The sequence below is a fragment of the Flavobacterium sp. N1736 genome, assembly GCF_025947065.1.
Lineage (GTDB): Bacteria > Bacteroidota > Bacteroidia > Flavobacteriales > Flavobacteriaceae > Flavobacterium.
On sequence record NZ_CP109994.1, the window covers coordinates 288,357 to 403,699 of the forward strand.

At 32.8% G+C, this 115,343-nt stretch carries 108 protein-coding genes and 2 pseudogenes (2 of these 110 cut by a window edge); 47 read left to right on the forward strand and 63 right to left on the reverse strand.

From position 1 onward, the window contains the following. The 4 genes and pseudogenes from yidD to OLM54_RS01205 all read right to left on the reverse strand — a co-directional run. Positions 1-50, reverse strand: partial view of a membrane protein insertion efficiency factor YidD gene (gene yidD, locus OLM54_RS01190; RefSeq protein ID WP_264536793.1) — the beginning only. Its footprint begins 190 nt before the window's first position; 50 of the gene's 240 nt are visible here — the first part of the coding sequence; the start codon lies at positions 48-50; its stop codon lies off the left edge, out of view. A gap of 22 nt (positions 51-72) precedes the next feature. Next, a complete protein-coding gene (gene cysS / locus OLM54_RS01195; RefSeq protein ID WP_264536794.1) occupies positions 73-1,551 on the reverse strand; it encodes a cysteine--tRNA ligase in 1,479 nt (492 codons plus the stop codon). 133 nt (positions 1,552-1,684) lie between these two features. After that, entirely contained in the window at positions 1,685-2,356 is a 672-nt protein-coding gene (gene folE, locus OLM54_RS01200; protein ID WP_264536795.1) for a GTP cyclohydrolase I FolE, read from the reverse strand. Positions 2,357-2,558: 202 nt separating this feature from the next. Next, positions 2,559-3,757, reverse strand: a pseudogene (locus tag OLM54_RS01205) (pyridoxal phosphate-dependent aminotransferase). 122 nt (positions 3,758-3,879) lie between these two features. On the opposite strand from OLM54_RS01205, the gene OLM54_RS01210 reads away from it, so the two are divergent. The 6 genes from OLM54_RS01210 (at position 3,880) to OLM54_RS01235 (ending at position 11,658) form a co-directional block, all read left to right on the forward strand. After that, positions 3,880-5,202, forward strand: a complete 1,323-nt coding sequence (locus OLM54_RS01210) for a PDZ domain-containing protein (protein ID WP_264536796.1) — start codon at positions 3,880-3,882, stop codon at positions 5,200-5,202. Positions 5,203-5,334: 132 nt separating this feature from the next. Then, positions 5,335-6,093 carry a hypothetical protein gene (locus OLM54_RS01215; RefSeq protein ID WP_264536797.1) on the forward strand — a complete coding sequence of 253 codons (759 nt, stop codon included), beginning with the start codon at positions 5,335-5,337 and terminating at the stop codon, positions 6,091-6,093. Between the two features lie 113 nt (positions 6,094-6,206). Beyond that, positions 6,207-7,967, forward strand: a complete 1,761-nt coding sequence (locus OLM54_RS01220) for a gliding motility-associated C-terminal domain-containing protein (RefSeq protein ID WP_264536798.1) — start codon at positions 6,207-6,209, stop codon at positions 7,965-7,967. A 28-nt stretch (positions 7,968-7,995) separates the two neighbouring features. Continuing rightward, entirely contained in the window at positions 7,996-8,931 is a 936-nt protein-coding gene (locus tag OLM54_RS01225; protein ID WP_264536799.1) for a type IX secretion system membrane protein PorP/SprF, read from the forward strand. 10 nt (positions 8,932-8,941) lie between these two features. Then, complete coding sequence (locus tag OLM54_RS01230) at positions 8,942-11,074, forward strand: OmpA family protein (RefSeq protein WP_264536800.1); 2,133 nt, start codon at positions 8,942-8,944, stop codon at positions 11,072-11,074. A 92-nt stretch (positions 11,075-11,166) separates the two neighbouring features. Beyond that, entirely contained in the window at positions 11,167-11,658 is a 492-nt protein-coding gene (locus OLM54_RS01235) for a hypothetical protein (protein WP_264536801.1), read from the forward strand. Between the two features lie 182 nt (positions 11,659-11,840). Here the strand turns inward: OLM54_RS01235 and OLM54_RS01240 are convergent, their stop codons facing one another. Further along, positions 11,841-12,221: a DUF1573 domain-containing protein gene (locus tag OLM54_RS01240; protein WP_264536802.1), complete on the reverse strand. Its 381-nt coding sequence runs from the start codon at positions 12,219-12,221 to the stop codon at positions 11,841-11,843. A gap of 288 nt (positions 12,222-12,509) precedes the next feature. Here OLM54_RS01240 and OLM54_RS01245 point away from each other — a divergent pair, with 288 nt between their 5' ends. Then, on the forward strand, positions 12,510-15,143 hold the full coding sequence (locus OLM54_RS01245) for a valine--tRNA ligase (RefSeq protein ID WP_264536803.1): 2,634 nt from the start codon (positions 12,510-12,512) through the stop codon (positions 15,141-15,143). Positions 15,144-15,362: 219 nt separating this feature from the next. Here OLM54_RS01245 and OLM54_RS01250 read toward each other — a convergent pair whose 3' ends face one another. Together OLM54_RS01250 and OLM54_RS01255 are read right to left on the reverse strand one after the other, a co-directional pair. Beyond that, a complete protein-coding gene (locus OLM54_RS01250; RefSeq protein ID WP_264536804.1) occupies positions 15,363-16,673 on the reverse strand; it encodes an APC family permease in 1,311 nt (436 codons plus the stop codon). A gap of 155 nt (positions 16,674-16,828) precedes the next feature. Beyond that, complete coding sequence (locus OLM54_RS01255) at positions 16,829-17,554, reverse strand: DUF4198 domain-containing protein (RefSeq protein ID WP_264536805.1); 726 nt, start codon at positions 17,552-17,554, stop codon at positions 16,829-16,831. A 219-nt stretch (positions 17,555-17,773) separates the two neighbouring features. Here OLM54_RS01255 and OLM54_RS01260 point away from each other — a divergent pair, with 219 nt between their 5' ends. Then, on the forward strand, positions 17,774-18,934 hold the full coding sequence (locus OLM54_RS01260) for an MFS transporter (protein WP_264536806.1): 1,161 nt from the start codon (positions 17,774-17,776) through the stop codon (positions 18,932-18,934). A gap of 221 nt (positions 18,935-19,155) precedes the next feature. Here the strand turns inward: OLM54_RS01260 and OLM54_RS01265 are convergent, their stop codons facing one another. The 6 genes from OLM54_RS01265 to OLM54_RS01290 form a co-directional block, all read right to left on the reverse strand. Next, positions 19,156-19,632, reverse strand: a complete 477-nt coding sequence (locus tag OLM54_RS01265; protein ID WP_264536807.1) for a DUF6265 family protein — start codon at positions 19,630-19,632, stop codon at positions 19,156-19,158. A gap of 295 nt (positions 19,633-19,927) precedes the next feature. Then, entirely contained in the window at positions 19,928-22,246 is a 2,319-nt protein-coding gene (locus tag OLM54_RS01270; protein WP_264536808.1) for a DNA topoisomerase 3, read from the reverse strand. 225 nt (positions 22,247-22,471) lie between these two features. After that, positions 22,472-23,632 (reverse strand): FAD-dependent oxidoreductase, encoded by a 1,161-nt coding sequence (locus OLM54_RS01275; RefSeq protein ID WP_264536809.1) that lies wholly within the window; start codon positions 23,630-23,632, stop codon positions 22,472-22,474. Between the two features lie 63 nt (positions 23,633-23,695). Beyond that, positions 23,696-24,451, reverse strand: coding sequence for a helix-turn-helix domain-containing protein (locus tag OLM54_RS01280; protein ID WP_264536810.1), 756 nt, complete (start codon positions 24,449-24,451; stop codon positions 23,696-23,698). A gap of 157 nt (positions 24,452-24,608) precedes the next feature. Next, on the reverse strand, positions 24,609-25,406 hold the full coding sequence (locus OLM54_RS01285) for a PhzF family phenazine biosynthesis protein (protein ID WP_264536811.1): 798 nt from the start codon (positions 25,404-25,406) through the stop codon (positions 24,609-24,611). Between the two features lie 35 nt (positions 25,407-25,441). Next, on the reverse strand, positions 25,442-25,936 hold the full coding sequence (locus tag OLM54_RS01290; protein ID WP_264536812.1) for a YfbM family protein: 495 nt from the start codon (positions 25,934-25,936) through the stop codon (positions 25,442-25,444). Between the two features lie 213 nt (positions 25,937-26,149). Here OLM54_RS01290 and OLM54_RS01295 point away from each other — a divergent pair, with 213 nt between their 5' ends. Next, a complete protein-coding gene (locus OLM54_RS01295) occupies positions 26,150-26,503 on the forward strand; it encodes a hypothetical protein (RefSeq protein WP_264536813.1) in 354 nt (117 codons plus the stop codon). A gap of 22 nt (positions 26,504-26,525) precedes the next feature. Here the strand turns inward: OLM54_RS01295 and OLM54_RS01300 are convergent, their stop codons facing one another. After that, positions 26,526-27,107: a cupin domain-containing protein gene (locus OLM54_RS01300; protein ID WP_264536814.1), complete on the reverse strand. Its 582-nt coding sequence runs from the start codon at positions 27,105-27,107 to the stop codon at positions 26,526-26,528. A gap of 365 nt (positions 27,108-27,472) precedes the next feature. Continuing rightward, a complete protein-coding gene (locus tag OLM54_RS01305) occupies positions 27,473-27,964 on the reverse strand; it encodes a hypothetical protein (RefSeq protein WP_264536815.1) in 492 nt (163 codons plus the stop codon). A 351-nt stretch (positions 27,965-28,315) separates the two neighbouring features. Here OLM54_RS01305 and OLM54_RS01310 point away from each other — a divergent pair, with 351 nt between their 5' ends. Together OLM54_RS01310 and OLM54_RS01315 are read left to right on the forward strand one after the other, a co-directional pair. Further along, positions 28,316-28,480, forward strand: coding sequence for a hypothetical protein (locus OLM54_RS01310; protein ID WP_264536816.1), 165 nt, complete (start codon positions 28,316-28,318; stop codon positions 28,478-28,480). Further along, entirely contained in the window at positions 28,464-28,661 is a 198-nt protein-coding gene (locus OLM54_RS01315; protein ID WP_264536817.1) for a hypothetical protein, read from the forward strand. The genes OLM54_RS01310 and OLM54_RS01315 overlap by 17 nt, the downstream gene beginning before the upstream one ends. A gap of 789 nt (positions 28,662-29,450) precedes the next feature. Here OLM54_RS01315 and OLM54_RS01320 read toward each other — a convergent pair. Both OLM54_RS01320 and OLM54_RS01325 read right to left on the reverse strand, forming a co-directional pair. Next, positions 29,451-29,708 (reverse strand): hypothetical protein, encoded by a 258-nt coding sequence (locus OLM54_RS01320; protein ID WP_264536818.1) that lies wholly within the window; start codon positions 29,706-29,708, stop codon positions 29,451-29,453. A gap of 82 nt (positions 29,709-29,790) precedes the next feature. Then, positions 29,791-31,281 carry a P-loop ATPase, Sll1717 family gene (locus OLM54_RS01325; RefSeq protein ID WP_264536819.1) on the reverse strand — a complete coding sequence of 497 codons (1,491 nt, stop codon included), beginning with the start codon at positions 31,279-31,281 and terminating at the stop codon, positions 29,791-29,793. Positions 31,282-31,673: 392 nt separating this feature from the next. Here OLM54_RS01325 and prfA point away from each other — a divergent pair, with 392 nt between their 5' ends. Next, entirely contained in the window at positions 31,674-32,750 is a 1,077-nt protein-coding gene (gene prfA / locus OLM54_RS01330) for a peptide chain release factor 1 (RefSeq protein WP_026981929.1), read from the forward strand. 468 nt (positions 32,751-33,218) lie between these two features. Here prfA and OLM54_RS01335 read toward each other — a convergent pair whose 3' ends face one another. The 11 genes from OLM54_RS01335 to OLM54_RS01385 all read right to left on the reverse strand — a co-directional run bounded on the left by OLM54_RS01335 (position 33,219) and on the right by OLM54_RS01385 (position 39,709). After that, positions 33,219-33,611 (reverse strand): hypothetical protein, encoded by a 393-nt coding sequence (locus tag OLM54_RS01335; RefSeq protein ID WP_264536820.1) that lies wholly within the window; start codon positions 33,609-33,611, stop codon positions 33,219-33,221. 6 nt (positions 33,612-33,617) lie between these two features. Then, complete coding sequence (locus OLM54_RS01340; protein WP_264536821.1) at positions 33,618-34,007, reverse strand: phage holin family protein; 390 nt, start codon at positions 34,005-34,007, stop codon at positions 33,618-33,620. 35 nt (positions 34,008-34,042) lie between these two features. Further along, entirely contained in the window at positions 34,043-34,327 is a 285-nt protein-coding gene (locus OLM54_RS01345; protein ID WP_264536822.1) for a YtxH domain-containing protein, read from the reverse strand. Positions 34,328-34,376: 49 nt separating this feature from the next. Further along, complete coding sequence (locus tag OLM54_RS01350; protein WP_117590293.1) at positions 34,377-34,529, reverse strand: lmo0937 family membrane protein; 153 nt, start codon at positions 34,527-34,529, stop codon at positions 34,377-34,379. Positions 34,530-34,571: 42 nt separating this feature from the next. Beyond that, positions 34,572-35,219, reverse strand: coding sequence for a porin family protein (locus OLM54_RS01355; RefSeq protein ID WP_264536823.1), 648 nt, complete (start codon positions 35,217-35,219; stop codon positions 34,572-34,574). Between the two features lie 39 nt (positions 35,220-35,258). After that, entirely contained in the window at positions 35,259-35,825 is a 567-nt protein-coding gene (locus OLM54_RS01360) for a DUF4142 domain-containing protein (protein ID WP_264536824.1), read from the reverse strand. A 134-nt stretch (positions 35,826-35,959) separates the two neighbouring features. After that, positions 35,960-37,744: a CHASE3 domain-containing protein gene (locus OLM54_RS01365; protein WP_264536825.1), complete on the reverse strand. Its 1,785-nt coding sequence runs from the start codon at positions 37,742-37,744 to the stop codon at positions 35,960-35,962. A gap of 9 nt (positions 37,745-37,753) precedes the next feature. Further along, positions 37,754-38,203 (reverse strand): response regulator, encoded by a 450-nt coding sequence (locus tag OLM54_RS01370; RefSeq protein WP_042566325.1) that lies wholly within the window; start codon positions 38,201-38,203, stop codon positions 37,754-37,756. A 29-nt stretch (positions 38,204-38,232) separates the two neighbouring features. Next, positions 38,233-38,784: a helix-turn-helix domain-containing protein gene (locus OLM54_RS01375; protein ID WP_264536826.1), complete on the reverse strand. Its 552-nt coding sequence runs from the start codon at positions 38,782-38,784 to the stop codon at positions 38,233-38,235. Between the two features lie 160 nt (positions 38,785-38,944). Continuing rightward, positions 38,945-39,130: a CsbD family protein gene (locus tag OLM54_RS01380; protein WP_042566323.1), complete on the reverse strand. Its 186-nt coding sequence runs from the start codon at positions 39,128-39,130 to the stop codon at positions 38,945-38,947. 105 nt (positions 39,131-39,235) lie between these two features. Beyond that, the gene (locus tag OLM54_RS01385; protein WP_264536827.1) at positions 39,236-39,709 is read right to left on the reverse strand and encodes a Dps family protein; all 474 of its coding nucleotides are present in this window, start codon (positions 39,707-39,709) and stop codon (positions 39,236-39,238) included. A 153-nt stretch (positions 39,710-39,862) separates the two neighbouring features. On the opposite strand from OLM54_RS01385, the gene pyrF reads away from it, so the two are divergent. The 3 genes from pyrF to OLM54_RS01400 all read left to right on the forward strand — a co-directional run bounded on the left by pyrF (position 39,863) and on the right by OLM54_RS01400 (position 43,566). After that, on the forward strand, positions 39,863-40,690 hold the full coding sequence (gene pyrF, locus OLM54_RS01390; protein WP_264536828.1) for an orotidine-5'-phosphate decarboxylase: 828 nt from the start codon (positions 39,863-39,865) through the stop codon (positions 40,688-40,690). 186 nt (positions 40,691-40,876) lie between these two features. Then, on the forward strand, positions 40,877-41,677 hold the full coding sequence (locus OLM54_RS01395) for an ABC transporter substrate-binding protein (RefSeq protein ID WP_264536829.1): 801 nt from the start codon (positions 40,877-40,879) through the stop codon (positions 41,675-41,677). A 395-nt stretch (positions 41,678-42,072) separates the two neighbouring features. After that, positions 42,073-43,566, forward strand: a complete 1,494-nt coding sequence (locus OLM54_RS01400; protein WP_264536830.1) for a catalase — start codon at positions 42,073-42,075, stop codon at positions 43,564-43,566. Between the two features lie 151 nt (positions 43,567-43,717). Here OLM54_RS01400 and purU read toward each other — a convergent pair. The 7 genes and pseudogenes from purU to OLM54_RS01435 form a co-directional block, all read right to left on the reverse strand. Next, a pseudogene (purU, locus tag OLM54_RS01405) lies at positions 43,718-44,571 on the reverse strand (formyltetrahydrofolate deformylase). A gap of 108 nt (positions 44,572-44,679) precedes the next feature. Beyond that, a complete protein-coding gene (locus OLM54_RS01410; RefSeq protein WP_264536831.1) occupies positions 44,680-45,399 on the reverse strand; it encodes a DUF4197 domain-containing protein in 720 nt (239 codons plus the stop codon). A gap of 191 nt (positions 45,400-45,590) precedes the next feature. After that, positions 45,591-46,028, reverse strand: a complete 438-nt coding sequence (locus OLM54_RS01415) for a hypothetical protein (RefSeq protein WP_264536832.1) — start codon at positions 46,026-46,028, stop codon at positions 45,591-45,593. Positions 46,029-46,155: 127 nt separating this feature from the next. Next, entirely contained in the window at positions 46,156-46,575 is a 420-nt protein-coding gene (locus tag OLM54_RS01420) for a cytochrome c oxidase assembly factor 1 family protein (RefSeq protein ID WP_264536833.1), read from the reverse strand. 107 nt (positions 46,576-46,682) lie between these two features. Beyond that, positions 46,683-47,249: a hypothetical protein gene (locus OLM54_RS01425; protein WP_264536834.1), complete on the reverse strand. Its 567-nt coding sequence runs from the start codon at positions 47,247-47,249 to the stop codon at positions 46,683-46,685. A 260-nt stretch (positions 47,250-47,509) separates the two neighbouring features. Next, on the reverse strand, positions 47,510-47,887 hold the full coding sequence (locus tag OLM54_RS01430; RefSeq protein WP_264536835.1) for a hypothetical protein: 378 nt from the start codon (positions 47,885-47,887) through the stop codon (positions 47,510-47,512). Positions 47,888-48,164: 277 nt separating this feature from the next. Next, positions 48,165-49,763 carry a L,D-transpeptidase family protein gene (locus OLM54_RS01435; protein WP_264536836.1) on the reverse strand — a complete coding sequence of 533 codons (1,599 nt, stop codon included), beginning with the start codon at positions 49,761-49,763 and terminating at the stop codon, positions 48,165-48,167. A 316-nt stretch (positions 49,764-50,079) separates the two neighbouring features. Here OLM54_RS01435 and OLM54_RS01440 point away from each other — a divergent pair, with 316 nt between their 5' ends. The 3 genes from OLM54_RS01440 (at position 50,080) to OLM54_RS01450 (ending at position 55,456) form a co-directional block, all read left to right on the forward strand. Next, a complete protein-coding gene (locus OLM54_RS01440) occupies positions 50,080-53,520 on the forward strand; it encodes a methylmalonyl-CoA mutase family protein (protein ID WP_264536837.1) in 3,441 nt (1,146 codons plus the stop codon). 174 nt (positions 53,521-53,694) lie between these two features. Continuing rightward, positions 53,695-55,044, forward strand: coding sequence for a hypothetical protein (locus tag OLM54_RS01445; RefSeq protein ID WP_264536838.1), 1,350 nt, complete (start codon positions 53,695-53,697; stop codon positions 55,042-55,044). A gap of 13 nt (positions 55,045-55,057) precedes the next feature. Beyond that, positions 55,058-55,456 (forward strand): hypothetical protein, encoded by a 399-nt coding sequence (locus OLM54_RS01450; protein WP_264536839.1) that lies wholly within the window; start codon positions 55,058-55,060, stop codon positions 55,454-55,456. A 493-nt stretch (positions 55,457-55,949) separates the two neighbouring features. Here the strand turns inward: OLM54_RS01450 and OLM54_RS01455 are convergent, their stop codons facing one another. Next, entirely contained in the window at positions 55,950-56,264 is a 315-nt protein-coding gene (locus OLM54_RS01455; RefSeq protein ID WP_264536840.1) for a hypothetical protein, read from the reverse strand. Positions 56,265-56,473: 209 nt separating this feature from the next. Between OLM54_RS01455 and OLM54_RS01460 the strand changes: the two genes are divergently transcribed. After that, positions 56,474-56,887, forward strand: a complete 414-nt coding sequence (locus OLM54_RS01460) for a helix-turn-helix domain-containing protein (RefSeq protein ID WP_264536841.1) — start codon at positions 56,474-56,476, stop codon at positions 56,885-56,887. Between the two features lie 79 nt (positions 56,888-56,966). Here the strand turns inward: OLM54_RS01460 and OLM54_RS01465 are convergent, their stop codons facing one another. The 4 genes from OLM54_RS01465 to OLM54_RS01480 form a co-directional block, all read right to left on the reverse strand. Then, positions 56,967-57,359, reverse strand: coding sequence for a secretion protein (locus tag OLM54_RS01465; protein WP_264536842.1), 393 nt, complete (start codon positions 57,357-57,359; stop codon positions 56,967-56,969). 359 nt (positions 57,360-57,718) lie between these two features. Next, positions 57,719-58,123 carry a T9SS type A sorting domain-containing protein gene (locus tag OLM54_RS01470; RefSeq protein ID WP_264536843.1) on the reverse strand — a complete coding sequence of 135 codons (405 nt, stop codon included), beginning with the start codon at positions 58,121-58,123 and terminating at the stop codon, positions 57,719-57,721. Between the two features lie 343 nt (positions 58,124-58,466). Then, on the reverse strand, positions 58,467-58,862 hold the full coding sequence (locus tag OLM54_RS01475) for a T9SS type A sorting domain-containing protein (protein WP_264536844.1): 396 nt from the start codon (positions 58,860-58,862) through the stop codon (positions 58,467-58,469). 444 nt (positions 58,863-59,306) lie between these two features. Then, positions 59,307-59,705: a T9SS type A sorting domain-containing protein gene (locus tag OLM54_RS01480; RefSeq protein WP_264536845.1), complete on the reverse strand. Its 399-nt coding sequence runs from the start codon at positions 59,703-59,705 to the stop codon at positions 59,307-59,309. 450 nt (positions 59,706-60,155) lie between these two features. Here OLM54_RS01480 and OLM54_RS01485 point away from each other — a divergent pair, with 450 nt between their 5' ends. The 3 genes from OLM54_RS01485 to OLM54_RS01495 all read left to right on the forward strand — a co-directional run bounded on the left by OLM54_RS01485 (position 60,156) and on the right by OLM54_RS01495 (position 63,196). Further along, positions 60,156-61,028 (forward strand): AraC family transcriptional regulator, encoded by an 873-nt coding sequence (locus OLM54_RS01485; RefSeq protein WP_264536846.1) that lies wholly within the window; start codon positions 60,156-60,158, stop codon positions 61,026-61,028. 713 nt (positions 61,029-61,741) lie between these two features. After that, on the forward strand, positions 61,742-62,611 hold the full coding sequence (locus OLM54_RS01490; protein WP_264536847.1) for an alpha/beta hydrolase: 870 nt from the start codon (positions 61,742-61,744) through the stop codon (positions 62,609-62,611). Between the two features lie 87 nt (positions 62,612-62,698). Beyond that, a complete protein-coding gene (locus OLM54_RS01495; RefSeq protein ID WP_264536848.1) occupies positions 62,699-63,196 on the forward strand; it encodes a hypothetical protein in 498 nt (165 codons plus the stop codon). Positions 63,197-63,282: 86 nt separating this feature from the next. Here the strand turns inward: OLM54_RS01495 and OLM54_RS01500 are convergent, their stop codons facing one another. From OLM54_RS01500 to OLM54_RS01510, 3 genes are all read right to left on the reverse strand, one after another. Beyond that, positions 63,283-64,275, reverse strand: a complete 993-nt coding sequence (locus OLM54_RS01500; protein ID WP_264536849.1) for a hypothetical protein — start codon at positions 64,273-64,275, stop codon at positions 63,283-63,285. A 167-nt stretch (positions 64,276-64,442) separates the two neighbouring features. Beyond that, positions 64,443-65,411, reverse strand: coding sequence for a TerC family protein (locus OLM54_RS01505; RefSeq protein WP_264538599.1), 969 nt, complete (start codon positions 65,409-65,411; stop codon positions 64,443-64,445). 200 nt (positions 65,412-65,611) lie between these two features. After that, on the reverse strand, positions 65,612-66,625 hold the full coding sequence (locus tag OLM54_RS01510) for a glutamine synthetase beta-grasp domain-containing protein (protein WP_115847512.1): 1,014 nt from the start codon (positions 66,623-66,625) through the stop codon (positions 65,612-65,614). A 428-nt stretch (positions 66,626-67,053) separates the two neighbouring features. Between OLM54_RS01510 and OLM54_RS01515 the strand changes: the two genes are divergently transcribed. The 10 genes from OLM54_RS01515 (at position 67,054) to OLM54_RS01560 (ending at position 77,310) form a co-directional block, all read left to right on the forward strand. Further along, positions 67,054-69,243, forward strand: a complete 2,190-nt coding sequence (locus OLM54_RS01515) for a glutamine synthetase III (protein ID WP_264536850.1) — start codon at positions 67,054-67,056, stop codon at positions 69,241-69,243. 566 nt (positions 69,244-69,809) lie between these two features. Beyond that, the gene (locus tag OLM54_RS01520) at positions 69,810-70,715 is read left to right on the forward strand and encodes a hypothetical protein (protein ID WP_264536851.1); all 906 of its coding nucleotides are present in this window, start codon (positions 69,810-69,812) and stop codon (positions 70,713-70,715) included. 217 nt (positions 70,716-70,932) lie between these two features. Further along, a complete protein-coding gene (locus OLM54_RS01525) occupies positions 70,933-71,472 on the forward strand; it encodes a hypothetical protein (protein WP_264536852.1) in 540 nt (179 codons plus the stop codon). 4 nt (positions 71,473-71,476) lie between these two features. Next, positions 71,477-71,881, forward strand: a complete 405-nt coding sequence (csgH, locus tag OLM54_RS01530) for a curli-like amyloid fiber formation chaperone CsgH (protein WP_264536853.1) — start codon at positions 71,477-71,479, stop codon at positions 71,879-71,881. A 38-nt stretch (positions 71,882-71,919) separates the two neighbouring features. Continuing rightward, the gene (locus tag OLM54_RS01535; protein ID WP_264538600.1) at positions 71,920-72,207 is read left to right on the forward strand and encodes a CsgE family curli-type amyloid fiber assembly protein; all 288 of its coding nucleotides are present in this window, start codon (positions 71,920-71,922) and stop codon (positions 72,205-72,207) included. 16 nt (positions 72,208-72,223) lie between these two features. Next, complete coding sequence (locus tag OLM54_RS01540) at positions 72,224-72,631, forward strand: curli production assembly/transport component CsgF (protein WP_264536854.1); 408 nt, start codon at positions 72,224-72,226, stop codon at positions 72,629-72,631. Next, on the forward strand, positions 72,631-73,992 hold the full coding sequence (locus tag OLM54_RS01545) for a CsgG/HfaB family protein (protein ID WP_264536855.1): 1,362 nt from the start codon (positions 72,631-72,633) through the stop codon (positions 73,990-73,992). Before OLM54_RS01540 ends, OLM54_RS01545 begins: the two co-directional genes overlap by 1 nt. A 63-nt stretch (positions 73,993-74,055) precedes the next feature. After that, a complete protein-coding gene (locus OLM54_RS01550; protein ID WP_264536856.1) occupies positions 74,056-75,540 on the forward strand; it encodes a carboxypeptidase regulatory-like domain-containing protein in 1,485 nt (494 codons plus the stop codon). A gap of 42 nt (positions 75,541-75,582) precedes the next feature. Continuing rightward, the gene (locus OLM54_RS01555; RefSeq protein ID WP_264536857.1) at positions 75,583-76,761 is read left to right on the forward strand and encodes an AIR synthase related protein; all 1,179 of its coding nucleotides are present in this window, start codon (positions 75,583-75,585) and stop codon (positions 76,759-76,761) included. Positions 76,762-76,953: 192 nt separating this feature from the next. Further along, the gene (locus OLM54_RS01560; protein WP_264536858.1) at positions 76,954-77,310 is read left to right on the forward strand and encodes a hypothetical protein; all 357 of its coding nucleotides are present in this window, start codon (positions 76,954-76,956) and stop codon (positions 77,308-77,310) included. A gap of 195 nt (positions 77,311-77,505) precedes the next feature. On the opposite strand, the gene OLM54_RS01565 is transcribed toward OLM54_RS01560, so the two are convergent. Continuing rightward, the gene (locus OLM54_RS01565; RefSeq protein ID WP_264536859.1) at positions 77,506-78,087 is read right to left on the reverse strand and encodes a hypothetical protein; all 582 of its coding nucleotides are present in this window, start codon (positions 78,085-78,087) and stop codon (positions 77,506-77,508) included. A gap of 196 nt (positions 78,088-78,283) precedes the next feature. On the opposite strand from OLM54_RS01565, the gene OLM54_RS01570 reads away from it, so the two are divergent. Beyond that, positions 78,284-78,892 carry a GNAT family N-acetyltransferase gene (locus OLM54_RS01570; RefSeq protein ID WP_264536860.1) on the forward strand — a complete coding sequence of 203 codons (609 nt, stop codon included), beginning with the start codon at positions 78,284-78,286 and terminating at the stop codon, positions 78,890-78,892. Between the two features lie 11 nt (positions 78,893-78,903). Here the strand turns inward: OLM54_RS01570 and OLM54_RS01575 are convergent, their stop codons facing one another. Beyond that, positions 78,904-79,524, reverse strand: a complete 621-nt coding sequence (locus tag OLM54_RS01575; protein ID WP_264536861.1) for a M949_RS01915 family surface polysaccharide biosynthesis protein — start codon at positions 79,522-79,524, stop codon at positions 78,904-78,906. A 135-nt stretch (positions 79,525-79,659) separates the two neighbouring features. On the opposite strand from OLM54_RS01575, the gene OLM54_RS01580 reads away from it, so the two are divergent. Together OLM54_RS01580 and OLM54_RS01585 are read left to right on the forward strand one after the other, a co-directional pair. Then, complete coding sequence (locus OLM54_RS01580) at positions 79,660-81,993, forward strand: GH92 family glycosyl hydrolase (RefSeq protein ID WP_264536862.1); 2,334 nt, start codon at positions 79,660-79,662, stop codon at positions 81,991-81,993. A gap of 183 nt (positions 81,994-82,176) precedes the next feature. Further along, positions 82,177-82,620, forward strand: coding sequence for a hypothetical protein (locus OLM54_RS01585; RefSeq protein WP_264536863.1), 444 nt, complete (start codon positions 82,177-82,179; stop codon positions 82,618-82,620). A 71-nt stretch (positions 82,621-82,691) separates the two neighbouring features. Here OLM54_RS01585 and OLM54_RS01590 read toward each other — a convergent pair whose 3' ends face one another. The 16 genes from OLM54_RS01590 to OLM54_RS01665 all read right to left on the reverse strand — a co-directional run bounded on the left by OLM54_RS01590 (position 82,692) and on the right by OLM54_RS01665 (position 96,995). Beyond that, complete coding sequence (locus OLM54_RS01590) at positions 82,692-84,551, reverse strand: PDZ domain-containing protein (protein ID WP_264536864.1); 1,860 nt, start codon at positions 84,549-84,551, stop codon at positions 82,692-82,694. Positions 84,552-84,651: 100 nt separating this feature from the next. Continuing rightward, positions 84,652-84,930, reverse strand: a complete 279-nt coding sequence (locus OLM54_RS01595) for a DUF2805 domain-containing protein (RefSeq protein WP_042563191.1) — start codon at positions 84,928-84,930, stop codon at positions 84,652-84,654. A gap of 111 nt (positions 84,931-85,041) precedes the next feature. After that, on the reverse strand, positions 85,042-85,878 hold the full coding sequence (locus OLM54_RS01600) for a sterol desaturase family protein (protein ID WP_264536865.1): 837 nt from the start codon (positions 85,876-85,878) through the stop codon (positions 85,042-85,044). Between the two features lie 134 nt (positions 85,879-86,012). After that, a complete protein-coding gene (locus OLM54_RS01605; RefSeq protein ID WP_264536866.1) occupies positions 86,013-86,255 on the reverse strand; it encodes a GlsB/YeaQ/YmgE family stress response membrane protein in 243 nt (80 codons plus the stop codon). Between the two features lie 38 nt (positions 86,256-86,293). After that, entirely contained in the window at positions 86,294-87,001 is a 708-nt protein-coding gene (aqpZ, locus tag OLM54_RS01610) for an aquaporin Z (protein ID WP_264536867.1), read from the reverse strand. A gap of 29 nt (positions 87,002-87,030) precedes the next feature. Beyond that, positions 87,031-87,387, reverse strand: coding sequence for a MauE/DoxX family redox-associated membrane protein (locus OLM54_RS01615; RefSeq protein WP_264536868.1), 357 nt, complete (start codon positions 87,385-87,387; stop codon positions 87,031-87,033). A gap of 88 nt (positions 87,388-87,475) precedes the next feature. Then, positions 87,476-88,372, reverse strand: coding sequence for an EamA family transporter (locus OLM54_RS01620; protein ID WP_264536869.1), 897 nt, complete (start codon positions 88,370-88,372; stop codon positions 87,476-87,478). Between the two features lie 216 nt (positions 88,373-88,588). After that, a complete protein-coding gene (locus OLM54_RS01625) occupies positions 88,589-89,719 on the reverse strand; it encodes a peptidylprolyl isomerase (protein WP_264536870.1) in 1,131 nt (376 codons plus the stop codon). Between the two features lie 51 nt (positions 89,720-89,770). After that, entirely contained in the window at positions 89,771-90,844 is a 1,074-nt protein-coding gene (locus OLM54_RS01630; RefSeq protein WP_264536871.1) for a peptidylprolyl isomerase, read from the reverse strand. A 16-nt stretch (positions 90,845-90,860) separates the two neighbouring features. Next, on the reverse strand, positions 90,861-91,550 hold the full coding sequence (gene gldI / locus OLM54_RS01635) for a gliding motility-associated peptidyl-prolyl isomerase GldI (RefSeq protein ID WP_264536872.1): 690 nt from the start codon (positions 91,548-91,550) through the stop codon (positions 90,861-90,863). A gap of 5 nt (positions 91,551-91,555) precedes the next feature. Next, positions 91,556-92,560, reverse strand: a complete 1,005-nt coding sequence (locus OLM54_RS01640; RefSeq protein WP_264536873.1) for a DHH family phosphoesterase — start codon at positions 92,558-92,560, stop codon at positions 91,556-91,558. Positions 92,561-93,301: 741 nt separating this feature from the next. Further along, positions 93,302-94,555: a voltage-gated chloride channel family protein gene (locus OLM54_RS01645; protein ID WP_264536874.1), complete on the reverse strand. Its 1,254-nt coding sequence runs from the start codon at positions 94,553-94,555 to the stop codon at positions 93,302-93,304. A gap of 81 nt (positions 94,556-94,636) precedes the next feature. Further along, a complete protein-coding gene (locus OLM54_RS01650; RefSeq protein WP_264536875.1) occupies positions 94,637-95,011 on the reverse strand; it encodes a hypothetical protein in 375 nt (124 codons plus the stop codon). Positions 95,012-95,094: 83 nt separating this feature from the next. Further along, complete coding sequence (locus OLM54_RS01655) at positions 95,095-95,478, reverse strand: RidA family protein (RefSeq protein WP_264536876.1); 384 nt, start codon at positions 95,476-95,478, stop codon at positions 95,095-95,097. Positions 95,479-95,776: 298 nt separating this feature from the next. Beyond that, positions 95,777-96,082 carry a chaperone modulator CbpM gene (locus OLM54_RS01660; protein ID WP_264536877.1) on the reverse strand — a complete coding sequence of 102 codons (306 nt, stop codon included), beginning with the start codon at positions 96,080-96,082 and terminating at the stop codon, positions 95,777-95,779. Further along, on the reverse strand, positions 96,072-96,995 hold the full coding sequence (locus tag OLM54_RS01665; RefSeq protein ID WP_264536878.1) for a J domain-containing protein: 924 nt from the start codon (positions 96,993-96,995) through the stop codon (positions 96,072-96,074). The genes OLM54_RS01660 and OLM54_RS01665 overlap by 11 nt, the downstream gene beginning before the upstream one ends. A 302-nt stretch (positions 96,996-97,297) precedes the next feature. Between OLM54_RS01665 and OLM54_RS01670 the strand changes: the two genes are divergently transcribed. Next, positions 97,298-98,005 (forward strand): hypothetical protein, encoded by a 708-nt coding sequence (locus OLM54_RS01670; protein WP_264536879.1) that lies wholly within the window; start codon positions 97,298-97,300, stop codon positions 98,003-98,005. 466 nt (positions 98,006-98,471) lie between these two features. Here OLM54_RS01670 and OLM54_RS01675 read toward each other — a convergent pair whose 3' ends face one another. Beyond that, complete coding sequence (locus OLM54_RS01675) at positions 98,472-98,999, reverse strand: hypothetical protein (RefSeq protein WP_264536880.1); 528 nt, start codon at positions 98,997-98,999, stop codon at positions 98,472-98,474. A 255-nt stretch (positions 99,000-99,254) separates the two neighbouring features. On the opposite strand from OLM54_RS01675, the gene guaA reads away from it, so the two are divergent. The 11 genes from guaA to OLM54_RS01730 all read left to right on the forward strand — a co-directional run bounded on the left by guaA (position 99,255) and on the right by OLM54_RS01730 (position 114,107). Next, a complete protein-coding gene (guaA, locus tag OLM54_RS01680) occupies positions 99,255-100,784 on the forward strand; it encodes a glutamine-hydrolyzing GMP synthase (protein ID WP_264536881.1) in 1,530 nt (509 codons plus the stop codon). A 60-nt stretch (positions 100,785-100,844) separates the two neighbouring features. Continuing rightward, entirely contained in the window at positions 100,845-102,767 is a 1,923-nt protein-coding gene (locus OLM54_RS01685) for a LysM peptidoglycan-binding domain-containing protein (RefSeq protein ID WP_264536882.1), read from the forward strand. A gap of 97 nt (positions 102,768-102,864) precedes the next feature. Then, on the forward strand, positions 102,865-104,970 hold the full coding sequence (locus tag OLM54_RS01690) for a LysM peptidoglycan-binding domain-containing protein (RefSeq protein ID WP_264536883.1): 2,106 nt from the start codon (positions 102,865-102,867) through the stop codon (positions 104,968-104,970). Beyond that, on the forward strand, positions 104,970-105,371 hold the full coding sequence (locus tag OLM54_RS01695; protein WP_264536884.1) for an OsmC family protein: 402 nt from the start codon (positions 104,970-104,972) through the stop codon (positions 105,369-105,371). Before OLM54_RS01690 ends, OLM54_RS01695 begins: the two co-directional genes overlap by 1 nt. Positions 105,372-105,747: 376 nt before the next feature. Beyond that, complete coding sequence (gene nagB / locus OLM54_RS01700) at positions 105,748-107,676, forward strand: glucosamine-6-phosphate deaminase (RefSeq protein WP_264536885.1); 1,929 nt, start codon at positions 105,748-105,750, stop codon at positions 107,674-107,676. Positions 107,677-107,868: 192 nt separating this feature from the next. Continuing rightward, complete coding sequence (locus OLM54_RS01705) at positions 107,869-108,099, forward strand: DUF3820 family protein (RefSeq protein ID WP_264536886.1); 231 nt, start codon at positions 107,869-107,871, stop codon at positions 108,097-108,099. Between the two features lie 346 nt (positions 108,100-108,445). Beyond that, the gene (locus OLM54_RS01710; protein ID WP_264536887.1) at positions 108,446-108,838 is read left to right on the forward strand and encodes a hypothetical protein; all 393 of its coding nucleotides are present in this window, start codon (positions 108,446-108,448) and stop codon (positions 108,836-108,838) included. A gap of 232 nt (positions 108,839-109,070) precedes the next feature. Next, positions 109,071-110,684: a CTP synthase gene (locus OLM54_RS01715; protein WP_264536888.1), complete on the forward strand. Its 1,614-nt coding sequence runs from the start codon at positions 109,071-109,073 to the stop codon at positions 110,682-110,684. 82 nt (positions 110,685-110,766) lie between these two features. Beyond that, the gene (yidC, locus tag OLM54_RS01720) at positions 110,767-112,671 is read left to right on the forward strand and encodes a membrane protein insertase YidC (RefSeq protein WP_264536889.1); all 1,905 of its coding nucleotides are present in this window, start codon (positions 110,767-110,769) and stop codon (positions 112,669-112,671) included. A gap of 93 nt (positions 112,672-112,764) precedes the next feature. After that, positions 112,765-113,484: a toxin-antitoxin system YwqK family antitoxin gene (locus OLM54_RS01725; RefSeq protein WP_264536890.1), complete on the forward strand. Its 720-nt coding sequence runs from the start codon at positions 112,765-112,767 to the stop codon at positions 113,482-113,484. 65 nt (positions 113,485-113,549) lie between these two features. Continuing rightward, positions 113,550-114,107 carry a DUF4956 domain-containing protein gene (locus OLM54_RS01730; protein WP_264536891.1) on the forward strand — a complete coding sequence of 186 codons (558 nt, stop codon included), beginning with the start codon at positions 113,550-113,552 and terminating at the stop codon, positions 114,105-114,107. Here the strand turns inward: OLM54_RS01730 and OLM54_RS01735 are convergent, their stop codons facing one another. Then, positions 114,108-115,343, reverse strand: the 3' portion of a protein-coding gene (locus OLM54_RS01735) for a PEP/pyruvate-binding domain-containing protein (RefSeq protein ID WP_264536892.1). 642 nt of this gene lie beyond the right edge of the window; 1,236 of the gene's 1,878 nt are visible here — the last part of the coding sequence; its start codon lies off the right edge, out of view — the gene reads right to left on this strand; the stop codon is at positions 114,108-114,110.

Sequence of the window (115,343 nt, forward strand, 5' to 3'; positions counted from 1 at the left end):
GCAGTTTGATAAAAGCGTACTAATAAAACAAATGGAGTAATTACTTTCATGATTTATTAGAAATTGAGTTTGTTATATTGAAAAACTGGTTCCTTCTTTTCCGTCTTTCAGCTGGATGCCTAAAGCAATTAACTGATCGCGAATTTGATCAGAAAGTGCAAAGTTTTTGTCAGCTCTTGCCTGATTTCTCATTCCGATAAGCATATTTACAACACCTTCTAATTTATCGTTATTGCTGTCAGCCGCTTTCTCATCGCTTAAACCTAAAACATCAAATACAAACGCATTAATAGCTGTTGTAAATGTTGCAAGATCTTCAGCAGAGATTGTTTCTTTTCCTTCTTTCAATAAATTGACATAACGAACGGCTTCAAATAATTGCGCAATTAAAATTGGCGTATTAAAATCATCGTTCATGGCATCGTAGCACAATTGTTTCCACGATGCAATATCGATAGAACTTGTGCTGCTTGTTGAAATACCTGATAAAGCATCAACGGCTTCCATCAATCTTTTATATCCTTTTTCTGCAGCGACAATAGCATCATCAGAAAAATCTAAAATACTTCTGTAATGAGCCTGCAACATGAAAAAACGTGTTACAGATGCAGAAAAAGCCTTGCTCAAAATGTTGTTATCCCCACTTAAAATCTCTCCCGGAAGAATATTGTTTCCAGTCGATTTTGCCATTTTCTTACCGTTTAAAGTAAGCATATTGGCATGCATCCAGTAATTTACCGGAGACTGACCTGTACAAGCTTCGTTTTGTGCAATTTCACATTCGTGATGTGGGAATTTTAAATCCATTCCGCCACCGTGAATATCAAAATGATTGCCAAGATATTTGGTACTCATTGCAGTACATTCTAAGTGCCAACCCGGAAAACCATCGCTCCAAGGAGAAGGCCATCTCATGATATGTTCCGGTTCTGCCTTTTTCCAAAGGGCAAAATCCTGAGGATTTCTTTTGTCAGACTGACCATCAAGATCACGCGTATTGGCAAGCATATCTTCGATATTTCGCCCGCTTAAAACACCGTAATTGTTGGTTTCGTTATATTTTACGACATCAAAATAAACAGATCCGTTGGCTTCGTAACCAATTCCGGTATCGATAATTTTTTTGATGATTTCGATTTGTTCAATAATATGTCCGGTTGCAGTTGGCTCAATACTTGGCGGTAAAAAATTAAATGATTTTAAAATATCATGAAAATCTACCGTATAGCGCTGTACCACTTCCATTGGTTCCAGTTGCTCTAAACGTGCTTTTTTGGCAATTTTATCTTCACCTTCATCAACATCATCTACAATATGACCAACATCTGTAATATTACGCACGTAACGAACCTTATAATCAAGATGTAAAAAATACCTGAAAATAACGTCAAACGACATAAATGTTCTCACATTTCCTAAGTGTACATTGCTATAAACCGTAGGTCCGCAAACATACATTCCAACATTTCCTTCGTGAATTGGGTTGAAACTTTCTTTTTCACCCGAAAGTGAATTGTATATTTTTAGATGTTGACTGGTGTATAAAGGCATAATCGTTTTAATTGATTTTTTTTCAGGAGCTAATCCTGCTGTCCGCTGTATCTTTTATGGCGAACCCCGCCATAAAAGGATGCCGCTTCCATCAGGGCTAGACCATAAATATAATATGAAATTTTGTGAAAAACTAAAATTGAGTTTCCAATTTAATGTAATCTAAAAACTCTCTTTTAGTTTGAGGATCTTTAAATTTTCCACCAAATTCAGAAGTAACTGTGCTGCTTTCGATATCCTTAATTCCTCTTGAATTTACGCAAAGGTGTTTTGCATCGATAACACAGGCAACATCTTCGGTACCTAAAGCTTTTTGCAATTCCTGAACAATTTGCATGGTTAAACGCTCCTGAACCTGAGGTCTTTTTGCATAATATTCTACAATTCGGTTCATTTTAGATAAACCAATCACCCTTCCGCTGGAAATATAAGCAACATGAGCACGTCCAATAATAGGCAGTAAATGGTGTTCGCAGGTAGAATAAACAGTTATGTTTTTCTCTACAAGCATTTCTCCATATTTATAATTATTGTCAAAAGTAGAAGCTTTTGGTTGCTTTGCAGGGTTTAAACCACCAAAAATCTCCTTCACAAACATTTTTGCAACTCGGTTTGGAGTCCCTTTTATGCTGTCATCCGTCAAATCCATTCCAAGAGTTTGCAGAATGTTTTCGACATCTTTCTTTATTTTTTCTATTTTTTCATCGTCAGTTAAGTCAAAAGCATCCTGTCTTACAGGGTTTTTTGCGTTGCTGCTAAAATGATTGTCACCTATTTCGTCTAAAAAATCTTCGTTATTTATCATTAAAAACTACTATTATAATGGGTATATCTTTTTAAGGCGGTAAAGATAATTAATAAAAAGCAAACCTTTTCTATCGTTTTTACTATTTAATCGTTCCTTTTTGGATATAATTTAAATTAAATCAAAACCTGTGTTTTTTTAAAAATAAAAGACAATAACAGTTAAGTTATTGTCTTTAAGGTTTATTGTTTTTACTTCGTTGTTATTTTCTGTTGTTGTAAACCAGCAGCGCTTCTTTTAAAACGTTTACAGCACTAATTAAATCTTTTTTGTTTAGTACATACGCAATTCTTACCTGATTTAAACCCATGCCCGGAGTAGAATAAAAACCGGCAGCAGGAGCGACCATTACCGTTTCTCCGTTAAGATCATAACTTTCTAAAAGCCATTGTGCAAAATCTTCAGAATTTTCTATTGGCAGTTGTGCAATACAATAAAAAGCGCCTTTTGGTTTCGTAACGATTACGCCTTCAATTTTGTTTAATTCAGTAATTAAAGTGTCGCGACGGCTTTTGTATTCAGAAATAACTTCATCAAAATAACTCTGAGGTGTATCTATAGCTGCTTCACAAGCAATTTGCTCGATAGTTGGCGGACTAAGTCTTGCCTGAGCAAATTTCATTACTGTAGCCAGAACTGCTTTGTTTTTTGTAACCAAACAGCCTATTCTTGCGCCACACATACTGTAACGTTTTGAAACAGAGTCAACCATAATTACATTTTGGTCAACATCGTTTAGATTCATTACAGAAAAATGAACGTCGTCTCCATCGTATAAAAATTCGCGATATACCTCATCAGCAATTAAATACAAATCGTGTTTTTTAATTAAACCCGCTAATTGTTTGATTTCAGCTTCAGAATATAAATAACCTGTTGGATTTCCGGGTTACAAATTAATATGGCTTTTGTTCTTGGTGTAATTAATTTTTCGACATCGTCAATACTTGGCAAAGCAAATCCCGTCTCGATTGTCGAGATTACAGGTACAACTGTTGCGCTGGTTGATGATGCAAATGCATGATAATTAGCATAAAAAGGTTCAGGAATGATGATTTCATCTCCCGGATCTGTAATTGTGGCTAATGCAAACAATAAGGCTTCAGAACCACCCGTTGTTACGATGATGTCTTCTGGGTTAACATTTACATTTTGACGTTGGTAAAACTTTGCTAATTTTTTTCTATAACTTTCATATCCAGCTGATGGACTGTATTCTATAATACTTAAATCAATATTTTTTACCGCCTCGATGGCCACTTCGGGTGTCTTGATATCCGGTTGACCAATGTTTAAATGATACACTTTATGTCCTTTTTGCTTTGCAATATCTGCATAAGGAGCAAGTTTACGTATCGGTGATTCGGGCATGTTTCTGCCTTTGTTTGAAATTGTTGGCATGTGTTTTATTATTGAAGTGCAAATTTGCATTTTTTTTTCGAATTTAACGTAAACATTAACGGTCCTTGTGAAAATGTAACAATTATCAATATATTTACTAATTTTATAATAAAATATTGTCAATGAAAAAATATATTGTGCTGTTTTTTGGGCTTTTGTCATCTTTTTCGTTAAAAGCGCAAAGTGATTTCTTAATAGAAAATAACCATAAAAAAGTTGTTATTCCTTTTAAATTGATCAATAATCTTGTTTTTATTCCCATAAAAGTCAACGGAGTCGAGCTAAATTTTTTGCTTGATTCAGGTGTCGAAGAAACTATTTTGTTTAGTATGGAAGAAAGACAGGAAGTAAGTTTTAATAATGTCGAAAAAATAAAATTAAGAGGTTTAGGAAGTGAAGAAGAAATTGAGGGCTTAAAATCTGCCAATAATGTTTTGGAGACGCATGGTATAAAGTCTAGTAACCACTTGGTTTTTATTATTTTAGATCAGACTTTTAATTTGTCTTCACATATAGGAATTCCGGTAAACGGAATTATTGGATATAAATTTTTTAAAAATAATTTAGTCGAAATCAATTATCAGAAAAAGAAAGTTATCATTTATTCCAATAATGAAGAAATCAAACAAAAATTAGACAAGAAATTCACATCAGTTCCAATAACAATCGAAAGATCAAAACCTTATATATATACAACAGCCGTTACAAATGGTGCCGAAATACCTGCAAAAATGCTTATTGATATTGGTAATAGTGATGCATTCTGGATTTTCGAAAACAATAAAATAAAACTGCCTCAAAAGAATTTTCCTGATTTTCTGGGAAAAGGTTTTAGCGGCGACATCGAAGGACATCGCGCAAAAATTGAAAAATTTTCTATTGCAGATTTTGAGTTTAAAAATCCTATTGTTTCTTTTCCCGATTCGACTTCTATTCGAAATGTAAAAATGGTTCCGGATCGGATTGGTTCAGTTGGCGGAGAAATTTTAAAACGATTTACTGTGGTTTTAGATTATGCAGATAAGAAATTATATCTTAAAAAAAATGCCAAATTTCACGAACCGTTCACTTATAATAAAAGCGGAATAACGATTCAGCACAATGGTTTGCAATGGGTTCAGGAAACAGTTCATTTGCAAACGGTACAAGTTGCGACATCAATAGCTGAAGTAGAAGACAAGGAAAAAAATGATAATTTCAGGTATAAATTTCAGCTAAAACCAGTTTATGAAATCGTAAATATTCGTAAACATTCTGCCGCCGAAAAATGCGGTTTAAAACAAGGAGATATTATTATTAGTATCAATAAAGTTTTGCCTTATAAATATTCGTTGCAGCAAATAAATAATCTTTTAAAATCAGAAGAAGATGTTTGGATTACTATGGAAGTAGAGCGAAACAGCCTGATTTTAAAATTTAGATTTAAACTCGAAGACGAATTGTAATATTCTTACAAAATGACAAATTAATAATGAGTTTTTTAGCTTTGTTTGTGTTATTATGAAAAATTAATAAGAAAATTAAGTTTTTTGATCAATAAATGTGATATTTTTATTATGTTTATCAAAAATATAATTATGGTCAAAAATTACACTAATTTCTTGCAAGGTATCTTGCTTGTTGTTTTTTTATTCTTTTTACCTAATACTTTTTATGCGCAATGTGCTGGTAATGACGCAATATTGCCTCCAATTTGTGATTATGCTAACCCCGCAAATGCATCAATTGACTTATTTTCTTTATTAGGACCAGCAACTCCGGGTGGTAAATGGTCTGATGTTGATAAATCAGGAGGATTAGATCCTGTAACAGGTTTTTTAAATGTACACGTTATTACCAGCAGTGGGTTTTATCATTACACCTACACAGTCGCAGGCGTTGCGGGCTGTGCTGATAATTCATCAACGGTTTTCGTTACAATTGGCGGTTACACCGGAAAACCTTCTCAAACAATAATTTGTTCTGCATTAGGGAGTTATAATCTTTTTCAGGCTTTTGACGGTAGATATCTCAGTCCGCTTTTAGATGGAACGTGGCATAACGATGCCGACAATTCCATTGTACCGGGATCTAGTATTGATGTCACTAAATTAAATGGACTATACTCATTTACATATACTATGGATGCTGTAGGTACATGTGTAGCTCCGCCTCCCGCTAATATATCTGTAAAAGTTGTTAAGGCACCAGAACCGGGAGATCCAAAACCACCTTTAAAGGTTTGTAGTGATGCTGTTGCAAGTTATACCAATTATGACTTGTTTAATATGCTTACCAATAATCCTGACCCGGAGGCACGTGGACAGATACTACTTTACGACCAACCCAAGAATTAACTTTTGAGGGGGATCATAATATTGATATTCAAAGAATTTACAATCGATTTGGAGAAGGAAATTACTTTTTTAATTATACTGTTACATCTGCAGAAGGAGTTTGTAGTCCTGAAATGACCCAAATAAGAATTAGGATTGAAACAAAATTAGATTTCACCGGCGCAACTCTTGTTGTAAGCTCTGATATATGCGAAACAGACATTCCAACAGCAACATATTCCGGCAGAATTACAAAAGGTCCGGCAGCTATTCCAAACGGAACTTATAGAGTTGTGTTTACTGTTTCAGGACCAAATGGAGGTACAGAAACCGTTACAGCGAACTTTACAAACGGAGTACTTCTTTTTCCCATTAAATCAGATTATTTTAAACAAGTTGGAGATTTTACCGTAACAATTCTTGATATATATAAAGATGATAGCGAAAGAGCATGTACAAATGTGAATAGTCCTTTATCAGATGTACTGCACATATATCCAATTCCGGATTTAACCGGAGCCAAAATAGCTGAAATAAAAACCTGCCAGAACACCGATGCTTTAGTAGTAATTTCAGATGCCGTAAAAATTGTTGATGGTACTTATGATCTTCGTTACGATATTTCTGGTGTAAATAGTGTAAATGCACAAACCGTCAGAGTTACATTTGCAGGTGGTATTGCAAGTTTTACAATTCCGGGAATTTTAAATCCACGAAGCGGAAACGGTGTTATTACCATTACAAATATTACCCATGTAGTATCGCAATGTACAAATACAGCCAATTTAAAAGGAGATATAGTCATAAATCCTTTACCTAATATTGCAGCTTTAAAAATACAAATTGCTAATGTTTGTTTTGGAGATCCCGTTTCTGCCTCGGTTTCAGGATTAGGAAATCTTACCGATGTAACAGTGTATTATACACTTTCAGGAAGTAATACAGCAGCAGTACAAACCGTTGTATTAACGCCAACAAACGGAACAGCATCTTTTGTAATTCCTTCAACCTTACTTGCAAACACAGGAACAACAACGGCAACTGTTACCAATTTGCAAAATAACATCACCACATGTGCGGTTGATGTAAGTGGTGTTGCAGATCCTTTTGCAATAAACCCAATTCCCGTGGCTCCAACCGCTACCAATAAAGAATTTTGTAAAATTGATCATACGACAATTGCAAATTTACAGCCAAACGGAGCACAATATAAATGGTATAATGCAGCAACATTAACAACGCCTCTCGCTCCCACGTATGTTTTGCAGTCAGAGAATTATTGGGTAACAATAACTACAGCCGGTTGTACATCAGACCCAACAATGATTTCGGTTACTATAAATGATATACCAGCGCCTGTATTAAATACAGATGGACAAAATTTTTGCGGATTAAATAATCCAACCATTGCCGATTTATCCAATAATACAAATGTGGCTTCGTCAATAGTTTGGTATGATCCAAACGGAAATGTAATACCGCCAACAACAGCTTTAATTGAGCAGGGAACCTATTTTGGTTACGATTTTTCCAACACAACAAATTGTTTTTCTAATGATCGTCTTGAAGTTACGGTTACACTAACAGATTGTGAGAATGTGCCAAATGATTTTTTTATCCCTGATGGATTTTCGCCAAACGGAGACGGTGTAAACGACACTTTTGTGATTCCGAATATTGAATTTTTATACCCAAATTATACACTTGAAATTTTTAACAGATATGGAAACGGAATGTATAAAGGTTATAATGGTAAACCGGGCTGGGATGGTTTAAATTATGAGAGAGAAGGAATTGGAAGCGGTATGGCGCCAAACGGAGTCTATTTTTATGTTCTGAATTTTAATAAAGATAACAGACCTCCAAAGCAAGGCCGCCTTTACTTAAACCGATAATTCCTTTACATTTTAATATAAAATTCAAATGAAAAACATAATATTTTTTATAAGTTTTTTCTTTTATATAACTTCAATTTCTGCACAGCAAGATCCTGAGTATACACATTATATGTATAATATGAGCGTTGTAAATCCGGCGTATGCAACAGGAACGCCAGCTATGTTAAACCTTGGAGGATTGTACAGAACACAATGGGTTGGCTCAGTTGGAGCTCCTAAAACATTTACTTTTTTCGGGCATACCGCTATAACCGATAAAGTAGAAGTGGGGCTTTCATTAGTTTCTGATGATATTGGCGACGGAGCCAAAAAAGAAAATAACGTTTACGCTGATTTTGCATATGTACTAAATTTAGGAGGACAAAATAAACTTTCATTGGGTCTAAAAGCAGGATTTACATCAATGCAGACAAATTTCAATGGTTTTGTTTTGCAAAGTGGAGATGTTACGACAGATATGGCTTTCGCTGAAGATGTCAATGTAACCAAACCAAATATTGGAGTAGGAGCATACTATTTTAGAAATAATTTCTATGCCGGAATTTCAGCTCCAAACCTATTAAAATCGAAACATATTGAAGAAAAATCAGGAATAAACGCTTACGGATCTGAAGAAATTCATACTTTTTTAACCGCCGGATACGTGTTTCAAATCAATGACAAGGTAAAATTAAAACCTGCGTTCATGACAAAATATGTTAATGGCGCGCCACTTTCTATCGATATAACCGCAAATGTACTTTACAATAATAAATTTGAATTTGGCGCAGCTTACAGAATAAGCGATGCCATAAGTGCATTGGTAAATATCAATGTAACATCAACTTTAAGAGTAGGTTATGCATACGATTATACACTTTCAAATTTAGGTCAGTTTAATTCAGGAACACACGAAATTATGCTCCTTTTTGATTTGGATTTATTAGGAAAAGGATTTGATAAATCACCAAGATTCTTTTAAAATGAAAAATATGAAAAAACTACTCGTTATTATATTCGTATTTTCAATACAGTTTATAAATGCACAAGATCAGGAATTGATTAGGGCAAAACGTTTTTTTGACAAAACGTATTACACCGAAGCCATCATTTTATATGAAAAACTTGCTGAAACAAAACCATCGCAGGAAGTAATTAAAAACCTTGCTGATTCTTATTTCTATACAAATGATCTAATAAAAGCACAACGTTATTACAGACTATTGGTTACCAATTATAATAATGATTTAAACAGAGATTATTATTTTAGATACGCCCAAACGTTAAAAGCAACAAATAGTTATGAAAATGCAAACGTTGTTTTAAAAGAATATTACGCAAAATCAACCAATAATCAGGATACTATATATTTTCAAAAAGAACTGAAAGAACTCGAAAATGTATCAGCAATTGGAAACCGATTTGACATAAAAAACCTGGCAATAAACACACCAAATTCAGAATTTGGAGCAGTAAAATTCAAAGACAATCTCGTTTTTGCAGGCGTAAAACTAAAACCCGGATTATTCGATAAAAAATACAAATGGGATAATGAAACCTATTTAAATTTAGTTAAAGTACCAATTCAAAACATAAATGCTGCTGATGCACAGTTAACTTATTTTGCCGATGAATTAAAAACCGGCGTTCATGAAGCCAATGCAGTTTTTACAAAAGATGGCAAAACGATTTATTTTACCCGTAATAATTCTAAAAACGGAAGTAAAAGAAAAAACGATCAGAAAATTTCAAATCTTCAAATATTTAAAGCTGAATTAGTAGAAGGAAAATGGAAAAATATAACGACACTTCCGTTCAATAGTCCAAATTATTCAGTAGAACATCCCGCTTTAAGTGCCGATGAAAAAGTATTGTATTTTGCTTCGGACATGCCCGGAAGTTTAGGTTCATTTGATATTTATTCCGTAAACATTAACAAAGGAGCTTTTGATACACCAAAAAATCTGGGACCAATTATCAATACAGATAAAAGAGAACAATTTCCTTTTGCTTCTGCAGATAACAAACTTTATTTTTCATCAGATGGACATTTGGGTTTCGGATCGCTTGATGTTTTTGTTTCAGATATCAATGGAAATGAATATTCGAAACCCACAAATATTGGTTTGCCTTTAAACTCAAATTTAGATGATTTTTCATTTAATATCGATTCAAATACCAAAGAAGGATATTTTGCCTCCAACAGAGAAGGCGGAAAAGGAAGCGACGATATGTATCAATTTACAGAAATTAAAGATTTAATCGTTGAAGACTGCAAACAGTTTATCACAGGAATAATTACAGATATTGACACAAAATTACCGCTTGAAAACGCAACTGTTTTACTGCAGGATCCAGAAAATAAAACGTTGAATACAATTACAACTTCTGCCGATGGAAAATTCAGTTTTACAGTTCCCTGCGAAGCTTCGTATAAAGTTTCGGCATTTAAAGAAAAATACACCAACGAATCAAAATCATTGGTTTTAGACAAAACAAGAAACAAAATAAACGATGCGTCTTTGGCACTTAAATCTTTAGAAGCCATTAAACTAGAAGAAAAAGAGACTGCTCAAAAGAAAAGACAGCAGGAAATTATTATAGAAGAAGAAAATAAGAAAAAAGAAGCGTTGGCGGTTATTGCTTTAAAAGAAGCCGGGAAAAAAGCCAAAGCAGATGAAATTGCTGCCACAGAAATCAAGAAAAAAGAAAAAGTCGATCAAATTTTAAAACAGGAAAAAGACGTTATAAAAGACAATAAAGACCGATTGATTATTAAAACCGATCCTATTTATTTTGATTATAATATGTGGTACATTCGTAAAGAATCAAAAGTAGTTTTAAGCAGAGTTGTCACATTAATGAATAAATATCCGGGAATGGTAATCGAAATTGGATCGCACACAGACTCAAGAGGAAATGCGAAATTCAACGAAGATTTATCCCAAAAGAGAGCCAATTCTACCAGAGAATTTATCATACAATCCGGTATTAATGCAAATAGAGTAACAGCAAAAGGGTATGGAGAATCAGTACCAATTATAAAATGTAAAACAGATGATGCTTGTAATGAAGAAGAACATGAATTAAACAGAAGAAGCGAATTTGTTATTAAGAATTTATAACACGATTTCAAACCCGACAGGTTTTTAAAACCTGTGGGTTTATTAAATAAAAAACGTAATTTTATACTATAACAATAAACGAATATTCAATCATGAAAAAATTAGTCATACCATGTTTGCTTTTGGCGTGCATCGGATTTCAAAGCTGTAAAAAAGAAGAAAGCAAGAAAGAAGTTGAAACTACCCAAGCCGCAACAGAAAAACCTGTAAGTGTTCAATGTTACGAAGCAACCTATGAAAAGGATATTGTTGACTTAAAATTAAACACTTTAAAAAACGGCAAAATAACCGGAAATATGGTAATGAAAGTTGCCGGAGCTCCTGAAAAAAATGGCGTAATTAGCGGAGAATTTCACGGAGATACACTATTTGCAGATTATACCTTTATTGAAGGAACAAATAAAACCAGAACTTTCAAAAACCCAATGGCATTTTTAAAGAAAGACACACAACTTATTTTAGGCAACGGAACAATGCAAACAACAATGGGAGTTACTTATTTGGTAAAAGATAAACCTATCGATTTTGAACGCGTAAAATATAAATTTGCAGCTGTTGAATGTTCTGATGAAACACAAAAGTAGTCGCAATCTTGTCATTTCGACGAAGGAGAAATCACACTAGAAGCTCTACAATCAAAATCGTCAATCTTTGTCGAGTCACGCGTGTGATTTCTCGTTCCTCGAAATGACAAAATAAAACCTGTTTCATAAAAAAAAGCCGCTTCATTTGAAGCGGCTTTTACTATTTTTAAATTTTAATTTTTTTATAAAACTTCCCCCTTAATTTTTAGGGCAACTCTACCGTCAGGATAATTTACGGCATTGGTTTCTACAGTAATTGTTTTACGAATTGGACCTGCAGCCATATTGTATTTTACATCGATTTTTCCTTTTTTACCTGGCATAATTGCTGCGGCAGGTTTTGTAACAACGATAGAACTTACAGTCGATTCTGCAGATGTAACCAATAAAGGCGCATCTCCGGTGTTTGTAAATTCAAAAGATCGAACTCCATTATCACTTTTCGAAATTTTTCCATAATCGATAGTGTTGTCCGGAGCTGCAAATTCAATTTTGGGGCCATTTTGCGAATACCCTATTGCACTAAATAATACTATTACAATAAAAGTGGCAACATTTTTCATTTTGAAATTGTTTTTAAGTTGTAAGTAAATATACTTTGTTTTAATTAATACACAAATTATTATTTCTCTTTTTATAGTGTACTTAATTATTTACTTTTGCTGTCAGTTATAATTACAAAAATTGAACCAATTTTTTTTGGGTTTATTTGTTTAACTGTTTAATCGTGTAAGTGATTCGTATAATTTTGTTTAAAAACACAGAAGCAAATCAACGGTTAAACAAATCAACAAATCAACGAATTAACAAATTAACGATTTAAACATATCCACGATTAAACAAACCTATAAATGAGTATTCCAGCACAATTTGACGCTAAAACGATCGAGAATAAATGGTATGATTACTGGATGAAAAACAATTATTTTCATTCAGAACCAGATCATAGAACACCTTATACAATTGTAATTCCGCCGCCAAACGTCACAGGAGTTTTGCACATGGGGCATATGCTGAACAATACAATTCAGGATGTTTTAATTCGTAGAGCACGTTTAAAAGGCTTCAACGCATGTTGGGTTCCGGGAACAGATCACGCATCTATTGCAACCGAAGCAAAAGTTGTAGCAAAATTAAAAGCAGAAGGAATCAATAAAAACGATTTAACACGCGAAGAATTTTTAGCGCACGCCTGGGAATGGACAGATAAATATGGTGGCGTAATCTTAGATCAGCTTAAAAAGTTAGGAGCTTCCTGCGACTGGGAAAGAACCAAATTTACAATGGATCCTGATATGTCAGCATCTGTAATTAAATCGTTTGTAGATTTATACAATAAAGGATTAATCTACAGAGGATACCGAATGGTAAACTGGGATCCTGAAGCAAAAACAACTTTGTCTGACGAAGAAGTTATTTACGAAGAACAACAAGGAAAATTATTTTTCTTAAACTATAAAATAGAGGGAACTGAGGAATTTTTAACCATTGCAACAACACGTCCTGAAACTATTTTTGGAGATACAGCAATTTGTATCAATCCAAATGATGAGCGTTTTACCCATTTAAAAGGTAAAAAGGCAATTGTTCCTATTTGTGGCAGAGTGATTCCTATTATCGAAGATGAATATGTAGATGTAGAATTCGGAACCGGATGTTTAAAAGTAACTCCGGCGCACGACATGAACGATAAAACATTAGGAGAAAAACACAATCTTGAAATCGTTGATATTTTTAATGAAGATGCTACGCTAAATAGTTTCGGATTGCATTATCAGGGAAAAGATCGTTTTGTGGTTCGTACCGAAATTGCAAAAGAATTAGAAGAAATTGGAGCTTTGGCAAAAACCGAAATCCATTTGAATAAAGTTGGAACATCAGAAAGAACTAAAGCCGTAATCGAACCAAGATTATCAGATCAATGGTTTTTGAAAATGGAAGATTTAGTAAAACCGGCAATTAAATCAGTTTTGGTTGATGGTGATATTAAATTACACCCAAAACGTTTCGAAAATACATACGCACATTGGTTAAACAATATTCGCGATTGGAATATTTCCCGTCAATTATGGTGGGGACAACAAATTCCGGCGTATTATTACGGAGATGGAAAAGAAGATTTCGTAGTTGCAGAAAACATCGAAGACGCATTAAAGTTAGCACAAGAAAGAACTTCTAACAATTCACTTACAACATCTGACTTAAAACAGGATGTTGACGCCTTAGATACCTGGTTTTCATCCTGGCTTTGGCCGATGTCTGTTTTTGGCGGAATAATGGATCCTGAAAGTGCAGATTATAAATATTATTATCCAACAAACGACTTAGTAACAGGTCCGGATATTTTGTTTTTCTGGGTTGCAAGAATGATTATTGCAGGTTACGAATATGCAGGCGAAAAACCATTTACAAATGTATATTTGACTGGTTTGGTTCGTGATAAACAACGTCGTAAAATGTCTAAATCATTAGGAAATTCTCCTGATCCCTTAGACTTGATCGAGAAATTTGGTGCCGATGGTGTACGTGTAGGATTGCTTTTAAGTGCTTCTGCAGGAAACGATATTATGTTTGATGAAGAATTATGTAATCAGGGAAAAGCGTTTTCTAATAAAATTTGGAATGCCTTTAAATTGATTAAAGGTTGGGAAGTTTCAGAAACTATTCCACAACCGGAATCATCAAAAGTAGCTATCGAATGGTTTGAAGCGAAATTGCAGCAAACATTAGTTGACATTGAAGATAATTTTGAGAAATACAGAATTTCAGATTCATTAATGGCAATTTATAAATTGGTTTGGGATGATTTCTGTTCTTGGTTCCTTGAAATGATTAAACCAGCGTATCAACAGCCAATTGATAAAGCAACGTTTGATAAAGCAATCGAAATGTTAGAAAGTAACTTGAAATTGTTGCATCCTTTCATGCCTTTCTTAACAGAAGAAATTTGGCATTTAATTGCTGACAGAACTCCGGAAGAAGCTTTAATTGTTTCAACATGGCCAGAATTAAAATCATTTAACGCAAGTCTAATTTCTGATTTTGAAAGTACAATTGAAGTAATATCAGGAATTAGAACGATCAGAAAAGATAAAAATATTCCGTTTAAAGATACAATCGAATTAAAAGCGATCAACAGCGAGAATATTTCGACCTATTTTGATACTATTGTAACGAAGTTAGGAAATATTTCTGCTTTCGAATATGTTTCTGCAAAAGTAGACGGAGCATTATCTTTCCGTGTAAAATCAAATGAATATTTCATTCCGATTTCAGGAAACATCAATGTTGAAGAAGAAATTGCAAAACTAAATGCAGAGTTAGTTTATACGCAAGGTTTCTTAAAATCAGTTCAGGCAAAATTGTCTAACGAAAAATTTGTTGCCGGAGCACCGGAGAAAGTCCTTGCTAACGAAAAACAAAAAGAAGCCGATGCTTTGGCAAAGATTGCTACAATCGAACAAAGTATTGCTGGTTTGAAATAAGTATATATTTTTTTAAATACTCAAACCCGACAGGTTTTTAAAACCTGTCGGGTTTTGTTTTTTTGTCTACATTTTGTCATTTCGAGGAACGAGAAATCACATCCAGAGAGCGACGCACTGTATGGTTACGTTATGTGATCTCTCCTTCGTCGAGATGACAAGATTGGGTATAATCTGATGGTAAATAATTCGTGAATCCGTGGCTATAAAAAAAATGCTTTATTTCCTCCTCAAAACCAAAAACAAAGGATAAGAAATCAGCGTAATACCAACGATAATTACAAAACTTTTTGGGTCACTAAAAATAAAACCAATCAATAATGCCAGCGAAGCAATAATGGCAAAAATAGTGGTCCACGGATACCAAAATGAGCGATAAGGTCTTGCTAAATCAGGTTCAGATTTTCTAAGTTTTATTAGAGAACAATATGCTAATCCCCAAACAATAATAGAGGTAAAGGCGGCAAATGAAAACAAAACTTCAAATGAGCCGATACAAATTAAAAACAAACTAAAAAGTGAAGAAACCAAAAGCGCTACAATTGGAGTTCCGCCTTTGTTTACCGTAGTTCCTTTTTCGATAAAAAAACCGTCACGACTTAATCCATACAAAATTCTTGGCGGAATCATCATGAAAGCATTCAGAATACTGATCAATGAAAAAATAGAAATAACAGTTACGATAATCGCTCCGTTTTTCCCAAAAATAATATTGGCAACATCGGCTGCAGCCAAATTAGATTTTGCCACAGTTTCCATTGGCAAAACATAGAAAAACGCAATATTTATTAAAACATAAATCGCTATAACAAGCAATACGCCGCTATATAATGATTTTGGAATATTTTTACCCGGATTTTCATTTTCTTCTGCAAAAAAGCAAACACTGTTCCAGCCATTATAAGTCCCGATAATAAGTTGAAGCGACTTGAAAAATCCAAAAATTAAACCAATCTGAACAAGAGAATTGTCTTTTGGAATTGGATCTAATTGTACTCCCGAATACATAAAACAAGCGACAACCAAAGCAACAAAACATATCACTTTTAGTAAACTGGTAATTTGCTGAATAACACTTCCGTTTTTTACACCGCTTAAATGCAATAATACAAAAGCAATCAATAAAGAAATGGCAATTGCAGTTGAAAAATCTGCCAGATTCGGAAACAAAATGATAATATATTCGCTGATTACAATACAGTAAAAAGCGGGTGGAATTGCATTTGTAATGTAATCAAACCAACCTGAAAGAAAACCCGCATAATTGCCAAAAGCTCTTTTAATATAATTGTAAGATCCTCCGGCTTTTGGTAACATTGTGGCCAGTTCTGCATAAGAATTTGCACCAATTAAAACATATAAACCTCCAATAAGCCATGAAATAATAATAAGCCAATAATTATCCAGCATTCCTGCAATGGTTCCCGGAGTTCGCAGAATTCCAACTCCAATTGTTCCTCCAATTAATACGGCGATATTAAAACTTAATCCTAAACTTTTCTTTAATTGGTTTTTCCTGGAATCTGACATTTTTGAAATTTGAATTATTACACAAACAAAAGTAGTATAATAAAAAGTACTTTATTTTTAAAAATCAGTTTTTTGGATATAAAAAACCTTGCTCAAAAGAACAAGGTTTGACAGAAGACGAATCTTCTAATGTAATCTGAAAATTGCAGTTGAAATTATTTAACTGTAATTAAGTAAGTAGCCATTTTCCAGATTTCATCATATTTTTTGCCGTTGTGTTCTCCGACAGATTTTTCAGTATAGGCAAATTCTACCATATAATTTCCCGCCCATATTGGTGTAAAAGAAACTTCTCCTTTATCATTACTCCATAATTCTTTTTCCCAGCCATTTGGCGCAATTACTTTTATTTTTTGCTCTTTTGCGGCTGCGCCTTCGTATAAAGCATTTACGTTTATTTTAGTTTTTTGTTTTGCCGCTGCGACATCTTTAGAAAATACACTGATTATATTGGTGTTTGCAGTCGCTTCGTTTCCTTTTGCAGCATTTCCTACCGTAACTGTAGCGCTCGAATTGTAATCTAATTTCATAGTTCCGTACACATCTTTTACCGTATGATGCATAACTACGGTATAAACTCCATCTTCATCAGGTGTAAAAAAAGCCTGATATTTGTTCTCTAAAGCTGTCGCTGTAAGTTTGATCTCTTTTTTTGACGGGCTAATTACAACCAACGAAAAATCCTTTAAATCTGAAAACCATTTATCAGCTTTTGTAATGTCATTATCAGAGAATTCTCCAAAATAAACAGAGATTTCCTGTGTTTTTCCTTTTGTTCCCGTTGCTTTAGTTTCGATCCAAAGTGCGTGAGCAAACAATTGCGGAGTTGCAACCAGCATAAAAAGAAATAAGGTGATTTTTTTTAAAGTATTAGATTTCATAAGATCAGGTTTAAGTTTATTAAGTGTGATATTTTCTACAAACCTAACTATTATTTAGAATAATTAAAAATAATATATTAAAAATGATTCGTTAAATTTGACTTTGAATATTATATTGCCGAAAATTAAACTGGAAAAAAGCAAGTATTCTTGCGTAAATTAAAAGAATAGAATATGGTTTAAAAGGCCTAAATTTGCAGCTAAATAAATTTTACATAAATGATTCTCCCTTTCTTTAAAAGAATCCAGAATTCACCACAAGGATTTAGAATAGCAAATACTGTATTTTTTTTCATTTCAGGTTTTGGATATTCTTCCTGGGTATCCAGAATTCCGCATATACAAGCACAATTACATCTGTCTGAAGCTCAGTTTGGAGCCGTTTTATTTGCATTTCCTATTGGTTTAATGCTAACAATGCCTTTTACAGGAATGTTATTAAATAAATACAGCAGCCGTTATATAATGCTATTAGGCGCAATTATGTTTAATATTGCTTTGTCTTTGCCGGGTTTAGCAGCTTTTGTATGGCAGTTGGTTATGATACTTTTAATTTTTGGAGTTTCTCGTAATATTTTTAATTTATCTATTAATGCACAATCTCTTGAGGTGCAAAAACTATATCCAAAATCCATCATAACTCGTTTTCATGCAGTTTGGAGTATCGCCGTTTTTTCAGGAGCAGGATTGGGTTATATCATGGTAACACAGCATATTGCGCCATCACATCATTTATTAGGAGTAAGCATTTTTATGATGGGACTTACGGCTTGTTTTTATCCAATGAGTATTCATAATGAACCGGTTCCAGTTAAAAAGAAGTTCTTTTCGATGCCTGAAAAAAATCTGGTAAAGTTTGCCCTTATCTGTTTTGTTTCTATGGCTTGTGAAAATACAATGTATGATTGGAGCGGAATATATTTTGAAAATATATTGCACGCTTCTCCAAAGCTAACCAGTGCTGCATTTGTGTTTTTTGCAACAGCTGTAACTTTAGGGCGTTTATTTGGAGATTTCGGAGTAATGAAATTTGGCACAAAAAAAATCCTTCTTTACAGCGGTATATTGATCACGTTAGGATTTTTCATTTGTTTTATTCTGCCGTATGTTTACCCCACTATTTTTGGTTATGTGTTAATAGGGTTTGGGGTTTCATGTGTAGTTCCATTAGTATTTAGTATTGCCGGAAGATCATCAAAATTAAGCAGCGGTTCTGCCTTAACCTCTATATCTACAATTGGTTATCTTGGTTTCTTGCTTGTTCCGCCAATGGTTGGTTTTATATCCGAATACCTAAGCATGAAATGGGCGTTTTTGATAATGGCGCTTTTAGGAATATTGATGATTTTTATGGTGAATAAAATCGGAGAGAACGAGTAGGTTTTTTTGAGTTGCTGAAATACTGAGTTCCTGAGACACTAAGTAACCGGACTAAAGTCACCCAACAAAATGACTGAACCGAAGGTTCATCTTCTAAAATTCCGGAGGAATGCCCCATATTATAGAGCTGGACTTTAGTCCAGTTTAAAAAACAATAATTACGATAAATAAATAATTCGCAATGTTTAAAAAACTTTGCGGCTTCGCGTCTTTGCGAGATTTTATTTCTTCGTCATAATAAACCTTTCCGTAGTTTTCTTTCCACGTAAATCTCCAGTAATTTCAGCAATTAAAGTATTATTTCCACTTTTTGTATAAGTGATTTTTTGAGGATAATCGTGAGATGGATTTTCGAAAACCAATTTATTTTCAGATTCTGTTGTAGAACCAAAATCGATCGCTTTGTCATTATTTTGACCATTAACTGTTGCGCTGTACATAAGCATTTCGCCTTTTTGCGCCAAAGTTATTTTTTCAGAATGCAAAGTATCATCGGTTTTTATGAAATAAGATGTTGCACTAAAAGTACTGTCGTTTACTTTTTGCCAGCTTTCGGTAAGAACGCCGTCCGGAGATTTATTTTCCCAGGTTCCGATAAGCCAATCAGCAATTTTGATTTTATCTTTTTCTACAGTTTCTGTTTTTTTGCAGGAAACAATTGCAAGCAAAAGCATTAAAGCGGTTATTTTTTGAAACATATTGATGGTTTTTGATGTTAAATTGAAAAGCTAAGTTATTAAAAAGTTAGCCACGAATTTCACAAATTTTCACGAATTAATTATTGAAAATTGTTCATTCTAATGAGAAAAAATTGCAACAGATTTAAGGATTAAAATGATTTATTTCACGCAGATTTAAAAAGATTTAAGCAGATAGTCGCAGATTCATATAATTTAAATCAAAATTAATCTGCCCAAATCTGCAGAATCTGCGTGAACAAAAACTCGTAATAAAAAAATCATTTTAATCCTTTAATCTGTGGCAAAGAAAATATTAAACACTTTCGTTCAATATAGCATAAACCAATTCTTTAGTTGGTTTTTGATCTTTTAGTTTCGCTCTAACCTCATCAAAAGTAACTTTAAAATCACAACCCAATTTATAATCGCTGCAGCCGTAAGCAGTATTTCCTTTTAAAACTGTTCCTTTTTTACATTTCGGACAAGCTAATAATGCATCAGGTTTTGAATCTGAAGATGCTTTTGGAGCTGTCTTCATAGCCTTTTTTTTAGGTTCTAATTTAAGTTTGTAATTTTCTTCAAAGCGAATCAAGCCTTCTACAGCACCTTCTTCGGTTTTAAAACCCTTTATGTTTACCGTTGAGCCTTTTTGTACCAAGCGTAAATATTGACTTTCGGATATTTTTTTTCCTTCAAAAGTATAAGGCAATAAAAAATCACAGCCGGATTTGTATTCACTGCATCCGAAAGCTGACTTTCCTTTTATCAAATTTCCTTTTTTACATTTAGGACAGGCTTCCGCCAGAATTCCGTCGGCTTTCTTTTTTTCGACTTTTACTACTTCTTTCTGAATATTTTGTGCGTGCGAAATATTAGCGTGTCGGGTTTCGCTTCGAACTTCTAAAACCAAAGCTTCAACCATACGTTTCATGTTTTTGATAAACGCTCCCGCAGTAAAAGTCCCTTTTTCAATATCTTTCAATTGCTTTTCCCAAGAACCGGTTAATTCTGCCGATTTAATTAATTCATTCTGAATCGTTTCAATAAGCTGAATTCCTGTTGGCGTTGGCAAAACCTGTTTTTTATTTCGAACAATATATTGACGCTTAAAAAGCGTTTCAATAATATTCGCACGCGTTGACGGACGCCCGATTCCATTTTCTTTCATCAATTCGCGCAAATCTTCGTCATCAACCTGTTTCCCTGCGGTTTCCATCGCACGCAATAAAGTAGCTTCTGTAAACTGATTGGGCGGTTTGGTTTCTTTTTCTAAAAACGAAGGTTCATGCGGACCTTTTTCTCCCACAACAAAACTGGGTAATATATCAGCTTCTTTTTCTTTAGCGTTTGGATCTTCAAACACAACGCGGAATCCTTTTTTTAGGATTTCTTTTCCGGTAGTTTTAAACATTACATCGGCAGCTTTTCCTATTACTGTGGTATTTGCCACCAAACAATCATCGTAAAAAACAGCAATAAAGCGCTTTACAATAATATCATAAACTTGCTGCTGATTATAAGGCAAATTAATTTCGATTCCCGTTGGAATAATCGCGTGGTGATCTGTAACTTTTTTGTCATTAAAAACCTTAGGCGATTTTTTAATCTTTTTCTCTAAAAGCGGTTGTGTCAATGCACTATAATTCGACAATTTCTGTAAAATTCCCGGCACTTTCGGATAAATATCATTTGGTAAAAAAGTAGTATCAACTCTGGGATAAGTCACCACTTTTTGCTCGTATAAGCTTTGAGCGATTTTAAGCGTTTCATCTGCCGAAAATCCAAATTTTGTATTACAATAAACTTGTAAACCTGTTAAATCGAAGAGTTTTGGCGCAAATTCATTTCCGTTCTTTTTTTCGACAGAGACAATTTCGAATTCACTTTCTTTGACTTTATTGGCTAAAATTTCTCCATCTTCTTTATTCAAAAAACGACCTTCTTCATAACTAAAAAGCGTTTCTCTGTATAAAGTCTGTAATTCCCAATAGGGTTGAGGCTTAAAATTCTCGATTTCTTTAAATCGGTCTACAACCATTGCCAATGTTGGCGTTTGCACACGTCCAATAGACAAAACTTGTTTGTAACCACCATGTTTTACGGTGTATAAACGCGTAGCATTCATTCCGAGAAGCCAATCGCCAATCGCTCTCGAAAATCCTGCGTAGAATAAATTATCGTAGTTTGCAGATGGTTTTAAGTTTTCAAAACCTTCTTTTATGGCTTCGGTCGTTAAGGATGAAATCCACAAGCGCTGAACTTCGCCTTTATAATTCGCCTCATTCATGACCCAACGCTGAATCAATTCTCCTTCCTGCCCGGCATCCCCGCAGTTTATTACCAATTCGGCCTTGTCAAATAAACTTTTTACAATTTTAAATTGCTTCTGGATTCCTGAATTCTGAACTACTTTGGTTTCAAACTTTTCAGGAAGCATAGGCAGATTGTTCAAATCCCAGCTTTTCCAATGTGGTTTGTAATCGTTGGGTTCTTTTAAAGTACATAAATGTCCAAAAGTATAAGTTACGGCATAACCGTTTCCTTCGTAATAGCCATCGTGTTTGGTATTGGCTCCCAAAACGAATGCGATTTCTCGTGCTACACTTGGTTTCTCGGCAATACAGACCTTCATTTTCTCTTTCTATTTTGAAAGCGAAATTAGGGATTTATTATAAGAAAGTTGCAAAGGTTTTAGGCGCAAAGGTACAAAGGCTTATTAATGCCTGCTTTTTTTAATCTTGCAAAGTCGCAACTATTAGTCTTTGCGAGGAACGAAGCAATCACAGCTGCTGCATCAATTGTAAGTGAGATTGCTTCGTTCCTCGCAAGGACGTTGATTATGGATGTTACTTGCTTATTATTCTCCACCAAAAAAATCCAACATCGTTTGTAAAGCCTCTTTCGAATGCATTTTTTCGCCATTTTCAATTGATTCCTGTGCGGCTTTTGAAGCTCTTTCACGCATGCTTGTTTCATAAAAAGAAATAGCTTCCTGAACTGTTTTATGCTTATCAGATGTTAGGCATTCGCTTAATTCTAAAGCATCGAGCATCGCCATATTAGCGCCTTCGCCGGCAAAAGGAGGCATTACATGCGCCGCATCGCCAATCATAGTTAAATTTGGTAAAGCTTCCCAATTTTGATCCAGAGGCATGCAATAAATCGGACGAGGAATAAAAGGTGCTGAAACATTTTCGAATAATTCATGCCAAATGCTTTTCCATTCCGGATATTCATTTTTGAACCATGCTAACATTTGCGTTTTATCAGCATAATCCAAACCGTTTGTTTTTGTCCAGTTTTCATCGGCTTTAAAGCTTGCGTAGAAACCAAGATCGCCGCCGCCTTTTTGTCCGAGTAAAATATTTTGAGTGTCTCCAAATGCCATTATTTTTCCGCCATCTATAAGCGAAGTAATATTAGGTGCATTTTTTGCCGACTCATAAATATTGCCTTCAAGCATTAATATTCCGGTGTAAAAAGCTTTGATGTCTGTAATATAAGGTCGGATTTTTGAATTGGCGCCATCAGAAGCAATTACAATATCGGCGTAAACTGATTTTCCGTCTTTAAAATGCAATAACCAACTTTCGTTTTGAGCTTCCATTGAAACAAAATGACTGTTCCAAATCACAGTTTCAGACTGTAAAGATTCTAATAATATTTTGCGTAATGCACCGCGATCTATTTCAGGGCGAAAATAAGCGTTGCCAAAATCTTCATCGACATTAATTTCGTGATCGCTGAAAAATATTTCTGCTTTTTCGTTTAAGATTAACGTTTTATCTGCACCCGGCAGAAAATTATTTTTGAATTCCTCAAATAAATCTGCTTTGTGAATTGCCGCCAATCCTGATCCGTCGTGCAAATCAAGCGGAGAACCCTGAACGCGTGCGTTTTTGTTTAAATCTCTTTCGTATACTTTTACATTTACGTTTTGCAATTGTAAAAGTCTGGCTAAAGTAAGTCCGCCCGGACCGCCGCCAATAATGGCAACTTCTTTATTTTCTAGTAACATTCCTGTTTAAGTTTTAAATTAATTTTATTCCGACTGGCTATTTAGCCTTTCGTCGGGACAAAATTATTGCTCTTTCAGGACGGATAATAGTATAAATCGGTCATCTTTATTTTTTAATAATTCACTGGGAACCACGCCGGAGAATTTTTTGATCTCTTTTATAAAATGGTTTTGATCTGTGAAATTTAATTCCGGAAAAAGTCTGCCTTTTGCAATATGTTCTAATGAAGCCTTGAAGCGCAGAATTTTGCAGAATGCATTTAACGAAAGTCCAAATTGTTTGTTGAAATAACGATTGATTTCGCGGCTGCTCCAGGATATTTCTTCAGAAAGCTGTTGTATTTTTATTTCACCGTTTGATTCATAAACCAATTTAAAAAGTTTGCGTTTTCTTTCGTCAATTTTGGCAGGTAAGAGTTCCTTTAGTTTCGTGGCTATTTTAGAATAAAACGCATCAAAATCTTTTAGATCGTCGTTGGTCACATTCCAAAAGTCCTTTGGTAAAACTTTGCCACTATTTAAAATATCGGTAATAGAAGTCTGTAAAAGATACTCAACTCCCAATGGTTTAAAAGTAATTTTAAAAGCCAGTGTATTAGCCGGAATATATTGTTGTTCGGGAATTGTTTCCAAGCCAATAAGTGAAATCTTAAAAGGTTCCGATTCAGATTGCATAAAAAACAAATCAATTCTTCCATCAGGCAATAAAACCACTTCCATGTCTTTGTCTGACTTGTTATGAAACATTCCAATATTTTCTACAAAGTCAAGAAGTGACTCGTCTGGTTCTATAGCTTTGTAGTAAAAGTCGTTGTTCATATGAATTAAGGAATTTTGCCACGAAGGCGCTAAGACACTAAGTTTTTTTGTTTTTTGTAAAAGCAGCTTCGTCAAGTCCTTGCGAGGAACGAAGCAATCACATTAATAAGAGAAACTGCTTACGGAAAGAAGCAATTTACAATAATCTGTTGTTTATTTACAAAACAAATTCACCTTTTAAAATCGTCACCGCTTCACCTAAAATGAAAACTTTGTCATCTAAAAGTTCCGTACTCATCGTTCCTGTTCTTGATGAAGACTGATACGCATTCAGTTTTGTTTTGTTGAGTTTTTGTACCCAATACTTCGTCAAAAAAGTTTGAACGCCACCTGTTACAGGATCTTCATTAGTGCCTGACCACGGCCAAAAATAACGGTAATGAAAATCAAAAACTTCGTTGTCTGAAACCGCAGTTACTAAAACACCATTTATTTCGGTATATGAATTTACCAAAGCTGTAAAATTAGGTTTTAAATTTGCCAGTTCGGTTGCACTTTTAATTTCAATTAAAATGATATTATTTTTAGGACTGGATCTTTTATTTACAATTTCAGAAATTCCAAGTGCGTTTATCATTTCCTGAGGAACTTCGGTTTCCTGAGTGTCGTAAACAGGAAATTGCATTTTGATTTTATTTCCTACTTTTTCAATCAACAGCTCGATATTTTCGTAGTTAATAAATTTTATAGTTTCAAATGAAGTTGTATCGAAAACAATTTTTGAAGAAGCCAATGTTGCATGTCCGCATAATGGAATTTCTGTTTTTGGCGAAAAAAACCGAATGCTATAAATGTTGTCTGAAATTTGCTTTATAAAAGCAGTTTCAGAAAAACCAATTTCTGTTGCAATACTTTGCATTGTTTTGCTGTCTAATTCTGTGTTAGGTAAACAGACAGCAGCCGGATTTCCTTTAAATTTTTCATTCGTAAACGAGTCTACAAAATAAGTTTTCATTTTTTAAATTTTATTTGAGGTTTGAACTGTATTAATTATCCTCTGCAAACAATAATTGCTTTACCATTTTCAGCAGCTTTTTTAAATGCGGTGAAAATGATTTCTACATGATGCAAAATATAATTCCAACTATTTTCTTTAGTGAAATATCCTGCATTATATACATAAGGATCTTTCATTTTCGATTCGTCATAGGCGTCTTCAATTTGTTGCATAGAAATTTGATTTAGTATTTGATTCATTCCTGCAACATTGATTGTTTTGATATAACTTAAACCTTCTAAATTTTCTAAAGGCTCACCTAATAAACCAGCTAATATTTTTTCTTGCGAAGTATCATTCTGACTAATTAGAAAACTTGCAATATTCCAGGCTTTATCAGAATAAAAATAATTTTCTCCTTCATCGTGAAAATCACCGTCAGGATTAACATAATTATCATAAAAATGCTTTTCAAGTTCTTTTGGATTTTCTGAGAACTCATGAATAAACTTGTCGTCTACGAGATAAAATTCACATACAATTCCCATAAGATCAATTTGGAGTTATTTTCTTAAATAAAAAGCAACAAGATTTTTATCAAATTTATAATTTTTAGAAATACGAAAAATTAAAGTTATAGATAATTTTACATTAGCTGTAATCCAATTTATCAATCTCAGTTGTATACAACCGATTGTATACAATCACTTAAAAGTAAATTATTACTTGTAGTTTCGTTTCGAAGAAAAAAATATAAAATCATGGAAAAAAAACATACAGAACAAGTCACAGAATTTCTAGAATCAATGAAAAGAATTGATAAATTCAAAAAGCTAAAACAAGAAAACAGTAGTAATAATTCGTTTAGCGTAAAGCTAAACGTATCTAGTTATAACGAATTAAATTTAATGGTTTCAAGTCTTTTAAAAGCAAGTATTATTTTGCTTAATGATGATGCTAGAAGTCAGGCAACTTTTTCATTTAATGAAGCCGATAATAATGTAATGACTTTGCTTGAAATTGCTTTACAGCTTTTACCAGAAGAAGAAATGGAGTTATTGGATGATTTGCATAAAATTCATTTGCAGTCTGCAACAATTCACGCTAATGAATAGAAAAGTAATGTTTGAGGGACTTTTATTTTCCCGTTTTTAGCTTTGTTATTGGTGGACCAACTACCTTAAAACCATGTTCTTCTTTGAATTTTTCTTGCTGTTCAGCAGTCATGTTTTTCATTTCACCCTGACTCACTTTAGTGAAAAATTCCTCCATTTTTCCGGCAGGCTGAAAAATCATTAAAAGTCTTGCTTCACCTTCTCCCACTTTGGTAAAACTATGCGGTACCATTCGAGGTCCAAAAACACTATCGCCAGTTTTTACCTCGTATGTTTTTTCGCCCACTTTAATTATAAATTCACCTTGCAGAACGTACCACCATTCATCTTGGTTAAAATGATAATGGTGTGGGGGACCGCCCTCTTTTACTCTGGTAGATTCATATACATATAGATCGCCATCGGTATCGTTTGCCGAAATCTTTGTGAGGAATGTGTCGCCATCAAAGAGAGAAATTTTCTTATCAAGACGAGCTTTACCAAAGCCAACCATAAAACCTTTACTTTCTCTAAACTTCTTGATCGTTTTGCCTATAGCATCAATTGGTAAAGCAGCTAAAGCAACTGCTGAAAAACAAACTGAAATGAATTTTTGCCTATTCATAATTTTGATTTTGTTTCTGAGTATTAAACCAGATATTTTCGGTTCAACTAAATTACAAATTAAAATATCATGTGCAAGTAATTTGAAAAATGATTATAGGTTTAACTGTTTATATTTCATTGTTTTACGTTGTGTTTGTCTTTGTAGATTTTTTTATGGATTATGTTCACGAACTGGCTTTACGCTAGCGCGAGCGCCCCGCTCGTGTCAGTACATTATTTCATATTTTATTATAGATATGGCTTACGTTCACGAGCGAGACGCTCGCGCCAGCAGGAGGGGAAGAAATGGAGTTATTTGATGACTTGCATAAGATTCATTTGCAGGCTGATGGAATGTAAGTTTTTCTGTGGCTAGCAACCTTTTTATTTATAATTTTTAAGTAATATCTTTAAATTAGAAATTGCAATTTTGCAATTATGTAAATTTTTCCCCCAAGATTCTCTTAAACTATTTCCCCATTTTTTATTTAATTTAGGGTTATATAAATAATTAGTATTTGCTAAACAAAACTCGTTTGATCTTTTTAATTCAAGAGTATAATTCATTAGATTATCAATAACTCCTTTTGGCGCTTCAGCAAGAAAATTTTTGTTAGATAGTAAATTACTACTCAATTCAAAATTAAATTTCCGATACACAATTCTATCATTATAATTAGGTAAAAAACTGTCTTCAAGAATTACGTTATTTGCAGTAATCTCTACTTTTAAAGCCTTCATTAATCCAAGGAAAGCTTTATGATCATTTGATTGTTCGACTTTTGAATTAATCAATAATGCTATAAGTACTCCAATTGCAGTTGAAGCTAAGCCAAATAGAAATGAAACAAATTGTTCTTTTATAAATTTCCCCATATAATTTATATTTAATAATGACATTTGAAACAACTATAGTACTGATTTATATCCTGCACACAAAGATTAGATACTACGAGCGATTTTTATATTTTATGTAGAGGCGATAATCTTAATATTATAACAAACATGATATTTAATTTAAACATATCAAAGAGTATAAATACCTGATTTTATGATAAAAATCAATTAAATGCGCGCTATTAAAATGTAATTTTTATTAAGATAAGGCAGTTGTTTTGACTTCCGTCCAATTTTATTAGACGGAACTATGCTAAGTTTGACCCAACAAAAAAATCTCGAGACATTACTTTGTTAAAAATTATTAATTAACTTTTTAAAATCAAAATTATGGATTTAGAAAATTTAGATTTAATTGAGCTTAACTCTCAAGAACTGCAAGAAATTAACGGAGGTATTTGGTGGCCTGTAATTTGGTTCGCCGCAGAAACCGTTAATAATATAACTGATTCGTATAACTCATTTAAAGAAGGTTACAATGCAAGTAATAGATAAAGAAAACAGCAAAATTAATATAGAAAATTGTGAACTAATTTATTTGACCGAAGTGGAATTAAATAACACAAATGGCGGTAGTGAATTGTCAAATTGGATATGGTACGGTATTGGTGCTATGATTGGATCGATGAGATACAGTACCGATGAGCAATTTATGCTTACAGCATTAGGTCATTAATAAAAAATTGCAATCCTTATAATTTATTTTGTAAGGATTGCATAAATAAAAAATTATATGACCAATAAAACTATACATCTCCTTTGGATAATTACTACAATTTGTTTTTTATACGTTTTTTTTATAAATACATATTATAGACCATACATTTACAAAAATGAAATCTTAGATTTTGGAATTGCAGATATTGGAAATAATATTGTTATTATTCCTTTTACATATTTTCTAACGTACTTACTTCGAAGAAAGTTTATCTTTTCAGATTTTAAAGATATTTTATTTCAATTTTTAATCTTGAGTGGTTTGGAAGTTTTATCAGTTTTTGTTTCTTACATAGGAACGTTTGATTTTAATGATATAATTGGTTTACTTTTAGGAGCTTTTTTAACTTATATAATAATGCAGAAACTAAATTTACAATAATTAAATAGTGCAGATTTGCAATCTGTGCTTCTGCTGCGCAAATGTCTCTGACTTTGCTCCATTTTTATGATTTGTTTAAAATTAAAAACCTCTTAAAAGTCTCTGACTTTTACCTAATTTGTATCGATGTCTTTTTTAAGATAACTACCTTGTTATAGATAACTATTCTATTACAAAATTCGTAAAAAGTCAGAGACTTTTATCAGATTTATAGTTTTAAGAATATAATAAATTACGCAAAGTCAGAGACATTTGCGTAGCGCTTTGGAAGCAATACTTCGTAGAGCGAAGTAGTTACTGTAATTAATTTTTGCATGATATATTTGTTTAAAATTTTAACTTAATTAATTGTCGAGAACTTAAATTTTAATTGTCAATATTCCCTAGCCAAGACGGACTCTTACCCATTATAATTTGATATTCTTCTAATGTAACATTCTTATGGTTTAGGATAATAGATGTTATTTTTGAATTAGGATTAAACTCTCTTAACATATTTTCTGCATATCTTTTTACTTGATTTGGTTCGTACATTCCAGAACCTGTTACAGTAACAACCTCTGATAAGCCACCGTCAATTATAACGTTAACTTCATCAATATAGTAATGTCTTAGATTTTCCATTTTTTGATCTTTTGAAGGTACTTTAGTTTTATCTATTTGAAATCATTTAGATTATGTTTCAGTCAGTTTATATATTTTTTTATTAATCATCATTTTGACCTGGCCTACTTTCAGTAAGTTGTAAACGATATTTTAAAGATTGATGTGTTCGAAAAGGTCTTTCGATATTCATTTTTAAATTTGGTATACTAGATTGATATTCCCAACGGCCTTGTTTTTTCTGTCCAATTATAGAATTATCAAATAGAAAATTAATATGTTTACGTAAGTCCCCTTCAGTCGAATTAGGAAATTCTAATTTATATTTATTCTCAAATTCGGAATAAGTAAAAGTTTCAACTTGAATTAATTGTAAAACAGAGAATAAATTTTCAATTTCTGGAAACTGATTGGACCATTCATCTATTATTTCATTATATACACTTATTGAAGCATCATATGCAGCATCATATAATTCCGTAGTTGTGTAAAGACCAGTTTTATTTTGTATGTGTTTCTTCCTAATATTGTTAAAATAAATAATAACATCTCTGGGTCTAAAGAATGAACGCCTTGTTATATATTTAAATGGAGGTGTTCCTTGTCTAACAAATGAAGCTTCAAACAAAGAGTCACACTTTTTGCTTAGGTCAAGTTCAACATCATTAGGTTTATATTTTTTTACTCTTTCTAAAAACATAGTATCTAATGAGTCGTTATCCCATGCAATAACAATCGCACTATCTTGATATAACTTATTTTTGTCGTTAAATCTCAATGTTTCATAAATGTCTGTTCTTAGAAATGGAATTACTTTAAGATTTTTTTTCAATGTATCATCAATAGCAATATTTCTACAAACATTGATTAGATTAATAAGAACTTTACTGTATTCATCTATTTCACCACTTAACCAATTCTCATCTAGTTGATCAAGAATTATTAAGAATTTTTTATCACCTACATTGTTTTTAAATATTGTTTCAAAATAAGATAACAGTGTAAAAGCATTTGATCTCAATGTATTTTGTAATTCTTTATTTTCTGCAACATCATCAAATGAAACTTCGCCAACATTAAAGCTTGTTTCGTCAAATTCTAAGCCAGGTCCTGCAAGTTTTTGTATTCTAGCAAGTTTTGAAAATAATACTTCCATAATGCTTGGATCAGGATTTCCGAAAACTTTTGCGATATATTTTTTAGCCCATTTTAATTCTTTTGAAAGACTTTCGGAGTTAATTTCTTTAATTTCAATCAAACGAGATATTAATTTCACGAAAAATAAAAAACGCCAACTTTTTTGATATGCACTTAATTCACCAGCTATTGATTCTTTATATAATTTATGAGCAGGCCAAGGATAATCTTTGAAATTTAAAGATACTACTATATTGTTATTTACATTTTGAGGAATTGATTTTTCGAGATATTTATAAATGGCAGTTTTTCCTGTCCCTTTTCTTCCAAGAAGCAACCAATATTTGCTATTAATTATTTTATCTAACTCTGGAGTCAATAAAAAATACTCTTGCAGCTCTGTATCAGTTTCAGCAGAAACTTCAAATTCTGGTAACCAATCTTTTATGTCTGTCATGTCTTCCATGTTTTTTATTGCTTTAAAATTATAAAATTTTATTATTATAAAATTTTATTTTAATTATCATTTATATATTTGTTTTAGCTCATAAATATAAATTATTATCTAACAAAATTTTACCAAACATAATTCCTTTTATTTCAATAAGCTTACGGAAAACCGTAAATATCTAATAAAAATGATTTCTATGTCTGATAGAAGTGAAAATCCTTTTGTGAAGCTTTAACTGAACAAAAGATTGTAACGTCCCGATGCTTCGGGAGCAGGAAATAGCTTCAAAAAACCATCATAATTCCTCTAAAAAACACCCTTAAAAAACTCAAAAGCTTTATGATAGAATTTTCAACAAAAATTTCGTAAATTTGCACTCCAATAAAAGGAATTAGAAAATGTTAGATAGACTTCAAATAGTAAAACAGCGTTTTGACGAGATTTCAGATTTGATTATCCAGCCGGATGTTATTTCTGATCAAAAGCGTTATGTGCAATTGAATCAAGAGTACAAAAACCTGAAAGCATTGGCTGAAAAGCGTGATGAATATGTGCTTTTGATGGCTAATATAGATGAGGCAAACGAAATTATTGCTGATGGAAGTGATGCAGATATGACCGAAATGGCCAAAATGCAACTAGATGAAGCAAAAGAAAGATTGCCGGAACTTGAGGAAGAAATCAAATTTATGTTGATCCCTAAAGATCCTGAAGATGCTAAAAACGTAATGGTCGAGATTCGTGCCGGAACAGGTGGGGATGAAGCAAGTATTTTTGCCGGAGATTTATTTAGAATGTATACTAAATATTGTGAAAATCAAGGCTGGAGAACTTCGGTTGTTGATATGAACGAAGGAACTTCGGGAGGTTTTAAAGAGGTTATTTTTGAAGTTTCGGGCGAAGATGTTTACGGAACTTTAAAGTTTGAAGCTGGTGTTCACCGTGTACAACGTGTTCCTCAGACTGAAACGCAAGGTCGTGTGCATACATCTGCAGCAACAGTTATGGTTTTACCGGAAGCGGAAGAATTTGATGTTCAAATTGATATGAACGATGTTCGTGTTGATTTCTTCTGTTCATCTGGACCTGGAGGACAATCTGTAAATACTACGAAATCTGCTGTACGTTTAACGCACATTCCTACGGGATTGGTGGCGCAATGTCAGGATCAGAAATCACAGCATAAAAATAAAGATAAAGCTTTGAACGTTTTACGTTCTCGTTTATACGAACAGGAATTGGCTAAGAAAGAGGCAGAAGATGCTACAAAACGTACTTCTCAGGTTAGTTCTGGTGACCGTTCGGCTAAGATTCGTACTTACAACTACGCTCAGGGTCGTGTAACTGATCACAGAGTTGGTTTAACTCTTTACGATTTAGGAAATATCATGAATGGTGATATTCAAAAAATTGTTGCCGAATTACAGTTGGTAAACAATATGGAGAAATTGAAAGAAGCTTCGGAAGTATTTTAATTAAAGTTGCTAAGGTTCTGATTTACTGAGTTGTTAAGTTTTTTACGGAACGAAGTTTAGAGTCACAAAGGATTTCTATATATTAAAAAACAGTCTGTTATACAATGTAAAACAGACTGTTTTTTTGTAGATAAAGATCAAACTTAGCAGCTTAGTCACTTAGTATCTTAAAAGAAAAAAGAGACTGTTTCATATTTGAAACAGTCTCTTTTTTGTAAGGTCAAAATCTAATAACTCAGCTTTTGGCAACTTTGTACCTTTGTACTTTGTATCTCTGAACCTTAAAAATATAGTGTAGGATATTAACTGATTAACCGTTTGTTTATAAAACGTATAATGCGAGTTAGATACCTAGAAATACTCTCGTAAATTCAAAACATTTATATAGATTCGAGTAAACGTATACACCATTTTTTAATACTATTTCGCTTAGCTTTTCCATAATACTTATATTTTTAGTTTAAACAATTACTCTCTAGATGGTTCGTATGGTGATGATTCTTCTTCTGTTTCATCATGAGAAGATTCATGAGGTTTTGAAACTAAATTGGTTATAATTAATTGTAATACTGATCCGAAGATGTTTTTAAACGTCGAATCAGATTTTCCTACTACTAATCTCTTTGCAAGATACCCAATTCCAATACTGATTGCTGATTGTGCCAAATGGCCTTTAAATCCAACTGTTTCATTAATTTCTTCAACCGTATTTCTAATTAGATTTAGCGGTTTTAGATTGTGCTTAATTTCTGCAACTTCATCTTTAATTGCAATCCAGTCCTGTTTTTGTTGCGCCTTTGTTTCAAGAATCATTTGTTCTAATCTGTCAACAGTAAAAATGTTTTCTTTAATGGTTCCCATAACAGTTTAATTTAAAGCTTTGTCAGTTTCGTTTGAATCAGTTTTAGTTTCTTTTAAAATGCTGGAAATAATCATATTTCCAATTGGCGTTTTTATTAGCGAATGCTGAAATTTGTGTAATACAACGGCAACAATCAAATAAAATAACGCCAGTATAAAAAAGCCGTAAGAATACTCTCCAAGCTGTTTTCCAATCCATAAACTTAGCCCGATATTAAGAAACAAAGTAAAAAATGCAACAACAGCGCCAACGGCAATTTTCGATGTTAATGTTGAAAGAACATCTGCTGATGCAGATACCGTTTTAAGTTTGACTAATTCAATACTTGTTCGGGTATAATTTTCAGCTTTTTCAAAAATGTTTTCGTCGTCTCTTGTTGTTGCATTTGTTTCCATGATAAAGGTATTTTATGTTTTAAAAATGTCACTTTTTAGTAGTTCGTTTTTACAGCTTTTACTTCATCTTTAGCATTGTTGAAGTCTTCTTTTACAGAATTGAATTTTGCTTTTCCTTCGTCGATAATATCTTTACCGCTTGAAGTAATTGTGCTTACAATTCCGTCAAATTTACCTTTTAGGTTATCTCCGTAATCTTTTGATTTATCTGATATTTTTTTTCTTGTATTTGAACCTTTATCCGGTGCGAATAAAACTCCTAAAAATGCTCCCGCCGCTGCGGCTCCTAAAATTCCTAAAATTGTGCTACTAGTTTTCATAATATTTGATTTAAATGATTAATATAAAATTGTTATAATTGTTTGATTTTTAAATTTCTCGACCTTTAATAAGTCTGAATAGAATTGCGATAACAGCAATTACTAATAATATGTGAATAATACTTCCGGCGCTGTATACAAAGAACCCAAGAGCCCAAAGAATAACCAGAATCACTGCGATTGTATATAATAAATTTGACATGGTTTTTATTTATTTAATGGTTAATAATTAATTGATTTATTTTTAATTTAATTTGTATGATAAGTATAAACTAAAGTTGCTGTTTTTTGCATCTGGAAACGTATATGTAGTTCCGGCAACAGTTCTTTCTTTACCAATCGTTGTAAGACCATAATTGTAACGTAATCCAACACTTATCGGGCTAAAATCTACTCCAATACCGGCTGCAATACCAGCATCGAATTTGTTTAAGTCATCTGTATCAACATCTTCGTTAAAATCAAAATCTCCACTTCCTGTTACTTTAGAACTTACCAGATATGATGCATAACCACCAGCCTGAACATTAAAGTTTTTAGTAATATTAACTCGTACTAATAAAGGAACTTCGATATAATTTAATTTGAATTTTGCATTTCCTGTTGCAAAAGCATTGTCATATTCTAACTCTGAACCTTTTGTTGTAAACAAAATCTCTGGCTGAATAGCAACAAAATCTGAGATTGGTAATGTGGCATAAACACCGGCATTAAAACCATACAGCATATTTTTGTCAGTTGCTTCATTCTCGTCTGATAAGAAATTTGACATGTTAAATCCTCCTTTAATACCAAACTCTGTGGTAACATTTTCGTCCTGTGCGTGTAACATTCCAAAAGAAGCTGTCATAAAAAGGACCAAGGCGCATAATAAATTTGATTGCATTTTCATAATTGTGATAATTTAGGTTAATAATTGCTCTACAGGCATTTAATTAATTTGTTGTTTAATTTGTTCAGTTTCTCTTAAAAGCTGATACAGTTCCGGCAAATAATGCAATACTAATTTTAAAATCACTTTGTCATTTGTTTTCTTAGAAACAGATTCCAGTGCTTCGATTTGTTCGTTTAATGATTCCAACAAAGAATCCATATAAGCTTTATCAAAACTGACGTCACTGGCATCAATTAATTTGTATAATTCCAGTTTATTGGAGTTATTTATCTCTGTAACAATCACCAGCCTTTTATTGGCTATCTTTGCTACATCCTGTAACAAATTACTTTGGTGATTTTCTATTTTCCTGCTTAATTGCTTAATAATACTTTGTGAAGCTTTTTGCTGAGCAATTTGACTTTTCGAAATAATGACCTTACTTAAATTTGCCGTCGCAATAAAAAAATAAGCTTCCATTTGTTCTTTGTCATTCGTATTAAAAGTTTCATTTTTTAAGGTATTTTCTATCGGATTATTTTTCTTGCACGACGTGGTACAAATGATCAGAAATAAAAAAAATATTCTTAAAAATGTTGCTCTCAACATGGGCACTGCTTTCATTAATTACTTGTTAAAGTATTACATTACAAAGATGCTAACGAATGAAGCGTTTTGCTTTACAGCATAAAAAAGAAACGTTATATAATTCCCATAATGGATTTATATAACGTTTTTTATGTAGTTTTTTAGAGGGTTTACTCGGGTAGAAACACTGTAAATACAGAACCTTTTCCTAAGATGCTGTCTGCAGTAATATGACCTTTATGGTTCTCTACAATCTTCTTACAAATTGCAAGACCAATTCCGGTTCCGGGATAATCTGTTTTAGAATGAAGACGCTGAAATAAAACAAAAATGGTTTCTTTAAATTGAGGATCAAATCCCATTCCGTTATCTGAAAAAGTAATCTTATAAAACTTCTTAATATTTTGTTCTAATAAATCAGGATAATCAGTCGACAGAACTTTTTCAGTTTCAATCGTAATTTCAGGATTTAAATTTGGTTGGTTATACTTTAAAGAATTTCCAATCAGATTAATAAAAAGCTGTTCTATTTGATAAGGAATAACATTAAGCTTTGGTAATTTTGAAGTTGTAATAATTGCTTTTTTCTCGTCAATGATTTCTGTTAATTCAGATTTAGCATTTTCGAATAATTCATTCAAATTTGATTTTATGAATTCTTTTTTCGTAGTATTTGTTCTCGAAAATAAAAGTAAATCGTCTATTAAAACACGCATTCTTTTTGCTGATACTTCAATCTTGGTGATATAATCTTTGGCACTGTCTGATAAAACAGCTTTATCGGCATCTGAAACCCTTGAGATAAAAGTTTGAATTTTCCGAAGCGGTTCCTGCAAATCATGACTTGCAACATGATTAAAAGAAGCAAGTTCCTTATTACTTTTTTCAAGTTCTTTATTACGTTCCTGAAGTTCGATGTTCAATAAATGCTCATCTGTAATATCAAAATTAATTCCGAGCAAAATCTGGCTTCCCTGCTGATCTCTCAATAATTTTCCTGTCGATTTAAAATACCTGATTTCATTATCAGGAAGCAAAATCTTATAATAAATAAAAGGCAATTGTTTATTGTTGACAATACCATCCATAGATTTAGAAACGGCTTCCTTATCATCCGGATGCACAAAATTTAAAAAAGTATCTTTTTCAGGAACAAAAGCATTTGGTTTAAGACCTAATAATCGATACTGATTTTCAGAATAATCGATTTTATTGACATCTAAATCCCATTGCCAGGTACTAAATTTACCAATAACTTCAGATTCTGACATTAATCGCGAAGAAATCAAAAGTTGTTTATTGAATATTTTTAAACGTTTAATGTCTTTGCTGATTTGTCTGTAAGCAAGAATAATAAAAGTTAGGGCTGCTAAAAATAATGAAATGGAGAAAACAGGACTTAAAGAAATTTCCTGAGCATATATTTTTAGTCTTTTTTGCAGGTATTTTTTTTCGATATCATTCATTTCATCAACCTGAAAACGAATATTATCCATTAAAATTCGTCCGCCAAACATATGATTGTCAAGTTTTCTTTTATCATATGTTTGCGGATTGCTGTATTTAAAGCAGTTTTCGAATGAAGTAAAACGCTGCGTAATAAGCTTAAATAATTTTTTAAGATTTTTTTGTTGCTTTGGATTATCAGCTGTAAGCTTTTTTAACGTAATAAATGAAGTGTTTACCTTGTCTCGCGAATAAATATAAGGAGTTAAAAAACGGCCGTTGCGTGTTATTATATAGCCACGCTGACCTGTTTCTGCATCCTTTATCGCTGACATTAATCGCTCTAATTGAATGTTTATTTCATACGTATGCATTACCAATTTACTGGATTCGTTTAAATCCTGGTTGTGTTTGTAAGCAATTGAAGAAAGAAATAACAGAATGAAAACTGCGATTACAAAAATAACTCTCAATGAGTTTGAAGAATTAAACTTGGGTATCCATTTCATTAAGCATTACTATTTTAGGCGCAACAAGAAATTGTCCCGGTTTAAACCAGATGTGTGATAGTGCCAGTTTAATGTCACAACTTCATTAATAATTTTCTTTAAAGTGTTAAAATCACTTGGCTTTTTAATATAAATATTGGCACCTTCAATAAAAGTGTCTTCAATATCTTCTTCTGAAGATGAAGTAGAGTAAATCGCAATAATTATATTTTTAAGATGTTCGGTTTTTTTAATTTCGATCAAACATTCTTTTCCTGTTTTTTTAGGCATGTTCAAATCCAGAAATAAAATATCAGGCAATTTTACATCCGGTTGCATTAAATGTTCCATTAATTGAAGACCATCGTGAACAAACGTAACTTTTGTTTGAACTCTTACTTCTTCAAAGGCATCTTTAAAAAAAAGTCGATCATCTTCATCGTCATCAGCGAGTAAAATGTGTAATGCGTTTTTTTGCATCGAATTAGTGGGTTTTTGGTTTTATATTTTTATTTTAAATTCTCTCTTCTTTTTTTAATAATTCTTTGAAAAGCCGAAGGAGTTATTCCGGTAGTGTTTTTAAACTGGGTACTTAAATGAGCAACACTCGAATAATTAAGTAAAAAAGCAATTTCGGTTAAACTCATTTCATTGACTAGCATCAATTGTTTGGCTCTTTCTATTTTTTGCAAAATGATGAAATTTTCAATAGAAGAATACGTTACTTCCGAAAAAACATTCGATAAATAACCATAACTATGATTTAATTTCTCTGCTAAAAATACAGAACTTTTAAAATTATTATTATCATCCATATAAACCAGTTCAATAATGGCGTCTTTAATTTTTTGAACCAAAACGCTTTTTTGGTTTTCAACAACTTCAAAACCAAATGGGCCTAAATTATTTTTTAAAGCTTCAAGCGCTTCAACACTCAGATTTTCATCTAGTTCAATTTCGCCAAAACCTAATGTGGTAAAATTCATGTTTTGTTCTTCTAATTTTTGTTTTAAAAAAAGAGAACAAATTGTGTTGATGTCAAACTTTATAAATAGTTTCATAGGATTTAAATAGGGTTAAAGATAATTAAATTTTTTGTTGTTTCAGTCAGGTTTGTGTATTTAATAAAAATTGTTAATCAAAAATGGGTCGTTTGCCTAATCAAAAAAATACCGTCTAAGTATAATAATTTAGACGGTATTTTGATTGGGTCAAAAAGGATTACAAATCCGATAACATTTGATGAAACTCTTCTTTAGTTTTACCTAATTTTTGCTGAAGCTTTCCGTACATTTCATCTTCTTTACCTTCAGCATACATCAAATCATCATCTGTAAGATCAGCATATTTTTGTTTTAATTTCCCTTTTAACTCATTCCAATTCCCTTTTATCTCTGTAGTATTCATGATAGTTTTATTTAGTAATTTATAGTATTGTAAAATTGCAAATTAATCCTCCAAACACTGTTATATCTATTTTTTGGATTGTTGTATAATTCACATTTGCCCTTTTTATACCTGATAACGGCGTAAAATCCATGCCATTTTTTCGTGTTGCTGTAATAAACCTGTAATAAAATCAGCAGATCCAATATCATGATTATCGTTTTCAAACACCGGAATATAATCTCTAAATTCAGTAACCAATTGCTCGTGATTCTCTAAAAGTTCTTCCAGCATGTTTTTTTGAGAAGCATATTCTTTTGGAGATTCTTTTAAAGTCGAATTTTCGATAAATTCCTTCATCGTACCAATTGTTTTTTCTCCAAGCTGACTAATGCGTTCTGCAACCTCATCAATATTGTTTTCTAAAACGCGGTATTGATCCTCAAATAATTTATGTAATTCCATGAAACTATTTCCTGAAATATTCCAGTGAAATTTTCTTGTTTTTACATATAAGGTCATTTCGTTAGATAAAATCGTGGCTAATATACTTGTACTCTTCTTTAAATTTTTTGGTGTAATTCCAATATTTGGGCTCATAATCCTTTTATTTAGGTTCAGTTCAAAATTAGAAAAGTAGACAAGTTTATTATTTACATAATTTTTTGAAGATGTTACATGAATTCAATGTTGATTTCTAATTCGTAAACCAATAATATTATTTGTAATTTTGCGCCACTAGCAAAATACAATATGACAACACAACAACTACACGAACAAATTCTTCAAAAAAAATCATTTTTATGCGTTGGTCTTGATCCTGATTTAACTAAAATTCCGCCACATTTATTAGAAACCGAAGATCCTATTTTCGAATTCAATAAAGCCATAATCGATGCGACACACGATTTAACAGTAGGTTATAAACCAAATACTGCTTTTTTTGAAGCTTATGGAATAAAAGGATGGATTTCACTGCAAAAGACGATCAATTACATCAACGAAAATTTTCCCGAAATATTTACCATTGCCGATGCAAAACGAGGAGATATTGGAAACACTTCGAGTATGTATGCAAAAGCTTTTTTAGAAGATTTAAATTTTGATAGTGTAACCGTTGCACCTTATATGGGGAAAGATTCAGTAGAGCCTTTTCTGGCTTTCAAAAATAAACATACTATATTGTTAGCCTTGACTTCAAACGAAGGCGCTTTCGATTTCCAGACTTTAAATACAAACGGAAAAGAATTATACAAACAAGTTTTAGAAACCTCTAAAACCTGGAAAAACAGTCATAATTTAATGTACGTTGTGGGCGCTACAAAAGCAGAATACTTTACAGAAATCAGAAAAATTGTTCCGGACAGTTTTTTATTAGTTCCCGGAATTGGCGCTCAGGGCGGAAGTTTATCTGAAGTTTGCAAATACGGAATGAACGATAAAGTTGGTTTATTGGTAAATTCAGCAAGAGCAATTATATACGCTTCTAAAGGAACAGATTTCGCAGAAAAGGCAAGAGAAGAAGCCTTATCAGTTCAAAAAGAAATGGAAACAATTCTTGATTTAAAGTTTCAGGTTTAGAAAAAGTTTCAAGTTTTCTTTGTTTCATGTTGCTTACTTTGAACATAAGTTTAAACAAAGGTTGCAAAGTTTTTTGCAAAGCCTGAAGTCTGCTATTTTTCCAAAATTTGCATTAGAAACTTTATTGTCCAATAACTTGAAACCTGAAACAAAGAAAACCTGAAACAAAAAAATCAAACTTAAATAATGAAACAACTAATTGATCAGCTCGGTACTTTACATTCATTTGAGACGAATCCAAAACGTATAATTTCGCTTGTTCCTTCTCAAACTGAATTATTGTATGATTTAGGTTTAGAAGAAAAAATCATCGGAATTACTAAGTTTTGTGTGCATCCTTATCATTTTAAATCAACCAAAAAAATTGTTGGAGGAACTAAGAAGATTCATTTTGAGAAAATAAAACTATTACAGCCAGATATTATTATTTGTAATAAAGAAGAAAACACACCCGAAATTGTCGAACAATTAAGTACAATTTGTCCGGTTTGGGTAACCAATATAGTTACTATCGAAGATAATTTCAAAATGATTTCAGACTTTGGTCAACTTTTTAATTGCAGAACCGAAGCTCAAAAATGGAATGACAAACTGACTTTTGCTTTAAGCGATTTCAAAAAATATATTCAGGATATATCCGTTAAAAAAGCCGCTTATTTTATTTGGAAAAATCCATATATGGTTGCAGGAAATGATACGTATATAAATGAGTTATTAAAACTCAATCATTTTGATAATATTTATGAAGATAAAGGTCGTTATCCTGAAATTGAACTCAAAAAAATGCGTATAGAAGGCGATCCGGATTTGGTTTTTCTATCCTCAGAACCATATCCTTTTAAAGAAGAAGATGCTTTTGAAATTGGACGTTTTACGCATCACGCCAAAACTATCTTTGTCGATGGTGAAATGTTCTCCTGGCATGGCAGCCGATTATTAAAGGCTTTTCCATACTTTAAAATACTACACGAAAGATTGAAGAATTAGTTTCAGGTTTTCTTTGTTTCAGGTTTCTTAGCGAACTTTGCGGTAAAAAACTATGTTCAAAGTAAAACAACCTGAAACAAAGAAAACCTGAAACAAATTAGTATAAATAAAGAATGCCGGCATCTCGAAGACGCCGGCATCATTTAACTAACCAAAACCAAAATAATAAATAACCAGTTTATTACATTACAAAGATCCAACATATATGAATCTTTTGCTGTTAAGGTTTTGTTATTACTTTGTTGGACATAAGTTAAGATTTTTTAATACTTCGTTTTGAGGATTCTATTGCGTTAAATAGTATTTGGTTATTAAAATATAATAACAATCAATTTTGTTTATGAATATCGTAGAGATTAGTTTGTATATTTGGTAAAACATTAAATATCAGCAAGATGGAATTAAACAAAAAATTAACAACTGCTACAGGAACTCCTGTCCCAGACAATCAAAACATTCAAACAGCTGGTCCACGTGGGCCTGTTTTATTACAGGATTTTTGGTTTTTAGAAAAGATGGCTCATTTTGATCGTGAGGTAATTCCGGAACGCCGAATGCATGCAAAAGGATCTGGAGCTTATGGAACTTTTACTGTAACTCACGACATCACAAAATACACCAGAGCCGACTTGTTTTCGGAAATAGGAAAGAAGACCGATATGTTTGTTCGTTTTTCGACAGTTGCCGGTGAAAGAGGCGCTGCAGATGCCGAAAGAGACATTCGTGGTTTTGCAATGAAGTTTTATACCAATGAAGGAAATTGGGATTTGGTAGGAAATAATACTCCGGTTTTCTTTTTTCGTGATCCGATGAAATTTCCGGATTTAAATCATGCTGTAAAACGTGATCCAAGAACCAATTTAAGAAGCGCTGATAACAATTGGGATTTTTGGACTTTATTGCCGGAAGCTTTGCATCAGATTACAATTGTAATGAGCGACAGAGGAATTCCGAAAACGTACCGCCAGATGCATGGATTTGGAAGTCATACGTTTAGTTTTTTAAATGCTCAAAACGAAAGACATTATGTGAAATTCCATTTTGTTTCGCAACAAGGCATTGAAAATTTATCAGATGAAGAAGCAGGTTTATTAGTAGGCGGTGACAGAGAAAGCCACCAGAGAGATTTGTATAATGCTATTGAAGAAGGAAATTTCCCGAAATGGAAAATGTTCGTTCAAATCATGACCGAAGAACAGGCTTCAACCTATCGTTTTCATCCTTTTGACTTGACAAAAGTTTGGTTAAAAGGAGATTTTCCACTTATTCCGGTTGGAGAATTCGAACTAAATAAAAATCCTGAAAATTATTTTGCAGAGGTAGAACAAGCCGCTTTTAATCCGGCTCATATTGTTCCGGGAATTAGTTTTTCTCCGGATAAAATGCTTCAGGCACGTTTGTTTTCATACGGAGATGCACATCGTTATCGTTTAGGCGTAAACAATTATCAAATTCCGGTAAACGCATCAAGATGCCCATATAACACTTTTCACAGAGACGGAGCAATGCGTGTAGATGGAAATAACGGAAGCCGTATACATTACGAACCTAATAGTTTTGGCGAATGGCAGGAACAGCCAGAATTTAAAGAACCGCCATTAGCTTTGCACGGCGATGCGTACGCGCATAATTTTAGAGAAGATGATAATGATTATTTTACACAGCCAGGTTTGTTATTCCGTTTGTTAACAGAGGAGAAAAAACAATTATTGTTTAAAAATACAGCAGCACAGGTAGGAGGAGCAAAGAAATTTATTCAGGTTCGCCATATCAGAAACTGTTATAAAGCTGATCCGGCATACGGAACAGGAGTAGCAAATGCGTTAGGTTTAACAATGGACGAAGTAAATAATTTTTCTGATCCAAGATTATTAATCGAAGTGAGATAGGTTTTTTTGAGTTTCAAAGGCTCAGAGTTTCAAAGTCTCAAAGGTTTTTCCTTAAAATAAACAAACCCGACAGATTTTTAAAATCTGTCGGGTTTTCTATTTAAAATCAAAGATAAAACCTTTGAACCTTCGAGCCTTTGTAACTTTGAACCTAAGAAAAAACAACTGTCTTATTACTATAAACCATCGTTTTACGTTCTGCATGAAGTTTTATGGCTCTTGCCAAAACAATACGTTCCAAATCACGTCCTTTCATGATAAAATCGTCAACAGAATGTATGTGAGAAACCCTCGCAATATCCTGTTCGATAATTGGACCTTCGTCTAATTCTGCCGTAACATAATGACTGGTTGCACCAATAATTTTTACTCCGCGTTTAAAAGCAGAATGATAAGGTTTTGCTCCCGAAACGCGGGTAAAAATGAATGGTGAATATTAATGATTTTATTCTCGTAAAGAGCAATCAAATTTGGCGTAATAATTTGCATATAACGCGCCAGGACAATAAAATTGATTTGGTATCTTTTTAACAATTCAATTTGTTTGGCTTCGCCTTCTTCTTTATTATCTTTTGTAAAAGGCACACAATGAAACGGAATATCAAAACGTTCTGCAATCGATCGCAAATCATTATGATTACTTATGATTACAGGAATTTCAACATTTAGTTCTCCTGCGCTGTAACGCCCTAAAATATCAAAAAGGCAATGATCATATTTTGAAACAAACAAAGCCATTTTTGGTTTTTGTTCCTGATTGTATAAATCCCAGGACATATTAAAATCAGCAGCAATAGTTTGGTCAAAATCTTCTTTCAGGCCTTCAATAGTAATGTGGTGATTGGTCAATTCACATTCTAATCGCATAAAAAATACATTTTGCTCTACATCAACATGCTGGTCGATATAGGTAATATTTCCTTCTACTTTTGCAATAAAAGTAGTCACTGCAGCAATAATACCTTTTTGGTCTTTGCAATGAATCAGAATCGTAATTTTTTGCATTTTGGTTTGTTGGTTAATCGGTTAATTGTCTAATTGTTTAATCGTTTGAATGTATTGTCGTTAATTTCGATTAAACACTAAAACGATTAAACAGTTAAACGTAAAAAATTATTTGCCGTCCTGCATAGCAAACACGCTTTTTAATAAAGGCGTTGTTCTTGCGCTAATATTATTACGGATATCTTTTTCTTCAACAGCAATCATTTTAAAAACACCGGCCAAAGCCTGAGTTGTTGTATAATCTGTTAAATCAGGATTCACTTTTTTTACCAGTGGAATTGTATTGTATTTATTGATAATTTTTGTCCAAACGACATCAGCACCAACTTTCTCGAACGAACTTTTAATTACCGGATTGAACTTTCCGTATAAAGCAGTTGTTGTGCTGCCTTGTAAATAAGATGTTGCTGCACTGTCATTGCCAAGTAAAATATTTTTAGCATCTGTAAACGACATATTTTTTACAGCCGAAACAAATATTGGTGTTGCCTCTTTAACTGCATCTTCAGCAGCACGGTTTAACATTTTTACACCTTCATCTGCCAATGAGCTAAGACCTACTTTTCGTAAGGTAGCATCTACTTTTTGTAATTCGGCAGGCATTAAAATTTTTACAGCCTCATTTTTATAAAAACCATCCACTGCGGTCAATTTACTCACTTGTTGAGTAATACCTTTATTTAGAGCTTCTTTTAGTCCGGAAGCAATATCAACGCTTCCTGTTGGCAGTTGTGATGCCAATTGAGGCAATTGATTTAAAGTTTGTTGTACCTGAGCACAAGAAGCCAGAGAAAATGTAATAATCGTTATTAATAAAATCTTTTTCATTAGTTTGGGGGTTTATATAAGTTTCAAAAATACTACTTATTCAAAAACAAAGCCACAATTTTATTTCAGTAGCAGAAACATTTTGTGTCATAATTAACATGGAGGTTTTTTTTAATGTTTTGAGTTACTAAGATTCTAAGTCATTCTATACTTAAAAAACTCAGAATCTTAGTAACTTAGAATCTTTTTCTTCACGGCCAATACATTCTCACTGAATAATTCCAATATGTTTTGCTTGCTATATAATTGGATTTTAATATTGAAATCGGGATATTATTGGCATCAAATAATTGGATACTTATTATTTTTTCGGCACTGTCATCTTGCAGGTCAATATTGCCTTCGGCGGCATCTATTAATTTCTTTTTCCTGAGATATTCTGCTTTTTTTTCTATAGTAAATTTTACAACAGCCTCATTTTGAGACTCTCTTTCGCCGGATAAATTTCCGTTTGCATCAAATGTTGCTATTTTCTGTAAAAAGTCATTTTCGTAATAAAACAATTGAAAAGCAATACCCCCATGTAAAATTTGAAGTTGGCGTTTGTTGACACGAAACCTAAGGATCTGTTTTTTTGAATTTGTAAATTCTATCGAACCGTTTCCTTCTGTATCAATATTATTATACAAAATTTTACAAGGTTTCGAAAATTGAATTATTCGATTGGTATAAATCTGATAGTTGACATTTTGCGCAAATAGATTCAAACTCAAAAAAAAGAATAAACAAGATAAAAAAAGTAATTTCATGTGTTATTTATTTTTTCAGCAAATCAATTTCTTCTTTGGTTGCTTTAATATAAACAGACAATTCGTCGTATTTCCAACTTCCTCTTTTAGTAGCAACGACAAATAAAGTTCCGGTTCCTTTAGATCCTTTTATCGGAATTTGAATATCGCAGTTTCCTGTATCATTGCTTACATTTATACTGCCCGAAACCATTCCGTCTGATTCGATCGGGTTTCCTAATTTTTCGATAACTACCTTATTATGCTGTACAGCTGTCATTGCTCCTTTATAAGCATCGGAATCTTTCATTATCGAAGTTACTCCAAAGAAAATCCCTGCTATAAACAAGCCAAAAAGAACCAAAAGACTTAAACATCCTGTGGGAACAAACCATTTCCAGTTTCTTTCCCACCAGTTTTTTCTAACTTCTGTGTAATCGTCTTCCATAATTAAAAAGTAATTTTAAATTTGAGTTTAAAGAGAAGAAAGATACTCTTTTCTAAATTAAAATTCTAAATGGAAATATATTTTTATATAAAAAACAGGGGAGATTACTAAAAGATATTTTTTTGTTCTATTCTTTTTTTATTTCCAATATGATGGAGAAGTTTTCCGGTTGTTGCGTCTATTTCAAATTTTTCCTCGGGACATGTGTGAGGAATAAAATTATTTGGAATTACAACAAAATATTTCATTTCCTGTGAATTTCTGGAAACTGATGATATATTATTGTTTTTATGCATTTGATTTTTAAGATCCATTAAATCTATATCAAATTCTTTTTTCATTTTTTCTACTAAATCCTGCCAGCTAAATGAAAAGGGTTTATCATTATCGATCACTTTTACGAGTTCTCCATTTTCATTATATTCTTTTCGAAAACCAATGATGCAATCGTAAAAGCTTTTTATTTCTTTTGTTATTTTTAATGTTTTCTTATCATACATGTACCTTTTTTTTATCGGACTATTTAAATAGGTAACGGTTTCCTGATAAGAATCTTTATTCTCCTTAATATACGTCTCTACTGTATTACCATCAGGATTTATTGAAATATATTTACAATACGTATTGTTATCTTCTTTGTGCTCTCTGAACGCCTCTAAATCGAATTTTTTCATAACAGTATTAATTTTTTGTTTTTTTAGAGTTTCGGAGTTGTTTTTTAACCAAAACTCAAAGATTCTCATAATTTGTTTGAAGCAATGCCATGATAAGTTTTAAAACTGGTACATTAAGGTATGTTTTGGCTTCTATTAGTTGAGTTAGTAAGAAAAAAAAATGACTCGTTTCACCCAAAAGAAACAAGTCATTTTAATTTCTAATCATTTCATATGAAACAATTAGAAAAATATAAGTTATGTGAATTATTTTATTTTTATTAAAATCTAAATTTTACGTCTTTATTATAATCCAGACAAATTTGCAGATAATGTAAATTAGGATTGTATTCGGGATTATTTTGATGTAAATCATCAAGTATAGTTTCTGTAAAATCTTTTCCGCCTTTAATGATATAATATAAAGATTTAAGTGCATAAATTGGTCCCCATGGAAATGCACGCCAGCCACTGACTAAGTTGAGAAAAAAGTAATTTAAAGAATATTTGAAACTGCTTTCTTCGGGACGAATAAAATATACAATAGGAGTATTTTTAAATTTTTTTCTCAGAATTGGAAAAGTAATAAACCTTCCGCCTTGTTGAATTAATTGATTTATTTCGAACATTGTTAATCCTTCAATATTTTTAGTTTTCATGATAAAATTAATTTTCGGTTAAAGTGAGTGTTTGTTATTGTGGTGCAAATGTCCTCCGATTTTATTAATTTTAAAACCACTAAAAGGTTTGTAATAAGTAAGTTAAGCCATTTTTATTGGATAATAATTTAAATGTAGTAAATGGATTACAGGATTAAGCGTTTTGGTTAGATTTATATTTTAAGTTATGGATTTTTTTTATGTGAATAAAAAAAACGTTATGAAAGCAATGTGCTTTTCATAACGTTTTTTCAATTTATATGAAGTAAGTAATTTATTAATTTGCTGCCATTTCTGCGGTAGGAAATAAAAGACCATTTAATTCGCTATCTCTGTTATAAACATCCTGATAAAAACTAATTTCGCCTGCATCGTTTACCCAGGTTGTAAAATAAGTAATGTAAATAGGAATTTTATTTGGCAATTTAAATGTAGACTCTTCTTTTCCTGCCATAGCATCATCTATTCTGCTTTGAGTCCATTCAGGATAATCTTTCAACATGGCAACGGCTAATTCTTTTGCTTTTTGAACATTAATACAACCGTGGCTAAAAGTTCTTTTTTCAAAATCAAATAAGGTTTTTGATGGCGTATCGTGCATATAAATATCCTCTGGATTTGGGAAAATAAATTTCACTAATCCCAATGAATTTTTTGCTCCCGGTTTTTGTCTTACCTGACCATTCACCATTTCCATATTATTATCAGCAAGATAATTTTTATCAGCGGCCATTTTCAATTTCAGTTCATTATCAACAATACTTTGCGGAACAGTCCAATATGGGCTAAATACAATTTTGTCAATGTTTCCGTTAAAAATGGATGTTTTAGTTAATTGCGAACCAACAAATACATTAGAAACAAGTTCAACTTGTCCGTTTTTTACATAAACCAATTCAAAAGACGGAATATTAACCATTACATATTCATTATCTGTTACGAGTTTTGGCGAAATCCATCTGCAACGTTCCATATTGATCATGATTTTTTTAATCTTATCACCAATTGGTTCATTCAAATCTTTAATATGGTCTTCACCAATTATATAATTTGGTTTTAAACCATTTCGTACTTTATAATGCATTACACCATCCATCAATTCACGATCATAGAAATCACTTTTAGAATCGGTTTTTAAATCTCCCATTATAAATAATCTATTTCTAATCTGAGCCACTGTAATCGATTTTTCGTCAGGTCTTATATCTTTATAAGGAGTTGCAACCGTCATTGGTTTCCAATTATTGTCTGCTTCTATTTGTTTGTATTTTTTTAAAGCTCCTTCTAATTTATAATACTGGTCAAAAAGCAATACATTATTTTTTTCTAACAAAGTCGGATTGGTCATTAGAGAATCTAATAAAGTATCATAAGATAATTTTTTCTTTGGTAAAAGCCAGCCGGTTTTTTTAACCGTTTCAGCATCAAGACCTTCATATACATTACGCATGTAGATAACATAAGCTGCGCTCAATAACATATCAGCATCTGATTTAGAAATTTCTTTAGATTTTTTGTCAAAAATTTGCTCTATTTCTTCTCTGTACGGAATATTAACTTCTAAACCCTGATCATCTGCATCTTTCATTTTTTGATGCAAAACTTTTCCAAATTCAGTAATTTTATTGTCGCTATACCAAATCGTTTCGTATGATCTGTTTTTGTATAAAGATGTTACTTCGTTTTGATATTTTTTAAGATCAGAATATCTTTTAAAAAAGTCATTTAATACTTCTGTATCTACTACATCATTATCATTAGAAGTACTGTAAGAGCTTAAAGTTCTTGTTGTTAAGCCGTTTTTATCAAGTTTATTAAATGATAAAGCAAAAAAGCTTACGACTATAATTATGGCTAGTGGATAAAATGTTTTCATTGTAATTTAAATTTTTACGTTACTATTTAATAGTAAAAGTTTTTAGTAAAAATTTGGGGCATTTCTACATTGCTAAATTACTTTAGTGGTCTGAAAAACAAGTTGTTGTATTAAACTTAAATCTTTCAAGATTGCCATGTTATTAACATTTTTATAAGACTTATATAAGATAAATACGATAGTTGAACAAATTGTTACCCTTGTAGAAGAAAAAAAATAAAAATCATTTCGTTTTTTTATTAACATAAAGCTTCAGAGATAAACAAATATTAAAATATTTTGTAAATTGCTCCCTTAAAATTATCATATTCATAAAATGGAACTACAAATACCATATATTCCTAAAAATAAAGTAAGAATTGTTACTGCGGCATCTCTTTTTGACGGACACGATGCGGCTATTAATATCATGCGCCGTATTATTCAGTCAACAGGAGTTGAGGTAATTCATTTGGGTCACGATCGAAGCGTTGAAGAAGTGGTGAATACCGCCATTCAGGAAGATGCAAATGCGATTGCCATGACATCATATCAAGGCGGGCACAATGAATACTTTAAATATATGTATGACTTGCTTCATGAAAAAGGAGCGGGGCATATTAAAATTTTTGGAGGCGGAGGCGGAGTAATTTTGCCAAGCGAAATTTCAGAATTACATGAATATGGTATTACCAGAATTTATTCTCCGGATGATGGACGTTCTTTAGGTTTACAAGGAATGATTAATGATTTGGTTGAGCAATCAGATTATCCAATCGGAGATAAACTAAACGGAGAAATTGATCATATCGAAAATAAAATTCCAACTGCAATTGCAAGATTAATTTCGGCAGCCGAGAATTTCCCTGAAATTGCAAAGCCTGTTTTTGATCAGATACATACTAATAATACTAATTCTAAAATTCCGGTTCTTGGAATTACGGGAACAGGTGGAGCAGGAAAATCATCTCTGGTTGATGAATTAGTTCGTAGATTCTTAATTGATTTCCCCGAAAAAACAATCGGATTAATTTCTGTCGATCCTTCGAAACGTAAAACCGGAGGAGCACTTTTAGGAGACAGAATCCGAATGAATGCCATTAATAATCCTCGCGTTTATATGCGTTCATTGGCGACACGTCAATCAAATTTGGCATTGTCTAAATATGTTGCCGAAGCAATTCAGGTTTTAAAAGCTGCAAAATACGATTTGATTATTCTTGAAACTTCAGGAATCGGACAATCAGATACGGAAATTATGGATCATTCTGATGTATCCTTATATGTAATGACACCGGAATTTGGAGCAGCGACTCAATTAGAGAAAATCGATATGCTTGATTTTGCCGATTTAGTAGCTTTAAATAAATTCGATAAAAGAGGCGCTCTTGATGCGATTCGTGACGTTAAAAAACAATATCAGCGCAATCATAATTTATGGGATAAAAATCCTGATGATATGCCCGTGTTCGGAACAATTGCTTCTCAATTCAATGATCCCGGAATGAACACGCTTTATAAAGCGATTATGGATAAAATTGTCGAAAAAACAGATTCAGATCTAAAATCGACTTTTGAAATCACGCGTGAAATGAGCGAGAAAATCTTTGTGATTCCGCCACACAGAACGCGTTATTTATCTGAAATTGCAGAGAATAACAGATCGTATGACGAAAGTGCGCTTTCGCAACAAAAAGTAGCACAAAAACTATACGGAATCTTTAAAACGATCGAATCAGTTTCAGGGAAAATTCCGCAAATAAATAAAGCAGGAATTGACGACAGCAGTGTCATCCTGAGCGGAGTCGAAGGATTAGACGAAAACAGAATATTCTTAAACCTTTTACTAAATCAGTTTGATAAAGTAAAAATGGACTTAGATCCGTACAACTGGGAAATTATCCTGAGTTGGGATGAAAAAGTAAACAAATACAAAAATCCGGTTTATACTTTTAAAGTTCGTGATAAAGAAATTAAAATCGCGACACATACCGAAAGCTTATCACACATTCAGATTCCGAAAATTGCTTTGCCTAAATATGAAGCCTGGGGTGATATTTTACGTTGGAATTTACAGGAAAATGTTCCTGGAGAATTTCCGTTTGCTTCTGGATTATATCCGTTTAAACGTGAAGGCGAAGATCCGTCAAGAATGTTTGCGGGCGAGGGGGGACCGGAAAGAACCAACAAACGTTTTCATTATGTAAGCGCGGGATTGCCGGCAAAACGACTTTCGACTGCTTTTGACAGTGTAACTTTGTACGGAAACGACCCTGATATTCGTCCTGATATTTACGGAAAAATTGGAAATGCGGGAGTTTCGATTTGCTGTCTTGATGATGCTAAAAAACTGTATTCAGGTTTTGATTTGGTGCACGCTTTAACATCTGTAAGTATGACCATAAACGGACCTGCGCCAATGTTGTTGGGCTTTTTTATGAACGCGGCAATCGATCAGCAATGTGAGTATTATATTAAGGAGAACGATTTAGAAAAAGAAGTTGAGACAAAAATCAACAAAATATACAAAGAAAAAGGAACAGAACGACCAAGATATCAAGGTGATTTACCGGAAGGAAACAACGGTTTAGGATTGATGCTTTTGGGTGTTACCGGAGATCAGGTTTTGCCTCAGGAAATTTATAATGAAATAAAAGCAAGAACATTATCGCAAGTTCGTGGAACGGTTCAGGCGGATATTTTAAAAGAAGATCAGGCACAAAATACCTGTATTTTTTCTACAGAATTTGCTTTACGATTAATGGGCGACGTTCAGGAATATTTTATTACCAAAAACGTTCGTAATTTCTATTCGGTTTCTATTTCAGGATATCATATTGCCGAGGCAGGAGCGAACCCAATTACGCAATTGGCATTTACGCTTTCGAATGGTTTCACTTACGTGGAATATTATTTGAGCCGCGGAATGAGCATCAATGATTTTGGACCAAACTTATCGTTCTTTTTCTCAAACGGAGTAGATCCTGAATATTCTGTTATTGGTCGTGTGGCACGTAAAATTTGGGCAAAAGCCATGAAAAACAAATACGGAGCCAACGAAAGAGCACAAATGCTAAAATATCATATTCAAACTTCTGGACGTTCGTTACACGCTCAGGAAATTGATTTTAATGATATTAGAACCACTTTGCAGGCTTTGTATGCGATTTACGACAACTGTAATTCATTGCACACAAATGCTTATGATGAAGCGATTACAACACCAACCGAAGAATCTGTGCGCAGAGCAATGGCGATTCAGTTGATTATTAATAAAGAATTAGGTTTAGCCAAAAACGAAAACCCAATTCAAGGTTCATTTATAATCGAAGAATTAACAGATTTGGTAGAAGCAGCCGTTCTACTAGAATTTGACCGAATTACAGAGCGTGGCGGAGTTCTTGGAGCAATGGAAACAATGTACCAACGTTCTAAAATTCAGGAAGAAAGTTTGTATTACGAAACTCTAAAACACAACGGAGATTTCCCAATTGTGGGTGTAAATACTTTCCTGAGTTCAAAAGGTTCTCCAACGGTAATTCCGGCAGAAGTAATTCGCGCCACCGAAGAAGAAAAACAATATCAGATTACGATGCTGGAGAACTTACATCAGTTTCACGAAGCAAAAGTAAACGAGCATCTCAACAAACTACAAGAAGCCGCAATTAAAAACGAAAACTTATTCGACCATTTAATGGAAGCTACGAAAGTTTGTTCTTTGGGTCAGATTACTTCGGCTTTGTTTGAAGTGGGTGGGCAGTATAGAAGGAATATGTAGATTTTACTGTTTTATATTTATGGAAAACCTCTCAGATTTTGAGAGGTTTTTTTGCTTAATGTCTTATTGTGTTACACTCTAGGCTTTTCGTGGCTTCGTGGTGTTTTTTTGTGTTCTAGTTTAGTTAAATCAAAAAGTAAGAGATTTTTTGATTTAACTATTGAAACCAAAAAAATGAACCAGAAATTTAAAAATTTAGGAAAATTAGTGTTGATTCTATGCGTTACGCTGTTGTCAACAAATTGCAGTAATGATGAACTTTCAATACGTGAGTCACAAAATAATATTCAGACTGTAACTATTGATGAAGCAAAATCTTTTTTAGCAAATTCAAACGGAAGCCCCTTGGCTAAATCAGCAAATAAAAGATCGGATGATCTTCAATATGATCAAATTGTACAAGAAAAAATAAATGGAAGTGATCAGTTATTAACTATAATTCCTTTTGAAACGAATAACGATCTTGAAAATGATAGGATTTTGTTAGTAAAAATTGATAACGAAATTAAAAGTGTTATTTTTAGTATGTATCCTGACGAGAATTCTGTTAAAGGAAGTTTTTCAGGAAAAATATTTATATATTCTCTTGAAGGATCTTTTTTAAATGGTTACAGAGCGGAGAATGGGATTATTGTAAGCCAATTTGTAAGGAATAATACAAAAGCATCCGCAACTTCAAAACAAGACGCTGAAGCATTGAAAGAAGTAATTGTCAAAAGTAATACTCATGGTATAAAATATGTTAATTATTTTGAGTTTGAAGCTATATGGGGAAGCGGTGGTTCCAGCAATGCAGGAGGTGGACAAGGCTTGTCTTGGGATACGGAAGGAAGTGGTTCTGGTATTACAACACCAACGCCTGCCAAAATTATTGATGCATTAACCGGGAAAGCAAAATGCCTTAATGATTTGTTAAACAAAAATGGAGATTCCTTTGTGCAAAATTTATTAGCTAAATTTCAGGGAAATTCAAAATTCGATATTTCGATTGTTTCCAAAGACAAAGTTACAGTTACTAAGAATGGTGTTACTCAAGAAATAAATGGAAAGACAATACCGCCGGTTGGTAATTTGATAACCATAGAGATTAGTACTTCCAAAGCAGAGATAAATTCGACACTTGATGTTGCAAGAACAATTTTACACGAATATGTACATGCTGACATTTTTAGAAAACTTGGAACAAAACCAGGAAAAGATGAAGAGAGTTTAAATTTCAAAACAACATATGAAGCTTACAAAAATCAACACAGTACAATTGCAACATTATATCTTAATGGCATGAAAGAAGCTTTAAAAAAATTCCATAAAAGTACTCTTATTGATGATTATAACAAATACACTCAGTATTATGGAGAAGAGCCGAGTGATGCATTTTATGAAGCTCTTGCATGGGGAGGCTTAAAAGATGCCAATGTAAAAGCTTGGACAGATTTACCTGCAGATAAAAAAGCAGCAATAGAGACACTTGCAAAGAGAGTACCTATGCTAAGTAAAACGGTTCCTTGCGCCAATTATAACTAAAAAAAGTTACACTATGAAAACAGTTATTCTTATTTTACTGTCTTTATTTTCAATCTTTATAAAGGCTCAGGAAAAAACAAAAGATACGCTCTTTTTTACCTACGATAATAAATATATTAAGACATATGTTGAAATACCAAATCATTTTTATATAAAAGACGGTAGTAATTATATGGATGGTACTTTTCACTTTGTTGAGGTGAAAGTGTTAGAGAACCAAAGTGTAAAATCAAAAGAAATCTGCCTTGAAAAATTCGTGCGTTCTTCCAGGTTTTATGATAAAAATAAAAAGCGAAAGTTGGATGATTATGGTCTTTGGGAATACTTTAAAGATTACGCCATAGTTTTGGTTAAAAAGGTACATGGTAAAAAGGAATATATTCAAGTATATTCAAGTTTTGAAATTGAATAACAGATAATATTTTGCTCCCCAGCTGAAGCGATCTCCCGCTAGCGCTAGCGTCCCGCTCGTGAACCCAAAGTAATGCACGAGCGGGACGCTCGCGCCAGCAGATGACTTCATTTTGTAGTCAACTGAAAAAATAAATCAAACCGTGACAGATGGTCACGGTTTGATTTATAAATCTTCACCAACCATTTCTCCCCGCTAGCGCGAGCGTCACGCTCGTGAACCCGAAGTAATGCACGAGCAAGATGCTCGCGCCAGCATAAGAACCCAAAATATTGCATGAGCAAGATACTTGCGTCAGCATAACAACAATATTGCGGTTATTTTAATGAAACTTTATAAAGAGTTCCAGAGGAACAAAACATATTGTAGGAATGGATTTTAATCCATCTTTAGCAATAATCAATCATATTGTAGGGATGGATTTTAATCCGTCCATGACAAGAAATTATATAATCAAAATCCATTAGCTTGTACCAGCAAAAAACAGAAAAAATTATTCTTCAACAATCTCCCCAACATAACTCAAAAACTCAAATTCATTTAAAGGAAACATTTGTACAACAGTTTCTAAAATAAGACTCACGTTTATAGATTCGTGTTTCATCTCTTCAATTTTATGCATATCGTTGTCTAGTGCCAAAATGCACAATTTGAGCATATCCGTAATAACGCAGCCCAGTTCTAAGTAATTTACAACCTTAAATTGAACCGTATGAGAGTTTGCTTTATTTGTTGGTTTTAGAGTTGTAAGATATTGAGCGGTTAATCTTTTAAGTCTTGCTAAAGTTTCAGTTTCATTAGTTTCCATGAGGCGTATATTTTTAATTTGTATCTTATTAAGCACTTTACAATTTGACTTTTATAATTTTATATAGAAAGAAAAATCGTACTTTTGTTTGACTCGGCGAAGAAAGAAATAGATTGTATCGTACCAAACCGTTTTTGCTGGTATGTGAACAGTCAAAATAAGTTTTTTACCAGTTGAAGTTTCTCACACTTAATTATTATCTTTGAATTATGAGCACACTAACAAAATCAAATCATATAGGGCGCAAGATCAGCCGTATTCGTGAACTTCGTGATATGAAACAGGAAGCTTTGGCGCAAGCTTTAGGAATAAGCCAGCAAACAATTTCGGCTATAGAAAATAGCGAAACCATAGAAGAAGAAAGACTTGTAGAAGTTGCAAAAGCACTTGGTGTAACCGTAGAAGCGATTAAGAATTTTTCAGAAGAAGGTATGATTAATTATTTTAATACTTTTAATGAAACTGTAAATGATAGCCATTTTGGTAATAATAATCATTGCACTTTCAATCCGTTAGATAAATTGATGGAAGCCGTAGAAGAAAATAAAAGACTTTACGAACGTTTGCTTCAAGCCGAAAAGGATAAAAATGAATATTTAGAAAAATTACTAAAGGAAAAGTAATATTCTCTAAACTAGATATTCATAAAAATAAAAAAGCATCAGCCGCGGCCGATGCTTTTAAATTTGAGGCAAACAACGATTAACGACGAAAAGCAGGACTTTCGTTTACTGATTCGTCTAACACTACTGTTTTTACCTTTTTTGTTGAAACTGTAATCTTGTGTTTTACTACTTTACCATTTTGATTCAATTGCAAATAGTAAGTTCCGGCTGGATAAGCCTCTAAACTTAAAGTTTTTGAAATCTCTAAATTGTCTTCATCAGAAGATGGAACTCCTGCGTACAACAAAGTATTGTTTTCGTCTAAAATTGAAAAATTTGATTTCTCAACGGTGTTTAAAGTAAAGCTAACTACTTTTCCGTTTCCGGTTTTTATATACAAGATATAATCCCCTTTTCCATCAATTGCATAAGTAAAGATAGTTGTTAAAAAGATGGCTACAACTAGGGCCAATTTGGTAAATTTTGTCATGTTTTTTAAATTTTTATTATTAATCGTGGATGCGGTAAAACTACAAATACAAATTGAATTTTGTGCAAAAAAATCTATTTTTTCAATACATAAGTTGCTGAATTGGAACTCTTTCGGTACTTTGTTTGAACTATGTACGTATTTGTTGGGCTCTTGGATGTTTTGCATTAAATTTTTTTATTAACAATTCTAAACACCTATATTCATTTATTAAGAATAATTTTCCAAAAAAGTTAACAGTACACATTTTTATTAAAATCAAGGCATAAAAAAACAGCTCAGTAACCACAATGAGCTGTCTTTATAACAATAATTTCTCTAATTATTTAAACTTATTTTATACCTGGTCGTACAAAATTTTAGCGTACAGCTACACTGCTGTTTTTGACAGAAATACCTGATTTGTAAACCGATGAAATTGCTTTTGATGATAAAACAGAAATTCCGTCATTAATAATAATTTCATGTCTAACCATTTTTTCGCCGTTTTCAACCTCTAAAAAGTATTTCCCTTCCGGAAACTCTTCTAAACTAAAAGTTCTCAAAATTCCATCTTTACCAGATGCGGTTTCAGAATAAATAAGAGTACCATCTGTGTCGTAAATTGCTAAGTTTGCTTTTTGTACTCTGTTAAGAGCAAATGTAATTAGCTTTCCGTTAGCTTTTAATACATGAAGATTAAAATCTCCATTCCCGTCAATTGCATACGTACTTCCTGTGAAAAGTACTGCGCATACTAAACTCAATTTTAAAGTCTTTTTCATGGCATTAGTTTTTAGATTAATTGTTCTAATTCTCTGATGCTAAATTACTTATGTTTCTCTTTTTTTCTCACAACTCCATTTGCTGATTTCGATGCTGTATTCTCATTTACGAAACCGTTATAGGTTAAAGTTTGAATTATATTTATCATTTTTGTTAATATGGTTATTATTTTTCAATGTTTTGTGTGAATTAAGATAATGTAAATTCATCTTTATTTCTTACAAAAAAAAAGGCATAAAAAAACAGGTCAATAACCACAAAGACCTGTTTTCAAAACAATCACGTTTTTACTTTACTAACTATCTAACCTCATTTTATACTGTATGTATAGTATAAACTTTTTTAGCGAATTGCTACGCTTGTATTTTTATCTGATGATTTATAAACTGCAGAAACAGCTTTTGAAGATAAAGTGGTAATTTGATTGTTTACAACAATTTCATATCTCACTTTTTTTACATTGTCTTCAACTTCTAAGAAATAAGTTCCATCAGGAAAATCCTGTAAACTAAAAGTTCTTAAAATTCCGTCTTTACCGGAAGCAGTTTCAGAGTAGAATTGGTTTCCGTCCTGATCATATATAGCTAAGTTTGCTTTTTGAACCTGATTAAGACCAAACGTTATTAATTTTCCATTTTTTAACACATGAAGGTTAAAATCTGCATTTCCATCAATTGCATAAGTACTCATTCCTGAAAGAAGTACTGCACATACTAAACTTAATTTTAAATTTTTCATAGTATTAGTTTTTTAAATTAATTGTTCTAATTCTCTGATGTAAAATTACTTTAGTATTACAAATATCAGCACAACTCTATTTTCCAATTTCGATGCTGTATTCTCATTTACGAAACCGTTATAGGTTAAAATTTGAATTATTTTTATCGTTTTAACCAATATGGTTATTATATTTCAATGTTTTCAGCGGGTTAAGATAATGTAAATTTATATCGATTTCTTACAAAATCTAACCACAAAGAGTACAAAGGAAAAACGCAAAGTTCGCAAAGCTTAATTTTAAACTTTGCGAACTTTGCGTAAAAAAACTTAGTGCCTTAGTGACTAAAAAAAAGGCATAAAAAAAACAGGTCAATAACCACAAAGACCTGTTTTAAAACAATACTGTTTTTTACTTTACTAACTATCTAACCTCATTTTTATACTGTGAAAGTATAAACTCTTTTAGCGTATTGCTACGCTTGTATTTTTATCTGCTGATTTATAAACTGAAGAAATTGCTTTTGCTGATAAAGTTGTAACATTATCATTAACGTTAATTTCGTATCTCACTTTTTTAGAATTGTCTTCAACTTCTAAAAAGTAAACTCCGTCAGGGAAATCCTGTAAGCTAAAAGTTCTTAAAATTCCATTTTTACCTGAAGCATTTTCAGAGTAGAATAAATTTCCGTCCTGATCGTATATAGCCAAATTAGCTTTTTGCAATTGGTTTAAACCAAAAGTTATTACTTTTCCATTTTTCAATACATGAAGGTTAAAATCCTCATTTCCATCAATTGCATAAGTACTCATTCCTGATAAAAGCACTGCGCATACTAAACTTAATTTTAAAATCTTTTTCATTATATATCTTTCTTTAAATTATTAGTTCATTTCTCTGATGTAAAATTACTTTAGTATTACAAGTTTTAGCACAACTATATTTTCCAATTTCTATGCTATATTCTCATTTACGAAACCGTTATAGGTTAAAATTTGAATTATTTTAGGTGTTTTTGTTAATTCAGCTATTATTTTTCAAACATTTTTAAATTGTTAATTTTTTTTCAGACATCCAAAATTCTTACAATAATGCTATATAAATATAAAAACACAGAATTAAATACGATATATTAAAAAAAAAGTGAATAAAAATATCAGTAGTTAAAAAAATGAGGAAATCGGCATAATAACCTCTTTTATAAATAGATGATTTTCATGCAATATTCGCAGTTACGAAACCGTTATAGGTTAAAATGTGAATTATTGTAGGTGTTTTTGTTAAATTTGCTATTATTTTTTAAAGACTTTATCATGAAGACAATCGCCCCAGCTCTCGAAGTGATTTCTCCCTCATACGGAAGTTCTTTTACTTATACGAAACATGCTGAAAAGACGAACGTTAAGTCGCATTTGTGGCATTACCATCCCGAAATTGAATTGGTTTATATCAATGGCGGCGCAGGAAAAAGACAAATAGGGAGCCATGTTTCTTATTACACAAATGGAAGTTTGATCCTGATAGGTTCTAATTTACCCCATTGTGGTTTTACAAACGAACAAACAGGAAATGTAAACGAAACGGTGATTCATATCAAACCTGAATTTTTAGGGAATGAATTTTTTGCAGCACCGGAAATGAGAAGAGTTCAAAACATTCTGAGCCAGTCGAAAGGCGGAATCGCTTTTGGCGGAGAAACCAAAAAACGAATAGGACAGAAAATTGAGATGATGGAAAACCAGCTTCCGTTTGAACGTTTGCTGACACTTTTAAGTATTTTAGATGAATTAGAATCATCAGAAGAATATACTATATTAAATGCTGATGGTTTTGCTATCGAACTAAACGCGCAGGATAGTGACCGAATAAACGTGGTTTTTAATTACGTAAAAGATCATTTTCAGGAATCTATTGCTATAGACGAAGTTTCGAGTTTGGTAAGTATGACAACGCCTTCGTTTTGCCGATATTTCAAAAAAATATCCAACAAAACCTTTACAGAGTTTGTCAATGAATATCGTTTGGTACACGCCTCAAAACTTTTGGCCGAAAAACCAATAACAATCAACGAAGTGTGTTACGAAAGCGGTTTTAATAATTTTAGCCACTTTAGTAAATCGTTTAAACAATACACAGGTAAAAGCGCTTCGCAATATCGTAACGAACACAAGATTATAATTAAATAATTTCCAGTTTAATGCTACAGATTTAAAGATTTTTTTATGTTGTGGTTTTTTTTTGCCACAGATTTAAAAGATTAAAAGGATTTTTTTCTTCTTCACATTAATTAGGGTAAATTAAATCTGCTCAATCTGCATAATCTGCGAGAAAAAATAATTGGCAATAATTAGCGGTAAACATTTTTAAACACATAGAGACATAGATTTCTTTTCTTTTTGCTTAAAAATAAAAGGCGTTTCACTTTGTAAAACAAACATAGCTGTGTGTATGCAAGTCAAACACCTTTTCGCAATTTATAATCTATGTTTGCATGAATATTCACGAATTTAATCGGGGTAAAAATAAATCTGCTCAATCTGCATAATCTGCGAGAAAAAATAATTGGCAATAATTAGTGGTAAACATTTTTAAACACATAGAGACATAGATTTTTTCTTTGCTGCTACAAAATAAAAGGCGTTTCACTTTGCAAAACAAACATAGCTATGTGCGTATATACAAGTGAAACGCCTTTTCGCAATTATTAATCTATGTTTCTATGTGTTTAAATATAGATAAAGAAATTAAAATTCGAGAAAATTAGCGCAATTAGTGACAGCCTTTTTTTTAATCTTCATAATCTTTTTAATCTGTGGCAAAAACAAATCAATCAGATTTTTCATATATTATATTCGGAAAAAGGTATATTTACAATCCCTAATCAGAAAAAAATATCAATATGAAAAACTTTAGAATCTTTGTATTTACGGTGTTTTTGTGTGTTTCTTCTATGAGTTATGCTGCAAAAGTAGACACCTTACAAATTGCCAGCACAGCGATGAGCAAAACCTACAAAGCTGCTGTTGTATTGCCAAATTCGTATGCCAAAAGCAAAACCGCATTTCCGGTAATGTATTTATTACACGGCGCTTACGGACATTTTAGCGATTGGTTAAAAAATACGCCTAACAAAAAATTAGTACAAAGTTTATCAGACCAATACAATATCATTATCGTAATGCCGGAAGGAGAAACTTTTAGTTTTTATCTTGATAGTCCGGTAAATAAAGAAAGTCAGTTTGAAACCTTTATCACGCAGGAAGTGATTCAGAAAGTAGATAAAACATACAGAACCATTAGCAATAGAACTGGCAGAGTAATAACGGGACTTTCGATGGGCGGACACGGCGCGTTATATTTATCAGCCAAACATCCTGATTTGTTTTGCGCTGCCGGAAGCATGAGCGGAGCCGTAGATATGAGTACAATGCTCAATCGTGATTCATCGGCACAGGTTATAAAACTAATGCAGCCCGTTTTTGGAGACAAAAGCGACAACTCAGAAATGTATGCACAATATGCTGTTATGAATATGCTCGATAAAATAAAAGCAAACAAACTGCCTCTAATTATAGATTGCGGAGTAGACGATTTTTTAATAGAACCCAACAGAGAACTGCACCGAAGATTGGTCTATAATAAAGTAGAACACGATTACACCGAAAGACCAGGCGCTCATACTTGGGATTATTGGGAAAATTCACTGCCGTATCATGTATTATTTTTCAATAAAATTCTACTTAAAAATCAGGTTGTTGCAAAAAAATAATGATTTTTTTAACAAAGAATAGACTAAATACTTTTTTTGGTTTGATTTTTGGAATACCTTTATATATAAACCTTAAAAAATAAAATTATGAAAAAGATATTTATACTATTCGCACTTGTTGGATTAGTTGCGTTTTCTAGTTGCGAAGGACCGGAAGGACCGCAGGGGCCAGAAGGGCCAGTTGCAGAAGTTTTTGAGTTAAATAATATAAGTTTTAGTTATAATAATACGGATGGATATAATATTTATCAAAAATTAACTCCTGTAATTTTTAGCTCTGATGTTGTTTTGATTTACAGATTAACTGGAACTATTGATGCAAACACACCTATTTGGCAACAAATTCCAAGAACAGTATATACATCAAGAGGAGATTTTGATTATGACTTTGATTTCAGTAGAGAAGATTTTACTATTTATGCTGGAGGGAATTATGACTTAGCTTTGACTCCTGAATATATAAATAATCAAACTTTTAGAATTGTAATTGTACCGGTGCTTTTTCAAATAAATCAGTTAATAAGCCTGACTATTCAGATTATAATGCAGTTATCAAAAAATACAATATTGATGATAGTAATGTGAAGCAATTAAATTAATTATTTTAAATAAAAAAAAAAGGAAATCGTGAGAAGATTTCCTTTTTTTTTTATGATTAATTAACGATTATGCTACCTACGTCCGTCATTAGGTAACTCAACATTTAAAGCAGGATCGAATGGTTTCTCAGTTATTTTTACTAACGGCATCACCATAGTGTAATTATTTATAGGAATTGTGCCATATCCAGCCTCTCCTTTAGCTGGATGTACTGAAATTAGTAACGCCTTCTTTTCTTCTGTTGGAGAGAATTTAAAAACTAATGTTCTCTGTATTGCACCTTGACTTTCTAATTTATAAGATCTCGTATAATTTACGTAATTTTCTGCCTCAAGACTTATTATCCCTTTTCCATCACAAAAATCCTGATTATAATTTCTGATATTAGGAAGTGTAATTATTCCGTCATTTTTTAATTGGACAAAAACTGTTGGGAATCCACTACTAAATACTTTGTCAACTAAATAGCGATTGTCATAAAAAGTTGCTTTGATTGAAATTTCGTATGTAATATTAGGCTTGAAAGGATATTCAATTGAAATAGCAGATCCACTTTCGTCATTTCCATCAACGATTCCTCTTCTAGTATTTGTTTTCTTTACTTTATTATCTACAAATAAAACTAGTGATCCATAATATAGATTTTGATGTGCTCTGCCATATCCTCTCACTAAATAACCGTTAGCTTGTGGATATGGATTAGGACCATATACTCCTGCATCTGTGTAGTACTCCTTATTACCATTATATTTCTTAATGGTACATCCACTATTTGTTGGATCGTAAATTCCATACGCAAAATTTAAGGAAACAGATTGTTCGGAAGTTTTAGAAGTTGTTTTTTGAATTGTGTCTTCTTCTATTTTTTCAGGAGTATTATATATAAATATTGGTTCTTTAGGTTTTGAACCATCTGTAATGTCAGACCAATATTCTAAATCTCCATTTATAATATACAGTTGTTGAGGATACTTAGTTGATTGATTTTTTGCAGGTAAATCTTCTTTATTATCACAGCTCATGATAATAAAGGTTAATACTAGATAAAAAGAAATTTTTCTCATGATAAAAGGTTTAAGATTTATAGTGAGCTAAATGTATTTACCAATATTTACTTGTTTTACCATTAAAAGCTTTAATTGTAACGCTATAAGACATTATCAGTATGATAATTCATAAAAAAAAAGGAAACCTCTCGATTTCCTTTTTTTACTAATATATGTCTTGAAAACTATTCCTGATCTAAATCGGTAAGTTCTTTTTCTTCTCCAAATTTAAGCGAAACCAAAATTCCAACTAAAAGAGAAAGCGCGATAAATCCTAACGAAGCCCATTCCGGAATGTGAATCCATTCGTGCAATAGCATTTTTAATCCAACGAAACTTAAAATAGCAATTAAGCTGTATTCCAAATAACTGAATTTTGCCAGCATATTTGCCAGGAAAAAGTACATAGAACGTAAACCAAGAATCGCAAAAATATTCGAACTAAATACTAAAAACGGATCAGATGTAATCGCCAGAATCGCCGGAACACTGTCTACCGCAAAAAGAACATCCATAACTTCAATTACAATTAAAGCAACGAATAGAGGCGTAGCGGCTTTTTTTCCTTTTTCGGTTAAAATAAAAAACTTCTCATGATCGAATTCAGAAGTAATCGGAATAACTTTTCCTAACGTTTTATAGACAAATGAATCTTTTGGCTGAAAATCTTCGTCATCGCCTGAAAACAACATTTTTATCGCTGTAAATAATAAGAATCCACCAAACAAATACGTTGTCCATGTAAATTTATTGATCAGCATTACGCCAAAGAAAATCATTAATCCGCGGAAAACCACAGCACCAATAATTCCCCAGAATAAAACACGGTGTTGGTATTTTTGAGGTATTTTGAAAGAAGCGAAAATAATGGCAATAACAAATATGTTATCAACGCTTAAAGAAAGTTCGATTAAATAACCCGTAATAAACTTCATAGAAGCTACGGCAGGTTTTAGTTTATCAGGATTTGCAATATAATCTGTAGTATAAAGCCAGTAGATTACGCCGGAAAACAAAAACGAAAGAGTAACCCAAATTAAAGTCCATTTGCTTGCTTCTTTGGTACTAATAATATGAGGGTTTTTGTTGAAAACGCCCAAGTCTAAAGCAAGAATAAGAACGACGCCTACTAAAAATAAAATCCAGACCATTATAAGATATTTTTTAAATGATTTACAAAGATAAGTTTTGAAGCTTAACTTAAAAATTAATTATTAGAAAATTACTGTCAAATTTAGTTAAGGTTTCAATCAAAACAATATGGCACTTCGACTTCGCTCAGTGTGACAAACAAGACACAAAAAAAAGTGCCATCAAAATTGACGGCACTTTTAATATAATTTGAAGCTTCGAATTATAGCGCTGATTTAACAGTTTTGATAATTCTTGCAGCGATTTTGTATGGATCACCGTTTGAAGCTGGTCTTCTGTCTTCTAACCAACCTTTCCATCCTTTTTGAACAGTCATTAAAGGAATTCTGATAGAACATCCTCTGTCTGAAACTCCATAAGAGAAATCGTGAATAGATGCAGTTTCGTGTTTACCAGTTAAACGTTGGTCGTTGTAAGCACCGTAAACCGCGATATGCTCAGCAGTAACAGGACGGAAAGCTTCACAAATTCTTTCGTAAGTTGCCTGGTCTCCACATGTTCTTAACACCTCATTAGAGAAGTTAGCGTGCATTCCAGAACCATTCCAGTCAGTATCTCCAAGAGGTTTTGGGTGATATTCGATATAGTAACCATATTTTTCAGTCAAACGATCTAAAAGGTAACGTGCAACCCAGATTTCGTCTCCGGCTTTTTTAGCACCTTTAGCGAATAATTGGAATTCCCATTGTCCGCAGGCAACTTCCTGGTTAATACCTTCAAAGTTAATTCCGGCAGCGATACATAAATCAGCATGTTCTTCTACTAATTTTCTTCCGTGTGTGTTTTTTCCACCTACAGAGCAGTAGTACATACCTTGTGGAGCAGGATAACCTCCAACAGGGAAACCTAATGGCAATAAAGTTTTAGTATCCATGATGAAATATTCTTGTTCGAAACCAAACCAGAAATCACCATCATCATCAATAGTAGCTCTACCGTTTGAAGCATGTGGAGTACCATCAGCATACATAACTTCTGTCATTACCAACCATCCGTTAATACGTGTTGGATCCGGATATATTGCAACAGGAACTAATAAACAGTCAGATGAACCACCTTCAGCTTGTTTTGTTGATGAACCATCAAATGACCAGTTTCCAAGTTCTTCTAATGTTCCTTTGAAATTTTCGTGTTCTTCAACTTTAGTTTTACTTCTAAGATTTTGAGTTGGTTCATATCCATCTAACCAAATGTACTCTAACTTAATTTTAGCCATAATAATATAAATTTATTTTTTTTGTTTTTTTCGCTGGGTCAAATATAGATTTATTTTTTTAGTCCTAAAAATTAGGGGGCTATTTTGTTTATCGGACTATAATTTTTTAGAGAAGCGCAATTTTGACAGGGGTATATTTTGAAAAAAGTAATTTTTAACGCCTTAAAAAAATAAATTCGTAATAATTATGGAATATTTTTGAATTTATAGGTTAAGAAATTATGAAAAATTGTTTATTTAATGAATAATACCTTATGTTTTTGTTATATTTCTTCAATACAAATTCATTATTCTTTGTAAAATGCTTCATCTGTTGAAAAATCGTCGTATAAAATTCTAATATTTATCTTTCAGACAGGCTCATTTATTGTTTATATTTGTTGTTCTTTTTTCAGTAAAATAAGTACGAATTTTTAAAAATTATATACATGTCAACATTACGTTTCCAAGCTTTAAAAGAAGCTTCTACCAGAAAGCCGGTGCATTTTGAAGAAATTGATAGAAAGTCTAACATTTTTGGTTCAAATGTGTTTAATGAGAAAGCAATGAAGCAATATTTAACTTCAGATGCTTTGAAAGGAGTTAGAGACGCCATTCAGCACGGAACTAAAATAGACAGAAAACTGGCAGATTATATCGCCATGGGAATGAAAGAATGGGCTCTTGCCAAAGGCGTAACACATTACACACACTGGTTTCAGCCGCTTACAGGAACAACGGCAGAAAAACACGATGCTTTTTTTGAAACATCGTATGACGGAAGCGATCCTGTAGAAAAATTTGGCGGTGCACAATTAGTTCAGCAAGAACCGGATGCATCAAGTTTTCCGAATGGCGGAATCAGAAATACATTCGAAGCCAGAGGTTACACGGCTTGGGATCCAACTTCTCCGGCATTTATTTACGGAACAACATTATGTATTCCAACCGTTTTTATTGCATATACCGGTGAAGCATTAGATAATAAAATTCCGTTATTAAGAGCATTATCAGCAATGGATGAAGCGGCGACGGAAGTGTGCAGGTATTTTGATAAAAACGTTAAAAAAGTTACGGCGACTTTAGGCTGGGAGCAGGAATATTTTTTAATCGATAAAGCATTGGCAAATTCACGTCCGGATTTAATGATGACCGGAAGAACTTTATTAGGACATACTTCTGCAAAAGGGCAACAATTAGACGATCATTATTTTGGGTCAATTCCAACGCGTGCCTTAACATACATGAGAGATTTAGAGCAGGAATGTATGTTGTTGGGAATTCCGGTAAAAACACGTCATAACGAAGTTGCGCCAAACCAGTTTGAGTTAGCGCCAATTTTTGAAGAAACAAACCTTGCCGTAGATCATAACTCTTTATTGATGGATGTAATGCAAAGAGTGGCAGAACGTCATGATTTTAAAGTATTATTTCACGAAAAACCATTTAAAGGCGTAAACGGTTCAGGAAAACACAACAACTGGTCGCTGGCAACAGATACGGGAGTTAACTTGTTGAGTCCGAGTAAAACACCAATGAGTAATTTACAGTTTTTGACTTTCTTTATCAATACAATAAAAGCGGTAAACGATTACGAAACTTTATTAAGAGCGTCGATTGCAACAGCAAGTAATGATCACAGATTAGGAGCAAATGAAGCGCCGCCGGCAATTATCTCTGTATTTATTGGAGCACAATTAACAAAAGTTTTATCAGAGTTAGAAAGCGTAACAACCGGTAAATTATCTCCGGAAGAAAAAACAGATTTAAAATTAAACGTTGTTGGTAAAATTCCGGATGTACTTTTAGATAATACAGACAGAAACAGAACGTCGCCTTTTGCCTTTACAGGAAATAAATTTGAGTTTAGAGCTGTGGGATCCAATGCAAACTGCTCGAACGCAATGACAACGTTGAATGCTATTGTGGCAAAACAATTAAAAGATTTTAAAATAGAAGTAGACACTTTAATCGAGTCGAAAGACATGAAAAAAGACGATGCTATTTTTAATGTTTTAAGAGAATACATTAAACAATCTAAAAAAATACTTTTTGAAGGTGACGGTTATAGCGACGCCTGGGAAAAAGAAGCAGCAAAAAGAGGTTTAAGCAATTTTAAAACGACTCCGGAAGCCATTAAAGCTAAAGTTTCTAAACAAGCTCTGGATTTATTTGATGAATTAGGAATTCTGAATCATGTTGAAGCCGAAGCACGTTACGAAATTGAATTGGAAGAATACACTAAAAAAATTCAGATAGAAGGAAGAGTTTTGGGTGATATTTCAAGAAACCACGTAATTCCGACAGCAATTCGTTACCAAAATACCTTAATCGAAAACGTAAAAGGACTAAAGGAGATTTTTGGTAAAGAATTTGAAACCATTGCAAAAGAACAAATCGTATTAATTAAAGAAATATCAGGTCACATAGAAGGCATTAATTCTAAAGTATTGGCAATGACCAACGAAAGAAAAATTGCAAATCATTTAACAGATGCACAAGAAATGGCAGAAGCATATTGCAATAAAGTAAAACCTTATTTTGAAGATATTCGAAACCATTGCGATAAACTGGAGTTATTGGTTGACGACGAAAGCTGGACTTTGACTAAATACAGAGAATTACTGTTTACGAAATAAAGCTCGCAATTGTCATTCGACGAACGCAATTATTGTCATTTCGACCGTAGGGAGACCCGAGCGATAGCGAATAGGCGAAGCAAATCGCACTAGAAATTCCGTATAGCATGTCGCCAATCTTTGTAGAGTTACGTGTGCGATTTTTCCCTTCGCTCGAAATGACAAGATTATAAATGACATAAAATAATCCAAAGCCTGTCCTAAAAAGACAGGCTTTTTTTGTGATTATGCTAAAATAATGATCGTTGTGTCTTTATTTTAACAATCTATTAGGTTTATTTATAGAGAAATTGCAATAAGAAATATTTTTCCTACAGGTTAAAAAATAAAAAATAGCATTTCATCGAGATAGTTTCACATTTCATCGAAAAGAAGTTAATATATTGAAAAATAGGTGATTATAGATGATTTGTATTTCAGGAACTTTTCTAATTTTGAAATAAGAAATGAGAAAATAAAGATTTAAAATTTGTTTTCAAATGCTGTGAGATCCTTGATGAATTTTCCCCAAAATCACTTCGGCCTACATAATAAGTTGTATTAATAACCAATTAAATATATCTATTATGAAAAAAGTAATTTTAAGTATCTCCGCGATGCTTTTTGTTAGTGCATTTGGAAACGCACAAATTCTTCCGGGAACAATCGCTCCAAACACAAGTTATGTAAACCAGACAGGCGTAAGTCAGGATGCCTATGTTCATCAAATTGGAACTGCTCAAAGTTCCAGTGTAAAACAAATGGATTGGGATAATACTTCAAAAGTGTATCAAGGTGTAAATCCGGCTCAAATTACAGTTCTGGGCGTTAACATTTCTCACGACAACTTAGCAGAAGTAGTTCAGGACGGAGAACAAAACAATGCATTTATTTCTCAAAACAACTGGAGAAATAAAGCTTACCAAACTCAAACCGGAGACAAAAATGAGGCAACCATCTGGCAAGATGAAACAAATGTTTCTTATGGTCTATTTACCGGCAACCTAAAAGGGGAAGATAAAGCAACCCAAACACAAAACGGTAAATTTAACAAAGCAACAATTGATCAGGGAACAAGCGGAAACACTTTGCCAACTGCTTCAGTATTTACAGGAATGGCGCCTTTAACAACTTCAGTACCGGCTTCTCCTCATGGAAGAAACGAGGCTACACAAACACAAACAGGAAAATACGGCGAAGCTTATGCCAGTCAGGGAGGTTTGGATAACGAATCTAACCAAACTCAAACCAGCGGAGCTTTAGCAACTGCCGCTTCTAAAAATGTATCGAATCACTATCAATTTGGAAACGACAATTTGGCTAACTCTACTCAAACAGGTTACAGAAATGTTGAAAACGTATTACAGGAAGGTAACGGAAATCAATCTTATGGAACACAAACTGCCTTATCATTTCTTTCTACAGGAAACGCAAGTATTGTATTGCAGCAAGGTAATATGAATTTATCTAATGTGATTCAAAGTAATAACTAAGATTACTTAAAATAACCCATTGGGTGTAATCATAAAAATTTTAATTAAACACATAGAAACATAGATTTTATGTTTTTGGAAAAAGTAAATCAAAAGAAATTCGTTTCTCACACGTAGCTATACTTGTTAATGTAAGTGAAACGCCCTTTTTGAGTTCAATAGTTCTGTGTTTCTATGTGTTAAAAATAATTATACCCAATGTTTTAAAATAGAAAAAATGAAAACTAACGTATTACATATTTTTCTTTTAGTGCTTTTTTCTGTGTTTGTTAACGGACAGGAAAAAGTAGATGCTTCAGGTTTTAAACCTTACAGCTCATCAGTGTTTGATTCTAAAGACACCGCTTTAAGCATCGTATCATCTATGAATAAAAAAAACACAGATCAATTGCAATTAGAACAAGTACAGCAATTTTCGCAAGGCGTAATAATTCAGCAAATAGGCAATTACAATGCAGCAAGAACAGACGTTGAAGCGGCAAAAGTTACTGTTTCGGTTTTTCAAAAAGGAGACTTTAATAATCTGTTATTAGTCAAAGATGCCAGAACAATAACACAGGTGATAGCCCAAGAAGGTGAAAATAATAGTATTTCAGATTATTCTTTCAGAACCAATCTTGACATAAAAACAGAGATGATTCAAAATGGTAATAATCAGAAAATACAAAGTTATGGCTCAAATTCTATTTCAAAAGATATGAAAATTACACAAAACGGAAATGGAGATTCAGTCATTATTCTAAACAAATTAAACTAAACAAATGCAGTTTTTATTACGATACATCCTGAGTTTTTTGCTTGTCAGTACTGTTTTAACGGGACAGAATCCGGTTCCGCAAAATCAGGTAAAAGCAAAAATTGATGTAGAGAAAATAGAAGATAACTTTAAAATTACAGGTATGGCAGAAAACCTTACCGATGTTATTAAAAGTGCTTCATATAGATTATCTGTAATAAAAAATAATGATAAAAATAATAATCAGTCTAATAATGCCCAAATCGGGCTTTTTACACTGGAACCAAATGAAGTGAAAAAATTATCGACCACTCAGATAAATGTGAGTACAGATGATGAAGTGATTGTATTGCTATTGTTTTATGACGAAGACAAAGAAATAATAGCAAAAGACAGAGTGGTTCTGGGTGAAAAAAAAAAGATGATGTAATAATTATTCCCGTAGACGGATTTGAGTTAAAAGGTATCATAACTGATGATACAAAAACCAAAATGGGAAAAGACTTCTACGATAAGTATTATTACAAATACAATGATATTGGAATAAATGCAAAAAAAATAGTTGTAATAACCGAAGAATATAGTTTTGGAAGAAATACAAAAATAACCGTTTCCATAGAGAACACAGTTATCTATGATTTTTTAGTACGCCCGGACGATGAATTTCTTGAAGCTGTAGCTCAGGAATCAATCAACGCAACTATTTATTATTTGAAAGATTTAGAAAAACAACGCAAATATTTCACTCAGTATTAATTTTATTATTAAGGTCATGAAATTTATTTTAAGCCTCGTATTATTCTTTCTGCTTTCACCTTTTATCAGATCACAAGCATTGGTTTACAAACCCGTAAATCCTGCTTTTGGAGGTGATACTTTTAATTATCAGTGGCTCCTGAGCAGCGCTGAATCTCAAAATAAATTAAAAGATAATACAGCAGTAACACCACAAAAAACAGAACTGGAACAATTTAAAGCAAGTTTAAATGCCCAGTTATTAAGTCAGATTTCAAGCTCACTTTATAAACAGCAATTTGGAACAGATGGTTTGTCTGCCGGTTCGTACACATTTGGAAGTTATTCAGTCGATATATTTCCTTCGTCTGAAGGTTTATCGGTAAATATATTAGATACAAATACAGGAGAACAGACACAAGTAATCATTCCAAATAAACAATAATGAGAGTACATCACTACTTAATACTGTTATTCGCCTTTTTATTTTCAGGTTGCGGCGCTTTTTACAATCAGCCAACCGGAGTAGAAAAAGCAGTTTTGGGCGAAAGTACACCGGCAACTTCTCTATTAAAAGAACTTCCAAAACCAAAAGAACAAATTGTGGTTGGAGTTTATAAATTCAGGGATCAGACAGGACAATATAAACCTCAGGAAAACGGAAGCAATTTTAGTACAGCCGTAACCCAGGGCGCCACTTCGATTTTGCTAAAGGCGCTCGAAGATTCTAAATGGTTTATACCAATCGAGCGTGAAAATATTGGAAACTTACTGCAGGAACGAAACCTTATTCGATCTACAAGACAAGAGTATTCAAAAAATGCCAATCCAAACGAGCCACAATTAACACCGTTGTTATATGCGGGAGTTTTATTAGAAGGCGGCATTATTTCGTATGATTCAAATATTATCACAGGCGGTTTTGGAGCCCGATATTTTGGAGCCGGAGGTTCTGTTAAATACCGTCAGGATCGCGTTACGATTTATCTCAGAATGATTTCAACATCAAACGGAAAAATTTTAAAATCAGTTTACGTTTCAAAAACCATTTTATCTCAGGCAATCGACGAAAGTTTATTTAAATATGTCAATTTTAAAAGACTTCTGGAAGTAGAAACCGGTTATACCACAAACGAACCTGTACACATGGCGGTAACCGAAGCCATCGAAAAAGCCGTTGAATCGTTGGTTTTAGAAGGAATAAAAGACAATATCTGGGAAACTGACGCGCCAAAATGGCAAGTCGATAATTTATTAAAAGAGTATAATAAAGAAACCGAAACAGCCAATGCAACCGCACTTTACGGAAGATTATTAGAAAACCGAAGAAGCAAATTTGCCATTGAAATTTCCGGAGGCGCAACCTTAATGGATGGTGATTATCAGGATCCGCTTTTAAGACCTTTTGGGCGCGGTGCTTTAAAGTTTTTTATTTCACCCAGTTTTAATATCAGCGCATCGACAAATGTTGTAAATCTTGCCAATAAAAATTTACTCGATGTGGGTTACATTACTTACGATCTAAATCTCGAATATATTTTACTTCCGCGCGATCGTTTTACACCTTATATATATGCGGGCGGCGGACTCGGAACAAATAAAAAATTTGAAAACGAACATGGTAAATTTCAATACGGTTTAGGTCTTGAATATCTGGTTTCGAACAGGATTGGAATAAAATTATTTGCGGAACAAAATATTAATTTCAGCGATAATATCGATTATATAGAAACAGGAACCCGCGATGATTACTACTATAAATTCGGACTTGGACTGACGTATTATTTTGCCAAAAAGAAAAAATAACAAGTAAGAAATCAACATATTTCAAAGTAAAAAACGAAGTTTTAATTTAAAAACAAATTAATAATGAAGTATTTATACAAAATAGCCAGCGTACTTTTTTTATTGTTTTTGATTTCATGTAGTGAAGAAAAAATAGGAGATTCTGAATTTGGTACCGTTACCGGAAGAGTCGTTACGGCAGACACTTTTGAACCTTTAGAAAACGTAAAAGTATTATCGAGCCCGGCAACAAGTACCGTATTTACAGATGCCGATGGAAAATTCACGATTCCGAATGTAAAAGTAGGCGAATATTCCTTTCAGGCTCAAAAAGACGAATATGTAGCAAAATTTGAAGCCGTAACCATAACAGCAAATAACACTTCAGAGATTGTTTTTGAACTCTCAAAATCAACAGCAAATAATAAACCGCCAACAGTTCCGGTATTAGTAAATCCCGTTGATAATTCTACAGCTCAGGATGTTGCGATAGATTTAACGTGGACAGTTACAGATCCTGATAATGACGAATTAACATATACCGTATCGCTTAGAAATGATAATAACAGCGAAGTAAAAATGTATGAAGCCGTAAAAGACAAAAAACTAGCCTTGAAAGATCTTTTATTTGGTGTAAAATATTATTGGCAGGTTACGGTAAACGACGGAATAAATACGTCGGTTTTAAGCCCAATTGGTGCTTTTACCACAATTTCGTTCCCGGCAACAAGGCATTTGTTTGTAAAAAAAATAAACGATAACAATGTAATTTTTACTGCCGATGATGCCGGAAAACAATATCAGCTGACAAGTTCAGATAAAAATTCCTGGCGTCCAAGAAGAAACAATCAGTCAAAAAAAATAGCTTTTATAGCAGCAACCGGTTCTCAAAATGATATTTATACCATGAATTTTGACGGAACAGAAATGAAGCGCATTACAAATTCAGTTCCCATTGCAGGGTTTAATTCAGATTATATTGGATATTCCTGGAACGCATCAGGAAATGAATTTATATATCCAAACTTTGATAAACTATACAAAATCAATAGTGACGGCAGCGGTTTAACAAAAATATTTCAGACACCAAACGGTAAATTTATATCGGAATGCGACTGGAGCGCCGACGGATCTAAAATTGCACTCAAAGTAAATGACGCAAACGGGTATAATGCCGAAATTTATGTCATTAATCCGTCAGGAGTAATAACAACAATCATTGTTTCAGGAGAAAACGGAGCAATTGGAGGATTGAACTTTTCCGTAACCGGTTTAAAATTAGTGTATACAAAAGATATTTCAGGATTTGAAAACGCAGCGTACCGACAATTAGATTCGAGAATTTTTGAATATAATTTTCTAACTTCTGCTTCTTATCAAATTATCACCGATAAAGCAACAGGAACAAACGATCTTGATGTTAGGTATTCTCCAAACGAATCTGAATTGATTTTTACCAACACATCCAACGATGGAATTTCAATAAAAAATACGGTAAAAACTGGTATCGGAGTTGCAAATTCAAGGACTGTGTTGTTTTCAGGAACTTCGATGCCGGATTGGGAATAATTTTTAATTATCTTTGCACCACATCAACACAAACTAATTTTCATGAGTTCAGATTCTAGCAAAAGGTACGCACAAAGAGGTGTTTCGGCATCAAAAGAAGACGTACACAACGCCATAAAAAATATTGACAAAGGTTTATTCCCACAAGCATTCTGCAAAATTGTTCCTGATTATCTTACTCAGGATTCTGATCATTGCTTAATTATGCATGCAGATGGAGCCGGTACAAAATCGTCTTTGGCGTATATGTACTGGAAAGAAACCGGAGACATTTCTGTTTGGAAAGGAATTGCTCAGGATGCTTTAATCATGAATATCGACGATTTATTATGTGTTGGCGCAACCGATAATATTTTGCTTTCATCCACTATTGGAAGAAATAAAAATCTAATTCCTGCAGAAGTTATTTCAGCAATTATCAACGGAACCGAAGAATTAATCAACGAACTTAAATCTTTTGGCGTAACGATTCATTCAACCGGAGGAGAAACTGCCGATGTTGGCGATGTAGTGCGTACCATAATTGTAGATTCAACCGTAACAGCCCGCATGAAACGCAGCGATGTTGTAGATAATGCAAACATTAAAGCCGGTGATGTAATTGTTGGTTTGGCATCTTTTGGTCAGGCGACTTACGAAAAAAGTTATAATGGCGGAATGGGAAGTAATGGTTTAACATCTGCACGTCATGACGTTTTTAGTAAATATTTAGCTAAAAAATATCCTGAAAGTTACGATGCACTTGTTCCCGAAGAATTAATTTATTCAGGTCAGGTAAATTTAACCGATGCCGTAGAAAACAGCCCAATAAACGCAGGTCAGTTAGTACTTTCTCCAACAAGAACTTACGCACCAATTATCAAGAAAATTTTAGATAAATATACACCAAACGATATTCACGGAATGGTGCATTGCAGCGGTGGAGCGCAAACTAAAATTTTACATTTCGTTCAGAATTTACATATTATAAAAGATAATTTATTTCCCGTTCCGCCATTATTTAAACTAATTCAGGAACAATCAAAAACCGATTGGAAAGAAATGTATCAGGTTTTCAATTGCGGTCACCGTATGGAAATTTACGTTCCCGAAAATATTGCTCAGGATATTATTGCGATTTCAAAATCATTCAATGTCGATGCACAAATCGTAGGTAGAGTAGAAGCGGCCGATGCCAAGAAACTGACAATTACCAGCGAATATGGAACATTCGAGTATTAGTCTTTTGAGTTACAAAGTTACAAAGTTACAAAGTTACAAAGTTACAAAGGTTTTATCTACTGGAGTTTACGCAGAACTTTTTTATTAATAATTAGCTTTTTTTAGGAGCTAATCCCGCTATTCGTTACAATCTTTTATCCGCCGCGGCGGACAAAAGGATTTTCACTACTATCGGGGCTAAAAACACCAGTTATGTACGAATTACTTTTTTGGAGATATTTAGATGAAATTTATTTAAATCATCATGAAGTCTACGAGGCACTTGTTGAAAAAGAAGAAGTTGAAGGTCTTGAAACACTTCCTGTTCAGGTAATTTTAAATAGAATAGCATCTGTTTTTTCTCAATGGGAAAAAGTCGATGAAAACAGCTGGAAAAATACTTCAGGAAAAGGAGCTTTTCAGGTAATCACAACTCCGCAAAGTATCAAAATCGATTGTTACGGCACCGAAGGTAAAACCATGAATCAATTGGTTAGTGTAATGGAAGAATTCAAATGCCCGCTTTATGATCCGCAAATTCCGGAACGTTATGATGAAATGAGTGAATAAATTTGTTTCACTAAAAGTGAAATTTTATTGATTATTTCAGAATTATAAACATAAAAGCCTCTAATTAATAGAGGCTTTTATGTTTATAGTCTAAAGGAATAGTGTACTAAATATTCAACTATTTCCAAATAATATCGTTTTTCATAATATTTCGTTTTGAAGTATAAATTTACTCTTTTAAATATGACTTTAGTTCTAAATAATGTTAAAGTTTTCGCCAGAATCAAAACGCCCGGCTCTTATAGTATTTTTTACATCAGTATATTTTTGAACATGTACAAGTCTTCTTCCGCTTTTAGAATGTATACAATCAATTTGTAATTCCAGATATTCTTTTTTTCCATCCCAAAGATTTTCCAAATCTTCATCAATTAACATCTGAACACAATTATTGTGAATTTCTTTATTTTTTCTCCATTTGCCCGGAATATTCTTAAAGTCATATCTTTTAAGTTTTAGTTCTTTACCACTGAAATTTTTGCCGCTTCCATGAATATAATCTTCTATTAGGAACAGGTTTATAGATATGTTTTCGATATCTGAATACGTTTTGTTTATAAATTTAAAGTAATATCTTGTTTTACTTTCATTATTAAAAACTTCAACTTCTTTACAAATAATACTGCATGTTTTGATATTAGGCTTAAATATTCGAAGAGCCAAATAAAATATTAAACAAGATAACACTCCTGTAAATAAGGCGATTAATAAATCGTACCAAACAGTTTCTCCGAATCCCTTTTCTGATGCTATTTCTGCGGCTAATAAAATATTCAAAAATTGTAATTTAAAATAATTGCAATAATACAAATAAAGAAAGAAAAAGCTTATATTATATAGAGTAACTTTTAAAGATATTATATTAAACACGATGAAATTTTCTTCCTTTTAAATTTTTCAAATATCTTTACGACTCTCATCTGAGCTGAAAAATAAGATTTTCTTGAACACAATAAACAAAAGATTTAGAATTATGAATACAGATTTCAATTCCAATTTCTCAGATAAGACTATTTTAGAAGACGATTTAGTTTTATTGCGTCCTTTGCAAGAATCAGATGTCGACAATTTATTAGAAATCTCCATCAACGAACCAGAAACCTGGAAATATTCATTAGTCGGAGCAGAGGGAAAAGAGAATTTGATTAATTATATTCAATCAGCTATAAAAGCGAGAGAAACCCAAAAGGAATTTCCGTTTATAGTTTTCGATAAAAAATCTCAAAAATATGCAGGTTCAACACGTTTTTACGATATAAATTTAGAATATAAAACCCTGCAATTAGGATATACTTGGTACGGATCTGCTTTTAGAGGAACCGGACTTAACAAACATTGTAAATTTTTATTACTTCAATTTGCTTTCGAAACCCTCGAATTGGAGCGCGTAGAATTCCGTGCCGATAATAACAACGAACGCAGCATCGCCGCCATGAAAAGCATAGGCTGCAAAGTCGAAGGCGTTTTGCGAAGTATTATGCCAACCAGGAATGGAGACATTCGTCGTGATTCTATTGTTTTAAGTATCCTGAAAAACGAATGGTTTGATGCCGTAAAAGAAAACTTAAAGCAAAAGCTTTAAATTTAATTCATCTACCCATCTTTTAACAACAACCCTTGTTCCTTTCTTATTTTTGCCACCAAATTATCAACATACATTTTTATTTTCTGCGGAAGCGAATTCCAATTTTTATCTTTTTTAAAACTTCTACAATAGTCTAAGTCACATTCGACAGCACGAATTACATACTTTTGATTTTTGTATACAGTAATAATTTTTACACGTCTTATATCACTATTTTCATCTCTTGTTCCGTAAACAATTACAGGTTCAATATAACCATCGCCATCAAGATCTTTGGTACTACAGTATTTTGTCCAGAACCAGATTGTAGTTTCTGCTTGAATATTTTCAGTAAGATCATTAATTCTCCATTTTTCAAGAAAACCGCCATGATCGTTCATGCCACAAATCGCCTGAATCTTAGTGTTAAGAATGTCTTTTTTAGAAATGTTATTTTGATTTTCGCACAAAACCAACTCATAAACTCCGCCTTTATCCTGATATTCATATGCTTTATAAATAGGAAAATCAGACAAACCATCAACTTCACGTTGTTTTATTTGTTCTTTATTTAAAATAGAACTGGATACTTTCTGCGAAAAGCTAAAAGAGAAAACTAAAAGAAATAAAAAGAAAAGCAGTTTTTTCATGTGGCGTATAAATTATAGATCAAAGATATTCAAAAGCTTTTCAGTTTAAGATTTTTTAAAACTCCATTTTTATTGTAATTTTCTATCGCAAATTCAAATCTTTTGATTTGATGAAATAATAATAAAAATCACCACATGAATATTGTAAATAAAAAAACAATTCTTTTCGGACTATCGGTTCTATTATTTGGTTTTTCGACTAAAACAAACGCACAAAAGAAAACAGATAATCCCAAAAATCTTATTCAATATGTTGATCCAATGATTGGTACCGCCAAAATGGGACATACATATCCGGGCGCAACAGTTCCGTTTGGAAGTGTGCAGTTAAGCCCTGAAACAGACACAATTGCCTACGGTTTAAACGGAAAATACAATGGCGAAGTTTACAAATATTGTGCAGGATATCAGTACGAAGACAAAACAATTGTAGGTTTTAGCCACACACATTTTAGCGGAACAGGACATTCTGATCTTGGTGATTTCTTAATTATGCCAACAACCGGAAAATTGCAATTGAATCCCGGAGTGGCTTCAAAACCGTTATCGGGTTATCGATCAGCGTTTTCTCATGCGACAGAAAAAGCAGAACCTGCTTATTACAGCGTACATCTTGAAGATCATAATATTAAAGCTGAACTAACAGCAACAACACGAGTGGGAATGCATCAATATACATTTCCAAAGTCTGACGAAGCGCATATTATTCTGGATTTAACTTCCGGAATTTACAATTACGATAAAAAGAATGTCTGGACATTTGTTCGTGTAGAAAACGATACTTTAATTACAGGATATCGCCAGACAAATGGCTGGGCAAGAACCAGAACCGTTTATTTTGCAATGTCTTTTAGCAAACCAATTAAAAGTTACGGACAAGCAGCACAGGAAAAAAGTGTGTACAGAGGTTTTTGGGGAAGGTTTGATCAGACAAAAAATTTCCCGGAAATGGCAGGTCAAAACTTAAAATTATTTTTTGATTTTAATACCGAAGAAGGAGAAAAAATCAAAATAAAAATGGCTTTATCGCCTGTAAGTTCTGCCGGAGCGCTTGAGAATATGGAAAAAGAAGTTCCGGGTTGGGATTTCGAAAAAGTAAAAAGGCAAAGTCAGGAAATTTGGAACAAAGAATTGAACAAAATTCAAATTGAAACCATTCAGAAAGAAGATTTAGTTAATTTTTATACCGCAATGTATCACGCCTTTTTAGGACCAACAGAATACATGGATTTAGACGGAAATTATAAAGGTTTAGATATGAATATTCATAAAGCCGAAAATTTTAAAAATTACACAAGTTATTCTCTTTGGGATACTTACAGAGCTTTACATCCATTATTTAATATTTTACAGCCAGCCAGAAACTCAGATATGATCAGTTCAATGTTAGCGCATTCAGATCAAAGTGTGCATAAAATGCTGCCAATCTGGTCGCATTATGCCAATGAAAACTGGTGTATGATTGGGTATCATTCTGTTTCAGTAGTTGCCGATGCAATCGTAAAAGGCAATACCAATTTTGATCCTGAAAAAGCACTTCAGGCTTGTGTGAACACGGCAAAAGTTCCATATTATGACGGTTTGGAGTATTATATGAAAATGGGATATGTTCCCGAAGATAAAAACGGTTCTTCGGTTTCTAAAACGTTAGAATACGCTTATGATGATTGGGCAATTGCTCAGGCAGCCAAGAAATTAGGCAAAACTGAAATCTATAATGAATTTATCGAAAGATCTAAAAATTATAAAAACGTTTACGATGCCAAAACAGGTTTTATGCGTCCTAAGTTAAATGATGGAACTTTCAAAAAAGAATTTGATCCGTTAGACACACACGGACAAGGTTTTATCGAAGGAAATTCATGGAATTACAGTTTATATGTGCCACAAGATCCTGCAGAAATGATTAAAATGATGGGCGGAAACGACAAATTTAATGTTCGATTAGATTCATTATTCAGCATGCATTTGCCCGATAAATATTTTGAAAATACAGAAGATATTACAAGAGAAGGAATTATTGGGAATTATGTACATGGAAATGAACCTTCACATCATGTTGTATATTTATACGATTGGACAAATTCGCCTTGGAAAGCACAAGATAAAATTAGAATGATCCTGAAAAAAATGTACAGAAACGGAGCTGACGGTTTAGGCGGAAATGACGATTTTGGACAAATGAGTGCCTGGTATATTTTTAGCAGTTTAGGATTTTATCCCGTTGCACCGGGTTCTGATGAATATGCATTGGGAAGTCCGTTGGTTAAAAAAGCTCTTTTTAATTTAGAAAACGGAAAGAATTTTGAAGTCGAAACCGTAAATCAATCCGATAAAAATGTCTTTGTCAGTAAAGTTTTGTTGAATGGAAAACAATTAGATAAACCTTTCCTAAAACATTCTGATGTAATAAATGGCGGAAAAATTACTTTTTATATGACTAATAAACCGAATAAGAAAAATTATTAAGTTTTACGAGCCAAACCTAACAGGTTTTAAAAACCTGTTAGGTTTCTTTATGTTAAGTATTGAGCAGATTTAGAAAATCTTTTTAATTCTTTTAATCTGTGGCAAAAAAAATAATAAAAAAGAATAATAACGAAGTTTGCAAAAACTTCACGAAATTTGCATTTCAAATAAAGACAATTAAATATGAAAGTAAATCTAAAATCAGGAATTGATAAATTGCTTTTCGGAATGAAGCAAAATGATGTTACGGCAGCTTTAGGAAAACCTGATAAAAATTATAAAGATGAAGATGACAATGTAATTTTTGTGTATAACTCGCATAAAATCAGATTGACATTTTATGAGGAAGAGGATTTAAAATTAGGATATTTAGTAGCTTCAAGCCCTGAATTAGAAGTTTTTGGTTTTAAATTAATTGGAAGAACAATTGCAGATGTAAAGAAAGATTTCGCAACAAAAGGAATCACAAAATACAATCAGGAAACTTTTGATACTTTCGAAAACTACTTTAATGAAGATAATTGGTTTATTCTTCAAACTGAATTTGATGAAGTGGTAAAGTTTGAAATTGGAGCAATTATCAATGATAAAGACGAGTTCGACTGGAAGTTTCCGGTTAAGAAATAAGATGTAAAGATTTGCACAAAAAAAAACCGACAATCACTTGTCGGTTTTTTTTGTGTATTGATAAAAAGAAATTATCCTTTTAACCATGCTGTTTTAAGTTTTTCTTTTGAAGCATCTGTTGCTTTAAAAGTTTCTTTTTCTTCGTATGGTAATTTCACAGTACCTTTTACAGTTTGTTCTTTGCCATCACGTTTTATTTGAAGTGTAATTGGATCGTTTTCTTTCCAGTTTTCACTTTCTGTAATTAAGTCATAGATATTAGTTAATGAATATGGTTTATTGTTTACAGAAAGGATAATATCACCACCTTTTAAATTTAATCCTTTAAAGAAATCATTTGGTTCAATATCAGGACGAATAGCAATTTCTTTTGTTTGTTTATCAATTTTAATATACGGAGTTTGTCCTTTTAAGAAAATTGGTCCGGCAGTTTTTTCTGATGATTTTGTAACACCAACTTTAGCCAAATAAAAATCGTAAGGAATTGGCGTTGTTCCTGAAACATATTTATTTAAAAATTCACCAACTTCAGGATAAGTCAATTGCGTAATTTTCGCAAAAAGTTCGTTATCATTAAAAGGTTTTTCAACACCGTATTCGCTGGCTAATTTATGCATTAAGTCAAGAATTCCTCTTTCGCCATTGCTTTTTTCTCTAATAATGATGTCAATACACATACCAATTAAAGCTCCTTTTTGATATACATTCAAGTATTGGTCTTTGTATGGCTGCTCTAAAACATTTTTACTCATTACAGTAAATGACATTGTATCATTTAAGCCTTTTGCCTGTTCGATTTTATCAGCAATACGAGTATAAAATTCAGCTTCGTCAATTAAACCCTGATTAATTTGAAAAAGGTTTGCAAAATATTCTGTTACACCTTCGTACATCCATAAATGCTCTGACATTTGTGGTGCGTTGTAATCAAAATACTGAATTTCTTTTGAGTGTATGGTTAATGGAGTTACGATATGAAAAAACTCATGAGAAACTACATCTTTCATCGATTCTACCAATTTTTCTTTTGGCATAGATTCCGGTAAAACAACTGTTGTAGCCGTTGGATGCTCTAACGCACCAAAACCGTGTGCGTCATCTTTTGCCATGCTTGACAAATACAATAAAACAGTGTATTTTTTAGTCGCGTTTACTTTTCCTAAAAAGTTTTTTTGCGCCGTCATCATTGTTTTCATTTCCGGTGTAATACTTTCGGCAGTAAATTTTCCTGTTGGAGAATAAACAGCAATCAAAATATCCATTCCGTTTACGTTGAATGTAGTATAATCCGGTTTAGAATACATAATTGGATTTTCGACCAAAACTGCATAACGCGGTGTTGTAAAAACATCGCTTGTTTTGCTTGCATCTTCATCTGTCATCGAAGTTGCTCCCCAAAGTGTTTCAGGATGTGTGATGGTAACTTTATACGGAACATCTAATTTATCCTGAAAATACCCCACAAACCCGTGTGTATTTACCATGAAATTAATTCCTGCGTTGATATTAGTTCCTGCTGGCGAAAAAACATCGTCATTTCCAAAACCTGTTCCTTTTTCAGTATCAAAAGTATCGCCAACTAAATAACTTACTTTTTTTAATGTTTTAGCATTTGAAATAGACCATGAATTATCGTCGATTCTTTTTACCGTTAAAGGGTTTCCTTTAGCATCAAAAGCTCTAAAATCATCTGAATATTTACCGTAATTATCTGTAGAATAAGTTCCCGGCACTGTTTTAGGAATGCTGTAAATTACTTCGTCTGTTTTTATTGCCGGAGGCGTAACAGTTACCAAAACTTTATCGTCTTTTACATCGACAAGGTTAATGTTAACTTCTACTGTATTGCTTTTTGCAGCTCCGGAAGTAGCACCGGTTTTACAGCTCCAAAACGTTACCGCAAGAGCTAATGTGTAAAGTATTTTTTTCATTTGTTTATGTTTAGTTATGTGTATTGGACTTACAAAATGTAATAATGTTACACGAATTTGAAAATATAAAAAAAAACTCCTGATTCACAGGAGTTTTATGTTAGTCAAGTTTGTTCTTTATATAATATTTTCCATCCAAATCTTCATCAAAATCATCTATTTTAACGGGTTTTGGTTTTGGTTTATTTGCAATTGCCTTCTTTTTCCACATTTCAAATTTTTCGAGTGGCATTTTCTTTTTCATGATTTCCAGAACTTCTTTTTCTGCCAATCCAAATTCTTTTTTTATAATTTCAAATGGATTTCTTTCTTCCAAGGCTAACGAAACAAGTTTTTCCGTTTGTTCCCAGCTCAACTCTTTGCGGTTACTCTTTTTCATCACGTGAAAATTAATTCAAAATAGGGGTTAATGATTAATAGATTGATTTTCAATTTAAGTATCAATATTAATAAAAAAAATAATTAGTTGGTTCGATCCGGTGCACTTTTTTTAATGATTTTGCTTGTTTTTTCCGGATCTTGATTTTTGAAACGGAATTTGCAATAAATTTTTCAGTTTGTTATGTTCTTCGGGAGCCATATGTGTGTCTACTCCATAAATTAATTTTTCTTTTGGCAAAGTTGTAAAAGTTCCAAAAAGACGATCCCAAACAGAAAAAATGTTGCCATAATTACTGTCTGTATACGGTAAAACATAATGATGATGCACTTTATGCATATTAGGAGATACGATCAAATAACTTAGGATATTGTCTAATTTATTGGGTAAAGATATATTGGCATGATTAAATTGCGACGCTACAACCGATAAACTCTGATATAAAAATACCATCCACATTGGGCTTCCTACAATTAAAACACCAAGAGTTGTAAATACAAAACGTATTATGCTTTCTCCCGGATGATGACGATTTGCTGTTGTAGTATCAATCCAGGTATCTGTATGATGAATGAGGTGAAAACGCCATAGAAATTTTACTTTATGTTCAATAAAATGGACTAAATAAGCGCCTATTAAATCTAATAGAAGCAATCCAATAATGGTATAAAGCCAAATAGGAATTTGGGGCAGCCATTGCAGTATTCCAAAATGATTTTCGGTAGTCCAGCTTGCGGTTTTTATGAGAATAAAAGCCAGAATAAAATTTACAATTATAGTGGTGATCGTAAAAAAGATATTAATTCCTGCGTGCTGCCATTTTCTGTATTGCAGCTGAAACAACGGAAACGTATTTTCAATTAACCAAAAAAGTGTTATTCCTCCAACCAAAATTAAACTTCGGTGTGAAGATGGAATCGTACTGAAATAAGCAATGATTTCATTCATGATAAACATCGATTTAGGTAGAATATTTGCCGCTTTTAAAAGTAATTAAAGTTAGTAATATTTGACAAAAAAAGAGAAAATCAAATATAAAATATATGATTTTCTCTTTTGAAATAGAGTATGTTATAAGAGCTTTATGATTTTTTGATAAGGCTAATTATAAATAATAATACCCAGGCACCTCCGGCAGCGATTACAATTTGCCAAAGCAAACCTCCGCCTCCAATACCAAGTTTACCGGCAAGCCATCCACCGAAGAATCCACCGATAATTCCAACAACGATATTACCAATTAATCCAAAACCTGCACCTTTCCAAACCTGACCAGCTAACCACCCAGAAATTGCTCCAATAAGTAAGAAATAAATAAATTCCATATTTTAAATTTTAATTATGTTATGTTATGAAGTGTTCTTTACGCTTCGTTATGATTTTGTAAAAGTGTTTTGTATATAAATCCTGCCACTATTGCTCCAAGAATAGGTGCTGCCCAAAATAACCAAACCTGAGATAATGGTTCTCCACCAACAAATACAGCCTGAGATAATGATCTTGCCGGATTTACCGATGTATTTGTGATAGGAATACTAATAAGATGAATTAAAGTTAATGCTAAACCAATGGCAATACCTGCAAATCTTCCATTTGCAAACTTATCTGTAGCTCCTAAAATAATCAATAAGAAAAATAATGTCAGTACAAATTCAGCGATAAAAGCGGCTGCTAAAGAATATCCATCGGGAGAAAAAGCACCAAAACCGTTTGAAGCAAAAGCTCCTGCTTTTGTAGCATCAATAACAAAACCTGCTTTTCCTGATGCAATTGTGTATAATGTTCCTGCAGCAGCTATAGCACCAATACACTGCGCTATAATATAGGGTGCAAGATCTTTAGCAGGGAATCTTCCTCCTGCCCATAAACCAAACGAAACAGCAGGATTAAAGTGCCCGCCTGAAATATGACCAACAGCATACGCCATTGTTAAAACAGTTAAACCAAATGCTAATGCAACGCCTGCAAATCCAATTCCCAATTCTGGAAATCCGGCTGCAAAAATTGCACTTCCGCAACCACCAAAAACCAGCCAATAAGTTCCGAAGAACTCTGCAAATAATTTTTTCATAATAAATAATTTAAATTAAAGATTGTTTGTTAAAGGGTATATTGGTATGCCCAAAAAATCAATACAATTTGTAAAGGCAAACGTATTAATAAAATTACTTTTAACAAAGAAAAACTCCTTTTTTTCTTACAAAACATATAAACATTTGCAGGAAAAACAGCAATTAGTAATGCTATAATTCCCCAAGCGGCAAAATGTGTTGTAAAAGGAACAATTAAGAGAATACCTAAAATGATTTCGGCAGCTCCACTTAAAATATTTAATAATTTGGGGTTTGGCAGATAGGGCGGAATGATTCTGATATACATTCCGGGATTTTTGAAATGATTGATTCCAGCAATTATGTAAAGAAAAGCCATCAGATATAAATGCCAGGGTAAATTCATGATATATAATTGTTTACCACGAAAGTAGGAAAAAAATTAACAAATATTGAATTATAAGTATGTTATTTTTAACAGAATATAATTTGTGTTAATTTTTTCGTTTGAAATTTATGTTCATTATAATAATAGCCAGAATAATCAGAACAATTCCAACCCATTGTAAAAAGATAACTTTTTCGTTCAATAAGATATATGCCATCATAACAGAAACTGGTAATTCAAGTGCCGAAACGATACTTCCCAAACCAATTCCGGTAAGAGGAAATCCGGCATTCATAAGCATTGGCGGAATTATAGTTCCAAATAATGCCAGAATAATTCCCCACTTCATGAAAATGGTAAGATCAAAAGTGGTTGTCTGAGTAGAAAATGCGAAAGAAAATACGATTATTGCGCCTCCCAAAAGCATGTATAAACTACGTTGAGCAGATGAAATTTCTGTAGCTACACGATTTGCTGTAAACATTGTAGTCGTAAAAGATGCTGCTGCCATTATTCCCCAGGCAATTCCTCGCCAATCCAGTTTGATATCGTTATTGATAATATTGGTTGCCAAAACAGTTCCAATCAAAACAATAAATACGGCAATCACTTTTTGTTTGGATGGTAATTTTTTTTCCAGAATCATTTCTAGTAAAACACCCATCCAAACGGTTTGCATTAATAGAACAATACCAATTGAAACAGGAATATATTTTACTGCCAGATAATAGAATAAACTTGTCATTCCTAATGAAGTTCCGGCAAGCATTAAACTAAATATGTTTTTTGAAGTTGCTTTTACAACATTGTCTTTATGTTTTATTTTTTGAAATACATTAATTAATAAAACACCAATAATTCCTAATACAAATTGAGATGTAGTTACTTCGGCAGTTGTATATCCTTCTGAATAAGCCATTTTTACAAAAGTGGCCAACATTCCGTAAGTTGTAGCTCCAATTGCAACTAAAAATACTCCCTTTAATACGTTGTTTTGTGACATCTTAATTTGTTTAGATTAAAAAATAAAAGCCGGCAAAGGTAAGCTATTTTATTTGGGATTTAATAGTAAACCACTATAAACATTAATAGAGTTATTGTTTTAGGTGTTATTTAAAATCTAAAATTGTGAATTTGACAGAATTGGGTTGTTTCTTAAAAATAAAAAACCCGTCAAAAAAAATAATTTGACGGGTTGAAATTTTATCTGCTGAAAAAATTATTTTACAACAGGCTGATTTTTATAAGTTTCTATTTCGAAAACTAAAGTTGCGTTTGGCGGAATTACTCCTCCGGCACCTTTTTCTCCATAAGCCAGGTTTGCAGGAAGAAAGAATATTGCTTTTTCGCCATCTGTCATCATATCTAATGCTTCTAAAAAGCCGGGAATCATACCGTCTTTTTTACCAACAGTAAAAGGAAAAGCCTGATATCCTTTTTGAGCATCACGGTTTGCATCATATTTACCATATGCTTTTGCTACACTTGCCATGCTGCTGTCAAAAAGATTTCCGTCTTCAAAATATCCTGCGTAATGGAAAAAAATTGCAGATCCTTCAGCTCCTTTTACACCGGTTCCTTTTTGTGTTATAACATATTTTAAACCGGAAGCAGTTGCAGTTGCTTTGGCTTTTGTTGCAGCAAAATAAGCCGCTTTTGCCGTAATTACTTTTTTAGCTTCTTCTTTTTTAGCTTCTTCTTTTTTTACATCATCAGCTAAAACTTTTACGGCATCGAATTTTTTAGCCGCTGCACCTTTACGCGTAATGGTAATTTTTGTCATGATATCATCCTGAACAATTTTATTCACATTGTCCATTCCTGAAACTACATGACCAAAAATGGTGTGTTTTCCGTTTAACCAAGGTGTTTCTTTATGCGTGATAAAGAATTGACTTCCGTTTGTTGCAGGACCTGAATTTGCCATTGCCAAAACGCCGCCTTTCTCAAATTTTAATTCTTCTACAAATTCATCTTTAAATGAAAATCCCGGACCTCCGGAACCGTTTCCGTCAGGATCTCCACCCTGAATCATGAAATCATTGATAACTCTGTGAAATTTTAATCCGTCGTAAAAAGGTTTTCCTTTCAGTCTTTCCACTTTTACATTCGGGTTTGTACCTTCTGCCAAAGAAATAAAGTTAGCTACAGTAACGGGAGCTTTTACATATTCTAAAGACAAAACGATATCGCCTTTAGTTGTAGAAATAGTAGCAAAAATTCCTTCGTTAGGATTTGATTGCGCCACTGCTTTTGTTGTAGTTGGTTTTTTAGCAACTGGTTTTTTCGTTGTTTGTGCCTGAATATTGATTATTGCAAGGCAAAATAAAAATAGAAATTTAAATTTCATTGTGTATAGAATTTTAGGTCTGTAATAATATCGCCAAAAATAGGAATATTATTACGGTTTTTCTAATAATTGTACTTCAAAAATAATATTAGCATTTGGTGGGATAACTCCTCCGGCTCCTGTTGCGCCATAAGCTAAATGCGATGGAATAAAAAGAACGGCTTTATCTCCAAAAGAAAGTTTTTCGATTCCTTCAATAAATCCCGGAATCATACCGTCTTTTTTACCTGCCTGAAAAGGAATTGGTGTGTATGCTTTTGCTTCGGCTCTTGCAGGATCAAATTTTCCAAACGTTTTTGCTACATCTTCAAGGCTTGTATCAAACAAAGTTCCGTTTTCTAAAAATCCTGCGTAATGAATGTATAATTGCGTTCCAATGGCAGGTTTTTTTCCTGTTCCTTTTTCAGTAATCACATATTCTAAACCAGTTGAAGTTTTAGTTGCTTTTGCTTTTTGAGCGGCATAATACTCTATTTTTTCTTTTTGAACTCCGGCAAATTTGCTTTGTTCTTTAGCTATATCCGAAAAATAATCATGAAATACTTTTCCGGCATCAAACTTTTTAGCAGCTTCACCATTTCTGATAATAGTAACGGTAACAATTTTATCGTCTTGTTTTACCTGATTTACAACTTCTTGTCCTTTTTCGACCACATGTCCAAAAATGGTATGTTTTCCGTTTAACCAAGGTGTTTCAACATGTGTGATAAAAAACTGACTGCTGTTTGTTCCCGGACCATTATTGGCCATTGCCAAAACACCTGCTTTGTCAAATTTTAAATCTGTAAATTCATCTTTAAATTTATATCCTGCATCTCCAGAACCTGTTCCTTCCGGATCTCCGGTCTGAATCATGAAATCTTCGATAACTCTGTGAAACTTTAATCCATCAAAAAAAGGCTTGCCTTTAAGGTATTCTTTTGTAACAAATTCATTTTTTCCTTCGGCTAGAGTTACAAAATTGGCAACAGTTATTGGTGCTTTTTTATAATCTAATTCAACAATAATATGCCCTTTATTGGTTTCAATATCAGCATATAAACCATCAGGTAAATTGCTGTGCTCGTCTTTACAAGAATATAATGAAGAAACGGCTAATAGTAATAGTACAATACTTTTTTTCATTTTTTAAATGTTGTTTTTATGGTTTTACAGTATCTTTTTTAATTTCAGCTGCAGCTTTTTTAACTACAGGTTTTGTTGGTTGAACCGATGGATTTTTTGTTGCAGCTGCAGTTGTGCCTGTAGTAGCAGGAGTTGTTGTTGTAGTTGTAGCAGCAGCCGGATCTGGTACAAAATTGCGAAGTGTAACAGTACAAATCAGCGATTCGTTTGTTCCAATTTTTTTGTTATCTCCGTGATATCCGTATGCAATATGTGACGGAAACAAGAAAGTCACAGTTTCGTTTTTGTGCATCAATTTAATACCGTCGCGCAATCCCATCATGATATCCTGTTTGTCTACATAATAAGTCTGTGGACCAAGTTCTGCTTCAGAATAAATTATTTTACCTTCAATATCTTTTACTTCTAAATTAAAATAAGCAATATCTCCTTTTCTTGGGGTTTTAGTATCGGTTGTATTTTTTTCATCATACGAAAGCCAATATCCTTTTCTGGTGGCATAATATTTTACTTTCGGATTGCTTTTGATGATTTTTTTAATAACATCTTCTTCACTGGCAACCAGTTTTTTATTTCGATCAGCTGATTTTTTCATGAAAGATCCCGAAGATCTCGAAATAGGTCTTCTGGCTTCTTCATGTTGTTTGCAGCTAACCAATAAAACAGCAAAAAGTAGGGTGTAAATGCTTAGTTTTAAGTAGTTCATTTGGGTTATATTTTTAGTTTTGTTACTAGATCTTCAAATTTTCTCACCGTTTCTTCCATAGAAACGTCAGATCTTCCGCCAGCAGCATTGCTGTGACCTCCGCCATTAAAATGATCTCTTGCAAATTGATTTACATCAAATCCACCTTGCGAACGGAAAGATATTTTGATAATATTTTCGTCTCTATTTTCTATAAAAATAGCAGTAAAACAGATTCCTTTTATACTTAATCCATAATTAACAATTCCTTCGGTATCGCCTTTTACGTAATGAAAAGAATCTAACTCTGCCTGTGTAAGTGTCGTATAAGAGGTTTTATATTCGTCAAAAACCTTCATGTTTTGTAACGCGCGACCTAATAATTGCAAACGGCTGTAAGAACTATTGTCAAATAACAGCACCGGAATTTGGGTATTTTCAACGCCAAGATCTATCAATTCTGCAATAATACGATGTGTGTTTCCTGTTGTTCCCGGAAAACGAAATGAACCTGAATCAGTCAATATTCCGGTATAAATACAAGTTGCAATAGTTTTGTCTAAATCTTGTTTTTTGTCTAAAAATGAAATGAAGTTATAAACCATTTCACAAGTTGACCCAAAAGAAGTATCAGAGTACATATACATGGCATAATCATCAGGTTTTTGATGATGATCGATCATGATAAACGGAGCTTTTAGTTTTGCTAAAGTATGTTCCATTTCGCCTGTACGATGAAAAGCATTAAAGTCAAGTGTGAAAATTATCTCTGCTTCTTCTAATATTTTCGTGCAGTTTTCAGTGTCTTTTTCAAATATTTTTACGGTTTCAGAACCTGGTAACCAAGCTAAGAAATCAGGAAAATCATTAGGAGCAATCACCGTTGGCTGATGATTGTTTTTTAATAAAAAGTGGTACAAACCTAACGTAGAACCCATGGCGTCACCATCAGGACCTCTGTGCGGAATTATGGCGATTTTCTTTGGGGTTGCGAGCAACAATTGTATCGCTTGAATATCTTGTATTTTCATAGTGTGCGAATTTACATTTTTTTAATGTAATGTTGAAATCATTTTTCAGATTAACACACTTTTATAAGTTGTTAGTTTTTAGTTATGGCTTTCAGTTTTCAGTCTTAGTTTTTGATTGCGGTTTTAGTATTTGAAATTGTATTGACTTTGAAAATAAAAAATATGCGTGGATGAAACGGATTCGCTAAAGCGAAAACGCGGATTTATATGTTTTTTTTATTTGGATATTAGCTAATCGGTGGTTTGTAATTCCGGAGGAACGATATATTTTGTAGCGATGTTCCGAAGCTTCGGGATTAATCCGTTGATATGAATTATGGATTTGAAATTTGTTATTTGATGATTTGAATTGTGAAATAATGACGCGGATGAAACGGATTCGCTAAAGCGAAAACGCGGATTTAAACGGATTTTTTATTTTGGATATTAGCTAATCGGTGGTTTGTAATTCCGGAGGAACGATTTATTTTGTAGCGATGTTCCGAAGCTTCGGGATTAATCCATTGATATGAATTATGGATTTGAAATTTTTTATTTGATGATTTGAATTGTGAAATAATTACGCGGATGAAACGGATTCGCTAAAGCGAAAACGCGGATTTAAACGGATTTTTTCTTTTTGGAATTTAGAATTTAAAATTGTGATTGGAATTACCGTTTAAAGCTGAAAACTGTGACTGCGATTGTGACTGTGACTGCCACTGAAAACTGCGACTGAAAACTGCGACTAAAAACTAAAAACTAACTTAAAGGCCATTTTTGGTATAACTTAAATTTAGCTCCTTTTACTATTTGTGATTTATAGATTCCAACAGAACCTGATGAAAAATAGGCTATTGTACAGGCTATTGCAATAAAAATTCCGGGTTGAAATCCGAATAATTCCATTCCCATAACAGTGCAGGCGATAGGAGTGTGGGTTGCGCCCGAAAATACAGCTACAAAACCTAAACCTGCCAAAAGTGCAATTGGCATTGGAATAATTAAGGATAATGCGCTTCCTAAAGTAGCACCTACAAAAAATAACGGAGTAACTTCTCCACCTTTAAAACCGGCGCCTAAAGTAAATCCGGTAAATAATATTTTAAGTAAAAAATCATACCAAGGATTTGCATTTGAGAATGAATCGACAATTACAGGAACGCCTAATCCTGAGAATTTTGTAAAGCCAAAACCTGCAATCGCAATTGCTAAAATGATTCCGCCAATAAATGGTCGTAAAGGCGGATATTTAATTTTTGAAAAAAGGGAACCCCAAAAATGTGTACTTCTTGAGAATAATAAAGCGGAAAAACCAGATAAAATTCCAACAATAATGGTATAAACTATAGTTTGTAAACTGATTTCAGGAATTTCAGGAATGCTGTAATGTGTGTGTTTTACCTGCCAGAATTCTACCGTAAAATAAGCTGCGTATGCCACTAAAAACGATAAAATAATACTACTTGTCCTGAAGCTTCGGGATTTATTTTCACTAAAATATAAAACTTCTAAAGCAAAAATAGCGCCTGCTAAAGGAGTTCCAAAAACCGATGCAAAACCGGCACTGATTCCGAGGATAATGAGAATTTTTCTTTCGGAATTATCTAATTTGAAAATTCTTGTAAATTGATCTGCAATTGCGCCGCCCATTTGTACTGCCGTTCCTTCGCGGCCTGCCGAACCTCCAAATAAATGGGTAATTAAAGTCCCGAAAAGAACCAAAGGTGCCATTTTAAACGGAATTACTTTTTTAGGATTTTCGTATTCTTCGAGCAATAAATTATTGCCTTTTACAACAGATTCTCCCCAATAATAGTAACTAAACCCAATTAACAATCCGCCGAAAGGCAAAAGCCAGATAATCCATTCGTGATGAATTCTAAATTGTGTAACAAATTCAAGCGAAACTAAAAAAAAAGCAGACGCTGATCCGGACAAAATACCAATCAAAACACAGATCAAAATCCATTTGAAAGTTGTAAGGAATATTTTTTTTAATTTTTGAGAAGTCATTAATTATAAAAAGTTTTTTTGCCACGAATTACACTGATGTATCAAATACAATTATAATCAAATGTAGTTAAACATTGATAATTATTTAATTTTGATCATTTCAAGATCTAATGATTTGTCATTCATCTTTGATAAACAATTTATTTTATTGTTTTCAATTTTATTAATTGTAACAAATACCTTTTGCCCAATTAAATTTTTTAATGTAGGTAAATTAATTTTTGTATAAGTTAGAATGTATTGGCATTCTGAGACCCATTGTACAGAACCTTCAAGTAATAATTTTCTTGATTTATCTTCTTCTGTTTGTAAATTACCATTTCTAATTACAATAAAATTTTTATAAGCAGGATTTTTATACTTAAATGTTCCGTTTTTAAAATCGGAACATTTTTTTTCTTGTGAATAACTACTTACTTTTATAAGTAAGAAAAGTAAAAATATAATATTTCTCATTATGTTTGTTTCACAAGTTGTGAAAAGCTTTTAATAATTAGATTTGACTTTTTTGATTTAAAGCAAATTTGTGGCTAAAAAAATTATTGTACAACAGCTGTAAATTCAATTTCAACTAAATATTCAGGAGCGACAAGTTTGCTTATTTCATAGAAACCGGTTGTAGGTTTTACATCTTTAAAAAAGGCAGAATGTGCTCTTGCAACATCTTCAAAAGTGGAAATATTAGTGGTAAAAATACGGGTTCTGATTACATCTTTCATTGCTACATTTAAATCTTCTAAAACTTTTTCAACACGTTCAAGAATATTATAAGTCTGAGCATACGCATCATCGGCTTTTACTTTTTCGCCATCAACAATTGCCACAGTTCCAGAAACTTCGATGATATTACCAATTCTTACGGCACGGCAATATCCCATTTTATCTTCCCATGGTGATCCTGTCAGAATGTTTTCTCTTTTCATTTTATTGTGTTTTTTTGAATTGTTTTATCATTTTAAAAACAAATTCAGGTTAGTTAAATTCTGTTGCAATTTATAAAATATGTAACTGAAAAAGAGGAAATTTTATTTGAAATCATACTGCAAATGATTCTTTTTTGTGATATTTTGAATCGTTGAGTTTGTTTTTTTTGCCACAGATTAAAATGATTTTAAGGATTATTATTTGGAAAATTGTAGCAAAAAAAGTTACAGCAAAATCATTTTAATCTGTGAGATCTATGGCAAGTTTTTTTCAATAAAGAATTAAAATTTTAGCTTCTTATTCAATTTGATGCTGTTCAAAAAGACGCAGTTTATTTTGCGTTGCCGTTAAATTTTGCTGTAAAGTTTCAATTTTATTCAGCAAATGATAAATGGCGTCAATTCCTTCTAAATTTATTTTAAGATCATAATGCAAACGAATCATTTTTTCGATCGCAGGCAATTGTTCCGGCTGTAAATATTGATCTTCTTCCTGAATAATAATTTCAACCAAACCATAATTATTCAACTCTGTTATAAACGTATTTTCAATTTCGTGATAGATACAAAATTGTTTTATCTGGATTAAATTTTTACTGCTCATGATTTCTAATTTTAGCTAATTCTGCAAATAAATCTTTTTCTTTTTGAGATAATTTTGTTGGCGTTTTTACCTTATAAGTAATGTATAAATCACCAAATTGATTCTCTTTTTTATAGATTGGAAATCCTTTTCCTTTCAGTTTAACCTTTGTTCCGGTTTGGGTTTCTTCGGGAACTTTAATTTTTACTTTTCCATCAAAAGTGTTTACATAAATTTCTCCGCCTAAAATCGCAGTATACAAATCAAGATCAACATCTGAATACAGATTATTTCCTTCTCGTTTAAAATCAGAATTATTTTCGATATTAAAAGTAATATACAAATCACCATTTGGACCGCCATTTGCGCCGGGTCCGCCATGTCCGGGAATTTTTATAATTTGTCCGTTTTCGACACCGGCAGGAATCGTAATACGAATATTTTTTCCGTTTACAGCAAGATTTTGTTTTTGGGTCGTGTAAGCCGAAGCAAGATCTAATTGCAATTCGGCATTAAAATCCTGACCTCTGTATTTTGCCTGACTTCTGGAACTTCTTCCTGCAGATCCATACATCGAATTGAAGAAATCAGAAAAGTCACTTCCTGAGAAATCGCCTCCGCCAAAACCAGAAAAGTCTTGATTGCCTTGTTGTTGTCTTGAATATTGCTGTTGGTTTGGGTCGTAATCTGCTTTCTCGAATTCGTCGGCGTGTTTCCAGTCTTTTCCGTATTTATCGTATTTTTTTCGATTTTCAGGATTGCTCAAAACTTCATTGGCTTCGTTGATTTCCTTGAATTTTTTCTCTGCTTCTTTATCATTCGGATTCAAATCAGGATGGTATTTTCTTGCCAGTTTTCGATATGCTTTCTTGATCTCAGCTTCAGTGGCTGATTTTGTAACATCTAATGTTTTATAATAGTCGATATAATCCATTTTCTATGTTTTTAATGAAGTAAATTAAAACCTTGAAGTTAGTGAATAAGTTGGTAATTATCAAAAGGATGTCGGTTTTTTAAATGGGAAAATAGTTGTGTTTAGATAAGTTCTTGAAATTTTTATTGTTTTTTATTGCAATTTATTTGATAATTGGCAGGTTTTTTGTTTTCCAAAAATTAGCCTAATATATTGTTATAAAAGTCTTAAAGTTGTAGAGCCAAACTAAATTATGTTATTTTTGCTTTGCTATACTTTTGATTTCATAAAATTTTCAAAGCCGATTCGATAATACTTTTTCAATGAAGCATATTTTATTTTTCATATTATTTTTCACTGCTGCAACTGTATCAGCACAAACTGAATTTAGTACTAAATTCAAGAGTATTCCCGCACCAAAGTTTAGTGCAAAACCAAAGAAAATTCCAGAAGTAAAAGATCCGCAGGGCGAGAATGCAGATATGCCGGGTATAAAAACACCTAACGTTTTTGACAATACAAGTATAACTCCAAAATCAAAACTTCAGATTGGAGAAGAAAAAAGCAAATTCACAATGTCAACAGAAACTGATTTTGCCAATCCGGGTGATCGTTATGTGCCAAAAATGGAGAAAGAATTGGATAAAGCTTTAAGAGACGCAGGTCTTAAAGAAGGAAGGGGAGAGTTGGTTAAGAAAAATATTTCGCTTGGAGATTTTAAAACAAAGTCAGAATATTTTATTGTAAAATTCAGGGATTTTGGCGCCATCGATGGCGATTTGGTTAGAGTTTCATGTAATGATAAAATTATTGTAAATGAATTATTTTTGGATGCGAACTTTAAGCAGGTAAAAATTAATCTGGCGAATGGTTTTAATAAATTAGATTTTGAGGCTTTAAACATCGGAACTTTAGGCGGAAATACTGCCGAAATTCAGGTTTATGATGATAAAGGGGCATTAATAACCAATGACTATTGGAACAATCTTGCAGCAGGTTTTAAGGCTTCGATTGTTGTTACGAAAGAGTAGTTTTTAGGTTCAAAGAGGCAAAGGTTCAAAGGAACAAAGCCCAAAAGCCACAACACTTTTTAAAACTCTGAACCTTTGTCGCTTTGTAACTCTATATCTTTTAATAAAGCTTAAAGGAACAAAGCCCAAAAAGCCACAACACTTTTAGAACTCTGAACCTTTGTCGCTTTGAATCTTTGTACCTTATTAAAGAAAAGTTTCAAAGGAACAAAGCCTAAAAAGCCACAACACTTTTTAAAACTCTGAACCTTTGTCGCTTTGTAACTCTATATCTTTTAATAAAGCTTAAAGGAACAAAGTCCCAAAAGCCACAACACTTTTAGAACTCTGAACCTTTGTCGCTTTGAATCTTTGTACCTTATTAAAGAAAAGTTTCAAAGGAACAAAATCCAAAAAGCCACAACACTTTTTAAAACTCTGAACCTTTGTCACTTTGAATCTTTGTACCTTTTAAAGAAAGTATCTTTTAAAAAGGATCCGCTGTAACCTTAAACTTCATATCTGCTTTTACTGTTACATCCTGAGTAAGGGTTTCTTTTAGGGTAACCTGCGTTCTGATTTTATATTTATCTGCTTTAATATATTTATCCAGTCTTGCATCAGTACTAATTAAATCAAGCGTATTAGTTGTCTCGTTAATATTATCCTGATATGCCAATTCTATTTCGTCAGAATCAGTTGTAGAAATATATAAATGAATTGATTTTAAAAACGCAAAAGTCTTTCCGTCGGGATTTGTAATGGAAAGTCGAAGCGATTTTAATTTTACATCTTTCACCAAACTAGCTTTTGTTTTATTGTTGCTAAATTCAGCCGATGAATTTGTGGTAACATCCGGTGTAATTATTTCCGAAGGTAAATTAATTGGAGAGTTGCTTTTTATTTTGATCGATGCTTCGTTTGAAATTGTAAATGACAATAAATCATCAACAGCATCACAAGAAGTTAAAAATAGAGATAATAAAAGGGTAATGGCAATTAATTTTGATTTCATGTTTTAATGTTTTTTTCTTAGATACGTTTTTTTTTGAAGGTTGGATTTTTTTTTTTGAGGTTCAAAGGTTCAAAGGCTCAGAGGTTCAAAGAAATAAAAAAGAACTTTCAAATCAACAATTTTCAAACCTTTGAACCTTTGCAACTCAGTCCCGAAACTTCGGGATTTTACCTAAAAAATTGGAACAATGAAAAAAAAATATTTTTTTTCATTGTTCCAATTTTTCAATTTCGAATATAAAAAGTATTTTTGCGCATGCAACACAACGTACTTATTTTAGATTTCGGATCGCAATATACACAGCTTATTGCGCGTAGAGTTCGCGAATTAAATATATTCTGCGAAATTTTTCCTTACAATCACTTCCCTAGTGATTTATCACCTTATAAAGCCGTAATTTTAGGCGGAAGCCCATTTTCTGTTCGTGCAGAAGACGCTCCACATCCTGATTTATCCCAAATTCGAGGCAAGCTTCCAATGTTGGCAGTTTGTTATGGAGCGCAATATTTAGCCCACTTTAGCGGAGGCGAAGTAGCAGCTTCGAACACCAGAGAATACGGAAGAGCTAATTTGTCTTATATTAAAGAAGGTGAAACTTTCTTTGACGGAGTTTCAGAAAACAGTCAGGTTTGGATGAGCCACAGTGATAGTATCAAAGCTTTGCCAACAAATGCTGTAAAACTTGCCAGTACTCATGATGTAGAATATGCTGCTTATAAAATTGATGGCGAAACTACTTATGCTATTCAATATCATCCGGAAGTTTTCCATTCTACAGATGGATCAAAAATGCTGGAAAACTTTTTAGTAAAAATTGCCGAAGTTCCTCAAAACTTTACACCAAACGCTTTTGTTGAAGAAATGGTGGGAGAATTAAAAGAGAAACTAGGAAATGATAAGGTTGTTTTAGGACTTTCAGGCGGAGTAGATTCTACTGTTGCTGCAGTTTTATTACATCAGGCAATTGGTAAAAACCTGTACTGTATTTTCGTAAATAACGGTTTACTTCGTAAAAATGAATTCCAAAATGTATTAGATCAATACAAAGGAATGGGATTGAACGTAAAAGGAGTAGATGCCGGAGATCGTTTCTTAGGCGAATTAGCCGGAATCAGCGATCCTGAAACCAAACGTAAAACTATTGGTCGTGTATTTATCGAAGTTTTTGATGATGAATCGCACTTAATCGAAGACGTAAAATGGCTGGCGCAGGGAACTATTTATCCTGACGTAATCGAATCGGTTTCTGTAAAAGGACCATCGGCAACCATTAAATCGCACCATAATGTGGGCGGTTTGCCGGATTATATGAAATTAAAAATTGTAGAACCGCTTAGAATGTTGTTTAAAGACGAAGTTCGCAGAGTTGGTGCTACTTTAGGAATAGATCCTGAATTACTAGGAAGACACCCATTTCCGGGACCAGGATTATCAATTAGAATTTTAGGAGATATTACTCCGGAGAAAGTTCAAATTTTACAGGATGTTGATGCTGTTTTTATCGACGGATTAAAATCCTGGGGATTATATGACAAAGTTTGGCAGGCTGGAGCAATTTTGCTTCCTGTAAATTCTGTTGGAGTGATGGGCGATGAACGTACTTACGAAAAAGTAGTTGCGCTTAGAGCTGTTGAATCTACAGACGGAATGACTGCTGACTGGGTTCATTTGCCTTATGAATTCTTAATGAAAGTGTCTAATGACATTATCAATAAGGTAAAAGGCGTGAATCGTGTCGTTTACGATATAAGTTCAAAACCACCTGCAACAATTGAGTGGGAATAGTACTATTTTTCAAATTAAGGCGTTACATTTGTAACGCCTTAATTTTTTAACCTACTATTTATGAGAGAACTTTTAACAATTTCTCTTGTGTTTATTTTGTCTTTTAACAAAATAACTGCGCAAGATTCAATTATTGAACACAAAATTCAAAAAGGAGAAACTGCTTATTTTATTGCCCAAAAATATAAGGTTTCTGTTGATGAAATTTACAAACTCAACCCAGAATCGCAAAGCGGAATCAAAGACAATCAAGTTCTTAAAATCCCTGTTCATTCCGCAGAAAAGCAAAATCAAAACCACCAGACAACTCATATTGTTGGTGCAAAAGAAACCCTTTATGGTTTATCTAAACAATATAATGTTTCTGTAGAATCACTTCAAAATGCGAATCCGGTTCTTGCCAACGGACTTCAGATTGGTCAGGAATTAGTTATTCCGCAAAATACTTCAAATACTTCAAATACTTCAAAACCTGAAATTACTGCTTATTCAAAAGCAACACATTTAGTTGTGGCTAAAGAATCGCTGTTTAGCATTGCCAGACAATATAATGTTTCGGTTCAGGATTTAGAAAATTTAAATAAAGATTTACTTTTAAACGGTTTACAGATTGGTCAGACAATTGCAATTCCAAACAAAAGAAAAACGCTTGATGGCAGGGTTCGCGTAATTAATCAGGAAACTGTTTTTCATGTGGTTGAACCAAAAGAAACCAAATTTTCGATTGCTAAAAAATACGGAATTTCGATTGATCAGTTAGAATCTCAAAATCCTGAAATTGTAAACGGATTGGTTGTTGGCAACAAATTAGCCATCAATACAAAAGAAATAAAACCGGCAAACGAAAGCGAAGAATTGATGCTGGCTCTTGCCGAAAAACAGGTTGTGGTTGAAAAAACAAAAGCAAAAACCGTTGAACTGGAAGATTTAAAAGATCGATTGGTTGTTCAGAAAGAAATGAATCAAAAAATTATAAAAATTAATGATCTGAAACTTAACCTGGATGATATGAATGGCTCGAAAGATAATTCTGTTGAGAAACTGAGATTGGTTTTAGAAGCCAATAAAAATGTGCAGGAAATTTTAATGGCAAAATTAGATTCATTAGTCAATACGATGAATAATGATTTGGTGGAATTAAAAAGAATGGATGTTTTAAATGTTGACGAATCAAAACGATTAGAAAAACAATCATACGAAAGTATCGGAAAAACGAGTGAATTATCGTCTCAACTAAAAAAAGAACTGGCTGAAAACCGAAAAGCATACGCCGGTTTAATGAATAAAGTAGAGCGAATTACTGTTGAGGAAAATCAGGAATACAAGAAGAAAATCCGCGAAAGCGAAAAAAACAACAACAAAACCGGATTGCAGCAACGACTTTCGCTTGACGAAATAAAAAGATATAAAATTGAGCAGGAAAAAGGCGATGCACAAAATCAATTGCTGATTTCTAAAATTGATTCGTTGGATACTCAAAAAACAATCGAGATAAAACGTCACATTAGCAAAGCTTCTTATTATAGTATGGAAGCCAGAAAATTTGATGATAAAGTGGCTTTGATAAAACTGAAAAAATATCAGGATGAAGCGATTAAAAATCAAGTCAAAGAAAATTCAGAAGCGGTTTCGAAATCAGTTTCATTAGAAGAAATGAGACAGGAATTGAAGGAAAATCCGCTTAAAAATGAAAAAAATGTCAAGATTGAAGTTTTTGATAATCTTAAAGAAGTTTCAAATGGCTATTACTTAGTTTTAGGTATATTTACGGATGCAATGCCAAGAGATAAGTTTATTATGAAACTTATCGATTCTGGTAATTTTAACGCTAGTTTTTTCTTTAATATAAACAGTCTTTCTTATTATGTGTACGCTGATAAGTTCGAAAATATGGAAGAAGTTTTATATCAATGCAAGAAAAAGGAAGAAGATGAGTTATATAAAAACATCATTATTGCTAAGGCTGAAATTGATCTTAGATAATAATTAGATAAAAATTAACAACTGGCCTGAATCTTGCTTTAGCCAAAATTAGTATCTTGTTTTTTTGAATTAAAAATTAAATTGTTTAAGCCTCATTATGAAATATTATTTAGCACTATTATCTCTCATTTTTTTTATTACTTGTTCGGCATTTTCGCAGGAAAAAGTGGTAAAATACAAAGTTTTAAGTGGAGAAACCGTTAACCAGATTGCTGAGAAATTTAAGGTTACGCCTTATGATATTTATTCATTAAATCCTGATGCGCGTGCCGGAATTTCGCCAAATTCTGTTTTGTTGATTCCAACAGTTGCCGGAAAATCAGTAGCAAAAGCAGATAAAAGCAATGTTTCAGGAAAAGAGAAAACGCACGAAGTACAGCCAAAAGAAACTTTATTTGGAATTGAAAAAAAATACGGTGTTTCTGATGAAGCTTTAAAAGCAGCAAATCCGTTTTTGGTTGCCAATGGTTTGCAAATTGGTCAAACACTAGTTATTCCTTCAAAAGGATCGATGCCAAAAACTGATAAACCGGCTAAAACTTCTGGTCCTGAAAAGTATGTATATCATGATGTTGTAGCAAAAGAAACTAAATATTCGATTGCAAAACAATATAAAACTACGATTGAAGATTTAGAAAAACGTAATCCTGAAATTGTAACAAGTTTGCCGGTTGGTTACAGATTAACTATAAAAGGTACGGCTCCTAAAACAGAAACTTCAACACAAGTTGTTGAAAATACTGTTAAAGCGGAATCTAAAAAACCTGTTGAAACTACTAAAAAAGTGACAACATATATGGATTATCAGGTAAAACCAAAAGAGACTTTTTATAGTTTGACACATACGTTTCATGTAACTCAGGAAGAATTGACAGAACTAAATCCATCACTTTCTGAAGGCGTAAAAGAAGGAATGGTTTTAAAAGTTCCGTCCGGATATGTAGCGGCAGTTCCTATTGTGGCACAACAACAACCAGTGGTTGAAAAAACAATTGAGAAACCGATTGAAAAGCCCGCTGATAAACCTGCAGATAAGCCAGTTGAAAATACAGGAGGAGGAATCAGGATTCTTGAAAAAGTAAAATCTGAAGAGGTTTCTGTTAATCCGGAAGTTGTTGAGTTAACTAAGAAAAGAGGACAAACAGAACGTAAAAAAGTAGTTTTGTTGCTGCCTTTTAATATTGCTAAAATGCAAAATGATACAACAAGTACGGCAACCCGCTTAAAAAAGGATAAGTTTTTGAATATGACCCTTGATTTTTATTCAGGAGCTATGATGGCGATCGATTCGGCAAAAGTTCTAAAATTGCCAATTGATGTTGCTATTTACGATTCGCAGGAAACGAAAAATACATCGAATGTGTCGAGCTTAATTGCACAGAATAAATTGCAGACTGCAAATGCGGTTATCGGACCATTTTATCAAAGCAATGCCGAAGCTGCGGCAAATTCATTGCGTTTGTATAATGTGCCTGTAATTTCGCCATTATCAAAAGATACAGCAAATCCAATCGATAATTTATACCAGTCAATACCAACAAATGATGTCGTTAGAAATGCAATTTTTGATTATATGCGTGCTAAAAACGGAAATATTGTTGCCGTTGTAGATAAGAAAAAAGAGTCGGTTATAAATTATATCAAGCAAAATCAAAAAGGTGTTGTTTTTGCAGCTTTGTCTGAAACCGGAGGTTTAGATGTAGCAAATTTAAAAAGTTTGTTATTGCCAAACAGACAAAATTATGTGGTAATGGAAACGGCAAATACGGCAATGATCAAAACGACTATAAAAGCTTTGATTGATGCGCAAAAATCGTGTCAGGTTCAACTGGTAATTTTAGAGCCAAACAGTACGCTTGATACAGACGAAATTAGTTTTGATAATCTGGTAAAATTAAATTTAATGTATCCTTCGGTAACGCGTGAAAGTGATGAACAGCCGGTTTTAATCTTTGAAAAAGAATACAGATTGAAAAATAAAGTGAATCCTAATTCGTATGCAACTCGTGGTTTTGATGTTACTTTTGATACTATGATGCGTTTGGTACAAGGAAAAACCTATCAGGAAACGACAGATTTAATGACAACAGAACAAGTTGACAATAAATTTCAATATTACAAAAAAGATGATGGAGGACACGCAAATAAAGGTGTTTACATTTTATATTACGATTCAGACTTAACTTTAAAAGTAGCAAATTAATGACATCAAAAGTAACCTATTTAGGCGATTTAAGAACAAAATCAATTCATGTGCAATCAGGAAGTGAAATCATTTCGGATGCACCATTAGATAATAATGGAAAAGACGAAGCTTTTTCTCCAACAGATACAGTTGCCAATGCTTTAGCCAGTTGTATGTTTACAATTATGGGAATTAAAGCTCGCGATATGAACATAGATTTAAGTGATTCGACAGCGGAAGTGACTAAAATAATGAATGCTGAACCAAGACGAATTGGTGCAATTGAAGTTGTTTTTGAAATGCACGGAACTGACGATGAAAAGAATAAAACAATTCTGGAACGCGCGGCAATGACTTGTCCCGTGTTTTTAAGTTTAAATTCGGAGATTGAAAAACGAATTACTTTTAACTGGAAATAGTTTATAATTTATATTAAAAACCATCATGAAAGTGATGGTTTTTTTATGTCTTGAAGTTTTTGTTTTCCGATTAGAAATTAAAAATTAACAAAAATTTCATAGCCGGATATTAGTTATAAAGAACTAATTGGGTTAAATTTGTTTGCAAAAAAAATGCATGATTTTGCATAAAAAATGCATGATTTTGCATAAAAAATGCAAAATATACACTTATTAATTTTTGAGTGTAACAATCTCTCTTATAGGTTTTTATGTAAAAAGTCGGGTGGTAAATCTTTCTATAATTCCATTTAAAGATGTTATCTTTATATGGGATTGATTACTAAGGTTTTATGTTTTGTTAAGAGATTAAAAAAATCAAAAAAAAATATATATCATGTTAAAAAGTAAAATCGACAAAGCAACGGGATTCGAGAAACGATTCGAAAACATCAATACGGTTGTTTTTGAAAATTCGTCTGACGCTTCAAAAGCTGTTGCTCAGGAAATTGCCGCTTTAATTCAGTTAAAACAAAAAGAAAACAAACCTTGTGTTTTAGGTTTGGCAACGGGTTCTTCGCCAAAAGGATTGTACGCCGAATTGGTACGTCTGCATAAAGAAGAAGGCTTGAGTTTTAAAAACGTAATCAGTTTTAATCTGGATGAATATTATCCGATGCAGCCCAACTCAATCAACAGTTATGTTCGTTTTATGAAAGAACTTTTGTTTGACCATGTTGATATTTTACCTGAAAATGCGCATGTTCCCGACGGGCTTTTAACGAAAGAACAAATCGCGGATTATTGCCATGATTATGAAACAAAAATCGAAGCTTTGGGCGGAATCGATCTTCAGATTCTGGGAATTGGAGGAAACGGACATATTGGTTTTAATGAATCGGGTTCGCTGCAAAACTCAAAAACAAGATTGGTCGCTTTAGATCATATTACAAGAGTGGCAGCAAGCAAAGATTTCTTCGGACTGAGCAATACGCCAAGAACCGCAATCACGCTTGGCGTTAAAAAAATCATGGAAGCCAAACAGGTTATTCTACTCGCTTGGGGAGAAGGAAAAGCCAATATTGTAAAAAAATCGGTAGAAGATGAAGTGACCAATCGCGTGCCGGCTTCGTTTTTACAGGAACACAATAATGCTGTTTTTATTCTGGATAAGGAAGCATCTTCAAAACTAACAAGAATCAACAAACCGTGGCTGGTAGAAAAAGTAATCTGGACAGACAAACTAAGCCGTAAAGCGGTTTTAGGATTGGCGCTTCAGCTTAAAAAGCCAATTTTAATGCTAACTGATGCCGATTATATCGAACATGGAATGAGCGATTTACTGGCAGATTCAGGTCCGGCGTATGACATTAACATCAAAATATTCAATAAACTGCAAAACACGATTACAGGCTGGCCGGGCGGAAAACCAAATGCAGAGGATTCCAACCGTCCGGAAAGGGCAGAACCTGCCAAAAAACGTGTATTGATTTTTAGTCCGCATCCTGATGATGATATTATCAGTATGGGAGGCACTTTTATGCGTTTGCAGGAACAGGGGCACGAAGTGCATGTTGCGTATCAAACCTCCGGAAACATCGCTGTTGCGGATGATGAAGCACTAAGATTCGCAAGATTTGTAATTGATTATAACGAGAAATTCGGAATAAAAAGTGAAGAAGCGGATAATATTTACCAAAAAGCACAAACGTTTTTAGAGAATAAAAAGAACAGTGAAATTGATATTCCCGAAGTGCGTTACATCAAGGGCTTAATCCGAAAAGGCGAGGCGAGGGCAACGAGTCATTTTGTTGGATTGAGTGATGATCAGATTCATTTTATGGAACTGCCTTTTTATGAAACCGGAACAATCGAGAAAAAACCAATCGGACAGGAAGATATTCAACTGACGATGGATTTAATAGAGAAAATAAAACCACATCAAATCTATGCTGCGGGAGATTTGGCAGATCCGCACGGAACACACAAAGTTTGTCTGGACGCTATTTTTGAAGCTGTAAAAGCATTAAAATCAAAGCCTTTTATGGATGACTGCTGGCTTTGGCTGTATCGTGGTGCATGGCAGGAATGGGGAATTGACGAGGTTGAAATGGCGGTACCAATGAGTCCGGATCAGGTTTTGGCAAAACGCCACGGAATCTTCAAACACCAATCTCAAAAAGACGGCGTTGTTTTTCAGGGAACTGATGCAAGGGAGTTTTGGCAAAGAGCCGAAGACAGAAATGCAGAAACGGCAGCTTTATACCAACAATTAGGTCTGGCAACTTATGCGGCAATGGAAGCTTTCGTGAGATGGCATTATTAGTTTTCAGTTTTCAGTGCCAGTAGGCAGTTATTGTAAACTGAAAACTGCGACAGCAAACTGCGATTACGACTGTAAACTATTTTAAAATTCGTGGCAAAAAAAATAAAAAATAGCAATAGCTTTGCATGAACAAGAAGCAAGAAAAAAGAATAAGTCAATATTCTATTTTCTTGCTTCTTTCTTCTTAAAAAAATGGAACCAGACAAAAAACTTCTCATAAAATTAGCTCATACCAAAATGCCTTTCGGGAAATACGAGGGAAAATTTCTAATTGATTTACCTGAATATTATGTCGTTTGGTATCACAATAAAGGTTTTCCAAACGGAGAATTGGGGCAGCAATTAGCGCTTGTTTACGAATTAAAACTTAATGGTTTGGAGGAATTGATTCGCAATATTAAAAAGCAATATCCAAAACCTTAAAAATAGTAAGAAAAATCTTTTGCTATATCGTTTTTTTTATTTAAGTTTGGTATGTAAAAATATTACAATTCTTAAAACAAAGTGATACCACAGAATTCCAGACTGAATTTATATATGTGTACAAGTCAGTGTTTTAAATGAATAATGTTTTTATTTATATTAGATATAAAAAATATTATAATTTTTAGAAACATATTGACACCACTGAATTCGAGCCTGAATTTTTAAATGTGTACAAGTCAATGTTTTAAAATTATAATATTTTTTTTATGTTAAAAACTTACCTCCACTACCATTAAATTATATTAACTGTTTTTTTATTTTTATAAAATAAATTAGTAGTTATATGGAAAACAATTTGATACCGCCTAATGCGGGAGAAAATAAAGGTCAAACAGCATTAATCTTAGCAATACTTGCATTTATTTTCTTTTTTATTCCTTATTGTTCTTTACTTTCTATACCTCTTGGAATTGCTTCAATAATTTTTGGAAGTATTGGATTATCACAGGCAAAAAAGGCAAATGCTCCTGTTTCTAAACCAAAAACAGGATTAATAGCAGGAGTTGCAGTAACATCTTTTATAATTCTTTGCGTAGTAGGTGTGATAAGTTTTATGGCAATAAAAAATATAGGTCGTAAAGAAAAAATGGAAAACACTATCAGATTGGAAATCTCTCGCAAGCGTGATTCAGTTAACGCAAAAATCGACACTACTAAAATCAAAAAAAATCAATAAGTAATAACTTGCTCTTAAATTTCTTTGTCCTCTGGATTTCAAGAAAGGCACATAAATAAGCGGAATGTTGTAAAAAAGGACTAATTAAAAGTTAAAATTATTGAATTAGAAAAGAAGTTATAGTTCTGTTTAAAATTTTGCAAATTATCTCATTCCCTTATTGGCAAATTATCTAATTAAATTTGTACTTTTGCCAAGTTTTTTACACAACTACAATACAAACAACAACAGAATGAATCAAACAAAATATATTTTTGTTACAGGCGGTGTGACTTCTTCTTTAGGAAAAGGAATTATCGCGGCATCTTTAGCAAAATTGTTACAAGGAAGAGGGTATCGTACGACTATTCAAAAATTTGATCCGTATATCAATGTAGATCCGGGAACATTAAATCCTTATGAGCACGGAGAATGTTATGTAACAGATGATGGTGCCGAAACAGATTTAGATTTAGGTCATTACGAGCGTTTTTTAAATGTTCCTACTTCTCAGGCTAATAATGTTACTACAGGAAGAGTTTATCTTTCGGTTATTGAAAAAGAAAGAAGAGGAGAATTTTTAGGAAAAACGGTTCAGGTTGTTCCTCATATTACAAATGAGATTAAAGACAGAATGCAATTGTTGGGTAATTCAGGTGATTATGATATTGTAATTACTGAAATTGGTGGAACTGTTGGTGATATTGAGTCGTTACCATATATTGAATCTGTTCGTCAGTTGGTTTGGGAGTTGGGAGAAAATAACGGAATTGTTATTCATTTAACGTTAGTTCCTTATTTGGCCGCTGCGGGTGAGTTGAAAACAAAACCTACACAGCACTCTGTAAAAACGTTGATGGAAAGTGGTATCAAAGCAGATATTTTGGTTTGTAGAACTGAGCATGAATTGTCTCAGGAATTGCGTCAAAAACTGGCTTTGTTTTGTAATGTTAAAAAAGAAGCTGTTATTCAGTCAATTGATGCTTCGACAATATATGAAGTTCCAAATTTAATGCTTGAAGAAGGATTAGATGTTGTTGCTTTAAAGAAATTAGATTTACCTAAAAAAGCTGCTCCGGATTTAAAAAACTGGAATACTTTTTTACGCAGATTAAAAAATCCAAAACACACCGTTAATATTGGTTTAATTGGAAAATATGTAGAAATGCAGGATTGTTACAAATCTATTTTAGAGGCGTTTATTCATGCAGGTGCTACAAATGAAACTAAAGTTAATGTGATTTCTATTCACTCAGAACATATTAATATTGATAATGTTGAGGAAAAATTAGGAACTCTTGACGGAGTTTTAGTTGCTCCGGGATTTGGAGAAAGAGGTATTGAGGGAAAAATTGAAGCAGTTCGTTTTGCACGTGAGAACAACATTCCGTTTTTTGGAATTTGTTTAGGAATGCAAATGTCTGTTATCGAATATTCAAGAAATATTTTAGGTTACAAAGAAGCGAATTCTACTGAGATGAATGATAAAACAAAACATCCTGTTGTAGATTTGATGGAAGAACAAAAAACAATTACGGATAAAGGTGGAACAATGCGTCTTGGTGCGTGGAAATGTGAAATTAAACCAAACACGTTAGCGCATAAAATTTACGGTCAGAAAACCATTTCAGAGCGTCACCGTCACCGTTATGAGTACAATAATAAGTATAAAGACGAATTACAAAAAGCAGGTTTAGTTGCTTCTGGAGTAAATCCTGATACAGGTTTAGTTGAAATTATTGAGTTAGAAAATCATCCGTTTTTTATCGGGGTTCAATACCATCCTGAATATAAAAGTACAGTTGCCAATCCGCATCCAATTTTTGTAAACTTTGTTGCTGCTGCAGTAAATGCACATAAAAAATAATAATTAATATTCTAAAGGACTGTAACTTTTGGGTAAAACGCATTACTAATAGCCTTTAACGAATAACTTTTTTAAAATTATAATGGAAGAAAAAAAATTTGACCTTAATTCAATCATTGGTTTTGTATTGATATTTGGAATTTTGATTTGGATAATGTATCAAAATCAACCTTCTGACAAGGAAATTGCTGCTGAAAAAGCCAAGAAAGAATTAGTTGCGAAGCAAGAAGCTCAGGCTAAAACTGCTACCGCGAAAACTGCCGTTGTGGCTCCTGTTGCTGTAACTCCCGGAGATACAGTTCAATTAGCACAATTACAAAAAACGTTAGGTGGTTTTGCTTATTCTGCTACACTTCCTTCTGCAAAAGAGTCTTTTACTACAATTGAAAACGAAAAAATCAGACTTAAAATCGCTAATAAAGGTGGTTATATAGTTGAGGCTACGCTTAAAGAATTTGAGAAATTTGAAAAAGGTTCAAAACAATTAGTAGAGTTGATTAAAGACAATAATGCTAATTTGAACATTCAGCTGCAAACTACTGACAACAGAACTTTAAATTCTAAAGATTTGTTTTTTGAACCAACATTAACAAAAGTTGGTGCTGATCAAATTCTGTCAATGCGTTTAAAAGCCGGTGCAAACGAGTTCCTGGAATATAAATATATTTTAAAACCAAACGATTATTTAGTTGGTTTTGATATTCGTTCCCAAGGTTTAAATAAAGTATTAAACTCAGCTAAACCATTAGATTTAGTTTGGGATTTAAAAACATACAGAAACGAGAAAAGTATTTCTTATGAAAATCGTTATGCAGAAATTTATTATAGCTACGAAGATGGGAAAGAAAGTTATGTAGGACAAGGTACTCTTAAAGAAGAAAATCCTGAAAAAGTTGATTATGTTGCTTTTAAACAACACTTTTTTACAACAATTCTACAAACTAATACATCTTTTGAGAAAGCACATTTAGTTTCTGAAAATCTGGTTAAAGACGAAAAAATTGATACTGTTTATACAAAACAATTCAAAGCTACCGTTCCTTTGGCTTTTACAAACGGAGAAGTTGATTATAAAATGAGTTGGTATTTTGGACCATCTGATTATAAAGTTTTAAAATCATACGATAAAAATTTTGAAAAAATTATTCCATTAGGTTGGGGAATTTTTGGTTGGATTAACAAATGGATTTTTATTCCATTATTCGGATTTCTAAGTTCATATATTGCTTATGGAATTGCGATTATCGTCTTTACAATTCTTATCAAATTGGCAATGTCGCCAATTACTTATAAGTCATTCCTGTCTCAGGCTAAAATGAAAGTTTTGCGTCCTGAAATTACAGAGTTGGGAGAAAAATTCAAAAAAGACCCAATGAAAAAACAACAGGAAACAATGAAACTGTACAACAAGGCAGGAGTAAACCCAATGGCAGGATGTATTCCGGCATTGATTCAGCTACCTTTTATGTATGCATCGTTTCAATTTTTCCCGTCGGCTTTTGAGTTAAGACAAAAAAGTTTCCTTTGGGCAAACGATTTATCATCTTTTGATGCAGTTGTAAAATTACCGTTCCATATTCCATTATATGGAGATCATATTAGTTTGTTCCCAATTTTGGCTGCAATTGCAATTTTCTTCTATATGAAAATGACTTCAGGAGATCAGCAAATGGCTGCTCCTCAACAAGAAGGTATGCCGGATATGGCAAAAATGATGAAAATCATGATTTATGTTTCACCATTAATGATGTTAATTTTCTTCAATAGCTACGGTGCAGGTTTGAGTTTGTATAACTTCATCTCGAACTTAATTACGATTGGAATTATGTTTGTAATTAAAAACTATATTGTTGATACAGATAAAATTCACGCTCAAATTCAGGAGAATAAATTGAAAGAGCCCAAAAAGCCAAGTAAATTTCAACAACGTCTTCAAGATGTAATGGAGCAGCAAGAAGCTGCGAAAGCACAGAATAAAAAGAAATAAGAAATAAAAAAATCTCGATTTATCGGGATTTTTTTATACCCTTCAATATAATTTATAAAGGACAATTTCGTTTAAATTTAAAATTGAAACTATATGATTTTAAAAAAAATATTATTTGGATTCGCATTGCTGAATGCACTTTTTATAAACGCTCAAACTGACATTAATAAACTGGATTCTAACGGAAAAAAAGACGGTTTATGGAAGGGAATTTACGAAGTTTCTAAACGTCCGCGTTACGAAGGGAATTTTAACCACGGAAAAGAAAGCGGAGTATTTAAATTTTTTGACGACACTAAAAAAGGCGATATAATTGCAACACGTGATTTTAGCGCCAATGACGGAAGTGCTTATAATATTTTTTATGATCAGAATAAAAATAAAGTAAGCGAAGGTAAAGTGATTGGAAAAAATTATGAAGGGCAATGGAAGTATTACCATAAAGCTTCGAAGATTGTAATGACAGTCGAAAATTACAAAAACGGAACACTCGATGGCGCGAGAACTGTTTTTTATCCAAATGAAAAAGTTGCTGAAGAAATGACTTATGTAAATGGAAAAAAGGAAGGCATTTATAAAAAATTCGGTCAAAACGGAATCATTTTAGAACAAACTACATATAAGAATAATGAATATAACGGCGATGCTGTTTTTTATGATTCTGATGGAGTTGTAGCATCTAAAGGAAAATTTTTGAACGGAAAGAAAGTAGGAATGTGGCAATTTTATCTAAAAGGAAAATTAACCAAAGAGGTAAATATGAGTGATCCGAAAAGTAATTATCAGGCAGATTCAAAACCTAAAACAGAATAGATTATTAGTCATTAGTCCGCTTTGCAAACTTTTTTCTAAATTTGATTCGCTAAACACTTAATTAAATGGATTTAAACGAGCTTTCCGGAAGATTTTTATTGTTGTTTTTTTCGATCCTGATTTTATATTTTTTCTCAAACAGAAAAGATAATGAAACCATAAATCCGTTGATGGTTATTGTGGGTCTTTGTACTTTTTCGCTTTGTTATTTGTTTACAAAAATCGAAATTGGAGTAGGAATAGGGTTTGGATTATTTGCTATTTTTTCTATTTTGAGATTTCGCACGCAATCTTTTACCGTTAATGCGATTATCTTTCTTTTTGCTACGATTACACTTTCTATTCTGGATATTTTATATCCGTATGAAAAGATCGAAATTCTGCTCTTTTTTCAAATTATTATAATTGGTTTTTATGTCATTGCTTCCGTTATAGTGAATAAGAAAACGTCTAAGTATTTAAATACTGTTGGTGTCAAAATTACATTAGACAGTAATTTTTCTTTAAACAATCAAAGTATCAGAAAGGCGATTCAGGATAAAATTAACATTGAAAATTTCGACTTTAAAATCGTTACTATAAATACGGTTTCAAACGAAATTGATCTTTTGGTTTTATACTAATTAATCATTAAAAGGTCTGACTTGTTTGATGTATAAATCTCTGTTTTCTCCAACAATTTTGAATTCAATATCTATGGGATGAAAGGTGTTTTTTCGCCAATAGCGATACATTTTTTCTTCTATTTTTTTGCTGGCGAGAAAAAGATTGCTGATTTCCTTCATATTCAATAAAGGCTCATTATTGTTGAGATTAGAGTTTGAAGTATAATCAACATCAAAATCAGTTTCTTTTGTTCCTTCTGTAAAATGATATACAATAAACTGCTCGCAAATTTCTCCTTTTTCGGGTTTTACAACTGAATTTTCCCCTTTTTGAACATTCACCGTAATTCCTGAAAAATTTTCCCTGAATATATTTTTTGTAATCACAACGCCATTAGCCAATTCATCCGGGAACGAACGATGAACTAAAACGCCCATTGCAATATTTTGCTGATCAATACCAAAAAGTTCTCTTTCGGTAAAAGAACTTTCATTCCAGGCGCTTGCCCAAACCTGTTTAATCGCTTTTTCAAAAGTTTTAATACTATCACCTAAAATCCCTGTTTTAGAATCATAAAGTCCTGCGCCATTAAAATCATCCATATCTTCAGCATTTGTCGAAGATCTAAATCTGAAGTTTTTGAAAGCTGCATTTTTAAAAGTCTGATTTAATTTGGTAATTAATGCAGGATCAATTGGTTCTTTTTTTATGGCATCACGTATTTTTTTTAATTGTTTATTTACCCATATTGTTGAATCTTTATGCGAATAAGCGAGAAGTTCATTAATTAAGGGTGAAATCGATTTTTTTTGAATGTGTTTGGTATAAAAATAAAACGGAATAGCATGCGCATCTTCTGGTGTTTTAAACGGAGTTTCTTTTGAAATGGCTATTAAGTATGCCATATTTTGCGCTTTCGAACCTATATAATTTACTCCATTTTTTGGAATAGCAGCTAAATTGACCAATTCAGTAACACCATTATCAATAATTAGCTTTTTCTTCTTTTTAATAACTTTTTGCGTTATTTTTTTATCCGTTTCTTTGATGTAAAAAGTATCAATTGCAATTTTTAATTCTACTTTTTTAGAAATTAATCTTTTAATATTAGGATCTTTAAAAACCGTTGTATACGCCATAATCGGAATTTTTCTGTTCTTGCCCAATAATACTAAATGGCTCAGCGGAGTTTGTAATTCATTTACGATAATTCCGCGCACATTGGGTAGAATATCCGGCGTTCCGTCCAGAAT

What these genes read in the sequence shown, in the direction of transcription:
- cysS (WP_264536794.1), bottom strand. Translation starts at nt 1,551, where the DNA reads ATGCCTTTATACACCAGTCAACATCTAAAAATATACAATTCACTTTCG.
- folE (WP_264536795.1), bottom strand. Translation starts at nt 2,356, where the DNA reads ATGATAAATAACGAAGATTTTTTAGACGAAATAGGTGACAATCATTTT.
- OLM54_RS01210 (WP_264536796.1), top strand. Translation starts at nt 3,880, where the DNA reads ATGAAAAAATATATTGTGCTGTTTTTTGGGCTTTTGTCATCTTTTTCG.
- OLM54_RS01215 (WP_264536797.1), top strand. Translation starts at nt 5,335, where the DNA reads ATGGTCAAAAATTACACTAATTTCTTGCAAGGTATCTTGCTTGTTGTT.
- OLM54_RS01220 (WP_264536798.1), top strand. Translation starts at nt 6,207, where the DNA reads ATGACCCAAATAAGAATTAGGATTGAAACAAAATTAGATTTCACCGGC.
- OLM54_RS01225 (WP_264536799.1), top strand. Translation starts at nt 7,996, where the DNA reads ATGAAAAACATAATATTTTTTATAAGTTTTTTCTTTTATATAACTTCA.
- OLM54_RS01230 (WP_264536800.1), top strand. Translation starts at nt 8,942, where the DNA reads ATGAAAAAACTACTCGTTATTATATTCGTATTTTCAATACAGTTTATA.
- OLM54_RS01235 (WP_264536801.1), top strand. Translation starts at nt 11,167, where the DNA reads ATGAAAAAATTAGTCATACCATGTTTGCTTTTGGCGTGCATCGGATTT.
- OLM54_RS01240 (WP_264536802.1), bottom strand. Translation starts at nt 12,221, where the DNA reads ATGAAAAATGTTGCCACTTTTATTGTAATAGTATTATTTAGTGCAATA.
- OLM54_RS01245 (WP_264536803.1), top strand. Translation starts at nt 12,510, where the DNA reads ATGAGTATTCCAGCACAATTTGACGCTAAAACGATCGAGAATAAATGG.
- OLM54_RS01250 (WP_264536804.1), bottom strand. Translation starts at nt 16,673, where the DNA reads ATGTCAGATTCCAGGAAAAACCAATTAAAGAAAAGTTTAGGATTAAGT.
- OLM54_RS01255 (WP_264536805.1), bottom strand. Translation starts at nt 17,554, where the DNA reads ATGAAATCTAATACTTTAAAAAAAATCACCTTATTTCTTTTTATGCTG.
- OLM54_RS01260 (WP_264536806.1), top strand. Translation starts at nt 17,774, where the DNA reads ATGATTCTCCCTTTCTTTAAAAGAATCCAGAATTCACCACAAGGATTT.
- OLM54_RS01265 (WP_264536807.1), bottom strand. Translation starts at nt 19,632, where the DNA reads ATGTTTCAAAAAATAACCGCTTTAATGCTTTTGCTTGCAATTGTTTCC.
- OLM54_RS01270 (WP_264536808.1), bottom strand. Translation starts at nt 22,246, where the DNA reads ATGAAGGTCTGTATTGCCGAGAAACCAAGTGTAGCACGAGAAATCGCA.
- OLM54_RS01275 (WP_264536809.1), bottom strand. Translation starts at nt 23,632, where the DNA reads ATGTTACTAGAAAATAAAGAAGTTGCCATTATTGGCGGCGGTCCGGGC.
- OLM54_RS01280 (WP_264536810.1), bottom strand. Translation starts at nt 24,451, where the DNA reads ATGAACAACGACTTTTACTACAAAGCTATAGAACCAGACGAGTCACTT.
- OLM54_RS01285 (WP_264536811.1), bottom strand. Translation starts at nt 25,406, where the DNA reads ATGAAAACTTATTTTGTAGACTCGTTTACGAATGAAAAATTTAAAGGA.
- OLM54_RS01290 (WP_264536812.1), bottom strand. Translation starts at nt 25,936, where the DNA reads ATGGGAATTGTATGTGAATTTTATCTCGTAGACGACAAGTTTATTCAT.
- OLM54_RS01295 (WP_264536813.1), top strand. Translation starts at nt 26,150, where the DNA reads ATGGAAAAAAAACATACAGAACAAGTCACAGAATTTCTAGAATCAATG.
- OLM54_RS01300 (WP_264536814.1), bottom strand. Translation starts at nt 27,107, where the DNA reads ATGAATAGGCAAAAATTCATTTCAGTTTGTTTTTCAGCAGTTGCTTTA.
- OLM54_RS01305 (WP_264536815.1), bottom strand. Translation starts at nt 27,964, where the DNA reads ATGGGGAAATTTATAAAAGAACAATTTGTTTCATTTCTATTTGGCTTA.
- OLM54_RS01310 (WP_264536816.1), top strand. Translation starts at nt 28,316, where the DNA reads ATGGATTTAGAAAATTTAGATTTAATTGAGCTTAACTCTCAAGAACTG.
- OLM54_RS01315 (WP_264536817.1), top strand. Translation starts at nt 28,464, where the DNA reads ATGCAAGTAATAGATAAAGAAAACAGCAAAATTAATATAGAAAATTGT.
- OLM54_RS01320 (WP_264536818.1), bottom strand. Translation starts at nt 29,708, where the DNA reads ATGGAAAATCTAAGACATTACTATATTGATGAAGTTAACGTTATAATT.
- OLM54_RS01325 (WP_264536819.1), bottom strand. Translation starts at nt 31,281, where the DNA reads ATGACAGACATAAAAGATTGGTTACCAGAATTTGAAGTTTCTGCTGAA.
- prfA (WP_026981929.1), top strand. Translation starts at nt 31,674, where the DNA reads ATGTTAGATAGACTTCAAATAGTAAAACAGCGTTTTGACGAGATTTCA.
- OLM54_RS01335 (WP_264536820.1), bottom strand. Translation starts at nt 33,611, where the DNA reads ATGGGAACCATTAAAGAAAACATTTTTACTGTTGACAGATTAGAACAA.
- OLM54_RS01340 (WP_264536821.1), bottom strand. Translation starts at nt 34,007, where the DNA reads ATGGAAACAAATGCAACAACAAGAGACGACGAAAACATTTTTGAAAAA.
- OLM54_RS01345 (WP_264536822.1), bottom strand. Translation starts at nt 34,327, where the DNA reads ATGAAAACTAGTAGCACAATTTTAGGAATTTTAGGAGCCGCAGCGGCG.
- OLM54_RS01350 (WP_117590293.1), bottom strand. Translation starts at nt 34,529, where the DNA reads ATGTCAAATTTATTATATACAATCGCAGTGATTCTGGTTATTCTTTGG.
- OLM54_RS01355 (WP_264536823.1), bottom strand. Translation starts at nt 35,219, where the DNA reads ATGAAAATGCAATCAAATTTATTATGCGCCTTGGTCCTTTTTATGACA.
- OLM54_RS01360 (WP_264536824.1), bottom strand. Translation starts at nt 35,825, where the DNA reads ATGAAAGCAGTGCCCATGTTGAGAGCAACATTTTTAAGAATATTTTTT.
- OLM54_RS01365 (WP_264536825.1), bottom strand. Translation starts at nt 37,744, where the DNA reads ATGAAATGGATACCCAAGTTTAATTCTTCAAACTCATTGAGAGTTATT.
- OLM54_RS01370 (WP_042566325.1), bottom strand. Translation starts at nt 38,203, where the DNA reads ATGCAAAAAAACGCATTACACATTTTACTCGCTGATGACGATGAAGAT.
- OLM54_RS01375 (WP_264536826.1), bottom strand. Translation starts at nt 38,784, where the DNA reads ATGAAACTATTTATAAAGTTTGACATCAACACAATTTGTTCTCTTTTT.
- OLM54_RS01380 (WP_042566323.1), bottom strand. Translation starts at nt 39,130, where the DNA reads ATGAATACTACAGAGATAAAAGGGAATTGGAATGAGTTAAAAGGGAAA.
- OLM54_RS01385 (WP_264536827.1), bottom strand. Translation starts at nt 39,709, where the DNA reads ATGAGCCCAAATATTGGAATTACACCAAAAAATTTAAAGAAGAGTACA.
- pyrF (WP_264536828.1), top strand. Translation starts at nt 39,863, where the DNA reads ATGACAACACAACAACTACACGAACAAATTCTTCAAAAAAAATCATTT.
- OLM54_RS01395 (WP_264536829.1), top strand. Translation starts at nt 40,877, where the DNA reads ATGAAACAACTAATTGATCAGCTCGGTACTTTACATTCATTTGAGACG.
- OLM54_RS01400 (WP_264536830.1), top strand. Translation starts at nt 42,073, where the DNA reads ATGGAATTAAACAAAAAATTAACAACTGCTACAGGAACTCCTGTCCCA.
- OLM54_RS01410 (WP_264536831.1), bottom strand. Translation starts at nt 45,399, where the DNA reads ATGAAAAAGATTTTATTAATAACGATTATTACATTTTCTCTGGCTTCT.
- OLM54_RS01420 (WP_264536833.1), bottom strand. Translation starts at nt 46,575, where the DNA reads ATGGAAGACGATTACACAGAAGTTAGAAAAAACTGGTGGGAAAGAAAC.
- OLM54_RS01425 (WP_264536834.1), bottom strand. Translation starts at nt 47,249, where the DNA reads ATGAAAAAATTCGATTTAGAGGCGTTCAGAGAGCACAAAGAAGATAAC.
- OLM54_RS01430 (WP_264536835.1), bottom strand. Translation starts at nt 47,887, where the DNA reads ATGAAAACTAAAAATATTGAAGGATTAACAATGTTCGAAATAAATCAA.
- OLM54_RS01435 (WP_264536836.1), bottom strand. Translation starts at nt 49,763, where the DNA reads ATGAAAACATTTTATCCACTAGCCATAATTATAGTCGTAAGCTTTTTT.
- OLM54_RS01440 (WP_264536837.1), top strand. Translation starts at nt 50,080, where the DNA reads ATGGAACTACAAATACCATATATTCCTAAAAATAAAGTAAGAATTGTT.
- OLM54_RS01445 (WP_264536838.1), top strand. Translation starts at nt 53,695, where the DNA reads ATGAACCAGAAATTTAAAAATTTAGGAAAATTAGTGTTGATTCTATGC.
- OLM54_RS01450 (WP_264536839.1), top strand. Translation starts at nt 55,058, where the DNA reads ATGAAAACAGTTATTCTTATTTTACTGTCTTTATTTTCAATCTTTATA.
- OLM54_RS01455 (WP_264536840.1), bottom strand. Translation starts at nt 56,264, where the DNA reads ATGGAAACTAATGAAACTGAAACTTTAGCAAGACTTAAAAGATTAACC.
- OLM54_RS01460 (WP_264536841.1), top strand. Translation starts at nt 56,474, where the DNA reads ATGAGCACACTAACAAAATCAAATCATATAGGGCGCAAGATCAGCCGT.
- OLM54_RS01465 (WP_264536842.1), bottom strand. Translation starts at nt 57,359, where the DNA reads ATGACAAAATTTACCAAATTGGCCCTAGTTGTAGCCATCTTTTTAACA.
- OLM54_RS01470 (WP_264536843.1), bottom strand. Translation starts at nt 58,123, where the DNA reads ATGAAAAAGACTTTAAAATTGAGTTTAGTATGCGCAGTACTTTTCACA.
- OLM54_RS01475 (WP_264536844.1), bottom strand. Translation starts at nt 58,862, where the DNA reads ATGAAAAATTTAAAATTAAGTTTAGTATGTGCAGTACTTCTTTCAGGA.
- OLM54_RS01480 (WP_264536845.1), bottom strand. Translation starts at nt 59,705, where the DNA reads ATGAAAAAGATTTTAAAATTAAGTTTAGTATGCGCAGTGCTTTTATCA.
- OLM54_RS01485 (WP_264536846.1), top strand. Translation starts at nt 60,156, where the DNA reads ATGAAGACAATCGCCCCAGCTCTCGAAGTGATTTCTCCCTCATACGGA.
- OLM54_RS01490 (WP_264536847.1), top strand. Translation starts at nt 61,742, where the DNA reads ATGAAAAACTTTAGAATCTTTGTATTTACGGTGTTTTTGTGTGTTTCT.
- OLM54_RS01495 (WP_264536848.1), top strand. Translation starts at nt 62,699, where the DNA reads ATGAAAAAGATATTTATACTATTCGCACTTGTTGGATTAGTTGCGTTT.
- OLM54_RS01500 (WP_264536849.1), bottom strand. Translation starts at nt 64,275, where the DNA reads ATGAGAAAAATTTCTTTTTATCTAGTATTAACCTTTATTATCATGAGC.
- OLM54_RS01510 (WP_115847512.1), bottom strand. Translation starts at nt 66,625, where the DNA reads ATGGCTAAAATTAAGTTAGAGTACATTTGGTTAGATGGATATGAACCA.
- OLM54_RS01515 (WP_264536850.1), top strand. Translation starts at nt 67,054, where the DNA reads ATGTCAACATTACGTTTCCAAGCTTTAAAAGAAGCTTCTACCAGAAAG.
- OLM54_RS01520 (WP_264536851.1), top strand. Translation starts at nt 69,810, where the DNA reads ATGAAAAAAGTAATTTTAAGTATCTCCGCGATGCTTTTTGTTAGTGCA.
- OLM54_RS01525 (WP_264536852.1), top strand. Translation starts at nt 70,933, where the DNA reads ATGAAAACTAACGTATTACATATTTTTCTTTTAGTGCTTTTTTCTGTG.
- csgH (WP_264536853.1), top strand. Translation starts at nt 71,477, where the DNA reads ATGCAGTTTTTATTACGATACATCCTGAGTTTTTTGCTTGTCAGTACT.
- OLM54_RS01540 (WP_264536854.1), top strand. Translation starts at nt 72,224, where the DNA reads ATGAAATTTATTTTAAGCCTCGTATTATTCTTTCTGCTTTCACCTTTT.
- OLM54_RS01545 (WP_264536855.1), top strand. Translation starts at nt 72,631, where the DNA reads ATGAGAGTACATCACTACTTAATACTGTTATTCGCCTTTTTATTTTCA.
- OLM54_RS01550 (WP_264536856.1), top strand. Translation starts at nt 74,056, where the DNA reads ATGAAGTATTTATACAAAATAGCCAGCGTACTTTTTTTATTGTTTTTG.
- OLM54_RS01555 (WP_264536857.1), top strand. Translation starts at nt 75,583, where the DNA reads ATGAGTTCAGATTCTAGCAAAAGGTACGCACAAAGAGGTGTTTCGGCA.
- OLM54_RS01560 (WP_264536858.1), top strand. Translation starts at nt 76,954, where the DNA reads ATGTACGAATTACTTTTTTGGAGATATTTAGATGAAATTTATTTAAAT.
- OLM54_RS01570 (WP_264536860.1), top strand. Translation starts at nt 78,284, where the DNA reads ATGAATACAGATTTCAATTCCAATTTCTCAGATAAGACTATTTTAGAA.
- OLM54_RS01575 (WP_264536861.1), bottom strand. Translation starts at nt 79,524, where the DNA reads ATGAAAAAACTGCTTTTCTTTTTATTTCTTTTAGTTTTCTCTTTTAGC.
- OLM54_RS01580 (WP_264536862.1), top strand. Translation starts at nt 79,660, where the DNA reads ATGAATATTGTAAATAAAAAAACAATTCTTTTCGGACTATCGGTTCTA.
- OLM54_RS01585 (WP_264536863.1), top strand. Translation starts at nt 82,177, where the DNA reads ATGAAAGTAAATCTAAAATCAGGAATTGATAAATTGCTTTTCGGAATG.
- OLM54_RS01590 (WP_264536864.1), bottom strand. Translation starts at nt 84,551, where the DNA reads ATGAAAAAAATACTTTACACATTAGCTCTTGCGGTAACGTTTTGGAGC.
- OLM54_RS01595 (WP_042563191.1), bottom strand. Translation starts at nt 84,930, where the DNA reads ATGAAAAAGAGTAACCGCAAAGAGTTGAGCTGGGAACAAACGGAAAAA.
- OLM54_RS01600 (WP_264536865.1), bottom strand. Translation starts at nt 85,878, where the DNA reads ATGAATGAAATCATTGCTTATTTCAGTACGATTCCATCTTCACACCGA.
- OLM54_RS01605 (WP_264536866.1), bottom strand. Translation starts at nt 86,255, where the DNA reads ATGGAATTTATTTATTTCTTACTTATTGGAGCAATTTCTGGGTGGTTA.
- aqpZ (WP_264536867.1), bottom strand. Translation starts at nt 87,001, where the DNA reads ATGAAAAAATTATTTGCAGAGTTCTTCGGAACTTATTGGCTGGTTTTT.
- OLM54_RS01615 (WP_264536868.1), bottom strand. Translation starts at nt 87,387, where the DNA reads ATGAATTTACCCTGGCATTTATATCTGATGGCTTTTCTTTACATAATT.
- OLM54_RS01620 (WP_264536869.1), bottom strand. Translation starts at nt 88,372, where the DNA reads ATGTCACAAAACAACGTATTAAAGGGAGTATTTTTAGTTGCAATTGGA.
- OLM54_RS01625 (WP_264536870.1), bottom strand. Translation starts at nt 89,719, where the DNA reads ATGAAATTTAAATTTCTATTTTTATTTTGCCTTGCAATAATCAATATT.
- OLM54_RS01630 (WP_264536871.1), bottom strand. Translation starts at nt 90,844, where the DNA reads ATGAAAAAAAGTATTGTACTATTACTATTAGCCGTTTCTTCATTATAT.
- gldI (WP_264536872.1), bottom strand. Translation starts at nt 91,550, where the DNA reads ATGAACTACTTAAAACTAAGCATTTACACCCTACTTTTTGCTGTTTTA.
- OLM54_RS01640 (WP_264536873.1), bottom strand. Translation starts at nt 92,560, where the DNA reads ATGAAAATACAAGATATTCAAGCGATACAATTGTTGCTCGCAACCCCA.
- OLM54_RS01645 (WP_264536874.1), bottom strand. Translation starts at nt 94,555, where the DNA reads ATGACTTCTCAAAAATTAAAAAAAATATTCCTTACAACTTTCAAATGG.
- OLM54_RS01650 (WP_264536875.1), bottom strand. Translation starts at nt 95,011, where the DNA reads ATGAGAAATATTATATTTTTACTTTTCTTACTTATAAAAGTAAGTAGT.
- OLM54_RS01655 (WP_264536876.1), bottom strand. Translation starts at nt 95,478, where the DNA reads ATGAAAAGAGAAAACATTCTGACAGGATCACCATGGGAAGATAAAATG.
- OLM54_RS01660 (WP_264536877.1), bottom strand. Translation starts at nt 96,082, where the DNA reads ATGAGCAGTAAAAATTTAATCCAGATAAAACAATTTTGTATCTATCAC.
- OLM54_RS01665 (WP_264536878.1), bottom strand. Translation starts at nt 96,995, where the DNA reads ATGGATTATATCGACTATTATAAAACATTAGATGTTACAAAATCAGCC.
- OLM54_RS01670 (WP_264536879.1), top strand. Translation starts at nt 97,298, where the DNA reads ATGAAGCATATTTTATTTTTCATATTATTTTTCACTGCTGCAACTGTA.
- OLM54_RS01675 (WP_264536880.1), bottom strand. Translation starts at nt 98,999, where the DNA reads ATGAAATCAAAATTAATTGCCATTACCCTTTTATTATCTCTATTTTTA.
- guaA (WP_264536881.1), top strand. Translation starts at nt 99,255, where the DNA reads ATGCAACACAACGTACTTATTTTAGATTTCGGATCGCAATATACACAG.
- OLM54_RS01685 (WP_264536882.1), top strand. Translation starts at nt 100,845, where the DNA reads ATGAGAGAACTTTTAACAATTTCTCTTGTGTTTATTTTGTCTTTTAAC.
- OLM54_RS01690 (WP_264536883.1), top strand. Translation starts at nt 102,865, where the DNA reads ATGAAATATTATTTAGCACTATTATCTCTCATTTTTTTTATTACTTGT.
- OLM54_RS01695 (WP_264536884.1), top strand. Translation starts at nt 104,970, where the DNA reads ATGACATCAAAAGTAACCTATTTAGGCGATTTAAGAACAAAATCAATT.
- nagB (WP_264536885.1), top strand. Translation starts at nt 105,748, where the DNA reads ATGTTAAAAAGTAAAATCGACAAAGCAACGGGATTCGAGAAACGATTC.
- OLM54_RS01705 (WP_264536886.1), top strand. Translation starts at nt 107,869, where the DNA reads ATGGAACCAGACAAAAAACTTCTCATAAAATTAGCTCATACCAAAATG.
- OLM54_RS01710 (WP_264536887.1), top strand. Translation starts at nt 108,446, where the DNA reads ATGGAAAACAATTTGATACCGCCTAATGCGGGAGAAAATAAAGGTCAA.
- OLM54_RS01715 (WP_264536888.1), top strand. Translation starts at nt 109,071, where the DNA reads ATGAATCAAACAAAATATATTTTTGTTACAGGCGGTGTGACTTCTTCT.
- yidC (WP_264536889.1), top strand. Translation starts at nt 110,767, where the DNA reads ATGGAAGAAAAAAAATTTGACCTTAATTCAATCATTGGTTTTGTATTG.
- OLM54_RS01725 (WP_264536890.1), top strand. Translation starts at nt 112,765, where the DNA reads ATGATTTTAAAAAAAATATTATTTGGATTCGCATTGCTGAATGCACTT.
- OLM54_RS01730 (WP_264536891.1), top strand. Translation starts at nt 113,550, where the DNA reads ATGGATTTAAACGAGCTTTCCGGAAGATTTTTATTGTTGTTTTTTTCG.